Raw genomic sequence first — 115,343 nt, 5'->3', positions numbered from 1 at the left:
AAGAGCCGAGACAGTCTTAGAATCAACATCGTCTATGTACGACCTTTTGCTCTTTATTGCCTTAACTTTTGCCGGGTCTACCTCAAAACCTGTAACCGCAAACCCTTCACTTGCAAATGCAACCGCCAACGGAAGGCCCACATATCCAAGCCCCATAATTCCGATCTTAGCTTCGTTGTTTTTTATTTTATTACTAAGTATCCTATACATTTTACCTCCTACTTTATTTGATGAGCTCTTGTGCGGGACAGCATATTTTCATACAGAGACTTCACCTGGCCAATCATTTTATCGTTGGAATAATTCAGGCTTTTATTATGCCCGTTAAAACCAAATTCTTTTGCCTTCTTAATGTCTTTAAGCAGCCCGTCTACGGCATCCGAAAACTTCTCTATGTCAAGATGGTTGACCAATACCCCGTTATGCTCATCCTGGACCAGCTCTCTTACTCCTCCTACGTTCATGGCTACCACAGGCAGGCTGCAGGACATCGCTTCAAGTATGCTCTGAGGAAAACTCTCTTCTCTTGAAGGAAGGATATATATATCGCTGGCGCTTAAGAGGTCCGCAATATCATTCCTCCAGCCGAGCAGTTTTACCCTTTTCTCTGCGTTCAAGTGCCTGAGCTTTCCTTCCAACATTTCTTTCTCCGGCCCGTCCCCGGCTATTATGAATGCGCAGTGCTTTAATTTGTCAATCAGCTCCGGCAGGAAATCCGCACCCTTTTCTTTATGAAGCCGCCCTATATAAGCAACTATAGGAATATCTGTTTCTATTTTAAGCTCGTTTCTAACGGCTTCCCTTGTTCTGCCAGGTCTAAAAGCCTTAAAATCCAGGCCGTTATAAACAACTGCTATCTTGCTTGCGGGTATCTTTTCGCGTTTACATAAAAGGTCTTTTGCAGCCTGCGAATTTGCGATTATTAAATTGCACCACTGTGCCGTATAACCATCCAGCCAAGCATGATAGAAACACTTCCAGTCATCTACAGCCTGCTGCGTAGACATGATAACAGGGACTTTTGCTATTTTCCCGGCTATCCGGCCGAGTATATTTGCGCGGAAAAGGAATGTATGAAGCATATCAAATTCATTTTCTTTTAAAAACTTTAATATCGCAAAAAAACCCGGCAAATGCACGACCTTGACATTGTTCTTTTCAAGCAGTTCGCCTATATGCCCCTTTTCCTTTATATAACCCACGGTAAATTCGTATTCATTAACCATACTCTGAATAAGGGTAAAAAGGAATTTTTCAGTTCCGCCTATATTTAAGCTCGTTGATAAATAAAAAATCCTAATTTTCATTCTCATCCCGGCCATTACCGATCCCGCATCGGTACTGGCTAATATAACTTTTTTAAAAGCCTTTTCAGAAGCTTTGCTTTTTCCCACAAGAACGGGTATTCTTCAAGATATACTTTAAGGAAATACCTTGAAATATTCCTGTCCTTGTACATCTCCCAGTAAAAATCCTTATAGGCTTTCCTTATCTCTTTATAGCTGAAGTCCGGCAGTTCAAGCACGCCTTTCCTGAAATAGCTCTCAGCATGCTGTTTATCTACAATATACCCTTTCTGTTTACAGTATTCTCCGAGCTCAGTTCCCGGATAAGGGTAAAATATAGTTAACTGTACAAGATCAGGCATCACTTTCTTATTTAACTCAAGCGTATCTCTAAAAAGCTCAGGAGTTTCTTCAGGTATGCCTACCATATTAAAAGAACTTGTTTTAATATTATACTTTTTACAGAGTTCAAAAGCTTTTTCGATATCGGCATTGGACATATTCCTTTTTAATACCCGTTTCCTCAGGTCTTCATTGCCGGACTCTATGCCTATGCTTATAAGCTCACAATTTGCTTTTTTAAGGCTTGAGATAAGCTCTTCATCCAGCTGTTCCGGCCTTGCGTTGCACCTGAACGGAAGTTTGAAACGCTTCGGGTATTCTGCGCAGAAATCCAGGACCCATTTCCTTGACTTGGTAAAACTGTCATCGTCAAAATTAAGGATAGACGGGTTGAACTTTGTTATGACGTTCTCTATTTCCTTCATTGCCCGTCCGGCACTTTTAAACCTGATATAATTGCCTTTTTGCCTGTACATGTTCCTTAAAAGCTCATTACAGCAGTAAGTACAGTTGTGCGGGCACCCTCTTGAAAAAGAAAGGCTCGGGTAGTTCAAATAGACTTCTTTTGTAAATATCTCGTAATCTGGAAGAGGCAGGCTGTCAAGCTCTGCAATAAGAGGATATGAATCGTTCTTTTTAATTTTTGAGTTGTCAAGGTAGTAGAGGTTCTTAATATCCTTGAAAGAAGCATTTTTCTTGAGCCTTTCAGCGAACTCCTTTAAAGGATATTCCCCTTCGCCGTAACAAAGAGCATCAACTTCGGGTATTTCCTTAATCGCCTCTGTATCTGCATTTATATGTGCACCCCCGCATACTATCGGTATCTTAAAAGACCTCTTAAAAGCAGATATAAAATCCTTAACAAAGTTCCACTGGTTCGTTACTACAGAAATAGCTATAAGATCAGGCCCAAAACCCCTTATCCGTTCAAAAGCCTTGTTAAAATCCTTAGATTCAAGGTATATCAAACCCGTTTCATGCCCTACTTCTTTCAAGCAGGCAGACAAACTAGCTATCCCGTGATGAGCCGTCTTTTCAAGTTTTAAGCATGGATAAACAAACAGTATTTTCAATTAATTCCCTAAATTTATTAAAGTTAAACTTTAATTTCATTAACCAAGTTCCACTGCGTAGGTGGAACTTGGTTTCTTAGTTTTATTTAATAACAAGCTCATCATATAACTTTATATACTTATCTCGTATTGATTCAATTGAGTAGTTTTTAACTATGTTTTCACGAGCCTTCTGACCCATGTTTTTTCTTAAAACCGGATCTTTTAAAAGCCTTTCCAGTTTATCAGCCAGTTCATTATGGTTCTTTGGGTCAAAAAGGTATCCGGTCTCCCCATCTTTTATAAGGCCAACGCTTCCCCCTACCCTGCTTGCTATTACTGCAAGCCCGCAGGAAAGAGCTTCAAGTAGAGAATTTGAAACACCTTCAGCAAAAGAAGGAAGGACAAATATATCACTTGAAACCAGGTGACTTCTAATATCTTTCTGTTCTCCGAGGAATTTTACTCTGTTATTGATACCTAGTTTTTCTGTTAGGTGAATTAACTCATCCTTTTTACTGCCCCCGCCAACTATGAAGAGTTCTGCGTTGGCCTTTGAAATCACAGTTTTCCATGCCTTGAGCAGTGCAGGAACATTTTTAACGTCTTCAAGCCTTCCTACAAATAAGACTTTAGGAACATTATTCGATCTTTTTTCCTGTTCTGGAGCAAAATAACCAGTGTCTACACCGTTTGGGAGTACCCTGATCTTTTCTTCTTGATAACCTATGCTCATAAGCTCTGTTTTTATCTTTACATCCGTGCATACTACCACATCTGTAAAGATGTCTAATATTTTAAGTTTGAGTTTTCCAAAAAATGAAGCTTTGGATGTAGTTACTTCTCCTGTTATCCCTGACCCAGTGAATTTTACAATAGAAGGTTTTCCAAAGAGTTTTGCAAGGATAGAACCGAAGAAAGCCGATGCAGTGGCGACATGACTGTGCACTATGTCAAAGTTATTGCTTTTTCTTATAAAAAACCATTTCAGGTTTGCCCAGAATATCAAATTTGCAAGCACCCTTACATCGTTAGGAAAAGCAGAAAGCCGTAAAACCTGAACCCCGTCAATATCTTCCCTTTTTTTTAGGCCTTGAAGCCTCTCGGTAACCACGGTTATTTTATGCCCCAAAGAAGCAAGCGAGAGCGAAAGGTTCAAACACTGCCTTTCAGCCCCGCCCACAACCGGCGGAAACCTGGAAATAACCATCAAAATTCTTTTCGGATCCATTAATGTGGAACCCCTACGTCCTTTAAAATGATGTGAGAACCCACCAACAAAATACTCTTCCACGCCACGGCAGGGCTTACATTACGGCGGGAATAAAAAACAATACAAAAATAAAGTATATTTTGTAAATTTAAAAAAGTATACCAAATTATTTTAGGATTATCAATTATGTTTTTAAATGGCATATTGACATTTCTATTTTATAATGCTAATATGGCAACATAGATTCCATACCTGCAACAAAAATACGGGTATGGTTTTTTTATGTCCGATTTGGCATTCTACATTAATGGTTTACGGGGGAAAATATGGCAATTAAAGTTTTGGTAGTTGATGATGAGCCGGAAATGCTTGAGTTCATAAAGACCGGTCTTGATCTTTTGGGCTATGAGGTTTTAGTGACTTCCAGTGCATTAGAAGCGATAGCTCTCACACATAAAATAAAACCCGATATCGTTATTCTGGATTTTATAATGCCAAGTATAGACGGCTATAGCATTTTCAGGGGGCTTTCAGCCTCCAGGATAACAAAGGATATCCCCGTCATCTTTATCACCGGGAATATCACAAAACCTCAAATAATGGAAAAGATATCTTCGCTTAATGCCAGTGACTGCCTGTTAAAACCCTTTGAAATAAAAACCCTGTCAAACTCCATTAAAAACGCTTTATTGACAAAACAGACAAAAGCACAAAGCGACCATTTAGCCGACCAATCTGCATAAATAATTATTGTTACTTTCTATCGTGATACTGCTTACTTATATTTAAGTTTCGTATCTAACTATTGCCCCTCTCTTACCAAATTTGAGTTTCTTACTAAAGCCTGGTCATTTTACAATCTTCTTTTGGATATCGTATTATCAAACAACGTTGTCCCTCTTTCCATCCGCTTTATTTTACCACTTCTCCCAATGGATGTTTTCTGCTTTAAATTTGTCTTTGGGCTTATCTTCGCCTGTGGGGTGGCCTACGGGAATTACGTTTAACGGGATGATATTTTCCGGAATGTTGAGGGTTTTTCTTACTGCATCCATCCTTTCTTTATAGGGATAGGCTGCTGTCCAGACGGCTCCAAGACCCAGGGCTTCGGCGGCAAGGAGGATGTTTTCGCTTGCGCAGGAGCAGTCGACTATAGCGAAATCCATACTCTTATCATAGGCTTTTTCAGGCACAGCGCACACGATTATGGCAGAGCCTGCTCTCGGAAGCATCTTTACATACGGAAGGGCTTTTGTTAAGGAATCAATGGCATTTTTATCCGTTACAATTACAAAAGACCAGGGCTGTTTGTTTACTGCAGTAGGCGCTGCCATACCGGCTTTGACTATTTTTTCAAGATCGGCCTTAGCTGCCGGAACACCGGTAAAATTCCTGACGCTCTTTCTTTTATGGATAAAAGTTAAAGTGTCACCCGCAGAATAAGCAAGTATCGAGCAAAACATTAAAACCGCTAACGTAAATACCCGTTTCATGATTTTACCTCCCCTTTTACATTTAGCATTTTACATCTAACATTTAAAGAACAATAAGACTAACTTAATTTTATTCCTTTCTTATTCTTGCAGGCATTTTAGATCTTTAAATATCATTTCCGCCAGTCCCTTATTTGCCTGTGCTGTAGGATGGCCGTCGGGTTGTGCATATTTAGGGCTTAAAAAATCACTTTTATTTTCGTAAACAAGGTATTTTATACCTGATTTTTTAAAGTACGAAATAATCTCTGGCGAACCCGGCGGATATATCACCACATAAAAGTCATCGCTTTTGAATTTGCGTTTGAATGTTTTTTTTGATTCTTCTATTACTCTAAAAGTTAATTCAATATCCTTCTGGTCTATATGCCTGGCAGCATATTTTTCGATATAAATACCGAAAGGAGAGGTTTTTAAAACCTTATAAGTATGATATTTCCAGAACCTTGCAGTTGATAGGAGACCTTTCTGCCTTAGTTTGTTTTCACTGTCCAGATAAAAATACGGGCCGTCACAACCGAAGATAGTCTTTCCCGATACCCGGTTTATATGGTCTTCAACAAACAGGTAAATAAGAAGTTTTTTACCTCCTTTCTGAACCTCTTCCGTTATTCCGGGCTGGTTCAGTTTTGCAAGCATATAATGCGGCCCGCCGCCGCACACCGCATAGTTGTACGGCTTAAAAGAAGCGACAAGTTCTGAAATGTAAAAAGGAAGGGTTTCATTATTCTGCAGGCCGTGCCCGAACATGAACGAACATCCAAAAAAAAGAATTGAATTTTTCCTGTTCCCTTCATTCCCCGCAGGAGTGGCCCTTCTGCCGTACTCATCAAAAGAATACACTGCATCGTACAAAACCCGGTCGCCGGACTTAGCTATATGGTGTCCTGATGTATTCGGCTTATAACAATTCCCGCAGGTTAGGTCAACATCTCTTTCTATATCGTATACTTCAGATAATTTTGCATCAGAGATCTTTGACCTTAACGATACAGCCAAAATTAGTAAAAGAACTGAAATAATACACCCTAAGAACACCAGTAATATTCTACTCTTAAATAGTTTCGTGGGGCCAGACCTCAAATGTTGAGTTACTTAATATTCTTTTAGATTTGATATACTTTGATTATTTTAGTGGGTTTGCCTGCTATCCTTCGACTTCGTTCAGGATTTTGAATTGTATTCTTCAATTTCAGTTATATCTCTGATAACTCTTGCGGGGTTTCCGACAACGACTTTATTCTGCGGGACATTCTTAGAAACCACTGAACCTGCGCCGATAAGCGCATTTTCGCCTATGGTTACTGCGGGAAGTATAGTCGAGTTTGCACCTATCTTGGCATTCTTTCTTACAGAAGCGCCTTTTAAGGTATCTTTAACGTTCTTTGAGCGCGGGTATTTTGCATTGGTAAATACCACGTTCGGGCCTATCCAGGCATTTTCTTCTATTTCGGTATATTCCGGGATAAATACGTTCGAGTGCACCCTTACATTATCGCCAAGCACAACATCGTGTTCTATAACAGAGTTCGTGCCTATGCTTACGTTATTTCCTATACGGTTATTTTCCCTTATCATCACATGGTGCCCGGTCTGGAAATTATCGCCTATCTTATTGCCGGAGTAAATCACCGTATGAGTCCGGATGTTGGCATTATTACCTATTGAGGTCTTTTTGGGGTTTTTGTCCTGGGAATAGCCGATGATAGAATAATCGCCTATTTTTATGCCTTTGCCCAGTTTGGTATTGGGATACACTTTATAGTTTTTTGTCATTTGTTTTGATACCGAGCCTGCATTTCTTTGGTTTGAACTTTAAAAACACTTCCTTGTTCGTTTCTGCGGACTCGTAAATAGCATTTATAAGTTCAAGTGATTTTCTGCCTTCAAGCCCGTCAATTAAACCTTTTTTGCTCTTCTTTATGCTTGAAATAACATCCTTTATGAATTCTGTATGGTTCCAGGCGAATTCGTCCGGATTTTTATTGTATTTTGTAAACATTTCATCGTCAACGGGTTTCCTGGTTGTAAAATTCCATGTCTTAAGCTCGTTCATGAAAAAACCGCCTATTTCCACCGAACCTTTTTCTCCAAGGACTGATATCGAACCTTCCAGGTCTTTCGGCCTTGTGGCTGTAGTGGCCTCGATCAAACCCAGAGCACCGCTTTTAAACCTCAGGATAACTACTCCCGTATCTTCGGCTTCTATGTTCACAAGACGGGTCGTGGTCATTGACATTACGCTTTCCACGTCCCCCATGAGCCAGACCAGCATATCTATGTGGTGGCTTGCCTGATTTGTAAGCACACCGCCGTCATAGGCCCAGGTACCGCGCCAGGGTTTTTCATTATAATAGTCCTGGGTCCTGCACCATCTTACCGTTACTGAACCAAGGACGAGCTTTCCCATCCTTCCTGAATCCAAAGCCTCTTTAAGCTTTGTTACAGGAGTATTAAACCTGTTCTGCTGTGCGACATATAAGTTGACGCCGTTCTCATCGCAGGCCTGTATCATTTTGTCCGCATCTTCTATCCTGAGCGATATGGGCTTTTCTACTATAAAATGTTTTTTGTATTTCACCATATCGAGCACTGTTTCACAATGGGTGCCGCTCGGCGTGAGTATCGAAAAGATGTCTATATCGCAGGAAGATGCCATTTTGTGAGGGTCGGTAAAATACGGTACTTTGTATTCTTCCGCAACCTTCTTTGCGGATGCGCCGTTTATGTCGCAGACACAGGATAATTCCGCATCCGGTATCCGTTTTATCGATACTAAATGTTTTTTTGCTATAGCACCGCAGCCTATGACCGCAAACTTGATTTTTTTCATTAAATTTCCTTTAGTCAATTCATTTGAACATAATTTATCTTTAATATTTTTGCTGTATTCTTAAGTTTTTTATCTAATGTCCATAAAACGGCATTGCTTAACAAACATGATGAAAGAAGATAAATGTCGATTAAACCTAACCCTATACCCATTAAATTATTACTTTCAATAAACTTAAGTATTTCATCGTTTCTTATATCTTTTGTCATAGGCAACGAAGTGAGTAATCTTAAAATTTCTTTTCTATTTTTTATATTTCCGCAGGCAAGCTCTCCTATAACAAATTCATGTATTATTATCTCATCTTCTTCCAGTAATTCTTCAATATGCTTATTCCCGTGCCGGAAGTAGTCTATCCATACTGAAGTATCAACAAGAACCATCTATTTAAACCTCCTGCGCGGTATAGCTCTGAGATGTTTTTCACTTCCCCCTAACTTCATCAACCGTTTCCTGCTTGCTCTCTCTATCAAAGATTCAAGCCCCATCCTTACTAAAGTTGTTTTTTCAGTTATCCCTGATAATTCAGCCGCTTTTTTCAACAAAGCATCACCGATATTCAATGTCGTTCTCATACAATCCTCCATGAATAATTAGCCCATACGGTTTATATGTATCATTATGCATTTTTTATGCATACTTGTCAACACTGCTTTATCTCCTAGGATCATCTTATTTACAAAATAAATACCAAGCAAAGCTACTGAAAGCAACGTTAAGAGCAATCCTACTTTATAAGAAAAAGGATCATAAACAAAATTAACCCTGTATTTCCCCTCTTTTAGCAAGATCCCTTTCATGATAAGGTTAACCGGAAATATCTCCTGCACCTTGCCGTTCACATAAGCTTTCCAGCCCGTATAGAACAGGTCGTTCAATATAAGGACACCGCTGTTCCTGAATTCAACATCCAAAGTAACCCTGTTGTTTGAATATTCCCTTAATATAATATTTTTGGTGTGCCTCATGCCCGGAGGCTTGAGGTATTCAGCCGTCACATTTTTGGCTTCGATAACAGCAGAATTATTAAAATCTATCTTGCCGGTTTTTATCAGGTCCAGTGCTTCATTTTCGCTTCCTGCTCTTATTAAAGAAGTAACTCCGAATACCCTCGGGAATACTTGTTTATTCCTGTAAATATCGATATCTCCCCTGTAAACAAGTTCAAGCGATTTCGTATCGTAATTTCCCGATGAAAGTATGTATTTAACGTTCGCAAGCCCCAATATTTTCATCTTTTCTTCAACGTTGTTACTGTCAATGCCAGCAGCATAATTGTAATACTGGAGGTACCTTTTTACCGGCACGGACGTTGCTCTTATAATGCTTGGAATATGGTACTGCAGGGCAGAATGCAGCGATTCTCTTGACAGCATCTGCCCGGCCGCGTTTTTAAAATCCCACTGCGAGTAGGCTATCTTTTTGTAAAAATCTCCGTTTACCGGATAAACCCTGAAAAGCCCGGCATTTTGAGCGAGATATTTTGCCGTATAAGGGATTTTTGTAAAATAGGACTTATCTATCAGCGGGTTAAAATTATGGAATACAATGAACAGATCGGTGAAAATGCCGGCTAAAATTAACAGCTTAAATCCTGTCTTTGATATTTTCATTTTATGCCACAGCCGGAATAATACAATAAATGAGAGCATAAAAAAGACAGGTATGATAAAATTATTCGGGTCGGTTAACCTGCTCAAAAATTCCGTGACCTTAGGCATATAGCGGGTATTGGACATATTATGCGACTCTAAAATATTTTGAACAAGATAAATTATTTTATCTTTGAACAAACCTACCGTAACACTGCAGAAAAAAGTCATTAGGATTACAACTCCTGAAAAATAAATGCTCCTTTTAAATAACTTTGATTTTTCAGGTTCTGTTATTTTGTTGCCTGTAAGATGGTCTATTCCTATACCGCACAAAACCGACATTGAAAAACTGAATATGAACAGGTATTCCATGGGATACCTTAAATGACTGAAACCCGGTATATGGTATTGAATAAAGAATATGGGGCTGTATTTCCCAAGCGCAGCTATGAACGAAACCAATGCTAAAAACAAAAATAACACTACATAGGCATTCTTTTTTATGTTCATTAAAGCTATCATGAACAAAAACAATGAAAATATCCCGAAATAACCGTGTTCAGCAAATGGAAATGACCTCCCCAGATATTCCAGGTTAGGCCTGAACCCGAAGAGCTTCGGATATACAAGCGAGATGACCTCTTCCGGGCATAACTGCATGGAACCGGCCAGCTTGTATGTCATTTCCCCTTCTGCCCTGCCTGCATTTTGACTGAGTTCATATTGGGGTAAAAACTGTACCGCTGATATAAGCACACCAAGGATAATGACGGTGCACAGGGGAATGACGAAATTATTTGTAATTAGACTTTTTGAAACTGTCTCTTTAACGTATTTTAAATAATACTCCAGACCGACATAGAAAGTAATTACTATCATCGTATAGAACCACAGCTGTGTGCCCCCTAAGAACTGGACGCCGAACATCATGCCCGCCAGAATAAAATAAGCTTTGTTGGAATCCCTGAAAGCGCCTTTTATCATTAGAAGAATAAGAGGAAGCCATAAAGCTGAATCAAGCAGAGTCGACTGGGTTATCCGCGTCAGGATAGAACCGCTGTAAGAGAAAAGGACCGAAACAACCAGTGAAGCTGTCTTTGACAGACTTATTGAGCGGGCGAAAAGGTATGTTAAAAGCATCAATAAAATGAAATGCAGGATTATAGTGTAATTGCTGTTGATATGTGCAGGCAAAAAGAAGACAAGCAGGTTAAGCGGGTAAAGGCACGGGTTAGATTGAGACGTTGCAGAGAACGGGTAACCGAATTCCATTTCCGGCGACCAGTTCGGCATGATACCCGATTTTATGACGTCCGAACCGTAGTTTGAGAAATTGACGAACTGGAACCCCAGGTCTGCATGATAAAAATAACTTGACAGGAACAGGGGCTTATAGAAAAAACAGAGAATGAACAAGGCTATTAAGGCAGGAATCGTAAGAGCTTTTATTTTCATGTAAAAGTCATTTTTTCAAAAATAAAGATTTAAAATAAACAAAACCTCTTTCAGAATATTTCTTTAAAGACTGAAAGCTGTTTATCTTTACAAGGTGCTTAAGAAGGAATGAGGGCCTGAAATAAAACTCCCTGTACGCTTTTTTCTGGATAGCCTTTAAATATTCTATAGGTACGCCGGGCGGCGAATAAACCGGGAAACCTGCCGTATGGGAAGACATCTTTTCGTAGGAATCCCCTTCAAAAAACCCGTGGTTTATGGCGATGTCAAAAAGTTCCGTACCCGGATAAGGTATAGTATAGCTGAACTGCACACTGCCAAGAGGAAGAGATTTCGCGAAATCTATAGTGTCCCTGATACTTTCTTTTGTGTCATAAGGGTGGCCTATCATAAAAAAACCTTTTGTATGAATACCGGCGGAATTGAGCTGGTTTACTACGCTATCTACCTGTTCAAGAGTAATGTTCTTTCTTATTTTCTTAAGTACTTCGGCGTTCCCGCTTTCAATGCCGAGGCTTATGTACCAGCACCCTGAATTTTTCATTAAAGGGATAAGCTCCGGGTGTTTATAAAGGATATCTATCCTCCCGTGGCAGGACCAGGTAAGGCCCAGTTTTTGTTCTTTCAGGGCGTTGCATATCTTTATGGTCCGTTCAATATCCACTATGAACGTATCGTCTACAAAAATTATCTCTTTTATGCCGTAATTTTTTACCAGATGCCTTATCTCTTCCATCACTTTGTCAAAAGAATGCATCCTGTACCTCGCGCCGAATATCCTGGCACAGAATATGCAGGCATAGGGACATCCCCTGCTTGTAATGACGCTCGTCATAGGTAGCTGTTTGTACCTGAAAGCATTGCTGTAACACTCACCGGCTATGTTCGGCAGGAGGTCCCGTGCAGGCAGAGGAAGTTCATCAAGGTTCTTTATATAATCCCTCGGAGAGGTAAGTATTATCTTATCGCCTTGTCTATAGGCTATTCCATTCACTTTCTCTATGGGCTGTTTGTTTTCTATAGAATTTACGAGTTCAAGAAAAGTGTATTCCCCCTCACCGATAACCGCATAAGCGATCTGGGGTATCTGTTTCATCGTCTTTTCAGGGATGAGGCTTATATGGGGCCCGCCTACGACTATGGCAGCCTGGAGGTTTAATTCTTTGATGGTTTTGATTGTATCCAACAACTGGTTGAACTTCGGGGTATGAGATGTTATCCCTATAACCTGAGGCCTGTCTTTTAACAGCCTTTCTTTCAGCTTCTCGCCGGTTATCCGTAAAGCTTCTCCGTCAATTATATTTACTTCATGTTTATTGTTCCTTAAAACAGCCGCTATGTAGCACAGGCCCAAAGGAGGGTATGTCCCGCCTTTGTCCCAGCGCAGTTCGTCCTGTCTCATAAGTGACGGGTTTATTAAAGTTATTTTCAAACTAGATACCTCAATTAATCTATCCGTCTATAGCTGTCATTGCGAGCGAAGCGAAGCAATCTTGATGTTAAAACTACAGATTGCTTCGTCACTAAGCTCCTCGCAATGACGCTTTAAATAAGCAAGGAAATATATTAGCATTTTCTTATCTCATTTCAACTTTGTCTGCATCAAGTCCGGCTATTTTTCTCCAGTCAAGGGTTTCTATTTTGTTTCTTGCATTCTTTATCATAGCCAGGCGTTTTTCTGCTGGTGTTTTATAAACCTTTATTATATCCTCTGCGAATTTGGCCGGGTTTTGTACATCAGTAAAAAATACCATTGATTCATCAACTATTTCCCGCATGCCGGGCAGGTCATTTACTATAACATTTACGCCCGCGGCCATGCTTTCGACTAAACGGAACGTGATCAAAGGCGCGGTGCAGGGATGGTTCGGCACAGGGACTACGTTAAGGTCTGTTGCCGCCATAACATCAGGCACCTTTTCGCTAGCTACCCATCCGAGAAAAATAAAGTTATCGGTGGTTTTATTCTTATCCACTATTTCTTTTACCGTTTCAAGGTAACTGCCCCTGCCGGCTATCAAGAACCTTACACCCGGGATATTTTTCACTAATTCGGGAGCTATTTCAGCGAGAAACTGCAGGCCGTCGAATTTTTCAATGCCTCCCTGGTAACCGATGACAAAATTATCGGAAGTTAGCCCGAATATTTTTTTTGCTTCGTTTTTAATGTTCCTTGGAATGAATTTTACCGTATCTGCACCGTCTGGAATAACACATACTTTATCCCTGCATGATACCGGTACCAGTTTTTTCATGGCATTCGTGATAACAATAACCCTGTCTGCTTTTTTTATCGTATACCTTTCAAGGAACCGTAAAAACCTGGCAAAGAGTTTGTGCGGCAGGCCTGTCTCATGAACAAAGGAATAATAGTTGCTCATAAAATCCACGTACATAGCGATGCTTTTTGACCTTTTCTGACCCGAAATAACAAGAGAGTTCAATAGGCTTATCCCGAAAACCACATCAAAATCCATTGTTTTTAGGATCTTCTTTGCCGAGTTTATGAACTTGATGTATTTTATCAATTTTTGCCTGTGGGTATCCCATCTTGAGATCTCTATCCCGGCTCCTATTGATTCGCAGTTAAAGGTTTCCTTTGTATATTCTGCATCAGACGCGGAAGCATGTATAACAGTTATATTATGTTTCCTCTTAAGCAGTTCCATTAATAGGAAATAAGTCCTCAAATTGGAACCGTCCAGGTGTTGAAACCCCCAGGCAGTTACTAAACAGATGCGCATTGAAATATCCTTTTTAAAATGAGAAATATTAATTTAACATTGCAAAATTAGCAGTTAGCAATGTAAAATTGAATTTAAAATGTTAAATGCTAATTGAAAATTGTTAATTTCTTCCTTTTTTTAAATCATTCTTTTAGTAAATGAAATAAAACCTTTTAAAGCCCTTTTAAACTCATCGTAACAGGTCAAAGCGCGCCTCAAAGTGCGGAATATGATCTTCGGCCTCAGATAGAATTTTTTCCAGAACAGATTATAGTATTTGTCTATAGCTTCCGGCGATATTTCTCCGGTGTTTATCATAGCCGTACAAGAAGCATACTTTTCCCAGTCTTTCGGATAAAGGAGGAAGTTCTCTTTTATGCCGTCATTGTACATCCTTGTTCCCGGGTAAGGTATCACATAACTGACCTGGATATAATCGCAGTCAAGCGAACCGGCAAGTTCGATGCTCATTTCTATATCTTCTTTGGTTTCGTGCGGAAAACCTATCATAAAATCGCAGTAGACCAAAAGCCCTGCTCTTTTTGCCAGAGAAACCACTTTCCTTGCCTTGTCCGGGTCTATGCTTTTTTTCATGTATTTTAATACTTTCGGAGAACCAGATTCTACGCCGAAATCTATCTTAAAGCACCCAGAAGAGGCAAGCTCTTTATAAATATTTTCATCGTCCTGGGCTATATGCCCGAAACATGTCCAGGATATCTTTTTATTAAGGCCCCTTTTCTTTAGCTCATTGCACAAGCCGAGGACATGCCCGGGATTTAAGGCGAAGGTGTCGTCGTCAAGCCGTATCTCTTTTACTTTGTACAGGTTTATAAGTGCTTCTATTTCATCGCAAATATTTTTTGCAGAGCGGTACCTCTGTTTATGCCCGTACATGAGGTCGGGCCAGAGGCAGTAGGTGCATTGGAACGGGCAACCGCGCGACGTTATCATCATCATGGAAGGTGACCGGTAAAGATGGCTTTCGTAAACCTTCATATCAAAAAGGTACCAGGCAGGGAAAGGAAGCTCGTCCAGGTTCTCGATCAAAGGGCGTTCAGGGTTTACTTTAACCGCACCGCCTTTATCGATATAAGTTATTCCGTTCAGTAAAGCTAAATCGTTGTTAAGGCACAGTTCTTTGATAGTATACTCAAATTCACCTCTGATAATACCGTCAAGATACCTGTTCTCGTCCATTATTTCTTTATGGAATACCGTTGCGTGGGTCCCGAATATAAAAACCTTTGACTTAGCGAATTCTTTTATCAGCCTTGCATTTATCAGGTCCTGGATTATAGTAGGCGTGGAAGTTTCGACAAAACAAATATCCGGCTTTTCCTCTTTTATCCTTTCTATAAAACTTCCGGAGCTGTATTCAAGAGCTACCGCGTCTATTACCTTTACCTCAATCTTTTCCTTTTCAAGGACAGCGGCGGTATAGGCAAGATAAATAGGAAAGATAAGGTATTTATCTTTCCGCGTATGCGGCCAGCGGGTATTTGACCTGCACCCGTACCCATCTTTTGTTTCCCACGGCGGGTTAATAAGCAGTACTTTCAAATGAAACACCTCAACTTTTAATTAAGCCACTCCCGTCCCTGGGACGAGAGAGGTGGCGGAAAATCAGTTAATATTTAGTTTAAGATAATTTCCAAGATAACTTGTGAATTTTTCCCTTCCTTTTGCATTTAAATGAGAAAAATCTATAAACTCGTCTTCATTGAACTTAGGAAGTTCTTTTTCCTGAATATAGGTAAACCCGACCTTTTGAGACTCTTCGCTTATAAATCCGGAATACAGGGCATCCAGGCTATTATCATAGCATTTTTTTATTAAAGGATTTGCAGGCCCGTCAATTACTATAAGTTTTATATTGTTTGAAACGACTTTCTCTGCGAATTTTTCGAATACTTCCTTATCGAGCTCCGTGACTTCTCCCGGCTTGAACTTGGCTTTGACGTTGCATATCGTTTCTGTAAAATATGTTTCCGGCATATTTTTAGTATACGCAAATTTTTGAGGGCCAGTCCGTATTTCTTTCTTAAGATAATGTTTTAGCATGTTCCTGAAGATGGGTTTTATTGAGTCGCGGTATTTGTAAAGCACGCTAAGCTCGCCTAATAAATCCTCTCTCAGGTACAGCCTGAGGCGGTACAGCTGTCTTAGGCCAAGATACTTATAAAAAAAAGGAAGTATATTCGGGCTGAAATAATATTTCATTTTTGAATAATCATATTCCCCGTAAAAACTTGCGATGAAAGGCATATAGATTATTACAGAAGGTTTCCTTGAAATCATCTTGTTGGCCAGCATGAACATCTCCAGGGGATGGCCGTCTCCGGAAATGCCGAGGTTGTAGGCAGAATAGTTTATGGTTTTAAGCGTTTTATTTATCTCGTCAATATCCAGCCCTTCCCTTGCCTGGCTTGAACCTGCTATAAGAAGCCTCTTTTCCGCGCCCTTTACCGGAATAGTCTTTATTTGCGCCTCAAACCTTATGCTGTCATTCTCTTTTACGTTACTGAAATAGTAGCAATATTTCCAGAAAACAGGGTTTGCTCTTACAGCCAGCTCAAGGGTAATAAGCACAGCAAGGCTTGCTATAAAGGCTACAGGCACTTTTTTAAAATTGAAAATAGATAAAATTCGATCCATCGGTAACTCCGAAAAATATTATTAACAGGTATAGCGTGCAATAAAAAGCTGTTCTTAACATCCAATTCTCTTTTAAAATAAAATTAAGGTCGTCTTTCTTATACTGGAAATACTGGATTATAATAATAACAGAACTGAACACAAACATTTTTGAAAACATCCCGAATTCAATCTGATTTAAATTGAAATTAAATAATATTGAATATATCATCTGCCAGATCTGTTCTATGGAAGTTGCCCTAAAGAACAGCCAGCCAAGGCACGTAACTTGAAAGAAAAATATGATCCTTATGACAAACCACAGCCTTTCCGAGAAAGCCCCGCGCGGTGAAAAGAATTTATAGTTGAGTTCCTTAAAATACTTGTTGAGCGCCAGTATAGCCCCGTGAAATACTCCCCAGATAATATATGTCCAGGCCGCTCCGTGCCAAAGGCCGCCCAGGAACATCGTGATAAGCAGGTTTTTATAAGTCTGCCACTTTGTCCCCCTATTGCCGCCAAGAGGTATATATAAATAGTCTCTGAGCCATGAAGATAAGCTTATATGCCATCTTTTCCAGAACTCGCTTGGATTAGTTGAAAAATAAGGCATGTTAAAGTTGGTCATTATGTCAAAACCCATGCAATTTCCAAGCCCTATGGCTATGTTCGAATAACCGGCAAAATCGCAGAATATCTGGAAAGCAAAAGCATACAAAGCTATTAAAACAGCTATTCCGTCATACGGCGCCTGCCTGGCAAAGACATCGTTTACTACCATGGCAAGGTTATCTGCTATTACGACCTTTTGGAACAAGCCCCAGAGCATAAGATAGAATCCTTTATAGACCAGTTCTCTTGTAATTATTCGCGGGGCCGTAAGCTGGGGCATCAAGTGCCCTGCCCGTTCTATGGGGCCTGCTACCAGCATCGGGAAAAACATTACATAAAGGGCATAAGTTGTAAAATGGCGTTGGGCTTTCTGCCTGCCTCTGTAAACTTCAACGACGTAGCTCAGACTTTGAAAGGTATGGAACGACAAACCTATGGGAAGTATTATATTTAAAACACCGATGGGGTAGTTCCAGCCGAAGAACTTTGCTATCAAGGCAAAATTACCGTTAAAGAAATTAAAATACTTGAATACGAATAAAACCGCGCAGGTCGAAATTATGCTGATTATAAGGAATAACTTCTTTTTTTCGCCTAAGTTATCTTCTATCCACATTCCTGCGAAATAATCTATCAATATCAATAAAAACAGGATCAATATGTAAACAGGAATAAAAGCCATATAAAATATACAGCTTGCCACAAGAAGCATTATATTCTGCCACTTATGATTTAATACCAAATAAAGCAAATAAGATATTACGAAAAAAATAAGAAATTGATATGAATTAAATACCATTTTATTGAGGGTTTTGCAGTTTACTATTTATAACATCTTTCGAATAATAATATAGAAGCGGTGCTCCAATTACAAAATACGGTATAAGTGAAACTATCCTTTGCCAAATGACAATCTGCAGCCCGTCATAGGCAGGGACTCCGTAAAATACGAGCAGCCCGCCCATCGTCAGGTCTCTTGACCCGAACCCTCCGGGAATGCCCGATAAACGCCCGACTATCATGGAGACCCAATAGATCAAAAATACCTTATAATACGTAATCGTACCGGAATAGGCCAGCACACAGAATTTGAGAATCATAGGTATGATAAAAAAAAGCATTATGCTGAAGAACAGGAACATAAGGATAACTTTTGGTTTTGTAAAATATTCAAGCGATTCATCTGCGACAATCTGCATATTTTCATGGGAAAGGTTGAGTTTCTTTGCCAGGCGTTTCAATATTTTGGGCGCCATATGGCGGTAACCCCATATAAAAGTTATGGCTTTTCTTCTGAGCAGTACAAAGACCGTTACCGATATAAAAATAGCGGCTATTACAAGCTCGCTCTGGAATAATAATGTTGACGATGTATCCTTGTTGAACAAGAATATCAATATGAACAAAAGAAGGAATATCTGAAAGAACAGCTCGCAGAACTGTTCAAAAACAGTTGCCGCTATCGACTGGTTAAGCGTAGCATCTGAATATTTCTTGGTAAGATGCGGTTTTGTAAGGATAGGCCCCAGCTTAAAAGGGACTATGTAGGTAGTGAGCTGGGAAACTATCATCACGACTAGAGAATTAAAGACCGAGAGCTTCCTGCCCATCAAATTGATTATGAACTTGTATCTGACGGAGATCAAATATATCGCTACACAATTTGAGAGCAAAGCCATAAAAATATAAAATACGTTCAGTTTGTTCATTTATTTAATTCTTCGGCCCGCCGGATTTTAAGGCATTGTTATAAAGCTCTAGAGTTTCTTTAAGCTGGGTTTCTTTATTGAATACCCTGGCTTTTTTAAAAGCGTTTTCCGACATTCTTTGCCTCAAGGCCGGGTCTTTGAGCAGTTTTATTATCTTCCCGGCTATAAGACCCACAGATCTGGGATGCACCAGAAAACCGTTGATTCCATCATCTACAATATCATCAATACCCGTGCCCTTTGAAGCTACCGCCGGCAAGCCGTAGCTCATGGCTTCAACCACTGACATCCCGAAACCTTCTATCAGGGACGGCATCACGAAGATGTCCGCTTTCCTGTATAGGTCGTCTATAAGCCTGTGATTTAGGCTCCCGTGGAACTTGAAATTATCGTCAACTTTCAGTAGCCTGCATTTTTCTATCATGGGCAGTTGTGTCTTTCCCACTATTTCAAAAGTTGCGCCCGGGAACTCTTTTAAGACCTGCGGCGCAGAATCTATAAGGTAATAGATCCCTTTTCTCTGCAGGTTTGATCCGACTAACAGTATAGTGAACCTGCCGTCTGATTTTTCCATGACCGGATTCTTTTTGTCAGGAAAATAAGGCAGAGCTTTATGTATCAGCAAAAACTTATTTTCCGGGATAGAATAACCGCCCCCTACGTACCGGCGGGTTGCATTGCTGTTGGCAACAAGTATCTTAAAATTATTAAAATATTTCCGCTCGAAGGTCCTGGTGACTACGTGGTACAGGTACCTTTTAAACCAGTCTCCCGGATATTCGTTAAGGAACTCGACAGGACTTAGAGAAAACATGGCCGCATAATAGTCGTTTATATTGCCTATAGTCGGGATACTTAGTTTAGCAGCTGCAAGCGCACCCTGCTTGGCGTCAAGGCTGTGGAATATGTCAAACTTGTATTTTTCCTGCAAGCTGTGGATCTTTTTGGATAAACCTATGGAGAACGAAAGCCATTTTTTCGGCGTAAAATCAAGCCAGGGACAGGGAAAATAGATATACCTGAAATCCTCAGGATGGACATCCTGTTTTTGGTTGCAGATAAGCGTTACCTCATGGTTTTCTTTTAACAGCCCGTCTACCAGGTTGCCGGTGTGCAGGGCTATACCGCTTATTTCGTCAGCCTTCATGTCGTTTATATGGCCGGCATACTGGTCAGAAACCAAACAAATTTTCAATTTAAACCTCTATATAACTCTCTAATAACCAATCTCGAAATCCGAAAAAAACTACAATATCAAAACTGCAATAATCAAAAACTACTTTTTTGTATTTTGCCGTATTGTCTATTTAATATTTTATCGAAATTCGAAATTGTCTTCATTCGAAATTGTCTTTTTATACGTTTTTCCTTACCTGCCAGGCCATTTTTACGGTTTCCCAGAAACCGAGGTCCCTGGTTTTTATGTATTTCATTAATATCGAGAATTTAAGAAAAGACCTGAAAATAAAATTCTTAGGTAGTTTAACGAGCAGCCTTATTAAAGGTATCGTAAACGGCAGCCAGATACCGAGCATGAAAAGGTTCTGGAGGTTTTCCATCTCTTTTCGGTCCTTGAGGTTTAAGACTATCCCTTCCCAGTGGCCTGGCAGGTGTTCAAGGTCTATACCCGGCAAGAGAAGGTTGTTTCTTTCTATATAATCGCATAACTCTGTTTTCTTTATGGGTTTAAGTATAGTAGGAATAGATATATTAACGCCTACTTCGGCGTTCAATTCAAGGGTTTTAAAAGCATCTTCCAGGGTTTCTGTAGGAAGCCCGACCATGTTATAGGCGAACATGCCAATACCGTATTTTCGCAGCAGGGCTGCGCCGCTTCGTATCTGGGCATCCGTCAAATGTTTTTTTAATATCTCGTTCCTGATGCGCTCGCTTCCCGTCTCGATGCCTACGCTTATATAAAAACAGCCGCTCTCAGCCAGTTTCGATACTATCTCTTCATCGAGTTCGTTGAACCTGCCGAGTATCATGAACGGGTCGTTTATCTCTTTTTTGTACAGTTCGAGGAGCTTAAAGACCCACTTTTTGTTTGTCGTGAAATTCTCGTCGGAGAATGACAGCGTTTTGTATGTATAGTTTTTTTTGAGGAATTTCATTTCTTCTATCATCTTCTCAGGGTCTCTTCTTCTTACGTGGTCGCCCTTACCGCCGCGGTATATTTCCTGGTACACGGCATTAAAACAGAAAGTGCACCTGTAAGGGCAGCCTCTTGTTGCAACTATCCTTTTGCTTGAAAAATCGCGGATAATATTAAATTTATTATAATACAGGTCCCGGTCAGGATACGGGAGCTCGTTTATATCAACATAAGGCCTTATAGGGTTCCTGAATATTTTTCCGTTTTCTTTTATTGAAAGGTTCAATATTTCTGTTAAACCTTTCCTGCCGTTGTCTAAGGAATTGGCATAATCTACTATCGCACCTTCGCCTTCTCCTACGCAAATAGCATCCACGCAGGGTGTTTCTATGAAATCAGGGTAATAGGTCGGGTGAGGGCCTCCGAATATATTCGGTATGTTCAGCTCTTTTTTTATCATAGAAGCCGCTTCAATAGACCACGAATAATCTATCGAAGGGATCGAAAAAGCTACGGCGTCCGGCTTTATCTCTTTTACGTTTTTGACCAGGTTCCTTTTTGCTTCGTTGTCATTTAGGACAAGGAGGTCCACTTTGTGGCCGTTTTGTTTTAAAATAGCCGACAAGGTCTGGATACCGACGAACTCGAATACAACATCCTGAAGGAATAGTATTTTTGCCATAAATTTAGAATTAGCTTATCAATAAATTATTTTATTGCATACAATAATTTTGCATTTTACAATTTTCATTTGAGGCTGTTGCCGAACTTGATTTTATGTCATTGCGAGCGTTAGCGAAGCAATCTCAAAAATAATTTATCGTCAACATATAGATTGCCACGTCGTCCTTCGGACTCCTCGCAATGACACCTTAGGAGTTCGGCAACAGCCTCATTTTGCATTTAAGTTAGGTCGCTTTGGCGACCTAACTTATTAGGCTTCTCACAAAAGCTATCGCATTACGCAGGCCTGCGACTATCCCTGCACGGAATATGTTATATACTATCCTTGCAGGGGTCATATAGAACATCCAGAAACCTAGCTTTTGAAGGCCTATCAGGTCTTTTCTTTTAAGGTCATTTACGTCTACAACGGCATTGCCGTAGCGCCTGTACTGCGACAAGTCATCGGTTAAAAGTTTTATGCCTCCCTCGCCGCGCCTTGCCATTTCAAGGAGTTCTGTCCCGGGGTACGGGGTAGATACATTTACATATAATTGTTTACAGTCGCTCAAACCCCTGACAAACCTTAAGGTACGCATCGCTGATTCTCTTGTTTCATACGGGTGGCCGAGCATTATGGACCCCCGTGTCTCTATGCCCACTTTATCGGCTATCCGATACGCGTTAGTAATATCCTCCAGGGTAACCCCTTTTTTTATTTTTTTAAGTATTTCAGGGTCACCGCTTTCTATGCCTACGGACATCCGTACAAGCCCGGCTTTTTTCATCAGCTCCAGGAGCTCTTCATCGAAAAGGTTCGCCCTTGTCATCATCTGCCATTTGATTTTCAGGTTCTTTGAAATAATTGCATTACATATTTCGATGACGCGGTTCCTGTTCAAAGTGAACGTGTCGTCGCTGAAAGCTATGTATTTAATACCGAGCTTTATGACTTCTTCAATCTCTTTTACTACGTTTTCTGCACTCCTGAAACGGGTTTTTTTGCCCCAGATGGTCTTACTTGCACAAAACACGCATTCATAAGGGCATCCTCTTGACGTGCACATCATGGTCAAAGGGATTATCCCCTCCTTAGTGACGCTGAAAGTGTATTTGGTGTTGTCTATAAGGTGCCTGGCAGGGAACGGAAGCTCATCAAGGTTTTCGATCGGAGGCCTGTACGCGCTTTTAAAAACTTCATGGCCCCTTCTGAACGATAGGCCTTTGATGTCCTGGTACTCCGACTTCCTATCTATAACTTCTATAAGTTCCTTAGCTGTTTCCTCGCCTTCGCCGAAAACCGCTGCGTCAAAACTCGTGCATTGCTTCATCGCATTCATAGTATCTACCGTAGCATGGACACCGCCAAGGACTACAGGCACATCAAGGTGCTTCTTTATTTCGTTTGCGATATTGCAGGCAGATTCAAAATTCGGAGAAACCGAAGTTAGGCCTATAACATCAGGCTTGTATTCTTTTACTTTGTCAATGCTGTACCCGGAGACCTCGGTATCAAGAATATATACGCCGGGGTACCGATTCTTGATAAGATAAGATGCGATATACATAAGGCCTATAGGCGGCATGTTGACGCCTTCCTTGGCCGCAGGCTTATAATTTCCGTACAAATAACGCCAGGGAGGGTTAATTAATAGTATGTTCATTTACTTCCTTTTTTAATAACGCAGCTAGGGAATAGGCCGCCAGTATTATAACGAACGGCATTACCGGCCTGTTGAATCTCGGCTCAGAACTAAAGACCATATGGACTAAGGAAAAAGCTATCACCGGGATCAATAGAAAAGCGATATCGTTTAATCTCTTCCTGTTCAGGTACAAACCTATTAACGCAAAGACCGCCACGATATCATACAAAGCAAAACCTGCTATAACTACCACGTTTGAAGGCGACCAGGAAACATTTATTTTTGATAACATCGGATACGGCCTCCACAACCTGCAAAATTTTATGACAGCATGTTTAAAGAACAAACGCGGTTTAGAAATAAAAAGCTCCTTGAATACTCCATAATAGTGTTTATCGTCGTATCCATATTGTCTTAAGCCGTCCTGCCATTCTTTCTGGGTAAAAAGGTCTCTGGGATCCTGCCCGTTCTCTATCTTTTCTATGGCCATCAGGGAAGCCGTGATATTAGCCATCCCGCCTGATTGCGTAAAATTGTAATTTCCGAGCGTTATCCTGTTCCTGATGCCCCAGGGAAGTATCACTATGAAAAATGCCAGGATCATATATGTGATATTTTTTAATGTTTTTGAATCCTTACTGAAAAACCAGATAAAATAAACAAAGACGAACGCAACAAGCAGATAAGCTGTAGGTCTCGTAAGTACCGCTGTCCCTGATAAAATCCCGGCAGTTACGAACAAAGCAAGTTTTTTTTCTTTTAAGGACCTTATAGAATAATATATTAAAAGTGCAAGGACGAAGGTAAACAGGGTTTCAACTAAAAGAAAACCGCAGTAATAAATGAAAAAAGGGTATACCGATGTAATTAAAGCGGAATAAAGCGCTGTAGTTTCTGAAAAGATTTTTTTTGCCGTTAGATAAACTAAAAAACATGTTAAAGCAGATATTAAGGATTGAAGTATCTTAACTGTTATTATAGAATGGCCGAAAATAGAATAGACCAGGGCAAGTACGAGCGGATAAACAGGCGTTCTTCTTGCGGTAGGGGCACCTTTTTCAAAGGCAAATTCTCCGTTTTCTACCAGGTTCACCGCTAGCGTATCATATCCTTTTGCGTCATCAGTGACCTGAGCTTTAAAATGAGTTATAAAAACAAAGGCTAACCTTAGTATTAAAGCAAAAACAACGATCTTTCTTATAGTTAAGGTCATCTGTCGCTTTCCATCATATCAAACAACATTCCGAATAATAAGCTTTGCAGTCCTACAATAATAAGTAGAGCGCAAAGCATGGCTTGAGGCCCGGATACACCCAAACCAACAACCTGTTTATTTATAAGATGAAGCCCCCAGAGAAGCCCTGATGCTGTAAATAGAAAACCGCCGAAATAACAGAATATCAAAGGATGAAAATCCCTAAAAATATATTTTTTTGTGAGCCTCCAGATAAACCCCCTTAGGAGCATGGGAGAGACCTTAAGGGCATAAGTGAAACCTTTTATCTGGGACTGCCTCTCTCCGGGCAGATAGATCGCTTTTCTGGGAATATCCTTTACCCTGAAGCCGTAGCAATTAAGCCTTATAAGAAAGTCCATGGGATACCCGTATTTCGGCCAGGCTTTGTTCCAGTTTATGGTGTCTATGGCTCTTTTTGTTATCGCAGTATAGCCTTCCACAAAATCAAATATCTTATAATATCCCGAAGCTACCTTGGTTAAAAGAGAGATAACGGAGTTGCCGAACTGCCTTATCAAAGGCATGTCTTCAAAAACATTTTCCTCTACCAAAAACCTGTTCCCTTTCGTATAGTCATAGCCTTCGTCGATTATCGGGTCAAGAAAACTCCTGACTTCTTCTATAGGCATCTGGTTATCCCCGCCTATTACTACCACTATCTCCATCCCGTCTTTTACCGCCTCTTTGTAACCGCGTATGATAGCTCCGCCCGGCCCGATATTTTTGTCATTTACAAGAAGGATTATCCTTTTATCCTTATTTGTGATTTCATTTACAGACTCACTGGTATCATCCGTGCTCCCATCATTAATAACATAGACCTTATCTATTATGTCCTTGGGTACTCTTTCCAAAGTGGGTTTAATAAGCTTTTGCTCGTTCCTTGCAGGGATAACTAAACCGATTTTTTTGTTTTTATACATATTGTTTCCTTATAAAATAATTTTAAAAACATTATATAAAATATTGCATTTTTTATCAATTGACTTGTAATTAAAAGCAGGTAATAATAAAAGAAAAAAGGTAGGCGGCGTATAAATAAATAATAGATGGCCCTATTTGATTTTATCAACGATTTGCTTACAGGCTTGTTTTAACTCATCTGCGGTCATAGCTTTTTGGTCTACGGATTGCAATATCTTTCCTGTTTCAACGTCTACTAACGAAACCGTAATATAATAAGTTTCCAAAAGTTTTGATAAGGAACCTATAAGAACGACTTTTACGTTAAGTATCTTCCCCATCTTAACAGCGCATTCCTGGTTCGTGCATCCGGATATTTGAAATTTCTGTTCTGCAAGGATCATCTCCATATTTGCCCTTTCAAGTATATTGAACTCGCCGCAGGAAACAAGCTCGGTCCTTATAAAGTCCGTTACTATAGATGCATCGGCCGCAGAAGTGTTCTTAGCTATAAACTCGGAAACAGCTATATTTATGCCCCTGGCTAGTTTTATGACAGGCTTAGCAGGCCCTTCTTTAACTTCTACAGGAGCTTTTTCTTTTTGTCTTCCGAAAGAATAGCTCAAGGATGCTCTCTGGGTCGTACCAAGGTCGCTGTAGCTTGATGCCGCATAATCTATATCAAAATCCCCCATCTTAAACCCTAAACCGTAACTTAAACCGGCAAACTCGTCGTTTAACTTATACCCGAGCCTTATAAATAGAAAATCAGATACAGGCATCTCACCACCTACTGCATAATTATCTTTCTGTATCTTGGTCTGCGAAACATAATCAAATAAAAGGTTTATGTTCCTGTAAGAACATGCCAGGCCGTACCTTAAAGTCTGGGGCAGGTCGTAATTGCCAAGCTTTCCCATAAGGTTGAGACCTGAAACACCGAAACTTAAACTGCGTAATTTATAGATCAGCCCTGCATCATACGTTACAACGTTTTGTGAATAATCGTCTATCTCTTCTTTGTAATATTTCGCCGTGCCGCCGAATGATAGGTTATTAATTTTGTATGCAGCTGAAAAAGGAATTATAGTCCCCTGATACTTGAATTTCCTACCGGTATCATTGCCGAACGAATCATAGATAGGCTCTTCTTTCATACCTATTATAGCTGGAGAAACGGTAAAAGATATTTTCTTTCCCGGGATAGTTATTGCAGCCTGGTTTCCAGATATATCCTGTAGATAGTTCTGGTACAGAAAAGAAGCTGTTGGGTATTTTATAAATGATATACCTGCAGGGTTGTAATAGACACCAAACGGGTCATCACTGAGCGCTGTAAAACAGTCAGCCATGCCCCCTGCCCTTGCTGATACCGGCAGTTCAAGAAATATCCCGCCAGACTGGTCTGCAAAAGATTTACTTTGCATAAACAAAATACAAAACATAAATATAATTATTAAATTCCGTTTTTTTATATTCATCATAGTTCAGTTGTCTCTTTTCTGTAGTCTCTGGTCTTTTGTCTGATGTCTGTCGTCTGCAGTCTGATTATTTTATCCCTATCTTCCTTGTTTCAGTGCCGCCGGGGTATTTGAAATAAAGTATATACATGCCAGGCGGAACCGGCTTCCCGCTGTCATCCTTGCCGTCCCAGTTCCACTGGTAACTGCCTGCTGTATAGCTTGTATTGTCAAACGCACTTCTTACCTGCCTGCCTTTAAGGTCACATATCTTAATTGTTATACCGCCTGACTGCGGTACATTAAACCCTATCTTACAGGTACCGCCGGAGCTGGGGCTGAACAAGTTATTCCCAAGCGTAGTTTGTTTATCTGCTTGAGGTTTAGCCTGAGTTGACTGAAGAAGTGATATATAAACATTGGTCGTCTGATTGTAGCTTACAACAACCCCTGTCTGCGTCGACGTTTGATAACCGGTTTTAGAAACATTGATATCATATGCTCCCACTGCTAAAGAAAAACTGTATACCCCCAGGGAATCCGTCTGTTCCATGTCTATTAAATTGTTGTTCTGAGTAATTCTTATCACTGCATTTTCTACTACTCCGTTACACTGGACATTGCATGAAAGAGTGCCTGTCTGGGCAACAACTGATTGAGCAAGCGAAAAGCTGGCACTTGAGGTCATGCCTGCACTAACAGAAACTCCTTTCTGCGTTGCTGTTTGATACCCTGTTTTTGAAACAGTTATATCGTAACTCCCTGCACCAAGAGAAAAACTGTATTTGCCCAAAGAATCAGAATATTCTTCGCTCACCAGAGTGCTCCCCTGATAGATCTTTATTAATGCATTTACGATAGCTGTACCGGTCGATGTAGTTATTGTACAGGAAAGCGTGCCTGTCTGGGATACAGAAACTTCTGTTAAAGAGAAATTAATCGTTACAGTGGAACCGTTGGTTACGGTATACCCGGTTTTCAACTGCGCCTGATATCCTGATAATGATGTTCTGACATCATAGGTTCCCGTTTCAATAGTAATCAAGTAATTACCGCTTATATCTGTTGTTGCATTTGATTTTAACACACCGGACTTTAACACTTCTACTGCAGCTCCTGAAATTGCTGTTGTACCATTCGTTTTAGTTACTTTCCCTGAAATAACGCCGGATTTAGTTGCTGAAAGATCAACAAGCGAAAAACTAACTGTATTTGTGGAGCCTGCTGTCACATTATACCCGGTTTTTGTCTGGGATAAATATCCTGTTGCAGATGCTTTTACATCATAGGTTCCTGTCCCGATTGTTATTGAATAATTACCGCTTATATCTGTTGTAGCATTTGATTTTGCTATGCCGGACTTTAATACTTCCACTACTATACCGGAAATCGCTGTTGTCCCGTCTGATTTGTTTACTTTACCTGAAATAACACCATATTTAGCTGCTGAAAGATCAACAAGCGAAAAACTAACTGTATTTGTGGAGCCTGCTGTCACATTATACCCGGTTTTTGTCTGGGATAAATATCCTGTTGCAGATGCTTTTACGTCATAAGCACCTGTTCCTATTGTTATTGAATAATTACCGCTATTATCCGTCATAATACTTGACTTTGTTATACCGGATTGCAATGCTTCTACAAGTACTACTGAAACCGCTGTTGTTCCGTCTGATTTTGTAACTTTACCTGAAATAATCCCTTTTTTTGCTTGAGAGATCTGAGTTAAAGAAAAATTTACTGTTATAGTTGAACCATTCGACACACTATAATCAGTTTTAGTCTGCGATTGATATCCTGATAGAGTTGCTTTTACATCATAAGTACCTGTTCCTATTGTAATTGAATAATTTCCGCTTGCATCACTTGTCGCTGTTGATCTAACGACATTAGATTTTAATATTTCTACAAGTGCTCCTGAAATCGCTGTCGTTCTATCTGCTTTTGTTAGTTTACCGGAAATAATCCCTTTCTGTACAAAATAAACTTTTCTTATCCGGTTATTATATTGGTCAGCGATATAAACATTCCCTGAAGTATCAACAGTTACCCCATCGGGATAATTAAGTTTAGCTGAAGTAGCGCTGCCGCTGTCTCCGGAGTAACCTTGAACCCCGTTTCCCGCAAAAGTTGATATTATACCTAAAGTGTTTACTTTCCTTATTCGATTATTCCAGTTGTCAGCGATATAAACGTTTCCTGAAGCATCAACCGCTACTCCATCAGCTCCGGAAAGGTTAGCTGAAGCGGCTAATCCTCCGTCTCCTGAATAACCTAAAGTTCCGTTTCCTGCAAAAGTTGATATTATGCCTGAAGCGTTTACTTTCCTTATTCGGTTATAATTAGAATCACCAACATTAGAGTCAGCAATATAAACATTCCCTGAAGCATCAACCGCTACTCCATAAGAATGGTTAATTTGAGCCAAAGTTGCCGGGCCTCCGTCACCTGAATAACCGACACTCCCATTTCCTGCAATTGTTGATATTATGCCCGAAGTGTTTACTTTTCTAACGCGGGTATTGTCAGCGATATAAACATTCCCTGAAGCATCAACCGCTACTCCATTTGGAGTATTGAGTTGAGCTGAAGCAGCTAACCCTCCATCTCCTGAAAAACCTGAAGTTCCTGTTCCTGCAAATGTTGATATTATGCCTGAAGCGTTTACCTTCCTTATTCGGTAATTATTAGTGTCAGCGATATAAACATTCCCTGAAGCGTCAACCGCTATTCCTGCGGAATAATTAATTTGAGCAGCAGTTGCAGGGCCTCCGTCACCCGAATAACCGGCTGTTCCGTTTCCTGCAAAAGTTGACATTAACCCTGAAGTGTCTACTTTTCTTATTCGGAAATTACTAAAGTCAGAGATATAAACATTTCCTGAAGCATCAACCGCTACTTCACAAGGATAATAAAGTTGAGCTGAAGCAGCAATGCCGCTGTCTCCTGAATAACCCTGGGTTCCATTTCCAGCTACTGTTGTTATGGTGGGTGTCCCTGTTTGAGACTGGATAACTACAGGTAAGGCAAAATTTACCGTAACTGTTGAACCAATTCCTATATTATACCCTGTTGTCGTATGTGAATAATAACCTGTTAAAGAAGCTTTTACATCATAGGTTCCTGTTTCAATTACTATTGAATAATTACCGTTTGCGCCGGTTGTGGCATTTGACCTGACAACACCGGCTTGCAATGCTTCTACAAGTGCTCCTGAAACCGCTGTTGTCCCGTCTGATTTAGTTACTTTGCCTATAAGATTTCCTGTCATTAACAAAGTTTCTACCACCGGCCCGGAGCCGGTTACCTCGGTTGCCGAGGTACCGCTGACATCATACGCTGAAATCTTATAGGTATAATTACTGGCTGCGCTTTTCAAAGTTACGGTCGATGCATAAATCTTGCCGTCGGCGTAATTAAGGTCGGTGATTTCGGAGGCTTTCATTGCAAAGGGGCTGTTTGAGAGTTCCGTTCCACCTTTGTATATACGTAACAGCGGATAATTTGCCGCAGGCGCAGAACTTCCGATATGAGTATAATTGACACGGAAAGTATAAGTTGTGGATGTTTTACCTACTTCAGGATAAACAAAAGAATTAGTATAGTGTGTTTCCCCTGTATAGGAAAGAACAGGAATAGTATTTAACAAGTTATAACGATCTAATATTTCTTGTGCCGAGAGCGCCCTATTATAGATGTTCACTTCATCAATAACACCGTTAAAAAAATAGAATCCAGGGATACCCTCACTACCTATTGACACTTTTGTAGCGGCATTGGTGAGCCGTTGAGCGCTAGTTGTTGCCTGGGTTTTTAAGAGGCCATCGATATAGAAAGAAATGGTTGCAATGCTCCCATCCCATGAGTATACCATGGCCATATGCTGCCACACATTGTCTTTAAAAGTTCCTGAAGGTAAGTTAACACCTTGATGCCCGGAGCTATAATACCCAAACGCTCCAGAGCCATCCCTACAGATATACCCGTCATAGTTTCTATCATAAGGGCTTGCGAATTTTACAGTAAATGGTGGATGTGCCCATAAGCCACTCAAAATTGGTTTACAAAACGATTCAAGCGTAAGATCACCCGGTAGGTCTAAGACTGCCGGTGCACCTAGATCAATATAATCATTAACCCCGTCAAAACTTAGCGCTCCATCTTTTTTGCCGTTGACCCATGAAGCGCCATAAATTGTGCCGTTACTGTTCCCTACAGAATCATGTGCTATACTCCCTGATTCCTCGTTAAATGACCAGCTGCCTACTATCCCAGTATTGTCTATGGTTAATTTACTAATATCATTGTTCGGTTTATTTGCTGCTTGTAATTGAATTAAATGAAAGAAAAAAACAGCAAATAAAAACAATAAAACTGGAAATAGTTGAGTTCTAATTGGTTTATTGGTAAAGTTGGTTTTCATATAGTGCGTTTTCAAGCGGGCATCATGCGGGTTTTCTTTAAACCAAAGATCTCTCTTATCCACAAGCGTTTGCACATTGCTCGGTAAGAGATTATACGACTTCTTAAAATCTGAAGCTATATAAACTTTGCTTAGCTTCATTATTTACGCAACTCGGATAATGATTTTACTGCGATGGTTTTTCCTTCCCTGAATTCTTTGTTGCTGCGCCTTATTTTTTAGGCAATAAGGGATTATTAACTGTTACATTTTCTTTTTTAGCATATTCTATCAGTTTTATGTCGCAAGCAACAAACTCATTTATTTTATCTTTCATTACCAATAAAGATGCTAATTGTATGGAATCTAATAATTTTATTTGATACTTATCTATCAAAATCATTGCTTTTGACTCAACAGCTTCATTAAACTCTATTACTGAAAAATAATTGAAATCCGTAAATATTTCTTTTTTAAGATACTTATAATCTGCTTTATTGATCGCCCTGTCGTGCAATAACCTCTTTATTACAGAAATACATTCAATTTTCGTTATTTTTGACACGTAAACTATATCGGCTTTTTCCAGGATGCTGTCCACAACTTCACTGCCATGTTCTTTTATGTATTTTTTAATTAGCGCGGACGTATCAAAATAAAATATCATTTCTCATTTCTCTCTTTTAATACATAATCAAGCGCATTTACATCTTTTTTAAGACCTACTTTATTTATTTTTCTCTTCCAGCCTGTAACATTTACATCAAACGGTAACACCTGGGCTATAGGCTTACCTTTTCTTATAACAACATATGCATTTCCATGCTGAACTCCATCAAAATACTCTTTTGAATGGTTTCTGAATTTAGTGAATTGAACATAATTCATAAGAAGCTCCCAGGTAAATATAATGACATTTATCTGTCATTATTATAACCGAATATCACAGTATTGTCAATTAGGACAACGTTGTTTGATAATACGATATAATTTCTCCGCCAGCTGTTTGCTCCCATTTTTGCAGATTTATTGATTCTTTATTAGGGTTTGATTCTAATCTGGCTACACGATGGTCAAGGCCTGAGGTTTTCGTTTCTAATTCTACTATGCGGTGAGTGTTTGAAATAGCTTTATTGCCGTAGTCTTCATTTATTTTAAGAAAGCTATCAATAGTAGTTACGATTTGACGGATATCGTCTTTAGTTACCATGGTCAACCTTATCAAGCCTATTGTTAAACTCTTTCTTTGTTACCGGTCATTTTCATTTGTTTTTGTTTGTTTTTTATCATATAAACCTCATAGCAATTCTTTCAAAAAGTTTCACTTCATTGTTCCAGGTTTCAGGCTTTACTTACTTATTTTTGAATAACCGTCTCTAAAGTCGTTATTCGCTTTTCGTGGTTGTCAATTTTTGGTTCAATCTCGTTTATCCGGTGGGTATTAATAATCCCCTTATTTTCAAAGTCTTCCATTTTTTTTACTATAATATCAAGGGTATCTATTACGCGCTTATGGTCATGTTTTGTTACCATTGTTTCTTTTATAATTCTAATATCTTCGGTATTGCTAAGCACAGCTTTTGCAAGGTTTTGAAGCGCTATTCCATTTTTATCAAACCTGTTGTCAACCTTATCAAGCCTTTCGTTAAACTCTTTCTTTGTCACCGGTTCATTTTCATTTGTCTTCTTAGCCTTATCTTTTCCCATAAAATCTCCTATCTTGTTCTGTGTTAAAAAGTCTATCAAAATGGAAGTTTATTGTCAAAATGTGCCCGCGAGTTACATCATCTATACTATCTTATTAGCTTTCTTGTACCAGTCAATTGTCCGTTTTAGGCCATCTTCAAGTTTTACCATGGCTTCAAAACCTATCTTTTGTTTGGCATTGGTATTATCGGAGTTCCTTCTGGGCTGGCCTGAGGGTTTGGTTGTGTCGAACTGTATCTTTGGGGTTCTACCGGAGAGTTTTACTATTAAACTTACCAGGTCTTTTATCTTAATCTCATTATCAGTGCCGATATTTACAGGGTCGGCCACAGCGTATTTTTCTGTAAGTTCTATTAAGCCTCTTGCAAAATCATCTACATAAATAAAAGCCCTTGCCTGTTCCCCATCACCCCAGACATTTAAGGGGTCTTCATTGTCGAATATCCTTTTTATTAGGGCTGCTATCACATGAGATTTATCCGGGTCAAAATGGTCTCTGGGACCGTAAGCATTGTACGGCCTTGCGATAGCTATTTTCATGCCATATTCTTTTGCATAAGCCATAGACTGCCATTCAGCGACTCTCTTAGACCAGCCGTAGCCTTCGTTCGTAAATTCAGGGATATACCTGTAACCTTCACTTTCCGGTGTAGGTATTTTGCAGTGCCTTGTATAAACACAGGCGCTTGAAACCATGAGCGTGCGTTCTACCTTGTTGATCCTGGAAGCTTCAAGCATGTTAGAATTTATCCTTACATTGTCAAAATACATCTCACCTTGATTGTTCTTATTATATTCTATGCCAGCGACCTTTGCAGCTATGTTCATTACTACATCGATACCTTTTGATATATCAACACATACATCCAGGTCGTTGAGGTCAAAATCCTTGAACACTATTTCATCTTTAACGGACTTAAGGTTGTCCATACTGCCGTTCTCTAGATTATCTACGACGAGTACTCTGGCGCCCCTTTTGACAAGCATTTCGACCACATGCGAACCTATGAATCCTGCCCCGCCTGTAACTAAGACTTTTTTACCGCTCCAGATAAACATAGAGCCCTCTCTTTACGATTTTACGTAATGTCAAGAATCTGAGTATTTTTTTTACTTATGCCTTTAACTTCAGAAATTACCTTCCTTCCCCCGCTATGAAAATTTATCTACTAAAATATCAATGCTTTTTAACTTCACCTATCATACAACTTTTAACACTGCCTGGTAGTTTTAGATATTATATAAAATCATTAACGATTTTGCTATTTTTTACCGTTAAAAAGCGGGCGCTGAAGATGCACAGTTATTACCACTATCTGCAATATAAACATTTCCTGATGTGTCTACCGCAATCCCTTTCGGATTATTGAGTTGGCCAATGTTGCTTGACCGTATAAATGTGTATGCAGTATTAATTTAAAAACAATGGAATGTGAACGGGTGAGGGTTTAATGCAGAAGATTGCATTTATTATTCTCATTTTGCTACCAGCATTATACTGCAATAAATTCAGCTATTGACTTTGAGGTAGGAATTGCCTTATTATCTTCCAGTAAACCATCAATATGCATTTTAATTGCAGAATACATATTCTTTTCAACTGTTTCTTTTGTCTTTCCAGTAGCAACACACCCTGGTAAATCGGGAGAATATGCGGAATAATTTTTTTTCGTTTTTTCAATTACTATAAGAAAGCGATGCATAACACCTCCGTTATTTTTTAAGCTGAGCCTGTTTTAAAACGCTGTTTAATGTTCCATTTGCCAAATCGTCTTTTGGATGGCCTGCAATGGTTACTCTCCCTGATTTTCGGGAATGCTTATATTGCCTGTGGCTGCCTTTTGTTTTAACGATATACCATCCATCTGCTTCTATTAATTTTATTATATCTCTTATTTTCATCGGCAATACATTTATAACACAAAACCAACAGCTTGTCAACTACCAGAACCATTTATTTTTATGCCGCGTCTAAACTCGCAGCGGACGTGGCTTATCCTACAGCTTCTTTCACTTTTTCAGTAATATATTTTATCTGTTCATCATTTAATTCAGGGTACATGGGAAGGCTTAAGGTGGTATCCTGCGCTTTTTCAGTAAGCGGGAAATCCCCTAATTTGTAACCCATGTCTTTGTACACAGTCTGCAGGTGAAGAGCTACCGGGTAATATATCTGGCAGGCTACTCCGTTATCAACAAGATATTTTTGCACCTGGTCTCTTATCTGTTTGGATGCAAACATGATATTATAATAGTTAAACGAATGATAGCAGTTAGCAAGGACTTTAGGAACGGCAGTGACATCCTTCAAGGCTTTCGCATATTTTCCCGCCACGTCATTTCTCATTTTTGTCCACTTATCCATTTGCTTTAATTTTACTGAAAGAATAGCTGCCTGCAGAGTGTCAAGCCTTGAATTAAACCCGTCCATCTCGGAATAATATTTTATATGCGAGCCGTGGTTCCTTAAAGCTCTTGCGTTCTTATATACATTTTGGTCGTTGGTAATTACCATCCCTCCGTCGCCGAAACAGCCGAGGTTTTTAGCTGGGAAGAAGCTGAAGCTTCCGGCGTTGCCTATCGTACCTGTAAACTTATCTTCATATTTTGCGCTGAACGCCTGGGCACAATCTTCGATTACAATAAGATTATTCTTTTTTGCTATTTCCATTATCTTTTTCATATCGCACGGGTGCCCGTATAAGTGTACAGGAATGACAGCTTTTGTTTTCTTTGTAAGTTTCTTTTCTATTTCGACCGGGTCCAGGTTATAATCATCCAGTCTTATATCTGCAAAAACAGGCTTGCACCCGGATTGGATTATAGCTTCAGAAGTAGCTATAAAAGTAAACGGAGTAGTAATTACTTCGTCTTCCTTTTCTAACCCGCACGCCAATAAAGATATCTTTATGGCATCAGTCCCGTTTGCCACTCCGACGGCGTATTTTGACCCGCAATACTTTGCAAATTCTTCTTCAAATTTACCTACTTCTTCCCCTAAAATGAAGTTAGTTTTGTCAAGGACAGTTTTGACTGCATTATCTATGTCTGCCTTCATACTTTCATAGCTGACTTTCAAGTCTACCATCGGTATTTTCATTACATTCTCCCTTTTATTATTTATTTTAGAATTATTCAGATTCCCGTCTACGAACCCCGGATTGCCACGAGAAAATAATTCGCTATCATATACAAATATTGGTAATAAAAAAATGCCCAGATATTTATCACAAGCCATAAAAGATAAACAGCTGCTGATACCCGCATGTTTCCTAGGACTCTGGTGAAATTCGCTATGCCTATTGAGCTCAGCATAATAATATACGGAGAATAGGCCATCCTAAAACGTATCTCTCCGCCGTAGTATATTAAAGTAAACATAAAAAAAGTTAACAAGATAAGCAGAAAAAGCCATCCCTGGAGGTCTTTGCTTTTTATCGTAAGGTACATCCCGTAAAACCAGAACGGAATAATCATTCCGAAGGTCGGGTCATATTTAAAACTGTATTCGCACATAAACGGATAAACAAAACTCGCCGCTTTAAGAAAATATAGTTTACAAAATTGAACAGTACTTAATCCTTTTAAATAGTCAACAGCCCATTTGGTCATCCGTTTGTCTTTTTCCAGTTCGCTCAGGTCCTTGATATTCTCGATATCATTATGTTGCTGGTTGCACCTCCCTTTTGACCAGGGATTGTTAGATGCCCAGAAGTTTTCTCCGCTGCGGGTTTGCACCGGTATAAACGCATTATACACGAGATAATTCCTTATGGTCCAGGGAGCTATTAAGCAAACAAAGCCTACCAGATAGGCTGAAAATATTTTTACAGCTTTGTTTTTGTATTTAAAAATGAACCAGGGCAGTAATATGACAGGCAGTATTAAAGTCGTCGGGCGGGTCAAGGTTGCAAGCCCCAGCACTATTCCTGACAATAAATATCCGGGCATTTTATCTTCATTGCTTATGATAAGCAGATATACAGACAAGACAAGCAGAAACGTAAATAAGCCGTCCGCCAGGTGCATATACACACCGTAAATATAAGCAAAGTAAATACTTGAAAACAATCCGGAAATAAAGGCAGTTGCCTTATTACCTGTAAATTTTAACAGGATCGAATATGTTATCACATTGGTTACAGACGCAAGTACCGCTTGAACGATTTTGACTACTACAAAAGAATGGCCGAAAACATAATAAATAAAAGCCAGCAAAAACGGGTATAAAGGAGGTCTCCGGGCATAGGACTCTATGCCCCCGATATCATAAACATAGCCTTTCCCGCTCAATAAATTCACAGCATACCGTTCGTATTCCGTGGCGTCTCCGAACATAAACCATTTGAAACCGCAAAATAACCCGGTATAAAGCAGGTATATAGTTAAAGAAAATAAAAAAATAAAAATAATTTGTTTCTTTTCCATGGTGCTTTTTTGCTGATTATGCTATTTGATAAAACGGTACTTTAAAAGCGTCCAGATAGCTATAAACCCGTCTTTAGGCCTTATTTTCTTGCCTTGAGAAAAATTGCGCGGGCTGTACGATACCGGCACTTCGACTATTTTGATGCCTTTGCGCAGCAGCTTTGCTGTTACTTCCGGACAAAACTCAAACCCTTTGCTTTCAAGGCTCAGGTTTCTTAAAACCTCTGTCTTAAAGACTTTATAGCCTGTAGGCTCATCGGTTAAAAAAGTAAGATATAGAATATCGGTTATAGCAGTCAAAAGCAGACCGCCGAAAAAAAAGGTTATATAGGAATATTCCCCTATTTGCTTTCTGACCCGTGACCCGTAAACGACTTCGACTCGAGGGTCTTTAAAAGGCTCCAGCAGCGCGGGATACTCGCCCGGGTTGTATTCAAGGTCTGCATCCTGAATTATCAGAATATCACCTTTAACATATTTTAAACCTTCTCTTACAGCAAGGCCTTTACCCCCGTTCTTTTCAAGGTTTATTACGCGTATTTTGCTGTTTGAAAGCCTTCCTAATTTATCTCTTGTAGAGTCCGTAGATCCGTCATTGACAATGACTACCTCGTCTATATTGCTCTGGGCTGTGACCCTTTTTACTATTTCTTCAATATAGTTTTCCTCGTTATAAACCGGCATCAATACAGAAATTCCCATTATTTACCTTATCCTTTTATAAATGCCGAAAGTTGAGTTAACGCTTGACTGTATTATTGTAACTTTAAAACCGAATATGTTATCTGCAGTTTCAAAACTTTTCACCAGTTCGTAGTTATTCCTGAAGTATTCGTTATCCAGGACCTCTCTCGGGTTTTTTGCCACAAAATAATCCATCAGAACCTCTTTATCATTGATGTTGTTTATCAGTAACAGCTTATAATCGTTGAACTTGAAAAACGGAGTGAAAGCAGGCTGGGGCAGGTCATGTAACCCTATTATAGAACCGGCCGGTATATTGTCTTTTATCCAGCTGCCGGCTTGGGCTCTGGTACATTTTGAAGTCGTATCTAAATAAAAATTCTTCAGGTAAAGCATCGAATAAGGCAATGAGAACAGTATCACTGCCGTTAATATAACATGAGAGAAAAACTTTAAATATTTTACCCTGGATAAGTAATCTATAAAAATAGCGCCTAAAAGAGCCGAAACCAGGGCAAACTGCAGAAAAAACCTTGAGTTGTGCATAGCTACACCTTGATTTTGCACAAGATACAAAAATACTATGAGTGCCGTTAAAGCAGTCATTAACAACAGCACATTTTCTTTTTTCTTTGAGAAGGCTGCATACACCATTCCGGCTAGACCTGCAATATAGATGCTGTAAGAAAAACCCCAGGGAAGCCTGTGTATTAAGAGCTCAAGAAAACCAATTGTAAATATTTTTTTTGAATAGACGTTCCTTGTCGACAGTAATTCCCAGCATACATCTTTAAATTTCAGTACCCAATATGGGTTCGTAAGCAGTAAGACTATAAAAGGAAATATGATTAAAATGATCAAATTCCTGTTAAATTTTCTTGCGCTCAGGAAATGTGCAAATATAGGCGCTGCGATTATAATCCCGTACGGGACAAGGGTCCCTATTGTCAGGCCTGTAAATAAGCCTGAGAGCCAGTAATATACAGGCTTTGAGTTGTCATTCAATATGCATAATGAATAGTAAATTGTTAAACTTGAGAACAAAGCGGCAAGAATATACGGCTTCAATATATGCGCCTGAAATATCACGGATGGGTTTAAGATATACAACAGCGCCGCAGATATTGCTACGTTTAAATTATAATATTTTATTGAAATAAGGAATAGCACTATCACGGTCAATAAAACGAACAATGCATTTAAAGACCTAGAGAAGGCGAATATCTTTCCCATTTCATCCGGGTTCTTAAAATAAAACGTAATGTCAGGATTTATGGTTACTAAACGGGCTATATGCGCAAGAGCTAAAGATGCGCCCATGCCGTAAATGTACACCCCGCCGTACTGGAATAACCTCGGATTAAAATCAAGGGACTTAGGATGCATAGTGCCGAGCGCAGCTATTGTCATCTGCTCATCACCGGAGAAGGAGCGCAGGAAGAAAGGCCTCATGATATTCGCTTTAAAGTTATCCGCCTGGGGGATGAGCAGGTTTTTATCATGCGGGACATTCAGGCTCCTGTACAAGGGAGAACTGTAATTCATGCCTGCTTCTTTATAACGGCCTATCGGGCTTCCTTCGGAATATTTATAAACTTCGTCTCTGGTAGATTTCATGAGCCTGTAGAAATCACCCGTCCTGCCCTGTGTTTCCATTATCAGATCTATGTTTTTGTTAGAAGGGATACCCCACTTTATCCCTGTCAAATTCAAAACAAGCGAAAGCACAAGTATCGTAAAAAGTGCGGCATAATGTTTTTTGCTCATGGTTGGGCTCATTTTAAAATATTACATTTACTTTTAAGTTTTTACAGGAAATGACCGATCTTGTATTTTAATAAAGTCCAGATAATAACGAATCCGTCTTTCCATTTGATCTTCTTTCCCTGGGAATAGGTACGCGGATAGTATTCGACAGGGACCTCACAGATATCGTATTTTCTCTGGAGTATCTTTGCTGTTAACTCTGCACAGAATTCAAAACCTGTACATTTAAGCCCTAATTCCCTGAATAAAGGAACAGGGACAAGTTTATACCCGCAGGCCTGGTCGGTAAGGCTGGAACCATATAAAAAGTTCGTAAGCTTCGTGAAAATGTAATTGGCAAGCCTGCTTAAGAAACCGATCTTTGAAAACCCTTTTAATTTTCTTGAGCCAAAAACCACTTTTGCCCTGCCTTCCAGAACAGGTTTAAGAAGGCTTGTATAATCGTCAGGATCAAGCTCGAAGTCTGCATCCTGGATTATTAAATAATCCCCGCCTGCTGTCTCCGCTGCTGTCCTTATTGCTCTTCCTTTTCCGGCGTTCTTGCTGTGAAAGATCACTTTTTCATTCTTTACCGCTGTCTTGAGGTAATCCTTTAAAAGTTCTGCAGTGCCGTCTTTTGACCCGTCATCTACGACCAGGACCTCTTTTTCAACAGGTAAAGACAGGCCGTTTATTTTATCGAGCATCTTTAATATCGTATCTTTTTCATTATAGCACGGAATGATTACTGATAATTTCATTATTTCTCCAAAAAAATGCTTTTACCTAAAGTAAAATACTTTATGAAGGTTTTGTCCCGGGATAATCAATAAAAACAATATGCCACAGTTCGAGCATCAGAAGGGCCCAGAGGCAATAGCCGTAGTCTGCACGCCCCTCAATATGCTCCTTAACAAATTTTCTTAGATTAGTTTCATTGAAATACCCGCGTTTTATCGCTTTTTCGCTCAATATGGTCTGTAGCAGGTAATCTTTGAGTTCATTCCTGAACCATTTACCCAAAGGTGTGCCGAAACCCTGCTTTCCTCTTTTAAGTATCACTTCCGGCAAAAAATCCTTAAATGTTTCTTTTAGTATATATTTACTGTTAAAACACCTGAGCTTCCAGCTTGAAGGCAGAGTTGCGGCAAATTCAATGCATTTATGATCAAGGAACGGTGACCTGGCTTCAAGAGAATTTGCCATGCTAGCGATATCCATCTTGATAAGCAGGTTTTCAGGAAGATATTCGTTCAGGTCCGCGTAGAGGCTGGAATCTATTATGTCTTTGGTCCCGGCTTCTTCGAACCTGTTTTCAAGGTATAGATAAGAGTTCTCGGAATTAATACTTTTCATCCAGTCGGAATAAATGTAATCTTTCTGTTCGTTCGTGAAATATGAATGCCATACGACATTTCTTGTTTTAGCAGGCTCCCGCAGCGGTTTAATGAACCTGTGTATGTAACGGTTCAAACCTTTTGCATCAATGCTTTCATTAGGAGGTATCTTTGATAGCACCAGGTCAACCATATCCTTTGGCAGGATTTTAAACAGCGGTGATATATATTGAGACACTTTCAAAGCCTTATAACGAAGATAACCTGCAAAATTTTCGTCCCCGCCGTCGCCGTTCAACGCTACTTTTACGCGCTGCCTTGTCAATTTTGCGACATAATAGCTCGGCAGGGCCGACGGGTCGGCATACGGCTGGTCGTAATGCCACACTATTTTATGGAGTATATCGAGATAATCGGGTTTAACTATAAATTCATGGTGTTCCGTATTGAAATGTTTTGCCACTATCCTGGCATACTCTGCTTCGGAAAAATCTTTTTCTTCAAAACCTATGGTAAAGGTCTTGACCTGTTTATTCGACAGCCGGCTCATCAAGCCCACTATTATCGATGAATCGTGGCCTCCTGAAAGAAAAACTCCCAAAGGTACATCGGAGATCATCCTCATTTTTACGGATTCGGTCAGTATTTCCTTAAGCTTTTCCTTGGATTCGTCAAAGGATAACTTTGTCTTTTCCCGCAAATCAACCTGCCAGTATTTTTCTACGGCTTTTTTCCCTTCACTGTTAACGACCATGTAGCTTGCCGGGTCAAGCCTGTAAACATTATTCCAGATGGTCATAGGCCCGGGTATATACTGGTAATTTAGATAATAATGTATAGCTTTGTAATTAATATCCTTCTTGAATTCAGGGATCATAAGGAATGACTTCATTTCCGAAGCAAAACAGAAACTGCCGGCAATAGTTGAATAGTAAAGCGGTTTTTTACCTATCCTGTCTCGTGCTATAAAGAGCTCTTTCTTTTTGTCGTCCCAGATGGCAAAAGCAAACATCCCTCTCAAGTACTTCAGGCAATCAGGCCCGAAATCTTCATACAGGTGAAGTATTACCTCGGTGTCGCTTTTCGTTGAAAAATTATGCTTTTTCTCCAGGTCTTTGTGCAGGTCAAGATAATTATATATCTCGCCGTTAAAAACTATCCATAAGGAATTGTCTTCATTGTGTATAGGCTGGTGGCCTGTTTTAAGGTCTATAATGGAAAGCCTGCGCATACCAAGGCCTATATTGTAGTTAATGTAGGTGCCGGAATCATCCGGCCCGCGGTGCTCAAGGATGTCCGTCATGGACCTAAGCACGGTTTCCCTTACAGGTTTATCATTCAAATTATAGATCCCTGCTATACCGCACATATCAAAACTCCAGTAAATAAAGTTCAGAGTTCATAGTTCGGAGTATTTACTTTTTACTAAAAACTAATAACTCTGAATTATATTTCCCCTTTTAATTTATTCATACCAAGATTGTATATTTTTCTCATCTCTTCAAGTTTAATGGCAAATGCTGCAACAATAAAAAACACTGATCCGGCCAAAAAAGCCGAGCCCATGGCGATGAGCCTGTTTATCAAAGTTAAAACCATTTTGCTTCCTAGCCAATTGTAGATCAAATGCATTAAAATTCCCGATATTACAGATATAGCGCCTATTTTTAAAAGTGCCATAAAAATCGAGGCTCCGTGAACGTTTACCAGACGTTTTTTTAAGAAAATAAAACAAATTATGCTGTTTATGAAAAACCCTACAGACGTAGCAAGAGCTATCCCGGCCGCAGGCGGGTTAATTATCCTTATAAAAAGAAGGTTTAAAGCTATCAAGACAGGGATATTTATCAAATTCACATAAAGGATGCTTTTAAAGTCCTGCAAGGCAAAAAAGAGCTTCATCATTATCGCCACGATATAATAAGCAAAAAGCTGAAACGCAAATAATATGAGTATCTTTGAAGTAAGAACAGTTGCGGCTGCATCGAATGCGCCCCTTTCAAAAACTACCTGGATTATGCCCTTTGAAAATATGATTATGACTATAGCCATCGGGATAAAGATGAGCGCGGAAGTTTTTATGCTTGACGCAAAGGTGTCTTTTAAAGCTTCTATTTTGTCTTCAGCTATCTGCAGAGAAAAAAACGGGTAAACGGCTGTGGAAATCGAACCTGAAAAGATTATCAACGGGACCTGCATGATCTTGTTTGCGTATTCTATGGCTGCTATGCTTCCGGACGGAAGGTAGGATGCTATAATCCTGTTTATAAGCACACCCACCTGCGACAAAACTGAGAGCACAACAAAAAGCGCAGAAAAATTAAGCATCTCTTTTATTGCAGGGCTTTGCGTGTTAAATTTAAAGCTGTGGTTGTAGCCCTTATATTTTAATTGCGCTATTAAGGCAAATGACCATAGTGCAAGGCCTGTAGCCAGGCCGAGAGGCAGAACAAATATCCCAAAGCGATTATAGAAAAATACTATAAAGGTTATAGTGCTTAGCGTTATAAGCATCTGGGAAAAAGCCGGTAAGGCAAATGATTCAAGCGCATTAAGTATGCCTGTGGCAACCTTTGTTACCCCTGTAAAAATAACCATTATGCATAAAACACGCAGTATCTTAATCGCAAGAAACGACCTTTCAGGTTCCAGTGAGCCAAAAAACAGTTTGATTATATGCGGTGCGAAATAGAACAGGATCACCGTGAACAGCAAAAGAAATACCATCAGGTAGTTTATAAAAACACTGGCGATTTCATCAGCCTCTATTTTATTTTTAATCCTGTATTTAATAAAAATCGGGATGAATATAACCGCAAATGGCGCAAGAAGTATGTTGTTTATGATGTTTGGGATAGTCAGGGCGACGTAATAGGAGTCTATCAGCCTTGAAACCCCGAAATAGTTCGCAATCATGATTTCCTTGAAAAATCCAAGGCTGTGCCCGGCTATGCTTGCGCAGATCAATATGAAAGTTGCTTTAGCTACTTTAAGTTTTATGGTCATATTATTTAAGTTCGGAGCATGTAGTTCGGTGTTCGGAGTTCATAGTTCCTACACTCTACCTACCTGCTTTTTCGGGTTACTTTCAGCATCTCCTGCATTTTTTGTATTCCTTCTTTAAGCCTTGCGGCATCAGCCTCGCTTATACCCGGCATAGACAATGCCTGCTGCATGTTATTAATGATATCGTTTGCCTGAGCATCTCCAAACATGGCAAACGGATTACCCGACACTTCATCAGATGGCTTTGCAGGCACGGCTTCTGTATTACTGTTTTGCGGATTATTCATCCTTTTAAGCTCATCAAAACTGCGTTGAAGCTCCCTGGCTTGTTGGACAGCCCGTTCGTTGGCATCTCTTACTTTATCTTTACCTTTATCTTTTTCTTCTTTCTTCGCCAGTTCAACCTGTTCCTTTATCTGTTTTATAAGGTCATTGGTAAAGGCTATAGCCTGCTCGGCATCATCACGTTTTCTGTCAAATTTCAGTGTAGCACAAAATCCGCTTTTCGTTGGTTTTATATACATTTTCTTGTTTTGAGGCTTGGCATCGCCCCCGCTGTCCCCCGTCCCCTGCCCAATGTCCCCTGTTGTTGATAATGCCTTATTCACCAAACTTTCAAGCTGTTTTACTGAAAGCTCTTCTTTATGCACCCTTTCAGCCATAGCGATTTGTGCTTCCTGATTAGGCAGGCGCGATATCTGGTTAATATGGGCAATGCCAATTGTAAATCGATTTACAATTTCACGGACAGGCCAGGATAGCTCAACAGCAGCGACATATTGGCTTACATGTGCATGTGTCTTCTTCAAGTCCGCAGCCAGAGCTTCCTGTGTTTTACCCCCTGCTTCCATGGCCCATTTATATGATAGCCCCCTGTCAACCGGCAGCAAGTCCTCCCGTTCATCGTTCTCTGAAATGGTAATACGGGCCTTGTCATACTCTGAAAGGCCGTCCCGCAAGGCACCTTATCTGCGCCCAGTTAAGCCGTTTTGCTGCCAACAGCCTGCCCTGCCCGGCTATAAGCTCATACCTGCCCTCACCCTTTTTAGCAACAACGATATCCTGAAGCTGCCCTATCTCTTTCATGTCCTGTGCCAGCTCATCCACTTTCCCGCTGTCATGCTGCCTTACATGCTTAGGCAAGTCTATAAGCCCCACATCCACCAACCGAATTTCCTCAGGCATCCAAACCCTCCATCTAATTCTGATGATTCATAGGAACAGTCAAAATCTTCTCTTATATAACTGTGCAAATGTCAAGTTGCACTTTAATATTACACAATTAAGCATTTCAAATCAGGCGTGTTAAATTAAGAAACATGTGCTTAACTTCTTTTACTGTTAACAAGTTGTGAAATCAACCATAATCCCCCTATGATTAATCAATCCCTTTACTTGCAAGCCATTGCCAAAGCGGAACGATCTTTATCTTGCTGTTTTTTACTTTTTCTTCACCTTCTTCATTTTCAGTAATAAGATAAATAGATTTTGGCTTAAGCGTGTCTATACACTCAGACATAGCGGACAACTCTCTTTCTCTTGTTTTTTTATCCTTTACAGAAAATGATACCTGTATGGCAGAAGAGATATTCGTCCCCTCCCGAACTAAAAAATCAACCTCTTTTCCTGCTTTTGATTTCCAATAATACACTTCCTTATTATTTCTCAATAGCTCGGTATAAACTATGTTCTCATAAATGCGGCTGTTGTTATCAAATACCTTGAACCCGACTGCACTGCTAAGCGCATGGTCAACCATATATGTTTTTGACGGGTTAAAGATTTGCCGTTTAATTGAATAATCAAAAATATCCAGCCTAAAAAACAAAAACACCCCTTCGAGAATATCTATGTAATTTTTCACTGTATTCAAACTCTTAACCTCTATCATTTCTTTCAGGTTTTTATAACTGTATATTGACCCGATATTTGAGGCAAGATAGAGGGTAAGTTCTTTAATCTCTTTTGAATTTCTTATTGAGTGGCCGGCGATTACATCTCTGTAAAGTATGTCCTTAAAATATTGTTCAAGCAGGGAAGCATCCCCGTTCTTTGCCACCTCAGGGAACCCGCCGTATTGGATATATTCATTCAAACTGTTCTTTAAGCTTAACCTTGTATTTCTGCTGTAAAGGTCGTTTTTACTAAAATCTATTTTCTTCAAAGTTAAAAATTCAGTAAAAGAGAATGGATACATCGTGATCTGCCTGTTTCTGCCGGTTAATGCCGATGAAACATGAGAACTTAGCATAGACGTATTAGAACCGGTGACAAATATCTTTACATCCTCAAACTCATACAGCCTGTTGACCCACTTCTCCCATGACTTTATGTTTTGTATTTCATCCAGGAAAAAATACTTTTTACCTTTCGGTTTATTTAATTCCAGAAACGACTCATACAACGCGTCAAAATCATTATAGTCAAAGTCAATAAACCTTTCATCCTCAAAATTTACATACAGGATGTTCTCTTTTTTTATTCCGGTATCTAAAAGCTTTTGAGCGGTCATTCTCATCAGGGAAGATTTCCCGCAGCGCCTGACGCCCATAATAACAATTATTTCTTTTTGAGACAGCAGTTTATTTGCGGCTACACTTACTTCCCTTTCTATTAATTCACCGCTTTTCAGCAAAAACTTTTCTTTATGTTCAACGATTAACCTTTTTAACAAATTCGTGTCCATTTTAAACCTCCCAAATACATTACAACACTATTGTAATATATTTGGCTTAACATTGCAATACTATTACCATATTTTACTCTAAAATTAGTTATGTTCTTCTGAATGCCTCTATTTAAATACTTTTAAAGTTAGTGTAGTTAGAGAATTCCGACACCGTTTTCTTTTGAATAAGTCACATTCTTAGACGTAAATAAGTATTGTGTCCCCCGAATTCCCATAGCTTTCGGTGTCGCTTTCGGTGTCAGGCTTCTCTAACTGTCGCTTTCGGTGTCAGGCTTCTCTAACTTCACTAACTTTTTGTGTTTCCGTGTCAGACTTGACAAACTTGACTTATGCAGGCAGAAATTCCCGCATTTTTCTGTCTTGCCAGGTTACCCTGTTTTATTTCATTTTACCTTAAACTTAAGGCCTATGCCGCCGCCGATGCCTATCGGGGTGCTGTTGCCGAATATTATGTCCATACGGAACTCCAGGGGCACGCCAAACGAGCGGGACATTTTTATTTCATGGCCGAGAGCAATCGGTACACCAAGCGTTGTCCCTGAATCATTCAGGAAATTATGAAGCGCAATGCCGGTCAAGAAATAGTAGTTCTGGCCGAGCTCATAACGCATCACAGCTCCTGCCTCAAAACTCCATACAGCGCCTGAGCGCCATCTCTGGCTGGATGTCGATAACGGTTTGTATTTCTCCTCCCAGTAATAAAGCCTGTGCAAACCAATTTCAGGCCCCCAGGAAAGCTTATCGGACTTGTCGATTATAAGCTGTCCCAGTATTCTATAGTTAAACTGATCCCAGTCATTCAGCCCCTGCCCGGTAATGTCAGAAAGCGCGGGTATATCCATGGCTTTACCTACGTCTACAATTGTGTAGCCAAAATTGTTTTGAATATTCAGGTGCGTATCTGCAGAAACTCCACAGCATAAAACAACCAGCATAGACAACCCTGCCGCCAGACATGATCCGAATTTCATAACCTCTCCTATTTATATTTTGCATTACCGCCGCGGGGCCGGTAATGGTTCCTTGTTGCTAACAATTGCTTATTTGTCCCTTATTTCGTTACCAATTCAGCATCGGTAATTGTTTTAATTAAACTGGCACCTGAAAAGATTTGGGTCTTGGGGACGTAGTTAGGTAATTCGGTATTCATTCCAATACCGTAATGCCGAACAACGTTGTATAATGAATTTAGGTCTTTCTTTGTAGTTTAAGATGTAATCCAAGGGGTTTAAGGGGAAAGGATTTCCCCTTAGAGCAGTCGACATTGATTTTAAAAAGACCTTGAAAAATCATTTTAAACTTTAAAAGAAAGAGCTAAGAACTTGAAAAAAGCGAGCCACCTGTGTTAGAGTAAGTTTGCAAGAACAAACCTAACAAGGAGGCGGCTCATGCAAAGTATATCCAAAGTCGAACAGTTTCGTCAAGTAAGACCAGAGATTCAAAAGAACAAGGATTATCTGCTTATCGGTATTGATGCAGCTAAAAATTCGTCAGTTGCCTGTTTCTATAACATAGAAAAGGAAATTCTTTTAAGAAAATACTATGTTAATCATAATCTTGAAGATTTTCAAAAGTTCACTTACAAAATCGAGCAAACAATGGAAATGAATAACCTTAAAAGTGTTATCATTGGTGTTGAACCAACAGCTAATTATCATAAGCCTTTGTCCGAATATCTGAAAAGCAAAGGCTATCTGGTGGTTTATGTATCTTCTGTTGCCGCTAAAAGCAACCGTAAAACTATTGACGGCGGCCGCTGGGGTAAAAATGACCCTCGCGATGCCTATAATGTCGCAGATTTAATGCGCCAGGGCAAAATCATGTTCTACCGTGATGAAAACACGCAAGCCTCAAACATTCGCAAGTATTTGCTTCTAAGGCAACGGTTAATGAAAACAAAAACATCGCTTAAAACACGTATTCAAAATAATATCTGGACTTGCCATTTTCCAGAACTCGGAAATATATTCCCTAACGCCGAAGACCCTGATGTTTTAACTTTGCTTGAGCATTGCCCTTCCAGTGACAACATTAAAAAAATGGATTTTCAGTATTTTATGAGCATCTTTTCATTGTCAGTTAGCCAAAAAAGTAAAAGATATTTACGATTGACCCAAACCTGGCAAGCCGCTAAAACATCTATTGGCTTTCCTATGCCGTCAGCAATAATACTTGAATCCAAATTGATTGCCCGTGATATTCAAAGAACGAAAAAAGATATTGCTGAAATAGATAAAATCCTGTTTGCCTTCTGTATGCAAGACGATGTTTACCGTCAATTATTGTCTATCCCCGGTTATGGCATATTTACCACTTCGGTTTTTAAATCAAACATAAACATTGACAACTTTATCAGTGACAGGCAAATCACTAAATTCGCAGGCCTGGATATAGAAACCATGTCATCCGGTAAATTCCAGGGTAAAGAGAAAATATCTAAAAAAGGGAATTCCCTGCTTCGTTATGCCGTATGCCAAGCCGCAAATATTGCCATAGCAAAAAACAAGATTATCAGGCAAATGTTTCAGGACAAATTGAAAGAACGGGGTAATTCAAAAACTGCTAAAGCTAAACTTAAAATCAAATTCGTTGAAAAATTCCTTCGAACTGCTTTCGTTATGCTTAAAAATAATGCGCCGTTTGATATAAATCAATTTAATGTTCCGGTGGATGACCCCGTCTTAGACAACGTTAGGGTTTGACCCTGTAGGGGACAATTTGGGGCTTTCACCGGAACTTTTCACTTAGGGTAAAGTATAATCAGCGTAAAGTTTATCTTTAACGCAGGATTTACACAACGATTTCAAGGTTCGTTCCTTCTGTTGTGAAAGACCATCGGTTCTTTAAAGCTATATTACTAATTTTTTGCCCCAAATTCTGGGACAGGTGCGCTACGCTCTTGACTTGTTATTGTAGTATGTCCCATATTTCCAATAACAAATTTCGGGAATGACACCTTTTTTACATCAATTTCCGGATTTCCGTGTCAGACTTGACAAACTTGGCTTATTTTCTTTGACTCAACATTCCTTCCATTCTTTTTACTTTTTCTTCAAAAACTTATCCAGCAATGCGATAAAATAATCTATCTGAGGTTTTGCGATATCCTGGTGTGTGCCTATATGAAAACCGTTATTACCGATGTATTCTGCTTCGGGAAATTCGCCGGTTTTGTAGCCTAAGAATTCAAACCCTTTGCACTGGGTCGGCATAGACTGGAAAAGCGTCCGTGTATCTATGCCGTTTATTTCAAGGTAACTGACCAGCTCATCGCGGGTGAACTTTACCCCCTCTTTAAGTATAACCGCAAAACAGTAGGGAGCCATTTTTTCGTAAGGCTCTTGAACGATTGTAAATAAATAATTATTGAACTGTTTAAACTGTTTGTTTAAATAAACAAAATTATCCATTCTTTTTTTGAATATCTCAGGATATATTTCAAGATAGCCAAGCCCTACGGCTGCTTCTATCTCGTTCATCTTTGCAGAATAACCTATACGCTCAAAAATGAAACGGATATCGGTTTTGTATTTAAACCTTTTTTTGCATTCTGCCCCGGTTGTGTTAAGCACACAGATATTACAGTCGCAGGCCCTTCCGTGCGCCCTTAGAGACCTCAAGATTTCGGCATACCGTGTATTATTGGTGGTTACTATGCCCCCCTCTATTGTTGAAATTATATGTGCAATGTACAGGCTGAAAGCAGCCATGTCGCCTATAGTTCCGATATTTTTCCCTTTATAAACAGCGCTTTGAGCTTCAGCGGCATCTTCAATAACCAGAAGGCCGTGTTTTTTTGCTATCTTATTTATAGTGTCCATTTCAGCCGGTTTGCCCATAAGGTGGACAGCCAGTATAGCCTTTGTTTTTTTGGTTACGGCTTTTTCTATTCTTGTTTCATCTATATTAAGGGTATGCCTTTTTATATCTACGAATTTCGGGATAAACCCCGCATGCAGCACGGAATTCCCCGTGGCGGCAAATGACAAGGCAGGCACTATTACCTCATCTCCTCTTTTTGCGCCGTAATCATAAAGCACAGCCATAGCCAGTGTGTCGGCATCAGTGCCGGAAGATACGGCTACAGCCTCTTTTGTCCCGACAAGCTCTGCGAACCTTTTTTCAAATTCCCTTACATATTTCCCGCCTGATAGCCTTCCTGAGTTAAGTATTTTGTTTGCCAGTATTTTCGCTTTTTTGGTAATCGTTATCGTTCCGAACGGATACCTTATTTTATTCATGTTTTACACCCTTTAATAATATTTTTTTAAACCTTAATTTGCTGCGAAATATTTGTGCCACCTGTTAGCAAATACCCTTATAGCGCCCAAATAAAACCCTTTTAAAAATAAAACGGGCCCGTATTTAAACAGCCCCAAAAATGTTTCCAAAGCATTAAACAGCTTAAGCCTGGAAAGTTGGACAAAAACCGTAAAAGTCAACCCGATTATTGATTTTAACTTAAAACTGTTGCTTAAATATATTTTATCTTTATCAAAATAATTTATATTATCCCTCTTAAAAGCTTTTTGGAACTCATTTAAGACGCGAGGTATATAGACCCTGCTTTCGTAGTTGTTTAGGGCTCTTTGATAAGAATTTTTTGCTAGCTCATCCAGCTTTTCCGGGTTGGACAGGTAATAGTTCACTTTCTCAAGAAGTTCTTTTTTGTTTCCGAAAACGTCTATTTCTTTTCCTATTTCAAACATAGCGTTTAATTGCGGAGAATATTCTGACAGGCAGAACGAGCCCGTCAGCGCTATTTCTATCGGCCTTGCTTTTGCCTGCCTTGCATTTTTCAACAGCGGGTCATCTTTATTCAGCCAGTTAAGTTTATCTATCTTTGTAAAATTAAGGTTTATCCTGCTTCTTGAAAAAGTCTCCGAGAATTTATCCCATTCGAGGAAACCGTAATTTGACCCTCTGCCAAAAGCCTTTATTTTTATTTTATTTTCCGCGAGATACTGAATGTATTCCATACGGTCGTTCTTTTTGCAGTCACCTACGAAACATACATCTATATCCTTTTTTATGTTTACCGGATGGTAACGTTCTTTTAAATGCGATGCAAAATAAAGCACTGCAGGTATCCCGATGTTCTTGTAGGCAAATACGCTTAAGTAGTCCATCGTAGCCAGAGTATCGAAAGCCTGGGCATAGTATTTATTATAGGCATTGAAATACTGGTCGTCATCGAACAGCCAGAGGGCCAGGTTCACTTTATTTCTGAGCGAGGCATAAAATTCCACAGGGATATCGAAATTGGTCACGTACGGGAATACGATAACTACCGAAATACCTTTATTATCGATTATGTGCCTGATATGATCCTGAGTTTTTCCTATCCCGTTATCAATAACCTGTTTGACGATATTTAACCTGAAGCTTTCCTTGAAGTATTCGGATAATATATCCAGGTGGAATTTATGATTCTGATTGTTATCGTCACAATACAGCAATAACAAATTTTTATCGCCAAAAATTGACTGCATAATTATTTACCTCTATTTTATTATCCACCAGTCAGGCAATTCAACCTGTAGAACCAGCCCGTTTTTTACGGCATACTTGGTGACTGCCTGGACTACTCCGTCATGTTCCCTGCAAAATCCGTTATAAAAATCGTGCCCGCCTATAACACCGCCTTTGCGGATTTTAGGGTAAAAATTTATTAATTCCTCGTTAACAAAAGCTTCTCCGTGATTACCGTCAAGGTAAACGAAATCAAGGCCGTCCGGTATATCGTTCATCGAGTCCGATGATTTCTTGTAAACCCAGGATATTTTATCTGAGAACCTGCTTAAGCGTTTTACAGCTTCTTTTTTTGCCAGCTCAAGAGGGTCCTGGTCTATACCATAATGAGCTTTGCCCGCGTCATAATCCCCGTATAGGTTATAGGGATCGACTAAATAGAGCCGTCTTATATCCAGATTCTCAAGAAGGCTCTCGGCATGGTCTGCTTTATATACCCCTATTTCAACACCAGTCAGGTTCTTCCCGGAAACAGCCAACCTTTCAAAAGGCCTCGGAAATACGCGGTGCTTAAGGTCGCTGAGCATCTTAATTATTTTCTCTTCTTCCATTTCCGCCTCCAAATTAATATCAACTATATCAGTCTTTGAACCAAAAAAATCCGTCCGTGTTTAAGATCACCCTTTGAAAACTTTTTATGAACCTCAAAAACGTAAGGAACAAACCTATCACGCCGGATTTCCTTAAGACCGGTACCCATCTCCAGGGCGCCAGATATATGCTTATAAAAGCATCGTTCTGTATCCTGATAAGCTCCTGCGGTGACAGGCTGCCGACCGACATAACGGCGCCGCCGTACCGGATGAACTTTGAAAAATCATTTGTTTCCAGTTTCAAGGCGTGCTCGCCTTTCTTTGCCATCTCATAAAGTTCGGTCCCCGGATACGGCACGGCAATGCTTATATTGGCCTGTTTTATTTCTTTTGAACTCCTAAGGAAATGAAGGGTGTTGCGCACCGTTTCCTTCGTTTTTCCCGGGAGGCCTATCATGCACGAATTTAACGTTTCGATATTGTACCTATTGGTTATTTCATTGGCCTTTTTATAACTTTCAAGCGGCACCTCTTTTTTCATTATCCTTCTTATGTTTTCATCTACCGACTCAAGGCCGAAGGATATCCTGATAAGGCCTGCCTCTGCCATTTTTTTTATCAATTCTTCGTCTACAAGGTTTGCCCTTGTCCCGCAGTCGAACGTTATGTTCAACTTTCGGCTTATTATATTATCGCATAACTCCATTATGTACTTTTTGTCTATAGTTAATGTGTCATCAAGGAATATAATATGCCTTATGTTAAACTTCGATATTATCGAAGTTATCTCGTCAATTACAAGGCCTATTGACCTTTGCCTGAGCTTTTTGCCAAAGACATCAGTACTGCAGAAGATACACTTGAACGGGCACCCTCTTGAAGTCATTACCGTAGTAAAATTCTTAGTGCCGTGCAGCGTGCCTATATTATACCGGTTAAGTTTTAACAAATGCCGCGCAGGTACAGGAATTGAATCTACATCCGCTATCAGGTCAGGCTGGCCGGTAAACTTCACTTCTTCTTTTTCCCTGTATAGAATCCCCTTTATCTGGCTTATATCTCCTTTATTTTCTATGCATTTTAAAAAAAGCTGCCAGGACCCGTCGGATTCTCCTATGAAGCCATAATCGAAACAATCATAAAAAGCTTCCTTTTTCAAGACCGATATATGCGGCCCGCCGATAACTATGGGTACTTTGCTAAAGTTTGATTTAAGGCGCTTTGCAAGCTCAAGCGAAAACCTGAAGAACGGCGTAGTAGCGGTCATACCGATAATATCGGGCGCAAATTTTCCGGCTTCAACGACCATCTTTTCAACCGGTAGGTCTTCGGCCTCGCCGTCTATTATCTTTACAGTGTGCCCCTGATCTTCGGCTATAGCTGCAAGATATGCAAGGTTTAAAGGCGGCCAGACAGACGCTTTTCTGGCAAAGTAAGTTATCATTCCGTATTCTTGTGTCCATTTCGGGAATATTAAAAGTATCTTCATGGCCGCTTACAATAGTTCAGGAATCGTCTGACCGGAGCTATGTTGTCGATTATTTCTTCTTTTATGAATACCAGCACCTGGTACAGGTCTAACTTCCTGCATTTTAAAAGCAATAAAAATTCTTCTACGGCATACCCCAGCTGCAGCCTTTTTAAGAATTTTATAATCAATAAAACCCTGAAAGTGGAATAATTCGCAATAAAGACTTTATCCAGGTAAAGTTTTCTCTGCCCCTGCCGCTTTTTAATAGACATCTCTTTTATTTTATTAAAAAGCTGTGGTATGCCTTTATTTCCGTCGTAGAGCTCAACGGCTTTTTTGTAGGCGCTTAGGGCCATAGCTTCCCTTTTATCGTAATTTTTCAGGTAGTGCCTTACTTTTTCCAAAAGGTCGTCCTTGCTGTAAAACACGTCTATCTCTTTGCCGATCTCGAAAGTATCTTCTATACCGTAAGCATACTCGGACAGCACAAACCCGCCGCAGAGTGCGGCCTGTGTAATACGTCCTTTTGGCTGCTTTAACAATTTATGTACCTTTAAATTCCTTGTCAGGCGCGTTGAATCAAGAGCGTCGGTAAAATTCAGATTGATCTTAGTTTTGTTTATGATTTCTACCAGACGTTCCGCACTTACCGGCCCGTTAACTGAGTTCGGCCCATAACTTACGGCGGGTATAGCGTTGGCTTTTAAATATTCAAGATACTCTAAGCGCCTGCTGTGGCAGGAATGCAGGCCTACAAAGGAAACATCCATATCTTTTTTAAGACCGGGATATTTCTTATAATATTTTCCGTCAAAGAAACTATAGCAGACTATCGCTTCTATGCCTATCAATTTATAATAACTTATGCATGGTTTATTAAAAACAACTACCAGGTCCATGGCTTGTGCATAGTACCTGTCCCTTACCTCAAAATAGTATTCTGTATCCCCGACAAGCATCACGGTGTACAGGTTTTTTCTTAACTTCGCAAAGAATTCTACGCTAAAATGAAAGCCGGTTGCCTCACTCCAGAACATAACGATGTCTATTTTATTGTCCTGTACGAAGCTTTCTATATACCCTTCCGTCCCTTTGTTGCCTTTTTGAAAATACAGGTCTTTATAATCAATAAAAAAACCGCCTAAGCTTGCAGACAGGTCTATCAAAATATTCCCAACCTCGCTCAAGGTCTCTTTATTCCTGTAATAAATTAACAACATCTTTTTATCGTTCATTGCAATAAAATCCGTTCGAGTTTTGTTTTAGTCATAGCAAGTATATGCTCTTTTACTCTTGTACCGAATTTAGTTTCAATCATATTTAAATAATTAGGGTTTCCAAAATATTTATTAAATGCATTGTCCCTGAACCGCAGAACTTCTACGGGGCTTAAATACTTGGTAGGAAGAGGCAAGATATCCTTGGCATAAGGAGAGTAGTTGTGCCAGCCTTTGGGAAGCTTCAATTTTTCTTTAATAGCTATTTCATAAAGTTTCGAGCCCGGATATGCCATAGCACATGAAAAGTTCGCCCACTCGGAATTTATTTCCAATGCCATGTCCAGAGTCTCCTGCATGGTTTGCATCGTGTCATCCGGCAATCCAAAAATATAATTTGCTCCCACCCTTATGCCTGCCTCCTGCACTTTCCTTACTACGTTTACTATATCTTTTCTGCGCATTTGTTTATGAACCCCGTCGCGGACAGATTCGTTGGCAGATTCTATGCCAATACCCAGCCAGTTTATGCCGGCTTCTTTCATTTTCTTCAAGAAATTAAAGTCGATCGTATCTATCCTTGCATACGCCCACAGGTTAAGCTTAAGCCCTCTTTTTATGATGAGGTCTACGATAGCCATATAATGCTCTTTACTAAAAATGAACAATTCATCCGCTATCTTAACATTTTTTACACCATACTTTTCATTTAACAGGGATAATTCGTCAACAACCAATTTAGGGCTGCGGTAACGGATTCCCGGCTTTCCGAACGGCGCATTAATGCAGCAAAACACGCATGAGAACGGGCACCCCAGGCTTGTATAGATAGCTCCGTAAGGCTTCCTGTTCTCAATATCGTCAAAACAATGCCAGTTATGCGCCTTATATTTATCCATCGGCAGAAGGTCCCACGCCCCTATAGGCAATACTTCATCAAGGTCTCCGATGAGAGTAGCCCTGCCGTTATTTTTTGTTTTACCGTTTTCCTTATACCAAAGACCTGGGATATTTTTGAAATCACTTTTACCTGTTTTTAAAATTCCAAGCAAAGATTCAAGAGTATAAGGCCCTTCGCCTTCAATTACAAAATCCACAGTTTCTTCTTCTAATGTCTGTTTTGGCAGTGCGGAAGGGTGCAGCCCGCCTATTATAACCCTGGACGGCGTATCGTTTTTTATTTCTTTACATATCCTTCCTGCAACCGTCATGTTCTGAGTCGATGCCTGAGGGTTTGAACCGTAAACTATGACTGCTGCAAGAAACGGGTCTAACCGCTTCACTTTCATTGCCGTCTCTTCAGGTGTTATATTTTCAGCATTCGAATCTATTACTGCAACGTTGAACCCTTTATTCCTGAGGTATGAGGCGGTCACTGCTATCAAGAAAGGAGGTTCGATGGCAGCCAGGTCTAGGCCGAGCGCCTGGTAGTTATATTTTCTGTCACCCGGATTGATCAAGACAATGTCGATTTTTTGCTGCATTAATAGGTCCTATCACAATTTTTAACTTGCAATTTTCTGTGGCTTCCGCAGGGTTCCCTATCTGTCATTGCGATACCGCAAAGCGGGAGAAGCAATCTAAAAATGATGTTGCAACGTCGAGATCGCCACGGTCGCCAAAGCGACCTCGCGATGACAATACCTCTTGATACCTCGCGGTCTTACCGCAAAGTGAGGCATCATAAGAACATAGCGGAGACTGAGAAATACAAAACTGCTTCATAGTAGGCCTTCAAGCATTTGTATTCTGTCTATCACAATATCCGCCTTCTTTAGATATTTCTTGTTTAAAGTCGAAGCCACGGCTACACAGAACATCCCTGCATTTTTTGCCGATTCAATGCCCAAAGGGGCATTCTCTACCACCAGGCATTGGGCAGGGTTTACCGACATTGCTTTTGCAGCTAAAAGATACGGCAGGGGGTCCGGTTTAGGTTTTCTTACCATATCTCCGGTAATCACTGCTTCAAAGCGTTTAAGAAAATCTGCACCGGCGGATTTTACGAGGCGAACCTTGCTTGCTCCTGTGACCAGCCCCAATTTATAGCCTTTCTTCCTTAGACGCGATATTAGAGTTTTGACTCCGCTGTACAATGAGAACGAATTATTGTTTAAATAATAATCATCTTTAGCTTTGCATATTTTATCGACCAACCCGGATCTATTATTCTTTTTCCCAAGCAATTTCCGTGCTACATTTTTAACGTTCATGCCTTCAAGGAGAAAATATTCCTTTTTGGAAAAGCACACCTTATGTCCCTTAAGAGCAACCTTCCACGCTCTATAATTATCTTCCATGGTCCTGGCTATAACACCGTCAAAGTCAAACAAGACAGCTCTATATTTGTTCATAAAGACAACTTGCCTGCTGTCCATATCTGGAAAGACCTTTTATTATGGATTTCAGACCGTGTTTTTTCTCCCGAAGCAACCTTTATTACCATAGCCAGAAGTTTTTCACCGAGCTTATTCAATAAACTCATATCTTTGATAAGAACACCTGAATCGAAATCCATATCGTCCTTAAGGGACTTAAATACTTTTGTTGTCGAAGGTATCTTTATTACTGGGACTATTAAACTTCCTTCAGGTGTTCCCATGCCTGTAGAAAACAATATGACATTAGCCCCTGAAGCCGTCAGCCCTGTCATTGATTCAAGATCATTGCCCGGGCCGTTCATAATAGTCAGCCCCTTCTTACTTATTTTCTGGGCATAATCTACAAAATCAACTATGGGCGAATGCCCTCCTTTCTGTATAGCACCGAGGCTTTTAAGGGTCAGGTTTACCAAACCGCCTTTTTTGTTTCCGGGTACAAAGTTTCCGTTCATAGAAATATCTAATTTCTTGGCCAAGCCTGTATAATATTTCAAGCCGTTAAAATATTTTTCTATTACTTCTTTTGAAACCATTCTTTTTATAAGGATATCTTCTGCACCTATCATTTCAGGCATCTCTGAAAGTATAGCAGAGCCGCCTGAACCAATGACCATGTCTACGGTTGCGCCTATCAGCGGGTTTGCGGTAATTCCTGAGAATGTATCGGAAGCGCCGCATTCAGTCCCTATTATCAGTTTTTCTAACGGGAACTTTTCTCTTTTTATATTATTTACAGATTTAAGCCTTTTCAAAACTATAACTTTCCCCTTTTTATAAGCTGCTTGATCACCTCCTGATTCGATGATCGATAAATAATCAACCGGTTTTCCAGTTTTTGACAAACCATCGAAAAACTTTGAAATATAACTTTTATTTGTTTTTTCGCATCCGAGGTCAATGATCAATGCACCGCCGACATTCGGATGAGAAATAGTGTTTTTCAAAGTAAGGACTAACCGGTCTATGATATCACCGTCATTACATCCACAGCCTTCAGTATGGCCGGCTGCTACGATCCCGTCAATATTTTTATATTTTTTCTTGATTACAGGGTCAACGTCAAACGAAAGAGCTATGCGCCGGGCCATGTCGCTTGAACATAAGGAAGTGGGGACCAAGATATAATAGTTTCTGGTTCCTATGCTGCCGCCTTTCCGCCTGATCCCATAAAAGTATTTGTCCGGAATATGACCGGGCTTGTCAATTTTTGCAAATACCCTATTATTCCTGGCCAATAACTCCAGCTGGCGCTGTGTATGCCTAAACTCCCTGATCAATTTATCATGGACTAGCTGCCCTGAAAAAATACCTTTTGATATGCCAAAAGGGCTGCCGTATTGGATAACCTTCCAGCCCTTTTTAATATTATGCAAAGCAAACCTATGCCCGGCCGGTATGTTAGATTTTATTTTAATTATATTATTTGACCACTGGATCAAAACGCCTTTATTTATGAAAGCCTTTGCTACGGCTATATTATCCAGGCCGTTCATAATGACAGCTATATTCTCAATCTTATAAACCCTACTTTTCATAAATCTATACCTGGGACTTTATCCTTAAGAGAACCAATTTTTCTTTAATGCTTAAAACGTCGTTAATAAATGTTTCAGACTTTTGTGCGTCGCCTAAACTCAAAACCACATTGCCTTTGCCGTCATAGATACTGCCTCTTAAAGAAACACATATCTCGCCGCTTTTGGTTTTAAAACCCTTTTTAAATTCTCTGTTATTTGTAAAGACCTCGAAGATTATGGTATAGCTGTCTGTTTCTACCGGGCAGGATACATGCTTTTCTAATTCCGTGAAATTGAAATAGTTATACCCGTTTATATTTATTGTTTCCATTTCCCCTATACCTTCGTAGCCGTAGTACTCCCTGCCGTACTTGTCCTGCAGCCTTAGGAGGTCTGTTTTGATAGGAGGCGATTCTATTTCAAGGAGGTCTATCCCTTCTTTCGACAACGCTTTGGTGGAATGGAATACCCCTTTTTCAAGAATTACAGCATCCCCGCCTTTCAAATACCTCCTGTGGTCCAATGTATTATTCATGGCTTTTCCGGAAAGAAGGACCAGCGAGGTTTTTTTGTTTCGATGACAATGCATCGAGGTAGAATGGTCCTGGCCTAGATGCAGGAACCAAACCGCTATAGACTCGTTTTCAAAAACGAGAAATTCATAGCCCCAGGGTTTTAAGACCACTTTATTTGAGTATGAATCGGGCTGGGTTAACGAAGCTGTACTTTTCTTTGAACGTGCATTTATAACTTTTTTGTCTTTTTGGCAGCTTTTGACCCGTGAAACGCCGGTAGTCCTTATTTCCTTTTTCTTAACCTGCTCTAAAAATGAACCGTAAGTAAGCTCAACTCCTCTGGAAAGCTCTGTGCGGCATTCCCAGCCTAATTTATTTATCCTTGAACTATCTAGAAGTTTTTTTGCGACGCCGTCAGGTTTTGCTGTATCATAAACTATGTCACCTGTAAAACCTACGGCTTTCTTGATAACCTTTGCCAGCTCTTTAATGGAAGACCCCTTTCCTGTTCCGACGTTGTATAGAAAGTCCCCGGTTTTATTGTTCATTAAATAGAGAGAAGCATCTACTACATCATTTACAAAAATAAAATCCCTTACAGGTCGCCCCGTACCCCAGATTATCACTTTGTCCTGATTTGAGACCTTTGCCTCGTGAAAATTCCTGAGCAGTGAAGGGAGAACCTGGGAATTCATGATATCGTAATTTTCGTTCGGCCCGTATATATTCGGAGGTACAACGACCAGGAACTGGGTCCCGTACTGCCTGTTATAAGATTCGCAGATTTTTACTCCTGATATCTTCGATACAGCGAAAGGTTCACAAGTAGACTCAACAGGGCCGGTCAGCAGATATTCTTCTTTTGCAGGCTGGGGGCAGTTTTTCGGATATATATCGGCACAGGAATAAAATATCAGCTTTTTTACTTCATTTAAAAATGCCTGATGCAGTACATTGCACTGCATCATCGTGTTTTCGTAGATAAAATCAGCCCTGTACGTATTATTCGCAAATATCCCACCGACTTTTGCCGCGGCAAAAAACACGTACTCCGGTTTTTCTTTTTCAAAAAAGAGCTTTACCTGGGATTGATCCGAAAGGTCAAGTTGAGAGTGCGTACGCACCAGGATATTCCTGTACCCTTCAGAATAAAGTTTCCCCAAGATCGCAGACCCCAGCATCCCGTTATGCCCGGCAACATATATCTTAGATTTCTTTTCCATAAAATGTCCCTTCGGAATTTTTGATTACACAGATTAACAAAACCGATTACGCAGATTCATAGGCCGAATTTTTTTAATGTTTCTCTCATCCACTCGCCGTTATACTTATAGTGCGGGCTTGAAACTATGTTCCCGTCAACTACTACCGGTAAATCTACATACTGCGCCCCCGCATTTATAATATCATCTTTTATACCCACGTATCCGGTTATCTTCCTTCCTTTTACTATGCCCGCTGATATTAGTATCCAGGGGCCGTGGCATATAGTTGAAACGACTTTCCCTTTATCGTGCATGGCTTTTACAAAATCAAGCACTTCTTTTATCTGGCGGACCCTGTCCGGAGCTTCGTGCCCTCCGGGCAAAACCACAAGGTCAAAATCTTTCTCCTTAAGTTCCGTGACGTCCATGGTAGGTTTTACCGGCAGGCCGTACTTGCCTTTTGTAACAGCCTTGTCTTTTATGGCCACATCGACTTTGAATCCTGCTTCCTGAAGACGATAGTAAGGATAAATGAACTCCTCATCCTGAAAATTCGGGCCAGTTATTATTACCGCTCTTTTCATGAGTTTCCTCCCGGGATACTATTCTTTATACCTGAATAGATTTGTTTGTTTTTATCTTTGTAATCTCTTTCAATCTGTGGAATCAAGACGTCCTTGTCATATAGGATGTCTATAAATAACCTTAATAAGGGCCGTCATCATACTTTAGACGGACTGCTTCTATAGAAAACCATTTGTTTTTATAAACTTCATTTATTCTATTGTTTTTCACTGTTTTAGTATTTCTTTTACTCTCTTACATATTTTATCCGCATCCGGGGACTTGTTCTGCAGGGGAGGGCACAGGCATTTTGTTTTGTCTAAAAGCCCCAGGGCGTTTACTGCATACCCGCCTGCTAAAGATAATTCGTAGGCTATTGACCTTGAGGCGCCGGCGATTTCATGGCCAGGGTCAACAACAAGCGCTTTCCGTGTCTGTTTTAAGGGCCCGAGTATGCGTTTATCTATAACAAAAGGTTTTAGCCAGACGAGGTGCACAACATTGCATTTTATACCGTCTTCATGGAGCCTCTTTGACGCTTTTACAGCTTCAAACCTGCATGAAGAGACAGGATAAATAGTTATATCCGCATTTTTATAAATAATATCATCAAGCTCTTCGGTATTAGCGTAGCTCGCCCTGTGCTCGCTGCACATGAAAGGTTCGTCATGAGCCATATAATCTTTCCATATAGCTCTGTATTCTTTTGGCGTCATAGGAGAACAAACCCGGAATCCCGGGAAATGCATGAAGATGCTGTGCAAAACACCGGAATGAACAGGCCCGAGGCAATCCGAGGCTATGGCCCGCACAAAAACCGGAGCTGAGGCTTTATGGAGTTCTTTTATTTTCGCCGCATAAAAAATAAGAGAGCTTCCGTTAAGTATCAAAAAATCCTGGAACCGTATGACAAATATCGGCCGCCTTCCCACAAGCGAAATACCCACGGCGATCCCTGAGCCGGCAACATCCGTCATGGGCAGTTCAACTACACCTTTAACGTTAGGGACGGTGTTGTTGACCCAGCCTACCGCGCAGATGGATTCTCCGAGCAAAATGCCGTTATTTTCTACCAGGTGTTTTCGTGTTATTTCTTTAATAGTTTCTGCAACTGTTTTTGATCCCATACTCGCCCCATAGCTTTTTTCATGTTATTTTCTGTCTCTTCAATTTCTTTTTTATAGCCGAGTTTAGAAAGTTCATCCTTAACTATGGAAAACCTGTCCCATTCCGGCGGGCCGTCTACTCCGCAGCCTACATGCCAGTACTGCCTGCATGTAAAGATATTTAGATAAGCAGGCAGAGAAGTTTTAAGCTCTCTGGTTTTTGAATATATAGTCCAGGGGTCATCCGAGAACTCGAAGGCCGGCATGCCAAGGGCGCCGGCTACTTTTGCTACGCTCCAGGAACGCCTTTCTTTTACTTTGGTAAGTATAGATAAGTTATTGTCTTCACAGATAAACAACACCGGGAGTTTATGTGTTACCGCAAACCCCATGGCAGAAAAAACATAATCTTCTTCTGCAGCTCCGTCGCCGAAAAAACAAACTACTGGTTTTCCGCTGCCAAGAGCCGCGCCTACGCCAAGAGGCACGTTTTCGCCGATCAAGCCGTGATGGCCGAACATCTTTATGCCGTTATCAAAACATTGAAGGCAATTTGACCCTGCCTTGCCCCCGCTTACGCCCGTAGGTAGGCCTAAAAGTTCGTCCCTGAGTTTTTCCGGATACCCTCCCCAGGCAAGATAAGTGCCATGGCACCTGTGCTGCGCAAATATCATGAACTCAGGGATAGCCATTGAAACCGCTGCAGGTATGGATTCCTGTCCGGATGAAAGATACACCTGGTAAGTAAGGAAACTGTCCTTGCCGGCATCTATCACTCCCTGCTCAAAATATTTTATTTTGCATATCCTTTTAAATATTTCAAGCAAAACCGCTTTATCAATTTTTTTCGATAGGCCTTTAATAACGCCGATATCCGCTGATCTCACTTAAATACCCTTTCCTATTGAACCGTAATTTTCCCTGAACCACTCGTAGGTCCTTATCAATCCTTCTTTTATGCCGACCTTAGGTTCCCATCCCAATGCCCTGAATTTACCGCTGTCCAGCAGTTTCCTTGCAGTGCCGCCGGGTTTTGTTCTGTCCCATTTTATACTGCCTTTATACCCCACGATATCAGCGATCATTTCCGCATATTTTTTTATCGTGTAATCGTGGCCGGTTCCGATATTGTAATGTGTATTTTCAAGCCTACCGGCGTTATTTAGAGCAAATACCGATGCAAGGGCTATATCATCAACAAAAACAAACTCCCGCCTCGGTTTACCGCTGCCCCAAAGTACGATCTTATTCTTATTCTTTATTTTTGCCTCATGTATTTTTCTTATTAACGCAGCAACTACATGAGAACAGCCGTAACTAAAATCATCGTTAGGCCCGTATAACGAATTCGGTACCAGGGCAATAAACCTGTTTGTTTTATATTCTTGATTATAGGCTTTACAGGCGAGAACTCCGGCGATCTTAGCTACTGCATAGGCTTCATTGGTTTCTTCTATTTTGCCGGTCAAGAGATACTCTTCTTTCAAAGGCTTTTTATATTTACTGGGATACATACATGAAGAGCCGTAAAATACGAGATGTTTTACCTTATATTCATTAACAGCCTGAAATACGTTATTTTGAATGGATATATTTACCTGATAAAATGTGGCAGGATGTGTTTTGTTTGCTAATATGCCGCCGGTAAGCCCTGCGGCCAAGAATATTATTTCGGGACGTTCTTTGCCGATAAATCTACGAACTGCTTCCGCCTTTGTCAGGTCAAGTTCCTTATGAGATCTGGTTATTATATTTTTATACCCTTCTAAGTTCAGCCTTTTCATTAAAGCAGACCCCAACAATCCCCGGTGGCCTGCTACGTATATTTTTGATTTTTTATATATTCCCATATCTGCTGTTTTTCAATATAACAAAACCTTTCATAAGTTCTTTTATCCCCATATCAAGCGAAAAATCCGGTCTAAACCCGGTCTTTTCTATCTTTTCGTTGGAGACTACGTAATCGCGCTTATCAGTATCTTCACCGATAGGCGATTCAAGGTATACAAAATCGGGTATGTATTTTTTGATCTTTGCGCATAATTCAAGCTTCGAAATATTTGCATCCGACAAACCGACGTTATATGCCTGGCCTTTCATCTTTTCAAAATTATCTATGCCGTGCATAAAAACCTTTGCTATGTCGCGGATATGTATGTAGTTCCGCTTGAAATGCCCTTCAAAAATAACGACAAAACGGTCGTTCACCGCCCTGTAAACAAAATCATTTACTAAAAGGTCTATCCTCATTCTAGGCGACATCCCAAACACCGTTGCAAGCCTGTAACTTATAGAATTTTCTCTTTCAAGGATAGCCTTTTCAGCATCTACTTTAGTAATTCCATAAAACGATATAGGGTTTAGCGGGGTTTCTTCAGTACAATACTTATCTTTCTGCCCGATCCCGTACCCGCTGTTCGTTATAGGCATTATTATTCTCTGTTCTTTGCTTATATTTTCCGAAATGAACCGTATCGCTTCAGTGTTAATTGACCGTGCGGCTACCTTATCCATGTTGCATGCAGGAGCGCCTACTATCGCGGCTAAAGGTATTATAACATCCTTATCTTTCAACAACCGTTTCATTGTGGCTTCATCTCTGACATCGCCTCTTACAACACTGAAATTTTCAAGGTAACAGTTCTCGACAAGAGTACTTTGAGCGTATAAAAAATTATCAACTACCGTAACTTTATGCCCTTTATTAAGCAAATAAGGCACAAGAACAGAACCAAGATAACCTGCTCCGCCGGTCACGAGTATTTTATAGCTCATAATATAGCTCCTGGTTTAATATTTGTCTTATCTGTGTAATCTCTTTTAATCTGTAATCAAGACATCCTGATTCTTAGTTAGGATGTCTTAAAACTGTTTATAAAATATAATATCCGAACCTACGAAATCAAAATCAAAAGGTATATTAAGATAATTATTCAATGCTCTTTTCAGCCTGTTCTGGTCATCAGGTTCTACGTAGAAAAGCATGAATCCGCCCCCGCCTGCGCCGAGCAATTTCCCGCCAATTGCACCATTTTTCAATGCTTTTTTATAAATGTCATCAATGAAATCATTGCTTATCTTGTGCGATAGAGATTTCTTTAATTTCCATGTCTCATTGAGCAGGCTTCCAAAACTTTTAAAAGAATCTTTTCCGGAAGTGACTATTTTGTAAGCTTCATCTACTAATTCTTTTATCTGTGAAAGTTCCTTAGAATTTCTTTTTATATTCTTTATCTGGTCTTCTGCGATCTCGGACGCATTCCTGGACAATCCTGTGTAGAATAACATGAGCTTGCTTTTAAATGTAGAAATACCTTTCTTTGACATAATGACAGGGGTTGTTATGATCTCTCCGTTAGGCATGAACTCGATTTTGTTAAACCCGCCGTTTGCGGCAAAGACCTGGTCCTGGGACCCGACGTTTTCTTTTATCAGGTTTTGTTCGATATGTATCGCTTTTTCAAACAACTCCTTCTTAGATATGACCTTTCCCAGCAAAGCATACATGGCTTTTAGAAGGCCTACGGTAAATGCGGAGCTCGAGCCCATGCCGGACCTGGCAGGTATATCGCCGTCATGGTGGATAGATATTCCGTGACGATAATTAAGATATTTCAGGACTTCTCTTACGGCAGGGTGATTTATTTCATTTAACTTGCTTACCGTTTCTATTGCGGAATAGGATATGAAGTGTTTATGCGGAAAAAAAGGAGGTAATTCTCTGACACTTAAATAACAATATTTGTTTATGGCAACTCCAAGCACCTTCCCCCCGTGTTTTAGGTACCAGGAAGGGTAGTCTGTCCCGCCGCCAAAAAATGATATTCTGTGAGGTGTTTTGGTTAATATCATAAACGCCTATTATTTTTATAAGGAATCTAAAAACCCTATACAAGTTCCGAAGGGATTAACTTATAAAAGTATATCAAATTTGTGTACTTTTTTCAAAGCGGATTAAATCGTGGAAGGTTATTTTTTCTTTTATCAAAGAGATGATTCCAAAACAAATTAACAGAGAGATCTGTACAAAATGAAGGGTAACTATCATGCCAAAACCCTGATTTTTGTCAACACCAATAAATGAAAGGGCTGTAACACCTAAGAATTCAACAGTACCTACATATCCTGGAGCGGGCGGAAGTATCGCACCCATACCTATCATTATCATTACAAAAAAACATTGGAATAAATTAAGATTAAGCCCGAAAGCCTTGGTAAATGTGAGAAAAACAGTCCCCTCAACCGTCCATACGCAAATGGATAATAAGGATACTATTAGGATAAGCCTTAGATGGCTAAAAATACTCAAACCTTTAATGAAATTTATGAGGACATTTTCCAATCGCTCTATCCATTTTGAATGTATAGGAATTTTATTTAGTAACCTTACAGCCAGGTCCTGGTGAGTTGCCAAAAAGAAGAGAAAAGCTATGCTTCCGATGAATAAAAAACCTCCAAAAAACATTGATTTTTTAGCCCATTCAGGGAAAGGAAGAAACATAATTATTGTCAGGAAAAGAAAAACATACGTTAAACCGTCAAATAAACGTTCCAGGACTATCGTTGCAAACGTGCTCCCGATAGGTATAGAAAGTTTTTGGCCGGCTACTTTTGCCCTTACAAATTCGCCGAGCCTTAGCGGGAGCAGGTTGTTCATAAAAAAACCGATTATAACCAAAAAAGCTAATCTAAAACCTGGTAATTCCTTTATAGGCATTAAAAGGTATTTCCATCTGAAGCCTCTAAAGAGAAAAGCAATAAAATAAATAGACATCCCTAGTAGAATCCAGTATTTATTAGCCTGCAATATATATTTCCAGCAGCTTGAAAAATCAATTTGCCTTAACGTTAAGAACAGGAATATACCGCCTACAAGAAAGCCGGCAATGAATTTTTTGTTTAATTTTTTTATGATTTCCTCCGTATATTTTTAATAATGTTATCAATTATTAAGCCTTTTGTCAAAAATAAAATAACAGTCTGTGTAACAAATTGCGTACAAATCAGTATAAATATAAACATTAATAAAATATGATTGAAATTATATGTGTTTTGCGCTTTTGAGTAATAGGCAGGTAAAGGATTTGCAAACTTCTTTTTGCATTAGAATTTTAAGGAAAGGCCGAATTTCATTGAGTCGCCTAGTATTCCCATGGGTACCCAGGCAAAATCAAAGCCCATAACACTGTTGTACATTACTCCTGCCCCTGCAGCAAGCCCGGATAACTGTTCTGTTTCATATCCAGTTCTATATCCTGCTCTTATCGGAAACATCAGTTTTTCTCCTGCCTTAATACAATACTCTGCCCCTGCTCCAAAATTTGCATCGGCATCGTTCGACTTGCTTGCATCAATACCTATTTTAATGTGTTCAGTAGGTTTATTACAGACTCCGGCTTTAATTGTCGTGGGCAACGGATCGGCTTCGTTTATAAACTTTATACCGCTGCCGACATTTAAAACAGAAAAACCCAGGTCAAGTTTAGCTGATCCTTTCAATAACAAGCCTGTGTCTGCGACAAGCCCGGAAGCAGTCTGGTCGTCTATTTTCTGGTTTATGTGCAATTAAAACCTGCTAATATGGTAACTAATGTAATTGGAATTAGATAAAAAATAGAAAAAGACAACTCAGTGCCGGTTAGAAAATCTGTAACTCCTAAAAATGTAACAATGAACAGCCCAATTAGGATTGCAAAAGGTTTAGATATGATTTTTTGGTAATCAAGTATATTTGCCATATAAATATATTAAGATTTTTTATTTAAAGTTTCAAGTCTTTCTTCTAGTTCCAAGACTGCGCGAAAAATCTCGTCACTTATAATCCTGTGTCCTAAAGCATTTGGATGAATAGTGTCTTGTTTGGGGTCAAGAAATAAATATGATGGGTCGTTCTTATTATAGTTTTTAAAAGCCTCTACAATATCTACCATTGGAATGTTCTTTTCTTTAGCTATTTTTTCCATAATGCTGTTGTAAATGCCCCCGAAGTACTCACAGTGGGAACGTTCCTTTTCCCGGGCAAGCTTTAAATATTTTTCAGATAATAACTTATTGCCATTTCCCCTGGCATACAGACTAAGAAAATATAATGCTTTGCCTGAAGATGGGTCTATCTCAGCTGCTTTTATCAGTTCCGCAAAGGATGCTTTGTTGTTCTTTCCTTTGTTGTTTAAAAGAGCATGTTTCACCAAAGCTTCTGCTTCTTCTGCTGCTTCTTTATTCGACGGAATATTTTTGGAAGACTGAAGATTAACAGGCATTTTTATAAATATAAGCTTTAATGAATTAGAGCGGGCAAAGTCAACAAATTGTGACAAGTTTTCTGCGTAATCTTTTTCGGACACCCTTCTTTTGTCAAGAGGAACCATTTCCGGATTTTCTAAGTAAAAGCTGTTAATAGAACTTTCACTAAGTATTATTCTCTTCAAGAGGCGGTATAACTTGCTCTTCCTGAGTAAATTTCCGCAGTTTACAAGAAGTTTGTTTTTGGGCAGTAATTCATTGTCACTTTTTCCATTACTACGAAAAAAACGGTATTTGTCTACGTCATTAAGCACATAAGAGACTGTGATCATATCGGGTTCCAGCTGAATTATTTCATCCCTTAACAATTTAAGCCCCTGATAGGATGTGTAACCTATTTCGCCTGCATTTATTACTTCTACTTTTGAATATTTGCGCATGCTGCCCTGTAACTTTTTTTCAAGCTTGCAGGGATATGTATCATCTTTTAATACCCCCCAGCCGAATGTAGGAGATGCCCCCATGCATATTATCCTAAAAGAGTTCTTCTCTTTTTCTTTTTTTATTTCTCCGTTCCTAAATCCCAGAGAATTTGTAGTTATGGGAGCCCCTTGAAATAACGTATTCAGGTTGTTTTTCTGCCTCCAGAAAAGGGCCGTATCCTCATTAAGAATGCTTAATATCTGTTCAATGCGTTCTTCCCTGGGAAAGAATATACGCACTGCAAATTCTAGCGTAAGAAGCAGGGTCAGGGAAAATGACAAACTGATTATTTTATGCCACAAAGAGTTATTCAATTGATCTTATCCTTGAGGGCATATTAAATATATGCCTAGAATGCTCAAGTAAAAAATAGATTGCTAATAATACAAAAAACAACAGGGCTATCAATGTCAGATATAAACCTAAAATATAAGAAACCGGCTTAAATAACATGTATATTTTAGTTTTACCAGCAGTTTCCAGGAATACTGTTTTAAATATTTTGTTTCCCCTGTATACCCTCGTACTCTTTTTATCGTAATAGGCTTTCCAGCCGGGGTATGATATCTCGCTGAATACTAAAGTTCCCGGTGTATTCAAAGACACTTCAGTTACCGATTTGTTGTAAAATTGTTTATAGGATAAGACTTTAGCGCCTTCAGTAAACCTTGGAAAGTTATCCGGGATATCGGAAACCACGATCTCTTCATCGGGCGGCAGTTTTGTGTTTTTTAAGTACTCTATCTGGTCATAGCCTGATTCCTCCCGTACAAGTTTTGTAGTTTTTGGGAAATAGACAAGGGGTATCGCTATATTCTGCCTGTACAGTTTTAGCCCGCTTTTAAAACACATAAATATGTCCCTATTCTTGATGTCTTTTGTTGAAACATTATATCTTACAGAAAATCCCTTCATTAAAACGGAATTAAAATCCATCCTTGCAAGCCCTGTCGGGCTCATGATCTCTTTCTCCTGCAGCCCTAAATAGCGTGTAAAATCCTGAAGAAAAATCGTTTCATAGCCGTTTAGATTATAATGATGGTATAACATCGCTTTATCTGCCGGTAAAACACCTGGTTCGGTCACCATCCTGTACATAGGATAAATATAGTTAGTTATTTCACTTTTTCTTCGGCTATTTGAGATATCCTGTGAATATATGAACCCGTTGCCGTACCTGAACAGGTCAAATATTATTATCAACAATATAAGTAGTTTTAAAATATTTTTTTGCTTTTTAAGATATTTGTCCCAGGCAGCGGCAAAAAGAATTATAAAACCCGTTATAAATAAGTATGAAAACCTTGCCGGAGCACGTACGAACTGCAAGCCCGGGGCTACCCAGTACATGAATTTGTAAGCAGGGTTATAATTTCCCAAAGACAAAAACCCTCCAGCTATCACTATTATAGGCCAAAAATATTTTGTATTTTTTATAGAGATATAAAACCCGGCGGCCGCCAATAAAAAAGGTATTATTCCTATGTATAATGAATGCAGCTCAAAGAAATAACTGGGGTTCGCTTGATAAATATAGTTACCGTTGATTATATTCCCATAAAAATCAGGCAAGACCAGGTTAACGAGGTTTTTAAAAGGAAGAGAATAGCTTGAAGCAAGCTTTTGCCAGTTCAAAGTCTCCGCTACTTGCGACAATTCTAAAGACGGTATCAACTGTATACTGACTAATATGACAGCCGCAGGTACAGCCATTAAGAGCCTTTTCCAGTAGTTGATCCTATTAAAAATAAAATGCAGTAAGATAAACAATACTGAAGTATAAATAGGCTGTATATGCCCGGACAAATATTGGAATGCTATCGCAAAAGATAAAACAAATATATGCAGGTATGAACCGGATCTTTTTATGCTCTCCAATAAATAAATTATGCTGGGGAACCAGATATACCCCGAAAGTGCAGCGGGGTGGCCTGCAGGGACTTTAAAAACAAGAAAAGCGCTAAAAACATAAGTTATGGAACAAACTATAGAAGATGTGCCTGAAAACCCTAAATACGCAAGCAAAAGATACATAAATATGCCGGCAAGAAAAAAATGCAAAACTATAAAATAATTAAAAGCCAGATGTATCGGAAGCATATAAAAAATTATAGAAAAAGGATACAAAACAGCGCTTTGCGGGTTGGCAAGAAGCGGCTGTCCGGCAAAGATATATGGATTCCAGAGAGGTATTTTCCCTGAAATTATGTTTTCAGCAACAAGATGCTTTAAAGGATAGTAGTGCAGGTAAATATCCCCGTAATTACCTGCGATCCCTCTTATTGTAAATATAATAGGCGAGAAAAATATCGCAATAAGGACTGCGAGCAGGATGGTATAAGGAATTATTTTATTCACTTAATAATCCAATAAGTAGATTTTATTGCCCCATAAATTAATATCAATAACAATGTAAAAACAGTAATTAAAATTCCGACTCTGTATGAAAACGGCAGATAATATTGAATAATCCTGTTTTCTCCTGAGGGAATTTTAAACATCCTAAATAAATCATTCCATTCTGAAAGGTTTATTTCTTTAATTCCATCACTCTTTCTGGAAGGGATTACATAAGTTTTCCAGCCGGGCATAAATGCTTCTTTCCAGACAATTGTTGACTCTGCCGGAGCTGTGGAATTCAGAGTTATTTTACCTGGTTTATTCTCGACTATTTTTATAACCGCCCCGCCTTGGCGGGATGTCACATTATTTAATGAGCTTTCGGTGTTTATACTATACTCAGCATCCTGAGTGCGTCGAAGGGCTTTTATCTGAGGGGTTCCACATTCGTATAATCTGGTTTCAGCAATTTTTTGATAAAGAAATAGAGTGTCGTTATACTTGAGTTCATAGCCTTCATGATTTTTAAGTTCATCCCTGCATAGCAGATATTTTACACCCAAGATATCTAAGAAAGGCAACAAGTCCTGAGGGGTTTTTTGTTTATACGCTTTATCTATGAACTCTTCGACACTCTTTAACGTCAAAGGTTCTCCAAAACCGTATGCATTACTTATATGATAAGGAAGAGAAGTAAGGTTATAGAGGTATCCTCTTGATTTCTGCCATGAATCCTCTACATCTTTCCCTCTAAAATATCTGTTCTTTTCAGTACCGGGGCTTAAAAGGAACCTGGCAGCACCTATATTTTTTTGAATAAAAGCCACAATTTCATGTTTTTTATAATAATAGGTTTTATCTGCCAAAGGCTGAAAATGATATCCGTAAACCAATAGTTCCGAAGATACCAGCAAAACCAAGGATAAAAGCACCCATTTATTTAAGGTTTTGTACAAACCGTCAAAACCGTAACCGAACATAATCGTAAGCCCTATTATAGAAGCATAAATAAGCTGCACCGGGTATCTCATAGTTTTAAACAAAAATACATTTTTAAACAAGAAAGGATAAATTGAAGTCGTGTTTCCCAAGGCTAATATAAATCCCGATAAAATCAAAACTAAGGAAAATATTTTTGTTAATTCTCCTTTTCTTTTATTAAAAATACCGTAAAAAGCTATCAAGGAAGATATTAGTCCTACATAGAGGGTCGTGTCCCATTGATATTTTTCGCCCGTAACAAGGAGAATCTGGCCTGCTTTATATTTAGGGTAAAGGAACCTGGCCACATCATCAATCTTAAGCGAATGCAGCATCGCTATATCTGAACCTATACCGGATATAAACCTGTTAGAATATGCCGTAAGCTCAGCCAGAGGCATTAACTGTACAGCAACAATGCCGGTAACTATGATAAGAGTATAAATTAAATTCACGGAGATTTTGTTATAATCTTTTATTATAACAGCTTTCGTAAACAGATAAAAAATGAATATTACTATTTGAAATATAAATACCTGATGCCCGGCCATAAAACTAATCGACGCAGTTAGGGCAGCCAAAACAGGGTTTTGCACAAACAAGAACAATGCGAACACCCACACATCCACGCCTATATGGCTTAAAAACTCAAGTTTTGTGATCAAAAATCCGTTGAATACAAATAAGATCATCATGCCCAGGGACGAATATGTTCTGAATTTATTTTTTACAGCAAATAAATATGTAAATATACCTGCAACTGCAAAATGGATAAAGCAGTATAATTTTAGCGCGATATAAAAAGGCAATAAATAAAACAATATATTGAACGGATAAAATAGAGCTGACTGCCAATTAGCCAAAAACGGCATCCCGCAATAGGAGTAAGAATTCCATAAAGGCATTTCACCTTTCTGAATGGATTCAGCAGCAAATACTCTCCAGGGATGGAAAATATAAGTCAGGTCGCGGAGGAAATAAGTCTTCCCTGAACATAACACAGGCAGGAAAAATAAGGTTACAATAGAAAATAAAAATAAATAAACATATAATGTTCTTTTACTTTGCATGGCCTGTGAAATTCAGGAAATTCCTTAAATTGTTTTGATATTTTGGGTTGAACCTGTCATACTTAATAGCCTTGAGCATTGAATCTGACGCATATTTATTTTGGTTGTCTGTCCAGTATAACCATCCGAGGTCCGACCAGTATGCGGCATTGGTTTTGCTATGCTCTATAGCCTGCTTTTCCGCTTCAATTGCATTATTCAGGTAGACTTTGTTTTTATTCCTTGTAAATTCAAAATAACATATTTTTGCCAGTTCATTATAATACCTGGAAGCCTCCGGGTCTAATTCTACGGCAAGTAACAGCTTCCCTTCAGCCTGCTCATATTTTTGTTCATTAAAAACATTAACGCCGTTTCTAAAAAACATATATCCTGCAAAAGGTTTGAGAAAAACAACGGCTATAATAAAATTGAGCGCCATGAAAAGAGAAACGGGCAAAAAGCTTTTCTCTCTTTTAGTCATCCGGCTTTCTTTGAAATACAATATTCCAAAACAAACCCAGAACAGCATCAATGTTGAATGCACGTAGAAACTGTAGTCAAAAAGGTTAATAAACAAGAACGCTGTTATCCCGGATAAAATCGGCAAATAAAATTCATTGTCAAGCCCTTTTACGTATTCCGTCGACTTTTTGAAGACTTTGAACAAAAGAACGATAAACAGCGAAAACCCTATTAGCCCTGTTTCAGCTAACAGCTGTAAGGCCAAATTATGCGCATACAGGGTATTTAAACCCGGCAAGGCCCTGTAATTCAAATATATATTGCCGAACCCCCCCCAGCCCACTCCTGCAATAAGATTCTGCGCTATTATATTTATTGCAGTATGCCACCAAATTAGTCTGTCAGATAAATATAAATTATCCGAAAGACGGTACTGGTGCATTTTAAGGAATGTCAAAAAACTCAATATAACTATTATTAAGACCAATAACAGTTTAACAAGCCTGAAATAGGACTTGTAAAAACTATAGGAGAACACAACTACTATGACCGATGCGCTAAATATCGCTATCCTCGATTTAGACAGGATAATGCTTATAAAGATTATTACCGGGAGGAGCCTGTAATTTTTATTTTCGTCATTCCAGAATATTAAAGACAATCCGAAACAAAGGGTCAAATACCCTGCAATAATGTTGAGGTTAACGATTATTTCAGATGGGACAGCTGTGCCGAGTACATATTTTTCGGGGTCCCTAAAGAAATGGGCCAATAATATAACACAGAACCAGACGCCTATGAAAACAGGTATTTTTAAAAGACCTTTTTTTTTCTCCGAAGGCAAATGCCCAAAAACAAATGAAAAGATAAAACAACCCAGCAAAAATAGTAGTTCATCCCTATATAAAGACAATTCTTTTACTTTATGGCACGGTATCAACGTAGCGACAAAGAACAAAATAAACAAACCATCCCTGACAAGATCAAAAGAGAATTTATAGTTGTTCAACAGGTAGACGAACGAAAGTATTATGAGTAATCCAAGAATTGTTTGGGTTTGGTAGTCCCAGCTAAATCTTAAGATGGGTGAAACAGCTAAAATAGAACCGAATAGATATATTAGCCATTTATTAGGAATGCTTTGAGAATCCACTATATTATTAATCAAGTATTTTTGGGGTAATGAAAACCAATAGTTCTGTCCGGTCTTTAGATTTAAAATCTCTCCTGAACAGATGCCCTATTATAGGCAGGTCGCCTAATAGCGGTACTTGAGTGCCGAGTTTCCGGTCTTCTTCGGTTATAAGGCCGCCGATAACTACAGTTTCCCCATTTTCGACTAAAACCGTTGTTTTAGCTTCTCTTGTCCCTAGAACCGGCCCGGCTGGATCAGCCCGTACAAACAAACTTACCTCAGGATGGACGAAAAGAGTTATCTTATTATCGATATTCACGGTAGGTACAACCGTCAGCTTTATTCCGACATCCAGGAATTCAGTGCTGGTTGTCTGCCCTATGGAAGATTGTGTCTGTGCTGAAGTGTACGGCACTTTCTGGCCCACAAGTATCTTTGCTTCCTGATTATTGATCGTAGTTACTCTGGGTGTTGATAAGGTTTTTGAAAGCCCTTTTTGAGCTAAAGCAGTGAGCGCACCGGTTAAATAGTTATTATTTGCCACTATCCCAAAAGCAATTGAACCGGCCTGGCCTGCAGCAGGCGCTGCAGGGAAATTTACACCAGTCCCGCCAGCTGTAATTCCGCTTACATTTCTTTGAGCAAGGCCGGCAGCACCTGCGCCAAATCCTGCAGCCCCGGCGGCTGCGGCGGATTGTCCTACATCAACCCTTGTAGTGTCATTATTTACCGGGGTCCCGGCATACTGCCACTGAATACCCATGTCATAAGAATCTGTTAAGGTTATTTCTACTATTTTCGCTTCGATTAAAACCTGCTGCGGCTTTTTATCAAGCTGGCTCATAAGCCTCTCTACCGAAACCAGCCCGTCGGGAGTGTCTGTTACGACCAGGCTGTTTGTTCTTGCATCAACCGAAACGTTGCCTCTTCTTCCCTCGGCCGAGCGGACAGAATCCAGGTTAGCTTTTACGTCTTCAGCTTTTGCATAATTCAAAGGGAATATTTTTGTAAAAGTCACTGCCTGAGACCTTTCTTCCGCTATCTTTTGAGGGGTTGCAATACGAAGAATATTCGGGCCCTGTTCCTGGCTTACCAGCCCGTTCAAGGAAAGAATGGTTTCTAACGCTTTGTCGAAAGGCACGTTCTCAAGGTGAAGGGTAACATTGCCCTTTACATCATCTGAAAATATTATGTTTATCCCGCTTTTCATGGACAAAACCCTTAAAACATCCCTTATATCGGCGTCCTCAAAATCGAGCGTTACAGGGATTTTCGGCAAAAGGACTAATTTTGATTCCGAAGCTTTAACCGGATCATTTACTTTACCGGCTTGCTTTTCTCTTTTTGCCCTCACCTGTTTTATTTGTTTGGACTGGTTGTCATTTTTCTGTTTCTGGATTTTTTGGAATTCTTTAGGAACAGCTGTTGCAGGTACGGCTTTTACTTCACTTGGCTTAGGTACCGGGGTTTCTGGATTTGCCTGCGCAGGTTTGGTTTCTTCAGGTTTTTTTTGTTGTTCCGGAGTTTTTTGAGTTTGCTGATTTAATCCCTGAGCGGGTGACTGGTTTTGTTGTGTTTGAGAAGGAGTAACAGCTGCAGGTGTTATGGGAGTCTGCGCTGTCTGTGCAGGTGCTTGGTTTTGCTGTGTTTGAACACCGGGAACAGCTGCAGGTTTTAAGGGTACCGGTGCTGCCTGCGCAAGTACCGGCACAACTTGAGTTTTTTTAGCTTGATCTTCTTTTACCTCACTTGCTTTTGTATCCGGATTAAATGATATTTTCACATCGTTACCTTCACTCTTCAGTTCAAATTCCATCATTGCCGACAAATCTATCACTACACGGGCAACCTTGACCGGAGCATTCTTAAACTGGCCGCTCCTTATTCTTTTTATAGTAGATTTGTTAACAGCAAGGTCCTTCTCTTTAAAATTGTGTTCTGTATTTGAAAATTCAACGATCAGCTTGGGAGGGTTCGTCATTTTAAACGCATTGTATTTTGTCTTGCCTGAAAGGCTGATTATTACCGAATTTCCGTCAACCCTTATATTATTCAAAGTTTTAAAACCTTCTTGTGCAGGGGATAGTCCGGTAAAAAGCATCAAAAATGATCCTATTATGCCCAATTCTATTGCTATTTTTTTCATTTCTTCCTCCAGATAAGTTAATCCCTTCGGAACTTACTTACTTTCTTCCTTAAGCTTTATTTCCTTGCTTTTTTTTATGGCATCTATAATAACGACTGAATCCTTTTTTATACTCCCGGTAATTCCGTTCACTAACCTGCGCCTGCTGTCAAAAAGATTGCCGTCCATCAGCATGAAAGAATAACCGCCTCCTACTAAAATAGCTATCTTTTGTTTGCCGTCGTCCAGTATGCCTTTTAAAGACAACGAGTCAATATTAGGTATAGGTACGTCATTTAAGCCCTTTAACATAGCTCCCTTGGCATTTAAAGCTATAAACGGATCCCTGTATTTATACCCTGTATATGCATATCTCGGTGGGGCTACTTTTTTTAAAGCTGCCGCCTCAGGCTGTTTCGGTGCTATCTTAGGAAGATTAGGCCTGAGTTCCGGGCTTTCCTTGCTCCCGCAGGCAGTTAAGAAAATTATAATAAGGTACAATGAATTTATCAGTGCTATTCTCAAGTTAGGCTCCACTTCGTTCTGCTAACTATCCTTTAAAAGTATATGCGATTATCGAAAAACTGGCGGTAATACTATTGTTCTTAGAACTGGTATCCGCAGACATTTCTAAATTCTTTGCACTGATTATCCTTGATTCCTGCCCTAAGTCGCTCAAGAATTGTGCCAGAGAATGATACGTCCCTTTGACCGAGACCCTGAATGGTATTTCAAAATAATTTGATTTTTCAGCTACAGGGTTCGGGCTGAAGCTTAAGACATTAAGATGGTAGTTCTGTGAATCTTTTGTTATTATCCTCAAAAGTTCCTGGATACCCTTTTCTTTAGGAAGCCTTTTCCCCAGTTCAGCTACTTCTTCTTCGAGCAGTTTCATTTCCTTTTGCAGCTTCGGCAATTCTTTTGCCTTTTGTTTCATAGATGCAACTTTTGTCTCGATATTATTCAGCTGTTCGGATGACTCCCGATATTTTTGGTCTAGCGGTGCCGCCAGGTATTTAAAATATACAATAACAAAAAAAACAATGAATATCCCTACGCCAACTAATTTTTGTATCAATTGTTTCGTCATTTTTTTATCTCTTTTCTATAATTAGCCGTCATCTTGAAAGAATAAGTCGGCATTTTATCCGTGCCTGCGGTAGTAATTTGACCTAATTCTATATTGGAGAAAGATTTATCGGTACTTAAAAAGCTTATGAAATCCGCTATAGCATAATTATCCAGAGCCTCCGCATCCATGCTGATGCTTAAATCAGTATCATTTAAAGTCTTTGTATTAACGGATTTAAACCAGATGTTGTCAGGCAATACGGACATTAATTTTTCCATAAATACAGGATAGGTAAGGCCTGTTGCTGATAAAGTATTAATAAGGTTTTTCTTTGTTTCCAGGACCGTTTTTGTGGACTGCAAAGCTTCAACCTGGCGCACTATACTTTCATATTTAGTCAATTCCCGGTTTGCTACCTCTATTCTCTTTTCTAACTTCATATTTGAATACAATTTTGAGCCATACCCTGCACCACCTAAAAGAACGATTATCGCAGCCAGGATACAGGCAAGGACAAATAATTCGTTTCTTTCTTCCTTTTTTATTAAGTTTGCCGCTAGAAGATTGACTTTGATCATAATTATTTTCTAGTAAAATTGAAAGTTCTATACTTCTGTAAGTGCTGTAATCTTTGTGTAAAATTTATGTAATCAACAAGTTCCCGAGGGGGCTAACTTGTTTATTCATTCATGTCATTTTCATGACGTACTGCAAGCCCAGTTGCCACAGCCAATTGAGCTGCAATTTCCGGTGGAACAGCTTCCCCGGAAGTTATGTTTTTTAAGGGGTTAAAAACCTCTACAGCTATTTTAAGATCGTTATTTAACAACCTGTCCAAGTTCTTCAGGTTAGCGGAGCCACCGCTTAATAGTATCTTATTAATAGTTCTATCAGGGTTTTGGGAAATATAAAAATCGATCGACCTGTGAATTTCCGTTAAAAAATCTTTAGCCATAGATGAAAGCGCCTGTGATACCTGGAGAGCTTCTTTTTGGTTCTCAGACAAGGTCTTTTCTTTTTCTTCGGCAGTTACCAATATACTATGGGCGAATTTTAACTCTTCGGCTTTTTTTATTTCACAACCCAAATTCCTTTGAATAATCTTAGTGAACGAATCTCCTGCGATAAAGATATCCCTTACGACTTTCGATTTATTGTTCTCAACTATTGCTATGTTCGTGACAGCGGAACCGATATTGATAAGCATTACCGTTTCCTGAAGAGACGGGTCGATATTGACCTCGTAAGCATTCTCAAGAGCGAAAGCGTCTATATCAACTACAATGAGGCGCAGGTTAAGCTCGTTAAATATTTCCAGCCTTGACGCAATAACATCTTTCTTGCACGCAACAAGGATCGCTTCCATTTTCTTATGTCCTTCTTCAACTATATCTCCGAGTATATGATAACTTAAATCAACCTCTTTTATGTCGAACGGTATGTACGGTTCAGCTTCAAAAACTATTGTTTTATTCAATTCTTCCCTTGATAACTTGGGGAAATTCACATAGCGTACTATTACCTGATGCCCAGAAATCGAGGTTATAACGTTTTTTATAAGTATTTTTTCCTTGGCAAAAAACTCACCTATCCGGGCAATAATATTTAACTTCCTTTCCTGAGGGGGTAATTCAGACAGGTTTTCATTGATGGGAAGAATACCCCATTTGACAAGAGTATATTTATTGCCAGAAGCTTTCAGGAATACTATTTTTACAGAAGAGGTTCCAATATCGACAGCGATTGCATCTTTTGGTTTTAGGAAAGATAATTTTGGTATATTTATCGATGGTATTAATTTCGGCATATTATGTAATGATAATATTATAATTTATAAATATAAACATATTTATATAAATTTATAACAGATTTTAATTAATTTGTCAAGCATATTTGCATTTTTTTGTATTAGTAAATACGTTTTTGAAATAATTATTGAAAATAAAGCAGCTTTTACCAAAATAGCCAATTAGAAGGTATGAATAAAATGAAATAAGCTGCAAGGCTTAGGAACGGGCCAAACGGAATATATTCATTTCTTTTATTTTTTTTCAAAACTATGAGCATAAGGCCTATGATACTTCCGATTATTGAAGCAAAAAAAATAGTGAGGAATGCTTTTTTTAAGCCTACTAAAGTCCCGGCCGCAAGGATAAATTTTATGTCCCCTCCTCCCATAGCATCCTTTTTTAAAACCATAGTCCCCAGATAACCTACCACGAATAAACACCCTGCGCTTACGACTCCCCCAAGTATTGAGTTTAAGAACCTCATTTGCCAGTTTGTTCCGAGCTCACGGTTAAAAAAACAAAAAGATATGCCTAAGATTAATATACATAAAGATAAGATATCCGGAATTATCTGATACTGATAATCGATAACCGCTATTATTACAAGCAGCACTGTAAATAATGAATAAACGAATAAAGAAGCAGGCTGGTACATGAATCTCCATCCTAATAAAATAAAAAGAATGCCAGTAAGTATTTCAATGAACGGATAAATTAAAGATATCTTTTCTTTGCAGTGCCTACATTTTCCGGACAAAACAAGAAAGCTTAAAACGGGTATATTGTCATACCACGCGATACGGTTTTTGCAGTTTTTACAAAAAGACCTTGGTTTTACAACTGATAGGTTATTCGGTATTCTGTATATGCAAACATTAGCGAAACTACCTGCTATTAATCCGAATATAAAGCAAATGAATAGATAAGTTATCATTTTCCCTCTGTTATGTACATTATACAAAAAAATAACCCCGCTCGTCAAAGAACGCGCGGGGTTACCATTCAAGTAACACTCAGATTTTAGTAAGAAGACCAAACCTGGCCCTTTGAGTCGGTATGAGTACAATTTACCCATACATCGCCCCATTGTTTTTCTCCGGTTCCAGGGGAACGGGCATCCTGATATCCCCATGCACCCGGGCTTGCAGTTTCATTTCCGCTTGCCACTGCAATTGTAACGTTCGCTGATTTTGCATGGTGCGGCGGTGCATAACTTGAAGTAACTTCCTTCAGGTATTTACCATTTTCCATGGTTAAAATAGCACCTAACGTCCCTGCTGTTGCCGAACCTCCTGATGCCGTCGGCACCGGGAACCAGCCTTCCAATTCTCCGTAGTAAATAGAAACAGCGCTGCGGATAGCTCCAAGGTTTCCTTTTGTTGCACCTTCATTAGATTTACGAATAAGGTCGGCAAATTTTGGAATAGCAATAGCTGAAAGTATTCCAATGATTGCTACAACGATCATAAGCTCAATTAGCGTAAAACCTTTTGACTTTTTCATTTTGTTTCACCTCCTTTTTTTACAGAATCCTACAACCTAAATATAACAAATAGCCTTGTATTTGTCAAGTGAAGTTCCTCCAGTTGAAGCCGGAGGCTTTTTGATAACACGACATCCCGCCATTATTAACAAATCCCAAGACAACAATCCGTGCCTATATTACGGCGGGACTATTTACTTGCCATCTGGCCCATCTCGAACATAGGCATAAACATGGACATTACGATCGCACCAACAACGATACCCATTACTACCATTACCAGAGGCTCTATCATGCTTGTGAGCCCCTTTACCGCTACATCAACTTCCTGGTCATAGAAATCAGCTATTTTATTTAACATTATGTCAAGGTTACCGGTTTCTTCACCAATTGCTATCATCTGAACAACCATTTCAGGAAAAACACCTGTTTTACGCAGCGGCTCCGCCATTCTTTCCCCTTCCTTTATAGCCTGTCTTGCGGTTTCTATCGACTGCTCAATTATTTTATTGCCGCTTGTTTTCCCCACCGTATCAAGCGCCTGAAGGATCGGTACACCAGATTTTATAAGCGTACCAAGCGTCCTGGAAAATTTTGCCACAGATACTTTTTTTATAAGAATTCCGAACACGGGGAGTTTCAAGAAAATTCTGTCAAGAACTACCCTGCCTTTCTCAGTTTCTCCATACTTCTTAAAACCAAAGAATATCCCGACAGGAGTTGCCAGCACCAGCAATATGAAATTCCTTAAAAACTCTGATATCCATATCATTACTTTTGTCGGAAGAGGCAATTCTCCTCCAAATTGAGAAAAAATATTCTGAAATGTCGGTATTATAAAGATCATAAGGAATAATGTTACAGCTCCTGCGATACATCCGATAACTGCCGGGTACACCATGGCCCCTTTTACTTTTCCCTTTAACTCTTCCGATGCTTCAAGATATGAAGAAAGCCTGTCTAAGATAGCGTCTAAAATGCCACCGACTTCTCCGGCTTTTATCATAGCAACGTAAAGTTCTGTAAATGCGACAGGATGTTTTCTCATAGCATCATTAATGGATATACCCTGCTCAATATCTTCCCTGACACTAAGCAGGACATTTTTGAATAGCGGGCTTTCAGCCTGGTCAACAAGGATCGAAAGGCCCTGAACAATTGGCACACCAGCAGAAACCAGAGTAGAGAGCTGCCTTGAAAAAAGCACCAGTTCTTTAGAACCTACACTGGGCTTCATTGGATTAATCTTATCAAATATTTTTTTAATAAATCCGGGTTTGTTTTCGGATATCTCGACTACGATAAGCTTCTGATTCTTGAGGCGTTCCATCGCAGTTCTCTGGTCAGGAGCTTCAATTACAGCTGTGGACTCACTGCCGGAAGCATTTCTTGCTTTGTAGCTAAACTTAGGCATTATAACTCCAACAAACTTAATTGCAAAATGAAAAGTGAAAAATGTAAAATTAAGGTGTCCGCTATAGCGGACTTATTTAAATTAATCCCGCAAAGCGGGATACCTTAATTTTGATTTTTTCATTTTGCATTTTTAATTTACTTACGACTTGACCGTGACTTTTTCTAACAAACGCTTTAAGTCATCCTTATCAGTGCTATAATCGAGCGCTGTCTGATAAGATATCTTTCTTTTTGAATATAATTCAAATAAAGCCTGGTTCATGGTCAGCATCCCGAACTTTCCCCCTGTTTGCATCGCGAGATAAAGTTGTTCTATCTTCATATCCCTGATCAAACTTTTTACCGCAGGAGTTGCTATCAAAACTTCACAGGCTAAGGTACGTCCCTGGCCTGAAGTGAGTTGGATAAGCTGCTGGGCAAAAACCGCCTGAAGGGTCAGAGAAAGCTGTGAGCGTATCTGAAATTGCTGATGCGGCGGAAATACATCTATTATCCTGTTTATCGTAGAGGCTGCATCGGTAGTGTGAAGCGTTGCAAAAACAAGATGCCCGGTTTCAGCTATAGTTAAAGCAGCTGAAATCGTTTCAAGGTCCCTCATTTCCCCTATTAGAATAACATCCGGGTCTTGCCTCAGGACATATTTCAAGGCACTCGGGAATGACCCTGTGTCTGCCCCCACTTCCCTTTGATTGACTATGCATTTTTTATGATAATGAATGTATTCTATCGGGTCTTCGATGGTTATGATATGCCCCTGGCGGTTTTCATTCAAATAATCTATCATAGAGGCCAGGGTCGTAGATTTTCCTGAACCCGTTGCTCCGGTGATCAGCACCAATCCTTTTTTTAATTTCATCAGGGTATAAACTACAGGCGGCAAATTCAAGTCGTCAAAAGTTAGGATTTTAGTAGGGATCGAGCGGAGTGCCGCCGAGACCGAGCCGCGCTGCCGAAATACATTCATCCTTACCCTGCCGACACCTTTAATACCGAATGACAGGTCAAGTTCGTTGTTGGCCTCGAATTTTTCCTTTTGAGTGTCCGTAAGAAGCGAGTATACCAGTTTCTGGCATACATCCGGAGTAAGTTTGTCAAAATCAGTGGAAACCATCTCTCCGTCTATTCTCAGCATAGGAGAGACTCCGGGAGTTAAATGCAGGTCAGATGCTTTTTTCTCAACCAGAAGCTTAAGTAATTCTTCCATATTTAACATTTATCATCTCCTTAATGTCGCGCCCCCGCCTTTGGGCGGGGACTTACCTTCTCCCGCTTTGCAGGAGAAGGATTGTTTCGGCTTGGTCGGAAATTGCTCGCCTCAACACTCCCGGAGAGAAACTAAGTTTCCCTTCCGCGTTCAGAAAGTCTCGCAGCGTGAGTCTTTCTTCACTGAACCCTTCTAAGTTGATATTTTATGTATACTTTGTAAGCCTTAACATTTCTTCTGCAGTAGAAACTCCTGTCCGGACTTTTCTCCAGGCAGCTTCACGCAAGGTAATCACACCCATATCTGTGACTAATTGCCTTAGGAGCGATTCCTGTACATCGTCTAATATTAGTTCCCGCAGTTTGCTGTTTAATTCTAATATCTCATAAATGGCTACCCTGCCCCTGTATCCGGAGAAATTACAGGAACTACATCCCTTGCCCCGCCATAATTCTATTTTTGACTGGTCATTAGCGAACTTGGGGTCAATGCCGATATTACGCACATTGTTCGTCGGGATATCATAACTCTCCCTGCAATCGGGGCATATAGCGCGCATAAGCCTTTGTGCAAGGACCATCCTTAATGAGGTCGCTATCATGAACGGTTCGATCCCCATATTTTTTAAATGTACAAGGACTCCGGCCGAATCGTTTATCGGGAATGTTGCAAAAACCAAATGCCCGGTCAATGCCGCGTTGATACATTGCCTTGCGGTCTCAGGATCCCGGACCTCGTCAACAACGATTATATCCGGGTTTTGCATTTCAAAGGACCTTAATACCCTTGAAGCCGTCATTCCGTTATCTGTGTCCACCTGGACCTGAGTGATCCCAGGGATTATATACTTAACTGGGTCTTCGATCGTCAATATGTTCCTGTCCGGATGATTTAGGTGGCCTACGGTTGAATAAAGAGTCGTAGTTTTTCCTGAATATATAGGGCTTGATATTATTATAAGGCCGCTTTTTGATTCTATATTTTTTTTATAAGCTGCCAAAGTTTCGGTTTCAAAACCAAGTTTTGCCAGGTCCCTGCAGAGCGTTTCATTGCTCAATATCTGCAGAGTGAGCTTTTGTCCGGTAACCGTTGGGATTATGGATATTCTTAGATCTATGTCATTCCCATCTACCCTTATTTTAATTTTTGAGCCCCTGGGCAGGTATTGATTTATGTCTATATTAAGGTTTGCCATTTTCTTCAGCCTGTTCAAAATATTCTTGTATTCATTCAGGCCTAACGTAGAGTAATCATGCAGAATTCCGTCGATCCTGAAACGTATGTGCAGGGAATCCGCCTGAGGCTGCATGTGTATGTCCGAAGCTTTACTTTTAACGGCTTCGGACAAAATCGAGCTAACCAGTTCTTCATCTGAGATATCTTTTGCGGATTTTATCAGGTCTGCTACCGTATGTTTAAATTCAAGAGTATGGCTGTAGTACTTTTCTATGGCTTCCTTGATTTCGGATTCTGAGGCAATTACAATATTGACATCCAGCCCTGTCATTACTTTAATATCGTCGATCGCAAACACATTAAAAGGGTCAGCCATTGCAATCGTTATTGTATTTGCTTCTTTTGCCAGCGGGATAAGTATCTGTTGCCTTGCCACACTTTCAGGGATCGAGCGCACAACGTCCGCAGGAATTTCTCCGTACTCATTTATCGATACATAGGAAACACCGCACTGCTTGCCTAAAAATGCCAGCATGACCTCTTCATTTATTACGCCCATCTGCGCAAGTATGGCCCCTAGTTTTTCTCCGGTCATTCGCTGCGTTTCAAGGGCTTTATCCAATTGCTCTTTGGTGATAATACCTACATCCACCAGGATATCGCCGAGTCTTTTCTTTAAGGAAGTCAAACGCAAAGGTGTGCTCCTTTAGATTTATGTTGTAGTATAAGAATTTTAAAACTCTATACTAGAAATCACCGTAATCTTTGTTTTTGATCACTGTAATCAGTTAGTCCCCCAAGGGGCTAACTTGCCTTTTACTTAAATATTTATTCACCGAAACAGGAATCAGCCCTTTTAAAGAACCGCCTAGCCGTGAAATCTGTTTTATCAGGCTTGAGGAAATATAAGTATATTTTTCATCCGGCATTAAAAATACAGTCTCAATTTTCTTACTGAGCCTTCTGTTCATTAAAGCCATTTGAAATTCAAATTCAAAATCTGAGATTGCGCGCAGGCCCCTTATTATCACACTTGCTTTTCTTTTTTTAGCATAATTAACCAATAACCCCGAAAAAAACTCCACCCTGACCCCATTTAAACCTTTTGTGGTTTCTTTAAGCATAGTAATCCTGTCTTTTAATTTAAAAGTGGGTTTTTTATCGGAATTATCAGTTACCGCTACTATTACTTTCGGGAAAAGATGCGTAGCTCGCAGAATAATGTCTAAATGCCCGTTTGTTGGAGGGTCAAAACTTCCTGGGTAGATAGCTGTTTTTATCAAAAATTCCTCCACTTATTATTGATTTCTCAACAAATTTTACTCACTCTATGACAAGAGCTAAACGACTTGCTCTTTTGACTATTCTAAGCAACCGCCAATGATTCTGTGGCGAATGTCTTACGTAGGATGGCAATTTTAGTGAAGAACATGACATTATAATTTGATGAAATTATAGCAAAAAAGAATTTTGTTTTCAATGTTATCATTTTTTCCCAATACTATTCTTTATTCTGAACCTGGCATATATCCCAATTTATTATGCCATAATCGATATCTAATCTTTCTCCCTATCTGAAGACCGCCTAATTGAAGGCTGTTATTATCACGATTCCAAATATACCCCTCCGGGGGTTCCGGAAGGGTGGTAACATCATCTGAACGGAACCATATCCCTTTCCGCACCTCATTATCGAAGTCAGCTTCATCTTCACTGTATTGGTCCCAATATAATGCTTTAACATTCTTAAATTTTAACACGGTTTCCAAAAGCTTTTTGTCTATTTATAGAAATATTAAAATTTATTGACATTTTAATTATTTGTTGCTTGTAGGGGTCAGGCATGCCTGACCCTTTTGATTATTATTTTCATCCTCATCCCATTTCACAGGATTATTCATAATATATTCCCGGATGTTCTCTAATGAATTTGCTGTACGAATTATATGGTCATTGAAAGAACGCTGCCATATTTTACCGGGAATGTTTAAATTATTTTGTTGAATATATTTAACATATTCAACCGAACATTTCGATTTGAATGAACAAACAATATCAGACACCGTAGGGGCGGGCCTTGCGTCCGCCCGTAAAGATACCGAATTGTCAACAATTATAATACCGTGAATATGATTTGGCATGATAATATATTGATCCAATTCGACATTATAATATTGTTTTTTGATGTTTTGCCATTGACTATCAATTAGTTGGCCCAATTTTGATAATCTGATTTCATTTTTATAGCGGGCGGACGCAAGGCCCGCCCCTACAACTTCTATTTCACCAAAAATATTCTTTCTATCTTTTGAACAAATGGTTACAAAATAATGCCCCTCCAAAGAATAATCATACCCTTTTAATCTGGTTTGTTTTCTTGATTTGTATGTGTTCATTAATACCTGCGATTGCGTTTATTTGTATCTTTTGTCAAATTTTATTAGAAAATGAGCCTAACATACATGTCAATTTTATATTTTTTATACTTGTATTGCAATTTATTTGGGTAAGTCTAAGAGAGGTTCCGCGTCCAAACCCCTCCCTTCGCTAAAGCTTCGTAAGGCAAGTTGCATCGGAAGAGGCTCTACTTGGTTTTATCCGATATTAGACAGGGCGAACTTGTCTTTGTAGAGGGAGAGCATTTCTATCCTTAAAACGAGGTTTTCGTGGTTTATAAGACCGGGGTCTTCCTTAATTATTTTTTGCGCTGCATCTTTTGCCTGTTCTATTACAGGAGCGTCATAGACTATCTTTCCGGCTTTAAAAGGAGGCAAGCCGTGCTGCATTGTGCCAAAGAACTCGCCTGGGCCCCTTAAGGAGAGGTCTTCTTCTGCTATGGCAAAACCGCTTGCGTTATTGACAAGCACGTTTATCCTTCTTATCGAATCTTCGCTTTTTGGCTCTCCTATCAAAAAGCAAAAAGATTTATCTTTCCCCCTTCCTACTCTTCCTCTTAATTGATGGAGCGTTGCAAGGCCGAACCTTTCTGCGTGTTCAATGACCATTACAGTGGCATTGGCTACGTCTATTCCAACCTCAATTACTGTTGTTGAAATAAGTATATCGTATTTCTTGTCCCTGAAATCAAGCATTATTTTGTCTTTTATACCGGCCGGCATCTGCCCGTGCAGCAGCCCCACCTTATAATCCTGAAATACCGTTTTTGACAGGTAATCCGCTTCTTTTACCGCAGCTTTAAGTTCAATTTTGTCCGATTCCTCTATCAACGGATAAACTATGTATGCCTGATGGCCCTTTTTTATTTCGTCTTTAACAAGATTATAGCTTTGAAAATCTTTCAGGTGCATGGTTTTGACCGGCTGCCTGCCGGGAGGCAGTTCATCAATTACAGAAATATCCAGGTCGCCGTACAAAGTAAGCGCAAGAGTCCTTGGGATAGGAGTTGCCGTCATAACGAGCACATCGGGATTTTTTGATTTTATATGTATCTCCGCCCTCTGCATTACCCCGAACCTGTGCTGCTCATCTATAACTATCAGGCCAAGGTCTTTAAATTTAACATCTTCTTCTATAAGTGCGTGAGTCCCTATTATTAAATTTGTCCTGCCCAGGGACAAGTCTTCTTTTATTGAGCGTTTTTCCTTTTTGGCTCTGTTAGCCCTGCCTGTCAAAAGAGCTGTGTTGATGTTTAAACCTTTAAGCATATTATTTACTGTCAGGAAATGCTGTTCAGCAAGTATCTCAGTAGGCGCTAGGAAAACTGCCTGGTATCCGTTTTCTATAGCTAACAGGACAGCGCTAAGCGCAACAACCGTTTTCCCTGAGCCGACATCGCCCATTAAGAGGCGGTTCATGGGAGTTGTTTTCTGCATGTCAGAGAATATCTCATTTATCACCTTCTTCTGGGAAGCTGTAAACTCAAACCCCAGCTTTTCCCTGAACGGCGTTAAAAGGGACTTTTTAACCGGATATTTTCTTTCCTTAAAGTTTTTGTTGTTCCTTTCCTTGACTATAGCAAGGGCTGTTTCAAGAAGCAGGAACTCGTCAAAAGCAAGCCTTTTTCTTGCCGGCTCGATATCAGAAAGCTCTTTCGGGAAATGAATGGACATAAGAGTTTCCTTTGCATTTTTAAAATTCATTGCCTTTTTTATGCTTTCCGGGCAAGGTTCGGGCCAATCGTGCCGGCTGCTGTCTACGGCATGGTACATGAATTCCCTGAACCATTTTTGGCTGATGCCTTCTGTCAATGGGTATACCGGTACTATCCTGTTAAAATGTATCAACTCACCCAGCTTTGTTTCATCCGCCACCGGCTCATATTCTTCGGCATTTATTTCTTTTTTTCCGAAATTAATTTCTACTTGGCCGTAAACAAGCACTTTTTTGCCTTTGACAAAATCCCTTTTTAGCGAAGAAAAAATATCATGCTTGTAGTATGGGCTCGATTTCCTGAAAAAAACAGCAAAAATTATTCCGCTTCCATCGCTTAAGCACGCCTTGAATGCAGAAAGGTTTTTGCCCAGCTGTATTTGTTCCGATAACTCAACTTTAGCCAGGATAATTGCTTTCTTGCCGGCAGAGGCAAGGGCTATCTTTAAGGGTACCTTGCGGTCTTCGTATTCTCTTGGAAAATAACTCAACGCATCATGAATGGTTTTTATACCAAGGCGGGAGAGCATTTCTGCTCTTTTAGGGCCGATTCCTTTAATATACTGGACAGATTGATTTAACATGATTTTTAGTATAGCAAATTCAGCTTAACCATTTTACACTTCGCAGGAGTTCCGCCCAGGGCGGACCACCTCCGAAGTGTCCAAAATCAGATGACACTTGCTATTTAGTGATTAATTTGGTATATATATACTTCAATAAAACAAGAAAAATCTACGGAGGTAAACAAATAAAATGTCTTTTAAATGCGTAATTTGCGGGAAAGGGCCAAAAAGCGGTAATAAAGTCAGCCATTCACATAAAGCCTCGAACAGGACTTTTATGCCTAACCTTCAACATCAGAAAATAATTTTAGCAGGTAAAAAGATAAAAGCTTACGTATGCACTAACTGCATCAAATCAGGCGAAGTCATAAAAGCTATTTAACAGGGATATTCAAGCTGAACAAATACCTGTAAACATCATTGCTTGAAACCATATATTTTTCCCCTGCCAATGACAATTTGTAACTGCCTTTCTGGTAAGATATTCCTCCGGTAAACCTTGACAGGTTCTTATTGTTCAGGTCCGGCCCGTACATACCTATTTGAAAGCTTAAAATATTTCCCAGGCTCTGTTCTAAACCTATATGCGTCAGTTCTTGCGGAGAACTGTCGTCTTTCCTGTAATATCTTTTTTCCCAGTCAAAAGCAAAAATAGAAAATTTCGAAATATTAAATGAAAATCCGGTTACTATAGAAAACGGCAGCAAATCAGTTTCATAGTCATCCCACCACATGAAGCCGCACAGGTTTTTCAGATTTAAACCCACGTTCAGCTCATCAGAGACTTTACAAATTGTGCCCAGGTCCAGGCTAACGCCGTTACCGTCGGAAATTACCGCCGACGGGATATTGTTTATGATCTTTGACTGGCCTATCCTTCCGCTTAAATATGTAAGGTTAAGACCTGTATAGACCTTATCTTCCTTTGTTTTTACTGAAAAAGTGTAAGCATTGATCTTAGTCTGGGTATCTATCTTGTCTAATCCGCTTACAATATGTATGGCGTCGCTAGCCAGCGGCCGCCAGGATAAAGCTCCTTGCGGGTTGGAGAGCCCGATAAAAACCAGGTTCCTGATCTGCAATGCTTCACCCTGTACTATTTCATCTGAGGTCAAAGCGCTCTGCCTGGTTATTTCGTAGCTGAAAGACAATAAACTGTCTTCCGATAAGCCAAGGCCCGCAGGATTAAAATAGATAATGGAAGGGTCTCCTCCTACAGTGCTGTAAGCATAGCCCAGGCCCAGAGACCTGCCTCCTGGAGGAAGGCCGTCAAAGGTATTATATTGTGTCGGAGCTTCAGGTTTAGCAAAAACTGAAGTACAAAATGAAAATAGCGACAATAAGATGACAGTAATTAATCCAAGATTTGCAGGTAATGTAAACGTTTGTATATGCCCTCCTCGTTGCCTAATAATTGTTCGTGCGTTCCCTGTTCGACTATTTTTCCTTTATCCAGGACAATGATCCTGTTTGCCTTTTTTACCGTAGCAAGCCTGTGCGCGATGAGAAAAACCGTCCGGTGCTGCATCAAACGTTCGATCGCTTCCTGAACGAGTTTTTCGGATTCGGCATCGAGCGAACTCGTCGCTTCATCCAGTATCAATATCGGCGGGTTCTTTAATATGGCTCTTGCTATTGAAAGCCTCTGCTTTTCCCCTCCTGAAAGCCTTACCCCCCGTTCTCCTATCATAGAATTATAGCCCTGGGATAATTGTTCTATAAATTTATGCGCGTTTGCCGCTTTTGCTGCTGAAACTATCTCTTCGAAAGCTGCCTCTTTCTTGCCGTAAGCTATATTAAAATTTACTGTCTCATTAAACAATATTACTTCCTGGGTCACTATGCCGATTTGAGTACGCAAAGACTGCAATGTCACATCCCTTATATCTTTATCGTCAATTAAAACCCTGCCCTCATCCACATCATAAAAACGAAGCAGAAGGTTTGCAAGCGTCGTCTTTCCGGACCCGGACGGGCCGACCACTGCGATTATATCTCCCTGGTTTATACTAAGATTTATTTTTGAAAGCACATTTTCTTTTTCAGGATAATGAAAAGTCACGTTATCATATACAATAGAAGCTTTAAAAGGCTGCAAGGTTACTGCTCCATCATTGTCGACTATAGTCGGTTTTTCGTCCAGTATCTCAAATATGCGTTCCGCTCCTGCGATCGCCTGTTGTATCAGCGAATTAGTGCTTGCAAAATTCTTTAAAGGCTGGTAAATAGAAAAAGCAGCTGTAAGGAACGCGAAAAACGAGCCCGGAGTCCAAACTCCGTTTATGACGTCCATTCCGCCGAACCACAGGACAAAGGCTACGGCAACCGCTCCTATAAATTCCATTATCGGGCTTGAACGGGCGTCTACCCGAATAAACTTCTGCTGGGTCTGATAAAAATCCTCGTTTTCTTTATGAAAGCGTTTTATTTCATCATCTTCTTTTATAAAAGCTTTTATAACATTTATTCCTGAAAGGGTTTCCTGGAGGGATTCGTATACTTCAGCCATCTGTTTCTGCCCTTCTCTTGAAGCGTTCCTCATTTTTCGGGCAAAACCCGACAGAGGTATGCTTGCCACGGGAAATATTATGAGCGACAGGGTTGCAAACCTCCAGTTCAAATAAAATATAATGCCTATCATAAAGATCACGGTAAGGCCGTCCCTTATTATGCTGGGCGGGACCCGGAACAAGGCATTCGATAAAACCTGTACGTCGTTCGTAACGCGGGCCATCAGTTTTGAAGTAGAGTTCTTTACGTAAAAACTGTGCGACAGCGTAATTAATTTTTCATAGAGCTCGTTCCTCAAGGTCTTGATTATGTTTTGAGTTATGTAATACATGAGGTAGTTCTGTCCGTAACCTGCGATCCCTTTTAGGAAAAATGCTACAGGTATCATAGCCGTTAAAATATAAAGCATCTTTGTGTCGCGTGCTATAAATATCTTGTCTACCATGTTTTTTACTATCCACATGGTAGCGCCGGTTATAGCCGAGAAAATAGCCATACAAAAAAGAGATAACAAGAACCGGTTCATGTGAGGCTTTAAATAATCAATAAGCCTTTTTAGTATCATACGATCCCCAATATTATTTTTGCCGCCCTTATGCTTACATAATTCTGGCCCAGGCGGCTCCTGAAAGATATCAATTTTTTCTTAAGATAGTCCAATTTTTCTGTGTTCCTTAACAGGTTTATTGCAGCTCCTGCGATATTTTGAGGCGTCGCTTCATTTTGAATGAACTCAGGCACTACTTCTTTTTCTTCCAGGATATTTACCATGGTTATATACTTTACGTTCGCGACCATCCGGGCGATCAGATAATTCAATTGCGAAAGTTTATAAAAAACTATCATAGGCACACCTAAAAGAGCGTTTTCCAAACTTACCGTACCCGAAACGCTAAGAGCTAGAGTAAGTTTTTTTCTTTCATCATAGGTATCTTCATAAAATACCGGTATATCAGTATTTTTATAATCCAGTGATCTCAACCCGAAGATCTTAAAATCCGAAGGTATCTCTTTATTAATAATATCTTTAACTTCTTTAAGCAATTTTAAATGACGGTCGACTATGTGCTGCCTTGAGCCTGGGAAAAGCCCTATCACCGGTCTTTCATACCCTGATTTAAACGAGTTAGAGTCTACGGCAGGTACCATATCTATGAGAGGATGCCCGACAAAAGCCGTATCCATGCCTGCTTTCTTGTAGATATCTACTTCAAAAGGAAGAATTACAAGCATTTTATTTACAAACTTTGAGAGTTTCTTCACCCTTCCCGGCCTTGAAGCCCATACCTGTGGGCTGATGTAATAATAAACAGGAATTTGCTGCCTGTAAGCCTCACGAGCTATATGTATATTAAAACCGTAATAATCGACAAGTATCACTTTATCCGGTTTTCTTTCTTTCCAGTACAGGGTAATCTTTTTGAATATTTTTCTTAATTTAAAATACTGTCTTATCGGTAAAAAACCAAAAGCGCTGAAACTGACTATATCATCAAGGAAATGATCAGATACAATTTTAAGGTTTTCTCCGCCGACAGAAGATACATAAGTATCCTTTGACAGAGATTTTATCGAACGCACAAGGTTTGCGGCATGTTTGTCACCGGAGGCGTCTCCGGAAACAATAAATATGTTTTTATTCATTGGTTGACTATAACTTCATGTTCTTTAAGATTTCATGGGCAAGTTCCAGAGCATCCCTGCCGTGTTCACCTGACACCATTGTTTTTTTCCCTTCAATAACACAGGTCAGGAAATGGTCAAGTTCCTTATAAAGCATTTCCTCATCCTTTAATTTCGGCTTAATTATTTCAATATCGTTAAAACTCTTTATCACATCGGACTTTTTGCGGTATACTTTCAGGCTTTTATTCGCATAATCGACGGATATGTAGCTGTCGTTCTGAAAAACCCTTATTTTTCTGTATTTTTCAAGAGATACCCTGCTGGCAGACAGGTCGGCTATGCAGCCGTTTGAAAATTTTAAACGGGCCTTTACGATATCTTCATGGTCAGATAAGACCTTTGCACCGAAAGCTTCCAGTGAAACCACTTTGTCGTTCATTAAAGCAAGCAATATATCCAGGTCATGGATCATAAGATCCAGCACAACACCTATATGACTCGTCCTAGGATCATAAGGCCCAAGCCTGTTAACTTCAATGAATTTTGGCGAGTGGATGAACGGTCTGGCTGCTATCACGGCAGGATTAAACCTTTCAATAAGCCCTACCTGAAGCAGAAGCTTTTTTTCAATCGATATGGAGATAAGCTCCTGTGCTTCTTCTACTGTCGAAGTAAAAGGTTTTTCGACAAGGCAATGAATCCCGGCTTCCATCAATTCTTTTGCTATTTTAAAATGAAAAGGAGTAGGTACCGAAATAACTGCCGCCTGTATCTTGCCTATAACGCTTTTATAATCGGAGTGACTTTGTGCGTTATATAGCTTTGCTATTTTTTCGCCTCTTTTTGTATCGACATCAACGATAGCTGTCAATAAGGAATTGGGATGGTTGGCAAGGACCCTTGCATGGTGCTGTCCCAGTGAACCAACTCCTAGAACAGCTGTTTTTATGTTCATAATTTTCCCTTATTATTATCGAAATTATGTGTCATACCCGCGAAAGCTGGTATCCAGAAGTTTTATCTTCGATATTAAAAACTGGGTTCCTGCTTTCGCAGGAATGACAAAATGCGTCGAACAACAGTGATTTTCCTTATAACGCAACGATAGTTATATTATTTTCATTTGCCAGTTTCATCAGTTTTTCTTTTTCGATCAAAAGAGTCATCTCTGAATCTATTGCAATTATTTTTGCTTTGACCTCGGACATAACTTCTATCGTTTTTGGGCCGATAACAGGTATGTCAAAACGAAAATCCTGGTTAGGTTTTGCTACCTTCACAACTACGACATCTTCTTTTCCTAGTGATGCTCCCCGCCTTATGCATTCATCCGTGCCTTCAATAGATTCGACTGCCAGGACACAGCGGTCTTTTACCACAACGCTTTGCCCTATATCCAGGCCGGCGATATGTTTGGCGATGTTATGCCCGAACTCGATATCTCTTTGATCTTCTTTGTTTGGTTTTTTACCGGTAATAAGGCCTTTTTTGGGGAGCATATGTTTCAGGAATTGATGGGAAGGAAGCAGCTTTACGCCTTCTTTTTCAAACTCATACGATACTGCGCCGAGTATCGTATCTGCCTTTTTATCTTTAAGGCCGGATAAAAGTTTTACTGCACGCAGATCTAGTTTTAAAGCATCGAACAGTTTGGCATGCTTTACCTGACCTGCCATCAATGCTTCGGCAATATTTTCTTTTTTAAAAAAATCTATCATTGCCTGCAGCTTTCCGAGAGGTAGCCATACTATTTTATCAACGGTCTTTTCCAAAGAAGGGTCTGTCTCTTCTTTCAAGGCTATCGCAAATACTTCGTTACCTTCTTTTTTTATCTCTTCAGCTGCTAAAAATGGGAAACGTCCATTGCCTGCAATTAGGCCAACTCTTTTCAATTTTAGTCCCTTAAATTTTTATTTCTGTTGGGTCTCTAAGCTGTTAAAAGACTTGTAAGCATTGTTTTTTATCTGCTTATTGTCTGCCGGCTTTCTTGCCGTACAGCCAATAAATATTAGTACAATGGTCAATAAAATATACTTTTTCATAAGTTAGACTCCATTTCGTTCCGCTAACTGATTACACAGATTAAACTTCAGATTACACCGATTTCATGTGTGAGATTTTGCCTTTAATCTGTGTAATCAAGACCGTTGATGACTTTTTCAACGGTCTTTACATCTCCTCAGTATTTTCTTTTCTTCCGGGACGGCAAATGCCTCGTTTGGATTTATGTATAAAATCTATCATTTCCCTTACTTCTTTTTTAGGGTCACTTGCTTCAAGCTGGTCTAAAGCTTCTTCCATCGGAAGGCCAGAAAGAAAAAGGGTCTTGTAAGCATTTTTAATTTCTTCTATCATTTCAGCCGTAAATCCGCGTCTTTTCATGCCGACCAGGTTTAAGCCCACTAATTTCGCCCTGTCGCCCTGTGCCTGGGTAAATGGCAGTATATCTAAGGAAACTTTTGCCCCGCCGCCAACCATGGCAAGCTTGCCGACCCTGGTGAATTGATGAAAGCCGACCAGGGCACTGATAACAGCAAAGTCGCCTATTTCTACATGTCCCCCGATCGTTGCCGCATTTACCGTAATTACGCCGTTTCCGATGATACAATCGTGTGCTATATGAGTATAGGCCATGAAAAGGCAATTTTCTCCTATAACGGTTTTACCGCTTGCGGTAGTACCGCGATTAAGCGTACAAAATTCCCTGACTGTACAATTATTTCCCAGAATAAGTTTTGTAGGTTCGCCTTTATATTTAAGGTCCTGGGGAGCCGTACCTACTGCTGCATGGCTGTGAATTATGCAGTTTTCCCCGATTTCGGCAAACTCTATTATTGCGTGAGAACCTATTTTGCTTTTAGCTTTAATCTCAGTCCCTTCCCCTATTATAGCGTAGGGCCCGACTTCCACATCATCTGCTAGCTTTGCATTTGAATCTATTATTGCTGTTTTATGAATCATTTCACGCCCTCTTTATCTACGATTGCAAACATGAACTCCGCTTCGGCTACAAGGCCATTATTTACAAATGCTTCTCCGCGAATTTTCCCGCCGCGTTCCCTGGCCCTTAAGACCTCTATCCTCAGTTCCAAAACATCGCCCGGGTAAACGGGCTTTCTGAACTTTGCGTTTTCAATCGACATAAAAAACGCCAGTTTATTTTTAAGGTCCGGGCGGGACATGAATAAAATGCATGCAGTTTGCGCCAGAGATTCCACTATCAACACACCGGGCATTATAGGCTGACCGGGAAAGTGGCCTTGAAAAAAGCTTTCGTTTCCGCTGACACACTTAAATCCGGTCGCCCGTTTTAGTTCCTCATTTATTATGACCTTATCTATCATCAAGAAAGGATATCTATGGGGAATCAATTGCTGAATCATATTAATATCCATCATAGTCCCTATAGGTGCTGAAACATTGCTCATAGTTTTTGGCTCCTTATCTTCTTTTTGTACCAGGCCGTTTTTGCCTTCCAGCTCGGCTAGTTTTTTTGCGAAATTAATATTATGGTTATGACCGGGCCGTACGGCTACTATATGAGCTTTTATAGGCTTGCCGAGCAAATACAGGTCTCCGATAAGGTCCAATATCTTATGCCTGACGAATTCATCTTTAAAACGCAGGGTTTTATCCGGGTTATGAATATCATTTAAACCTATTACGATAGCGTTGGTCAGGTCCCCGCCTTTTCCAAGGCCTTTCTTTTTTAAGGCTTCTATCTCATAATCAAAGCAAAAAGTCCTGGCAGGCGCAATCATATTAATAAAAGAATCAGGAGTGACTACAACAGAAGCTTTCTGTTCTGATAAATAAGGGTGGTTATAAACTACGGTACAATCTATCTTGAATTCATCCGAAGGAAATGCCGTAATCTTGACTTTATCGACTTCGTAGGTATAAGGTTCAGTTAAAGTAAAATACTGTCTTGGAGCATCCTGTTCTACGAGCCCCGCTTTAACGATGATATCTACAAAAGGTTTTGCGCTTCCGTCCATTACAGGGGGCTCATTATTAGTCAGGCATATCTCCATATTATCTATGCCAAGCCCTGAACACACTGCCAGAATATGTTCTACTGTATGCACACGCACTGTCTCGGTGCCTATCGTTGAACCTCTTATAGCCCCAAGAACTTGGTGATAGGTCGCATGTATCTCGGGACTGCCGGGTAAATCAATGCGTTTGAACCTTATCCCGGTATTGGGAGGCGAAGGTTTAAATTCAGCTTTTGCGATATTCCCCGTATGAAGGCCTATACCTTCCATTGTTATTTCTTTACTGATAGTTTTCTGTTTTTCCATAGATTGCTATCCTTTCTTCTCCATCTTTTTTATTTTTTCATATATTTCGGGCAGTTTTTGTATTAAGGCCTGGATCTTCAGATTTTTCTTATGGTCCCTGGCAGGAAGCCCTGAAACTATCTCGCCGGATTTTATATCACTTATTACTCCGGATTGCCCGCCGATGATCGCTCCGTCTCCGATACTGATATGCCCGGCAACGCCTGCCTGGCCTGCGATCGTCACATTGTTCCCGATCCTGGCTGAACCTGCTATCGAAGCGGAAGAAACGATTATACAGTTCTCGCCAATTTGGACATTGTGAGCTATCTGTATCTGGTTGTCGATTTTAGTTCCTCTGCCAATGAATGTTTTTCCGATAGTAGCCCTGTCAACAGTGGTATTTGCTCCTATCTCTACATTATCTCCGATATCAACAGTTCCTATCTGAGGTATTTTATGAAGGCTATTTCCGTCAGGTACAAAACCGAACCCGTCGCCCCCAATTATCACTCCTGGGTTAAGTATCACCTTATTCCCGATTACTACGTTTTCTCTTATGATTACCCCAGGATAAATCAGGCACTCCTCTCCTATCTTTGTATTTTCACCCACATAGCATTGAGCGTAAATTATCGTCCTATCACCTATTACAGCATTATCTTCAATTACAGAATAAGGGCCGATATGCGCAGCCAAACCTATTTTTGCACTTCTTGAGACCACGCAGGAGGGATGGACCCCTACTCTTCCCAGCTTTATTCTTTCTTTTTCTATTATCTCCAGTATCTTTGCAAACGCAAGCTGCGGATTTTTTACTTTGACCGCAGGTTTATCAGAAACATCATATTTCTTCGGCAACAATATAAGCCCGGCTCTTGAGGATGCCACCTGCTTGGAATATTTCTCATTTCCAAGAAATGAAACATCGTCTTTACCGGCTTCTGAGAGACTGGCAGCTCCTGTAATTACTATTTCAGGTTGTGCAAAAAGTTCCCCTTCTACAATTTCCGCTATTTCTTTTGCGGTCAATTTCATGTCATCTTCCTCTCAACCTATCCAGTACTTTGTCGGTAAGATCCTTAGCCGTTTTTCCAAATAAGATCTGGCTTTTATCAACTATAATTGTTACCCCTTCTTCATCTGCGATTTTGCCAAGAACAGTGTAGATGTCAGCTAAAACGTTATTCGTCTGGTCTTCTTCAAGTTTTGTAAGGCACTCTTTCTGAGTATTGACCAGTTTTACAATGTCCAGTTTTTTTGTTTCGGCAGTTTTCTTGATTATTTCAAGGCCTTTTTCAATGTCGGAAACCGCTTTTTCTTTTTCACTTATTACTGCCGGATTAACAGCCGGTTTTGATGTGGGCGTTGATTGCGATACTTGCAGGTTCATTTGGGAGGTCTGTGCCGGTTGCAAAGCATTCTGGTCGATTTTAGAGGATACATTTTTTAAGACCGCAATTTCATCTTTAGTCCTGTTTAGTATGGTGGTACTTGATATGATCATCTGCTCAAGCCTGCCGATTTCAAGTTGCAGAGTATTTATTTCTTTTTTCTTTGAATCAGCTGTTACACAGAATTCATCTTTAAGGCGTTTTGTCATAGGGTGTTCTGAAAAAACCTTATCGATATCTACGTATCCTATGCTTGTTTCCTGGCCCTTTCCTTGAGAAATGGTACTTGGCTGTTTATCAAGAGAGATTTCGACCGCATTTGATGCCACAGGTAAGTAAAAAGTTAAAATTAACATAACTAGGATGTTATACATATTAACCTCTTCTTCATTATAAAATTAGCAATTATCAGTTAGCATTTCAAAATAAAATCAAAAGCTAAAATAAGTAAGCTGTTAATTTGCCTTGTTAATTGCTGATTTTGTCTTTTGCCTTAACTAAAATATATTACCTATCGAGAAATAAAACTGGCTCATACTCTCCCCGGGTTCATGGTTAAACCCGTATCCCCAGTCAAGCCTTAAAGGAAATACTGGAGTCGTAAACCTTATCCCAAAGCCAGCACCAGATTTCATCCTGAATTTCGTAATTGTATTTGTTGCCGAATCCCTTTCATTGCTCCCTATCTCAAGGTTAAGGTCTCCTGGATTATTCCAGGTGCCTCCGACATCAAAAAATATTGCACCGACTATCACAGAATGTTTTTTTTCTTGTACTATAGGGAACTTATACTCTACATTATAGACATACTCGATTTTTCCGCCCTGTATAGGCCCGATCTCGGACCTGTATTCATAGCCCCTGACCGTATCTGCCCCTCCGATGTAAAATCTTTCATAGACAGGTATGTCGGATGAAGACCCGTAATTCTGTATCATGCCAAGGGTGGAATTTATCGATAAAACGAATTTCCAGAATGTCGGTATAAATACTGAATTTCTTAAAACTGGTTTTATAAAATTAATGTTCCCCCCTAAGGGCCCTCCGGCTATCTGCAAAGAGAATGATTGTCGCCCTCCTTTTGAAGGGTCAAAAATATTGTCCCTTGTATCCCAGGCGATTTGAGTGGCTATGCTGGATGTTACATCACTAGTAGGAACAACATTGCTTGAGGCTTGTGTAGGGGTATCAAGGTTTATATCAAAAACGCTCACATGCGCGTAGGTATATGTAAAAAACAAGCTTAAGTATTCATTTAAACGCGGCCCGACACTTATTGTTCCGCCTTTTCGTCCTTCTTTATAAGCACTGAATATTGAACCATAATCCCTTGTTACTTCTGTATCAAACAAACCCAAACCAAGGCTGACGGGCTTGTTCAAAAACCAGGGCTCTGTCCAATTTATCTCATAATTCTGCCTTCTGGCGCCAAATTCCCAGGTTAAATTAAGCCTCTCTGCCCTTCCGAATAGATTTATATGCTGGACCTGCAGTGTACCGACCAATTGATCGACCGAAGAATAACCCGCTCCTGCCGAAAGCATTCCGGGTTTTCCTTCTGAAATATTTAAACTCAGGTCCATCACATCTCTTTTATCGGTCGGAAGTATTTGAGGATCAACAGCATCAATAAAACCTAAATTATGGATCTTTTCTATACTTCTTCTTACCTTTGAAGCTGAGAATACGTCACCTTCCCTTATAACCAACTCTCTTTTTATAACAAATTCTTTTGTATTTGTTAATCCATCTACATAAATCCTGCCTACATAAATTACACTGTTTTCCTTTATGTCAAAGAGTATGTCCATTATGCCTTTTTCTTGATCCGGAGTGAATTTCGGCACAACCTGGCAATTTAAATAACCTTTATCTGAATAAAGCTCCAGGATAGCCTGCTGAGATTCTTTAAATTTTTCTTCCTGGTAAAGGCTTCCAGGCTTCAAGGTAACATCTTTTTTAATTTGAGAATCGGTAAAAACGATATTGCCTGAAAAAGAAATATTTCCGACTTTATATTTTTTCCCCTCGCTGATATTCATTGAAATGAACATTTGAGTTCTTTCTTTATTGTACGTGATTTTCGGCTCATCAACCTGAATCTGTATATAACCGTTATTTTTGTAAAACTCTTTTATCGCATCAATGTCATTTTTCAGATTTTCTTCTTTAAAAACCTTTTTCTTCTTGACTTTATCCATCTTCCCTTTGATCTTCTTTGCCTTATAAACTTTGGTCCCCGTTATCTCAACTCCGCCTATCAATATCCTGTTCCCTTCACTTATCAAAAAAGAGAGGGTCATTTCATTAGTTTTCTCATTAATGGTCGGATAGACCTCCATCTTGCAGTCGGCATAGCCTTTATCGCCGTAAAGCACCATTATTTTATCTTTAGATTCCTGTAATTTCAATAGTTCGTAGTAGGTTTTTTCCTTTAGAGTTATTTCAGACATCAATGAACCGCGTGATATTTTTTTATTACCCTTAAAATTAATTCTCTTTATGTACGGCTTTTCTTTCACTTTAAAAGTTATTTTCCATGTCGAAGTATCTACAAGAACACTTACGTTGTCAAAATATTCCATCTCCAGCATAGTTTGAAAATCAGCCTTTATTTTACTTTCAGAATAGGGCTTGCCTGTCTTTGATTTGATTTTTTTAAGTACTGTCTTTTCTTTTATGTTGATTAAGCCTTCAATATAGATCCCGGAAATCTTGTTTACCTTGTAGTTATCTGCAAACACAACATTCACCAAAACCAGAACCAAACCGAAGATTAGTATAATGTTTTTTGTCATTCCACCAGCCTTATTTTTTAGTAAAATTTAATAAGCATGAAAATTGATTATACAAAAAAAAATTGAATTATGCAACTTTTTCAATTTTTTTCATGTTTTTGCTTGATTTTTTTGTTCTTAGAAAGCATAAGCTATATTATAATATTAGAAATATAATTATAGGGAATTATCAATAATTTAACATAATTTTTAGAACTAAAAATATAATGTTACTTGTAGATTTATAGAAAATATATTGAATTTTCAATAATATAATTATAGTATATTGAATATTGTTAATTAAAATAATATATATTATATAAAAGCATTGCAATCTAAACAATTATTAATTATAATATTATTGGAAGTTGAAGTAAAAAGCTTAGTTTAAGTATCATTTGAAAAGGTTGAGCAAATGAACAAATTTTTTAAAGAATTAATTATTCTAACAGCTTTACTTTTTCTTTTCGTTTCTATTTCCTTTACCTGGCAAGTAAACGGGAATAACGATTTGATTGGAATGCTTAATTCCGGTGGAAATGCATCCACTGCAAGCGGGGTTTATGAAAATGACGGGTCTTTTGGTTCATTTGTATCCGCATCTGTGGTTTCTACGTATGACCTCAACAGCGGATTTTTGCCAAACGTCAACAACCTCCCACTGTCAATCCTAACATTCCCTCTAAATAATTCTACTACAGTAACTGCTCAGCCGACTTTTCAATGGGATTACTCAGACGCTGACTCCCATACTCAAAGAGGCTTTTTAGTCGAGCTGTCTACCGATGTAAATTTTTCAATAGTAAACTATACATCCGGCGAAACCAACTCTGCAAATAAATTCTGGCAAATCTCGATGATAGATGCAGCAACCTATTACTGGAGAGTCAAAGTTAAGGATGATCCATGGGACGAGTGGAGCCTGAGAGGCGCAACAAATAAAGTTATTGTTATAACCAAATTACTCGATACGATCAAGTCATTACAGCCTTCGGGCATATTTTTAACAGTAGCAAATAATAAACCGACAATATCCTGGGATGTACCGGTTAACAATGTAAATAATACGATCTGCGACGATCAAAGTACATTCAGGGTATACAGGTCTACCGAAATATTTACGGACTGGAAAATGGTAGGCACGGTCTCCTATACAGGCTTACATCTCTACAATTGGACAGACACTTCGCTGACTCTGCCGACAAACACAGTTGAATCTTCACCGGCTATACCGAATACAAACGTATATTATTATAAGGTCACGTGTGTAGATAAGGACGGAAACGAAAGCGCAGATTCCATGATACAAGACTCAAGCAATGATTTTAATCTCATCTCGGTATCAACCGATACTCGGATGATAGTTGCTATACCGTCAAGCGTGAGCAAAGATCTTTATAAAGAAAATAACCCTATAAAAGACAATATAATTATATTGTCGCAGGAAATACCAAACGATTTAGACGACTATAATATTTTAAAGAGTTATGATATATATCCTGCTAAAGCATCAAACCTGAAAAGATTGCCTTACATGAGCTTCAACGAGGCTTTAGTACGTGTCGTCTGGCAGTTCGGCGATTCTTCCTCCGTTACTTCTTCTAGTGTCTTATCCCATGTTATTAAAAACAACATTAGCAGCAACTTGGCGTCTTTATATGACAACCAGTTCTCTCTGTACTGGAATAACGGTAATGAATGGATAAAACTCGGAAAAGATTCATTTAACGGAGCTTTATCTTTCAGGACTGCGCGCCTCGGCAAGTACATGGTAAAACAGGCATTGAAAGCTCAATCTTTTACTCTTAACAAAGTATATCCTACCATCTTTACTCCTAACGGAGATAACAGGAACGATTGCGTGGAATTCCAGTTCGAAAACCCGAAGGACAGCCCTGTAAGCGGCAGTATTTATGACCTCAGGGGCAGATTCGTCGCAAAACTAAAAAGCGGATTCAACAAGAATTCCTTAAGATGGGACGGACTGATGGATTCCGGTTCACTGGCAACTCCGGGAACATACATTTATCAAATCGAAGCTAAAGGCAGTGATTCAAAAGTAGTGAACGGCGTAATTATACTGGCACAATAAATTGAAGGCCTTTCGCGGGTACGATTATGGAGGGAATCTATAAAAACAGATTCAATTTACCCCCCACTCTACAGAAAAACCCATACCGAGTGCTGGGATATCGTTTAGCCATAATCCATACATACCAATAGAGGGCACAACATTACGAAAAAGAACCGGAGACTTCTGCAGGAAATGAAATGATCAAAAAAATAGTCTTACTTACCATTTTGATAACTTTTTTTAACCAGCCTGGTTTCGGTGAATTTGACGAGCTTGGCACCAGCGCAAGAGCTGTCGGTATGGGCGACAACTTTGTTGCAGTATGCGACGATACTTATGCTATTATTTACAACCCTGCAGGCCTTGGCAATGTTCGGCATAAGGAGATCGCTACAAACACGAATATACTTTATGCCGGATTATCGGATGCCATAAGCGAATCTTTTGCAGGATGCCTCTATAACACGCCTAAATACGGCACTTTCGGGTTCGGCTTAAGATGGTTTAAAGCAGCACAATTGTACGAGGAAGACACAACTTTCATTTCTTACGGCAAATCTTTCTTCACTATTTTCGGCCGCACAGTCTTCTTAGGCGCAAACATGAAAATGCTTACAAAACAATATGCTCAAACAATATATACTGAAAATGCTATAGATACGTTAGGAAACACATATGGCCGTGACCCTGTTTTTGCAAGTGGTTATGCTAAATCAGGAACGGCATATGATTTAGGGTTTCTTTCAAAGATTAATGACAGGATCTCAATAGGTACAGTCTTTAAGAACATCAACGAACCTGATATGGGAATGCTGACCTCAGCTAAAGTTCCTTTAATTACAAAACTGGGGATAAGTTACAGAGACAGCAGGCTTACAGTTCCTTTTGAAATAGAGTCCAGTAAGGGAGATGTTATGTATTCATCGGGGTTTGAAAGATGGGTCTCTAATCAAATAGCGTTAAGGGCAGGGCTCCAGATAGGAACCAGAGACCTCTCAAACTCAACATTTGGCCTATCTTATGACCTCAGCAACGTAATACGTATTGATTACGGTTTTTCATTCCCGTTTAAAGGGATTACGGATACCTACGGTTCTCACAGGTTTAGCATTATCTTTTCGTTCGGAATGACTGCAGAAGATAAAAAAGCAGCCAGGAGAAAGATTTCTGTAACAAGAAAAGATAGTTTCAAAAATGGAGTAAAAGCATTTAATAAGAATGAATATATAAGAGCTTATGACTTATTTAAAGAAGTATCCCAATCAGACCCTGATCCCAAAGTAAAATATAATGCATTGAAACACATTAATATTATTGTTACCGGAATGAAATCGCTTGAAAATGAAAATAGTAAATCTCCGGACAAGAATTACTATTATGCTCATGGGCTTCTTATGTATATATATAATAACTATGCTGAAGCGCTGAAATCGTGGCAATTATTCTTAGATTTTGATAAAAACAATGCGGAAGTCAATAAATATATAAAAGACTTAAAGAATATGTCGGATACCCTTCCTAAATAATTAAATCTCTTTTCCTTTCTTTTTACCTGCTACTTATGCATATTATCATATAATAACCTTTTTATAGAACTACATTCTGGTACCATCAGGCTATAAGCCAGATTCTATACTCTATAAACAACATAGATTCAAGATGTAGATAAAGGATGGATTATATATATATATATGAAGTATTAAGTTATATGGGCACATTTTCATACTCTGTTCATATAAAGCAACTGTTGACGGTTTTATGGCTTAAATCCATAAGAGCTGGTTTAGAGTGGTGGTTGTACGGATGGGAAGCATTATTAAAATGAATTTCAGGGTTGACATAGGTTAGAATCAATAAAAATATCTATGAATTCAATTTTAATATAAGAATCATTATTGTTATAAGGCTTATTAGTCCCAAGAGCAAAACAGCATATTTCCATTTCATCAGTTTGGCATGCATTACCGTATCTTTTCCGAGCCACTTGTTCTTTTCCTGCTCAAATTTCTTCTGCAACTCTGTTTTTTCCCATTTTAAGTGCTGAAGTTTCAACATATCTACATCTCTATCTCCTGCCAAATATTTATTTTTCAATTCATGTTCTTTCTTCGTTATCTCTGCTTTTATTTGGTCCATCTCGATATCTTTATCCTTTAACTTTTTATGCCACTCGGCATTTTCTATTTTTGATAAATCTGCTTTCTCTGCATCAAACTTTATCTTACTTGCTTTTAATTCATCTTTTAAGGCTCTTTTTTCCTGCTCCAAAGAACTTCTTTCTAAGTTCCATGTTTCCTGCTCTTTCTTGTAATCCATATTCCGCTGGTTAACTTTTTCTTCATACTCTGCCCTTATTTTTGCTTCATTTTCTATATTTTTTTGTTTTTCTTTTTTAATAATTTTCGTAAGATCTTCGTTCTGACGGATTTTTTCTTCAAAATTCGTTTTTTGAGTTTCAATCAGACCCTGCAACCTTTCCAAGCCCGTATCTTTTTGAGCCAACTCCATTTTGTATTTCTTTTCAATTATATCTATTTGATTTTTCTGGCCTTCTATCTGTTTTTCTTTTATCCTGACTGCTTCTTCCATTTCTTCTCTTCGCATTGTCTCTTTGGATAATTCAGATATTTTTAACTCCTGATCATCCACTCTTTTCTCAAATCCTTTTATTTTGTCATCTCGCTGTCCGAGTATTGCTTTTAACTCAAGGATATTCCTTTCTGCGTCTTCGAATTGGTTTGCTTTCTGTGACAGCACCTGCTGATGCGCTAACATTTTTTTCTCTAGCTCGGAATTTTTATACCTTTCGCCAAAAAGATCTTTGTCTTTTTGATCGATCAATTTTTTCATAAGTTTAGTTTCTTCATCTGAACTCTGGTTAAGCGTTTCAAGCTGTTTCAATTTGCCTTCATACTCCTGTTCTTTTGCTTTATGCCCTTCTTCAAGAGCACTTTTATTTATAAGTTTATGGGACATTTCATCGATTTTAAATGCCTGTTCATTTATAAATATTTTTAGTTTATTTACTTCTTCATCAGATTCAGATTTAAGTATCTGAAGTTGTTTCAATTTGCTTTCATATTCTTGTTCTCTTGTTTTCTGTCCTTCTTCCAGCGCACCTTCATGCTTAACTTTTTGGGATATTTCCGTAATTTTAAACGCCTGTTCATTTATTGTTGCCTTCAGCCTATCCACTTCTTTTTCCGACTCAGACTTAAGAAGCTTAAGCTGTTTCATAAGTTCTTCAGATTGCTTGACTAAATCGCTTTGCTGGTTTTTTAAAGCATCATTAAGCCTTGTGATTTCCTCCTGTTTTGTTTCAAGGCCTTTTATTAAGTTACTCTTTTCTGAACCAAACGAAGTTCTTATACGTTTCAATTCTTCGTTTAAAACATCAATGTTGTTTCTTAGTTCAAATTCTATTTTTGCTCTTTGATTTTCTTTTTCATAGATTAATCTTTGCATTTTATTTAACTCTTCTTCTTTGCTATGGATCTCTTGCTTAACCCGCAGGCTCTCTTGTTCCAGCACAGCTTTTGCCGATTCGTATCCTTCATGTTCAGACTTAAGCATTTGAGCGTGGGATTCTCTTTCATTATTTAATTTTTCTGTAAGCCATTTTATCTGTTCGATAAGATGTTTCTCCTGATCTTTTTGCTGTTCATCTTTGTCTTTTTGTAGACTTATAAATTCGGCTTCCTTTTTTTTAAATATTTCTTTTAAAGCTCCGATTTCCAGCTCCTGTTGTTTTATTTTTTCTTCCAATTCTACCCTGATCTTGAGAAACTCCTTTTCAGGGACACTGAGCTGCTCAAGCCTTTTTTCGTATGATAACTTCAGTTCCGCTTCAAGTTTAGGCACTTTATCTTCCAATAATTTAATTGTATCCTTCAGTTCAAATTCACGCTCCGTCCATTTCTTCATTTCCGACTGAAGAATCTCTTGGAGGTATTTTAGCTCTTTGGTTTTTCGGTCGAGTATTAAATCATCGTCAATATCAGGCATTTTATCCTCTATTCTATTACCCAGTTTCCATTATCTTTCAATCCGTTCAGTGCTTTTTCTATTTTATCCTGAAGGTATTCAGGTATTTCTGCTTTCTTAAGTTCATTGATCTTTCGCAAAGAACGGATTAACTCTTTTTTTACATCCATTTCATTTTCATTTAAGTTATCTAACAAGACCTTAACTGCTTCAGGAGAATTTATCTCGCCAAGCGCATGTATAGCATCAATACGCGTCTGCTTATCCGGGCTTGATTCCATTTCTTCTAAGATATTTAAGGCCCTCGTAGGATTATGCTTGAATAAAGCCCTTGCCGCCTCTGCATTTATTTTGCTATCCTTACTTTGCAAAAACGGCTGAAGGACATCTTCCGCTGCCTGAGGGTCTGTTTGCCGTCCAACCACCTCAGCTTCAATAATTCTTAGCTCTTCTATCTCCTGGCTATGTTCAGAGAGTCGCCTTTTGCCGAAATCCGGGAGGCCTTGTGCAGTTGTCCCCCCCCAGATATGCCTGTGTCCATCCCTCAGAAGGGCTGACCTGCTTATTATATACCTGGCTAAAAACAGGACAAGTACTACTGAAAATATTGCTAATACAAGAAGTATTACAGCGGCAAATATCAAAACTTGCTTCATCCTTGTTGTTTCTCTGCTGATACTATCCGCTATTTCATTTCTATCTCTTGCTACTCTGGAAAGCATTTTCTGCATCAGTTCTTTATGTTTCCCTTCACTATTTTGAAGCAATATTTCCTGCTTCTGCATAAACTCTTTGTATTTTTCTTCATAACCTTCCAGTAATTTTTCCTGTTTTTCCATCCTGGATTCCAGCAAAAGAAATAACTTTTTATCTGGTTTGGCCGATGCATTTTGCTGTTGTTGTTTTGCTTTTTCCTGCTTATGAGTTGCTTGCACAGGTCCTTCCGAAGATGCCGGCTCCTGAAAAGTGTCTCTGTTGTCAGACAGATGTTTTTTAGCGGTTTCATACATTGTTTTATATTCATTTTCTTCCGGGAACAACTCTAATAGCTTTTCCAAATAGGGCATGGCTTTGTCATAATTCTTCATATTAAGATATTTTGTTGCCAATTCTTTCGCATATATACCCAAAAAATTCCTGGCGAACATATCATCTTTATTTAATTCCAGACTTTTGTCGACATCCGCAAATGCACCTTCGGTGTCCCCATTCACGTATTTCTCGCCGCTGAGAGTATAATATACGGTTGATATTTCATATAAAACATCTTTTACCTCAGATTCTTCCTTACCTAATTTCATTGACTTTTTCAGGTCTAAAACTGCCCTGTCCAAGTCACCCTGGGCATATCTCTGACTGCCCCTGTCAAAATAATCGTCGGCAGAAAATTGCTCAGCAATCGAAAATTGATAAAAATTTATTATTGCAGGTAAAATTAAAAATATTCCAAATATATTTTTCATTATTTTATTCGTTTATTTTCTCGCATGTATTAAATGAATTTCTATATTTTATACCTGTTCATTCCCCTAATACTTCTTTTACTTTAGCCCAAAGTTCTTCAAGAGTATAAGGTTTTTCCAAAAAGCCGTTTATTTTTGCTCTGCCACTGGATTCAAACATTTCGGACATCATCGCCCGGGTCGTGCTAATAATTACAGGGATGTCTTTAGTTTTATCGTTTTCCTTTAATTTCAGATTTACTGAAAACCCATCCATTTTAGGCATTATGATATCCAGCATGATCAGGTCAGGCAGCTCAATTTTTGCTTTTTCTAAACCTTCTTCACCGTTATGAGCTTCTATGACTTCATAGCCGGCGATCGTCAAGCCTCTGCCCAAAACTTTTAGAGTCAGTTCTTTGTCATCGCAAATCAATATTTTCTTACCCATTTTTACCATCTTTTAGTCCCCTCTTCTTTGTAAAAGATCATGGAATACGAAAACCGCTATCTGCCAGCTAAATATTTTGCCACTTCCTGAATTAAGGCCTGCGGATTGATAGATTTCATGAAATAATTATCTGCACCCGCTTCGATTCCTTTTATCCTGTCTTTCTCATCGGCTCTTGAGGTTAGGATAAATACCGGTATCTTTTTAAACTTATCATTACTTTTGATATTTCTGCATATTTCAAAGCCGCTAATTCCCGAGAGCATAAGGTCCAGCAGTATAATGTCAGGGCTTTCCTGCTCAATTTTAGAAAGCACAGATTTTCCGTCGTGCAATGTAATGACATTGGCTTTTTCTAATTCAAAAACAGTACGAAAAAAATCCAATAATTCATCTTCGTCATCCACCACCATTATCTTTTTTCCTTCCAGATATTCTTTATATTTTGACCTTTTTTCTAATGCACTTTTTATTATATAATCAAGTTCAGCCAGCTCAAAGGGTTTTTCAAGGTATCCAAATCCGCCTTCCTTCATAATATCTGCAAGCATCTGCGGTACCCATTGGCCGGTCATAATAACTACTGCGCACTTAGAATAATCTTTTTTTATCCGTTTTAATAAGTCAAGTGCATTTATTCCGCGGATATTTAAGTCAACAAGCATAACGTCGAAGTTTATCTCTAAAAACATTTTCCTGGCCTCATCGCCGGTTTCCGCAAGATAAACTTCGTATTTTGTTTTTAAAAACCTGCTGCAAACCTCTCTGACAAGGTTATTGCTGTCTACGACCAGAATACGTTCTCCGGACATTTTTACAGCTCCATTTGGCTTATCGGTAAAATAACCGTAAAAATCGAACCTTTCCCCAAGCCCTCGCTATCAGCAACGATCGTACCTTTATGCTTCATAACAATTCCCGAGCTTACATACATTCCCAATCCTGTTCCCCTGCCAACATCCTTGGTAGTGAAAAACGGGTTAAATATCATAGGTAAAACTTCTTTGCTAATACCTTTACCAGAATCCTTGAATTTTATTACTACGACCCTACAACCGATTTTAATAGGTTTTGTGTCCGGGCTGTTAGAGCGGGTATACTTTCTCGAGAGCTCTTCAGTCCATACTGATTCGTTTGCAGAAATTTTCAACACTCCTCCCTGGGGCATGGCATCAGCTGCATTCATTACTATATTAAGAAACACTTGCTGAATATGGGATATGCTCATTTCTACTGCGGGCAGGTTTTTTTCAAATTCTTTTTTAACTTCAATTTTGTCAGAATTAATCCGGTACCCGGCTATGGTCATAGTTTTTTCTATTACTTCACTTATATCTGCTGTTTGGATACAAAATTCCTGATACCTTACAAATCCCAGCCAATCGTTTATTATTTTTTTACAGTTTAAAGCAGATGTTTTTATTTCCTTAATGTCTTTTATCACAGACTCGTAAGATGGGTTCTCAAGCAGGATCAGGTCAGCAAGGCCTAAAATAGCTATCAAGGGGTTGTTTAATTCATGTGCCACCCCGCTTGCCAACATTCCCACGCTTATCATTTTTTCAGACTGGATCATTTTATTTTCCGTTGTTTTCAATTTTTTATTGGCAGTTTCCAACTCTACGGTTTTTTCTTTTAGCATTTCTTTTAGTGCCGTCATATCAGCAAGCAGCATTTTATTCTCAGATGTCAATTTATTTATTTCGCTCAATTTAGACCCCCTTGTCATTCTTAACCACCTTTAGCATATTTTGTCATAGGACAGCCTTTACAATGTCTCAATTTCATGCAGACATATAGGATTATCTTCCATTTTTACACTTAATTCTACCTCTTTAATTCACTTTTGGCAAACAATTTTATAGAATTTATTGTCATTAAAATATCGATATATCTTAAACAACATAGTATTTTGTCAAATTTATGTTTTAACATTTTATTTTACGTCACAAGCCTTTCCATAGACTATTTGCCCTCTCTCTTCTTCTTTGGTAATCCAAAGCGCCATTGCTGTTCTATAGTTATTCTTTTATCATACTGCATAAAGGGGTTGTTCGTGGGTATTTGATATAAACCTTTTAGGAATATATTTTTAGTCCATCTATATGAAAGTTCTAATTCATGTCTAGTGTCAAGCTTATCTTGAATCTGATCCAGTGTCACCGAATAACCAAACAGCATTTTATCATTAAGACTTTTTTCCATAGAATACTTTGTCCCTGCAAGGATATCTGAAAAACTTTGCTTGCTGGCAGGGACTATATCTGCGAGCTGGCTTGTATTTGCATCATCTACGTATTGGATCTTGAACGTATCTGCTATCCCTGTACGTTTCAGTAAATTCCTCGCAACAGGGGTTGTCAAACTAGAACCAAAAAATCTAACAAGCTGTTTCCTGAACATAGAGTTTGTCGATAATGATTCAGAGGAATCAAGCCCCGTTGCTTTTTGAAAAGCTTGCTCAGAGGCAAGGTTTAAATCGTTTTTTGAGACAAAACGGGGTTTTATATCTTCAATTTTTGATTTATCAATAAACAGTTTTATAGTATCGTAACTGTTCTGGTCTTTACCATAAACTTCTATCTCAGCCTCACCTTCAAGATACGACACTGCATCCCTTGTTTCAAAAACCGCTTTGTTTATTTTAAATTCCTTTCCTAAATATATGACATTGCCTCTTATTGCTTCGACTTTTCCTTCAACCTTAGGATATTCGCCTTTACCTGTAAGCTTTATCCCCCCTGAAGTATTCACACTTGCAAGTTCATTTTCATACCAGGTATTTTTTCCTGACCTCAGTTCAAGGTCCCATACTATATTCGGCCAAAGGCCCGCAAATATATCGTCTTCTCCTGCTGCTTTGACTATAGACGGATAAGTGAAATGGGTATTTTCCATTTCTACCCATCCTGATAGATGTATACCATCAGCCGGCCCTTTAAATTTTATATTGAATTTTGGCTCGCCGGCAGAATAATTTGTAAGTATATCCAGATTCTCAGAACTAAACAACGAGGAAGGTATAGGCAATTCAGGCACAGAAATAGAGATCCCCCTTTTTCCGGTAGTCTGCCATGTAAGATCTATATTTTTTGGCTTAAGTTTACTGAATACGACCTTGCCGTTTAGAGCCATATCTCCCTGCCCTATGGTAGCCGAGAATTCTTTCACGCTAAGTAAATTATTTTTCCACGATAAAAAAACTTTCAGCTTAGTAAGTTTTTGAAAATACCGCCTTGCATATATTTCGCCTTTCGTTATTTTTAGATAACCGTTCCCTATTATCTTATTCAGTGTCCCTGATAGAGTTATCTGTGAATTTATTTCGCCTTTTGCAGATTTGATATCTTTGGACATATTTGAAAGCAGGCTTAAGTTTCCTTTTTCAATGCTAAAAACCAGATTCAAAGGGGTGTTTTGCATTCTTTTCTTTGATGTATTAGTAAAATAAAATGGGACAAATCCGCTACCCATTATGGAGTATTTATCTTTTTCTACCAGTTTTAGTTTTGATATAGACAAAATATTATCTTCTTTTGTAATGACTTGTAAATAGAAATTGTCAAAAGGCATATCTGCAATATTCCCGTTAGATAAATTTATTTCCCCCTGCAACCTGGGTCTTTCAGGAGTACCATCGGCCTTAATGTTCACACCTAAACTACCATCAACATATACCGGTAAATCAGCCAGCTCGGAAACAACCAATGCAGGTATATTTTTTGCAAACAGGTCGAATTTCAACCTGTTTTTACCAATTTCGCCGTCTATCGCAACTTCTCCCTGGATTTTTTTACTGATTTTACAATGTTTCATATATATTTTCGGATAATTACTTAAATCAAGCACCCCGTTTATTTTTAGACTTTGTTCATTTTTTGTTTTTAAAATTAAATTGTTGTCCTTATACAACACGCCTACTGAGATATTTTCTAAATTATGTTGATTAACCCAGAGTTTTTTTGTTGCTAATACAGAATTAATAACAATTTTATTGTGTTTATCAAAATTCCATTTCCCAGAATATGTTATACCCCCGAATATTTCAAATAAGCCTAAACGCAGATTTTTATACTCCGTCTTTACAAAATATTCGTTATTATTAAAATCTAAAAAGCTTCCTTTAAGCAAACTTATTTCACTGTCAGAATATTTAATTGTTAACT

The 115,343-nt window shown here is 39.3% G+C and carries 96 protein-coding genes and 2 pseudogenes (2 of these 98 running past the window's edge); 5 read left to right on the top strand and 93 right to left on the bottom strand.

The genetic code is table 11. From position 1 onward, the window contains the following. The 4 genes from LHV68_02970 to LHV68_02955 all read right to left on the bottom strand — a co-directional run. On the bottom strand, nucleotides 1–210 hold the 5' portion of the coding sequence (locus LHV68_02970; protein MCB4790828.1) for a nucleotide sugar dehydrogenase. 1,101 nt of this gene lie to the left of the window's left edge; only the first 210 of its 1,311 coding nucleotides appear in the window; its start codon is at nucleotides 208–210; its stop codon lies beyond the left edge, outside the window. An 8-nt stretch (nucleotides 211–218) separates the two neighbouring features. Then, nucleotides 219–1,307, bottom strand: coding sequence for a glycosyltransferase (locus tag LHV68_02965; protein MCB4790827.1), 1,089 nt, complete (start codon nucleotides 1,305–1,307; stop codon nucleotides 219–221). A gap of 38 nt (nucleotides 1,308–1,345) precedes the next feature. Beyond that, on the bottom strand, nucleotides 1,346–2,701 hold the full coding sequence (locus LHV68_02960; GenBank protein MCB4790826.1) for a B12-binding domain-containing radical SAM protein: 1,356 nt from the start codon (nucleotides 2,699–2,701) through the stop codon (nucleotides 1,346–1,348). Between the two features lie 82 nt (nucleotides 2,702–2,783). Continuing rightward, nucleotides 2,784–3,911, bottom strand: a complete 1,128-nt coding sequence (locus tag LHV68_02955; GenBank protein MCB4790825.1) for a glycosyltransferase family 4 protein — start codon at nucleotides 3,909–3,911, stop codon at nucleotides 2,784–2,786. Nucleotides 3,912–4,219: 308 nt separating this feature from the next. Here LHV68_02955 and LHV68_02950 point away from each other — a divergent pair, with 308 nt between their 5' ends. Beyond that, nucleotides 4,220–4,636, top strand: coding sequence for a response regulator (locus tag LHV68_02950; GenBank protein ID MCB4790824.1), 417 nt, complete (start codon nucleotides 4,220–4,222; stop codon nucleotides 4,634–4,636). A 174-nt stretch (nucleotides 4,637–4,810) separates the two neighbouring features. Here the strand turns inward: LHV68_02950 and LHV68_02945 are convergent, their stop codons facing one another. The 39 genes from LHV68_02945 to LHV68_02755 all read right to left on the bottom strand — a co-directional run bounded on the left by LHV68_02945 (nucleotide 4,811) and on the right by LHV68_02755 (nucleotide 47,927). Further along, complete coding sequence (locus LHV68_02945; protein ID MCB4790823.1) at nucleotides 4,811–5,386, bottom strand: nitroreductase family protein; 576 nt, start codon at nucleotides 5,384–5,386, stop codon at nucleotides 4,811–4,813. 81 nt (nucleotides 5,387–5,467) lie between these two features. After that, nucleotides 5,468–6,424 (bottom strand): hypothetical protein, encoded by a 957-nt coding sequence (locus LHV68_02940; GenBank protein ID MCB4790822.1) that lies wholly within the window; start codon nucleotides 6,422–6,424, stop codon nucleotides 5,468–5,470. Nucleotides 6,425–6,550: 126 nt separating this feature from the next. Then, nucleotides 6,551–7,162 carry an acetyltransferase gene (locus LHV68_02935; protein ID MCB4790821.1) on the bottom strand — a complete coding sequence of 204 codons (612 nt, stop codon included), beginning with the start codon at nucleotides 7,160–7,162 and terminating at the stop codon, nucleotides 6,551–6,553. Then, complete coding sequence (locus LHV68_02930) at nucleotides 7,146–8,219, bottom strand: Gfo/Idh/MocA family oxidoreductase (protein ID MCB4790820.1); 1,074 nt, start codon at nucleotides 8,217–8,219, stop codon at nucleotides 7,146–7,148. The genes LHV68_02935 and LHV68_02930 overlap by 17 nt, the downstream gene beginning before the upstream one ends. A 14-nt stretch (nucleotides 8,220–8,233) precedes the next feature. Further along, nucleotides 8,234–8,602 carry a PIN domain-containing protein gene (locus LHV68_02925; protein ID MCB4790819.1) on the bottom strand — a complete coding sequence of 123 codons (369 nt, stop codon included), beginning with the start codon at nucleotides 8,600–8,602 and terminating at the stop codon, nucleotides 8,234–8,236. After that, nucleotides 8,603–8,794, bottom strand: a complete 192-nt coding sequence (locus LHV68_02920) for a type II toxin-antitoxin system VapB family antitoxin (protein MCB4790818.1) — start codon at nucleotides 8,792–8,794, stop codon at nucleotides 8,603–8,605. A gap of 18 nt (nucleotides 8,795–8,812) precedes the next feature. Next, nucleotides 8,813–11,269, bottom strand: coding sequence for a YfhO family protein (locus tag LHV68_02915; protein MCB4790817.1), 2,457 nt, complete (start codon nucleotides 11,267–11,269; stop codon nucleotides 8,813–8,815). A 7-nt stretch (nucleotides 11,270–11,276) separates the two neighbouring features. Continuing rightward, the gene (locus tag LHV68_02910) at nucleotides 11,277–12,701 is read right to left on the bottom strand and encodes a B12-binding domain-containing radical SAM protein (protein MCB4790816.1); all 1,425 of its coding nucleotides are present in this window, start codon (nucleotides 12,699–12,701) and stop codon (nucleotides 11,277–11,279) included. Between the two features lie 145 nt (nucleotides 12,702–12,846). Beyond that, nucleotides 12,847–14,013 (bottom strand): glycosyltransferase family 4 protein, encoded by a 1,167-nt coding sequence (locus LHV68_02905; protein ID MCB4790815.1) that lies wholly within the window; start codon nucleotides 14,011–14,013, stop codon nucleotides 12,847–12,849. A gap of 120 nt (nucleotides 14,014–14,133) precedes the next feature. Then, entirely contained in the window at nucleotides 14,134–15,558 is a 1,425-nt protein-coding gene (locus LHV68_02900; protein ID MCB4790814.1) for a radical SAM protein, read from the bottom strand. A 63-nt stretch (nucleotides 15,559–15,621) separates the two neighbouring features. Continuing rightward, nucleotides 15,622–16,653, bottom strand: coding sequence for a hypothetical protein (locus LHV68_02895; protein MCB4790813.1), 1,032 nt, complete (start codon nucleotides 16,651–16,653; stop codon nucleotides 15,622–15,624). Beyond that, on the bottom strand, nucleotides 16,622–17,956 hold the full coding sequence (locus LHV68_02890; GenBank protein ID MCB4790812.1) for an MBOAT family protein: 1,335 nt from the start codon (nucleotides 17,954–17,956) through the stop codon (nucleotides 16,622–16,624). The genes LHV68_02895 and LHV68_02890 overlap by 32 nt, the downstream gene beginning before the upstream one ends. An 88-nt stretch (nucleotides 17,957–18,044) precedes the next feature. Further along, nucleotides 18,045–18,953 (bottom strand): flippase-like domain-containing protein, encoded by a 909-nt coding sequence (locus tag LHV68_02885; GenBank protein MCB4790811.1) that lies wholly within the window; start codon nucleotides 18,951–18,953, stop codon nucleotides 18,045–18,047. A gap of 4 nt (nucleotides 18,954–18,957) precedes the next feature. After that, complete coding sequence (locus LHV68_02880) at nucleotides 18,958–20,148, bottom strand: glycosyltransferase family 4 protein (GenBank protein ID MCB4790810.1); 1,191 nt, start codon at nucleotides 20,146–20,148, stop codon at nucleotides 18,958–18,960. Nucleotides 20,149–20,308: 160 nt separating this feature from the next. Further along, nucleotides 20,309–21,730 (bottom strand): B12-binding domain-containing radical SAM protein, encoded by a 1,422-nt coding sequence (locus tag LHV68_02875; protein ID MCB4790809.1) that lies wholly within the window; start codon nucleotides 21,728–21,730, stop codon nucleotides 20,309–20,311. 244 nt (nucleotides 21,731–21,974) lie between these two features. Continuing rightward, nucleotides 21,975–23,375, bottom strand: coding sequence for a B12-binding domain-containing radical SAM protein (locus tag LHV68_02870; protein MCB4790808.1), 1,401 nt, complete (start codon nucleotides 23,373–23,375; stop codon nucleotides 21,975–21,977). Next, entirely contained in the window at nucleotides 23,356–24,570 is a 1,215-nt protein-coding gene (locus tag LHV68_02865; GenBank protein ID MCB4790807.1) for a glycosyltransferase family 39 protein, read from the bottom strand. Before LHV68_02865 ends, LHV68_02870 begins: the two co-directional genes overlap by 20 nt. Further along, nucleotides 24,567–25,517 carry a glycosyltransferase family 2 protein gene (locus LHV68_02860; protein ID MCB4790806.1) on the bottom strand — a complete coding sequence of 317 codons (951 nt, stop codon included), beginning with the start codon at nucleotides 25,515–25,517 and terminating at the stop codon, nucleotides 24,567–24,569. Before LHV68_02860 ends, LHV68_02865 begins: the two co-directional genes overlap by 4 nt. A 132-nt stretch (nucleotides 25,518–25,649) precedes the next feature. Further along, nucleotides 25,650–26,924, bottom strand: coding sequence for a PorV/PorQ family protein (locus tag LHV68_02855; protein ID MCB4790805.1), 1,275 nt, complete (start codon nucleotides 26,922–26,924; stop codon nucleotides 25,650–25,652). A gap of 121 nt (nucleotides 26,925–27,045) precedes the next feature. Beyond that, the gene (locus tag LHV68_02850) at nucleotides 27,046–31,521 is read right to left on the bottom strand and encodes a carboxypeptidase regulatory-like domain-containing protein (protein ID MCB4790804.1); all 4,476 of its coding nucleotides are present in this window, start codon (nucleotides 31,519–31,521) and stop codon (nucleotides 27,046–27,048) included. Nucleotides 31,522–31,591: 70 nt separating this feature from the next. Further along, nucleotides 31,592–32,026 carry a type II toxin-antitoxin system VapC family toxin gene (locus LHV68_02845; GenBank protein ID MCB4790803.1) on the bottom strand — a complete coding sequence of 145 codons (435 nt, stop codon included), beginning with the start codon at nucleotides 32,024–32,026 and terminating at the stop codon, nucleotides 31,592–31,594. Next, a complete protein-coding gene (locus LHV68_02840) occupies nucleotides 32,023–32,247 on the bottom strand; it encodes a type II toxin-antitoxin system Phd/YefM family antitoxin (protein ID MCB4790802.1) in 225 nt (74 codons plus the stop codon). The genes LHV68_02845 and LHV68_02840 overlap by 4 nt, the downstream gene beginning before the upstream one ends. Before the next feature lie 70 nt (nucleotides 32,248–32,317). Beyond that, complete coding sequence (locus LHV68_02835; GenBank protein ID MCB4790801.1) at nucleotides 32,318–32,569, bottom strand: hypothetical protein; 252 nt, start codon at nucleotides 32,567–32,569, stop codon at nucleotides 32,318–32,320. 146 nt (nucleotides 32,570–32,715) lie between these two features. Next, nucleotides 32,716–33,066: a hypothetical protein gene (locus tag LHV68_02830; GenBank protein MCB4790800.1), complete on the bottom strand. Its 351-nt coding sequence runs from the start codon at nucleotides 33,064–33,066 to the stop codon at nucleotides 32,716–32,718. Nucleotides 33,067–33,147: 81 nt separating this feature from the next. Beyond that, nucleotides 33,148–34,125, bottom strand: coding sequence for an SDR family NAD(P)-dependent oxidoreductase (locus tag LHV68_02825; protein ID MCB4790799.1), 978 nt, complete (start codon nucleotides 34,123–34,125; stop codon nucleotides 33,148–33,150). Between the two features lie 216 nt (nucleotides 34,126–34,341). Beyond that, entirely contained in the window at nucleotides 34,342–34,446 is a 105-nt protein-coding gene (locus tag LHV68_02820) for an SBBP repeat-containing protein (protein MCB4790798.1), read from the bottom strand. Nucleotides 34,447–34,559: 113 nt separating this feature from the next. Further along, nucleotides 34,560–34,769 carry a type II toxin-antitoxin system HicB family antitoxin gene (locus LHV68_02815; GenBank protein MCB4790797.1) on the bottom strand — a complete coding sequence of 70 codons (210 nt, stop codon included), beginning with the start codon at nucleotides 34,767–34,769 and terminating at the stop codon, nucleotides 34,560–34,562. A gap of 10 nt (nucleotides 34,770–34,779) precedes the next feature. Next, nucleotides 34,780–34,968, bottom strand: a complete 189-nt coding sequence (locus LHV68_02810; GenBank protein ID MCB4790796.1) for a type II toxin-antitoxin system HicA family toxin — start codon at nucleotides 34,966–34,968, stop codon at nucleotides 34,780–34,782. A 91-nt stretch (nucleotides 34,969–35,059) separates the two neighbouring features. Further along, nucleotides 35,060–36,166, bottom strand: coding sequence for a DegT/DnrJ/EryC1/StrS family aminotransferase (locus tag LHV68_02805; GenBank protein MCB4790795.1), 1,107 nt, complete (start codon nucleotides 36,164–36,166; stop codon nucleotides 35,060–35,062). A gap of 47 nt (nucleotides 36,167–36,213) precedes the next feature. After that, nucleotides 36,214–37,494: a glycosyltransferase family 39 protein gene (locus LHV68_02800; protein ID MCB4790794.1), complete on the bottom strand. Its 1,281-nt coding sequence runs from the start codon at nucleotides 37,492–37,494 to the stop codon at nucleotides 36,214–36,216. 21 nt (nucleotides 37,495–37,515) lie between these two features. Next, nucleotides 37,516–38,196 (bottom strand): glycosyltransferase family 2 protein, encoded by a 681-nt coding sequence (locus tag LHV68_02795; protein ID MCB4790793.1) that lies wholly within the window; start codon nucleotides 38,194–38,196, stop codon nucleotides 37,516–37,518. A gap of 3 nt (nucleotides 38,197–38,199) precedes the next feature. Next, nucleotides 38,200–39,945 carry a glycosyltransferase family 39 protein gene (locus LHV68_02790; protein MCB4790792.1) on the bottom strand — a complete coding sequence of 582 codons (1,746 nt, stop codon included), beginning with the start codon at nucleotides 39,943–39,945 and terminating at the stop codon, nucleotides 38,200–38,202. Between the two features lie 41 nt (nucleotides 39,946–39,986). Then, on the bottom strand, nucleotides 39,987–40,685 hold the full coding sequence (locus LHV68_02785) for a glycosyltransferase family 2 protein (GenBank protein ID MCB4790791.1): 699 nt from the start codon (nucleotides 40,683–40,685) through the stop codon (nucleotides 39,987–39,989). A 40-nt stretch (nucleotides 40,686–40,725) separates the two neighbouring features. Continuing rightward, nucleotides 40,726–42,630, bottom strand: coding sequence for an asparagine synthase (glutamine-hydrolyzing) (asnB, locus tag LHV68_02780; GenBank protein ID MCB4790790.1), 1,905 nt, complete (start codon nucleotides 42,628–42,630; stop codon nucleotides 40,726–40,728). Nucleotides 42,631–42,707: 77 nt separating this feature from the next. Beyond that, a complete protein-coding gene (gene murJ, locus LHV68_02775) occupies nucleotides 42,708–44,267 on the bottom strand; it encodes a murein biosynthesis integral membrane protein MurJ (protein ID MCB4790789.1) in 1,560 nt (519 codons plus the stop codon). A 59-nt stretch (nucleotides 44,268–44,326) separates the two neighbouring features. Next, nucleotides 44,327–45,226: a hypothetical protein gene (locus LHV68_02770; GenBank protein ID MCB4790788.1), complete on the bottom strand. Its 900-nt coding sequence runs from the start codon at nucleotides 45,224–45,226 to the stop codon at nucleotides 44,327–44,329. Next, a complete protein-coding gene (locus LHV68_02765; GenBank protein ID MCB4790787.1) occupies nucleotides 45,201–45,452 on the bottom strand; it encodes a ParB N-terminal domain-containing protein in 252 nt (83 codons plus the stop codon). The genes LHV68_02770 and LHV68_02765 overlap by 26 nt, the downstream gene beginning before the upstream one ends. Nucleotides 45,453–45,645: 193 nt before the next feature. After that, the gene (locus LHV68_02760) at nucleotides 45,646–46,953 is read right to left on the bottom strand and encodes an ATP-binding protein (GenBank protein ID MCB4790786.1); all 1,308 of its coding nucleotides are present in this window, start codon (nucleotides 46,951–46,953) and stop codon (nucleotides 45,646–45,648) included. Nucleotides 46,954–47,339: 386 nt separating this feature from the next. Next, nucleotides 47,340–47,927 carry a hypothetical protein gene (locus LHV68_02755; protein ID MCB4790785.1) on the bottom strand — a complete coding sequence of 196 codons (588 nt, stop codon included), beginning with the start codon at nucleotides 47,925–47,927 and terminating at the stop codon, nucleotides 47,340–47,342. A gap of 417 nt (nucleotides 47,928–48,344) precedes the next feature. Between LHV68_02755 and LHV68_02750 the strand changes: the two genes are divergently transcribed. Further along, nucleotides 48,345–49,658 (top strand): IS110 family transposase, encoded by a 1,314-nt coding sequence (locus tag LHV68_02750; GenBank protein MCB4790784.1) that lies wholly within the window; start codon nucleotides 48,345–48,347, stop codon nucleotides 49,656–49,658. Between the two features lie 339 nt (nucleotides 49,659–49,997). Here the strand turns inward: LHV68_02750 and LHV68_02745 are convergent, their stop codons facing one another. The 34 genes and pseudogenes from LHV68_02745 to recG form a co-directional block, all read right to left on the bottom strand. Next, nucleotides 49,998–51,197, bottom strand: coding sequence for a DegT/DnrJ/EryC1/StrS family aminotransferase (locus LHV68_02745; GenBank protein MCB4790783.1), 1,200 nt, complete (start codon nucleotides 51,195–51,197; stop codon nucleotides 49,998–50,000). A gap of 33 nt (nucleotides 51,198–51,230) precedes the next feature. Further along, the gene (locus LHV68_02740) at nucleotides 51,231–52,448 is read right to left on the bottom strand and encodes a glycosyltransferase (GenBank protein MCB4790782.1); all 1,218 of its coding nucleotides are present in this window, start codon (nucleotides 52,446–52,448) and stop codon (nucleotides 51,231–51,233) included. Nucleotides 52,449–52,460: 12 nt separating this feature from the next. After that, nucleotides 52,461–53,039, bottom strand: a complete 579-nt coding sequence (locus LHV68_02735) for a class I SAM-dependent methyltransferase (GenBank protein ID MCB4790781.1) — start codon at nucleotides 53,037–53,039, stop codon at nucleotides 52,461–52,463. Nucleotides 53,040–53,067: 28 nt separating this feature from the next. After that, nucleotides 53,068–54,510, bottom strand: coding sequence for a B12-binding domain-containing radical SAM protein (locus tag LHV68_02730; protein ID MCB4790780.1), 1,443 nt, complete (start codon nucleotides 54,508–54,510; stop codon nucleotides 53,068–53,070). Then, the gene (locus tag LHV68_02725) at nucleotides 54,507–55,727 is read right to left on the bottom strand and encodes a glycosyltransferase (GenBank protein ID MCB4790779.1); all 1,221 of its coding nucleotides are present in this window, start codon (nucleotides 55,725–55,727) and stop codon (nucleotides 54,507–54,509) included. Before LHV68_02725 ends, LHV68_02730 begins: the two co-directional genes overlap by 4 nt. After that, entirely contained in the window at nucleotides 55,724–57,193 is a 1,470-nt protein-coding gene (locus tag LHV68_02720; GenBank protein MCB4790778.1) for a B12-binding domain-containing radical SAM protein, read from the bottom strand. The genes LHV68_02725 and LHV68_02720 overlap by 4 nt, the downstream gene beginning before the upstream one ends. A 237-nt stretch (nucleotides 57,194–57,430) precedes the next feature. After that, on the bottom strand, nucleotides 57,431–58,063 hold the full coding sequence (locus LHV68_02715) for an HAD family phosphatase (protein MCB4790777.1): 633 nt from the start codon (nucleotides 58,061–58,063) through the stop codon (nucleotides 57,431–57,433). Further along, nucleotides 58,060–59,625: a UxaA family hydrolase gene (locus LHV68_02710; GenBank protein ID MCB4790776.1), complete on the bottom strand. Its 1,566-nt coding sequence runs from the start codon at nucleotides 59,623–59,625 to the stop codon at nucleotides 58,060–58,062. Before LHV68_02710 ends, LHV68_02715 begins: the two co-directional genes overlap by 4 nt. 802 nt (nucleotides 59,626–60,427) lie before the next feature. Beyond that, nucleotides 60,428–61,345: pseudogene (locus LHV68_02705) on the bottom strand (GDP-L-fucose synthase). 56 nt (nucleotides 61,346–61,401) lie between these two features. Beyond that, nucleotides 61,402–61,911 (bottom strand): type 1 glutamine amidotransferase, encoded by a 510-nt coding sequence (locus LHV68_02700; GenBank protein MCB4790775.1) that lies wholly within the window; start codon nucleotides 61,909–61,911, stop codon nucleotides 61,402–61,404. A gap of 207 nt (nucleotides 61,912–62,118) precedes the next feature. After that, entirely contained in the window at nucleotides 62,119–63,018 is a 900-nt protein-coding gene (locus tag LHV68_02695; protein MCB4790774.1) for a hypothetical protein, read from the bottom strand. Next, nucleotides 62,979–63,884 carry a thiamine pyrophosphate-dependent enzyme gene (locus tag LHV68_02690; GenBank protein ID MCB4790773.1) on the bottom strand — a complete coding sequence of 302 codons (906 nt, stop codon included), beginning with the start codon at nucleotides 63,882–63,884 and terminating at the stop codon, nucleotides 62,979–62,981. The genes LHV68_02695 and LHV68_02690 overlap by 40 nt, the downstream gene beginning before the upstream one ends. Further along, nucleotides 63,885–64,841, bottom strand: a complete 957-nt coding sequence (locus tag LHV68_02685; GenBank protein MCB4790772.1) for a GDP-L-fucose synthase — start codon at nucleotides 64,839–64,841, stop codon at nucleotides 63,885–63,887. Then, nucleotides 64,834–65,772 (bottom strand): NAD-dependent epimerase/dehydratase, encoded by a 939-nt coding sequence (locus LHV68_02680; GenBank protein MCB4790771.1) that lies wholly within the window; start codon nucleotides 65,770–65,772, stop codon nucleotides 64,834–64,836. The genes LHV68_02685 and LHV68_02680 overlap by 8 nt, the downstream gene beginning before the upstream one ends. Nucleotides 65,773–65,859: 87 nt before the next feature. Further along, the gene (locus LHV68_02675) at nucleotides 65,860–66,849 is read right to left on the bottom strand and encodes a kinase (protein ID MCB4790770.1); all 990 of its coding nucleotides are present in this window, start codon (nucleotides 66,847–66,849) and stop codon (nucleotides 65,860–65,862) included. A gap of 73 nt (nucleotides 66,850–66,922) precedes the next feature. After that, nucleotides 66,923–67,885, bottom strand: coding sequence for a flippase-like domain-containing protein (locus tag LHV68_02670; protein MCB4790769.1), 963 nt, complete (start codon nucleotides 67,883–67,885; stop codon nucleotides 66,923–66,925). A gap of 215 nt (nucleotides 67,886–68,100) precedes the next feature. Further along, complete coding sequence (locus LHV68_02665) at nucleotides 68,101–68,562, bottom strand: hypothetical protein (protein ID MCB4790768.1); 462 nt, start codon at nucleotides 68,560–68,562, stop codon at nucleotides 68,101–68,103. 182 nt (nucleotides 68,563–68,744) lie between these two features. Beyond that, the gene (locus LHV68_02660; protein MCB4790767.1) at nucleotides 68,745–70,037 is read right to left on the bottom strand and encodes an SGNH/GDSL hydrolase family protein; all 1,293 of its coding nucleotides are present in this window, start codon (nucleotides 70,035–70,037) and stop codon (nucleotides 68,745–68,747) included. Then, complete coding sequence (locus LHV68_02655) at nucleotides 70,030–72,081, bottom strand: YfhO family protein (GenBank protein MCB4790766.1); 2,052 nt, start codon at nucleotides 72,079–72,081, stop codon at nucleotides 70,030–70,032. Before LHV68_02655 ends, LHV68_02660 begins: the two co-directional genes overlap by 8 nt. Beyond that, the gene (locus LHV68_02650; protein MCB4790765.1) at nucleotides 72,078–73,949 is read right to left on the bottom strand and encodes a hypothetical protein; all 1,872 of its coding nucleotides are present in this window, start codon (nucleotides 73,947–73,949) and stop codon (nucleotides 72,078–72,080) included. The genes LHV68_02655 and LHV68_02650 overlap by 4 nt, the downstream gene beginning before the upstream one ends. Before the next feature lie 154 nt (nucleotides 73,950–74,103). Further along, nucleotides 74,104–75,711: an O-antigen ligase family protein gene (locus LHV68_02645; GenBank protein ID MCB4790764.1), complete on the bottom strand. Its 1,608-nt coding sequence runs from the start codon at nucleotides 75,709–75,711 to the stop codon at nucleotides 74,104–74,106. A gap of 7 nt (nucleotides 75,712–75,718) precedes the next feature. Continuing rightward, on the bottom strand, nucleotides 75,719–77,839 hold the full coding sequence (gene pilQ, locus LHV68_02640) for a type IV pilus secretin PilQ (GenBank protein ID MCB4790763.1): 2,121 nt from the start codon (nucleotides 77,837–77,839) through the stop codon (nucleotides 75,719–75,721). A 33-nt stretch (nucleotides 77,840–77,872) separates the two neighbouring features. Further along, entirely contained in the window at nucleotides 77,873–78,343 is a 471-nt protein-coding gene (locus LHV68_02635; protein MCB4790762.1) for a hypothetical protein, read from the bottom strand. Nucleotides 78,344–78,368: 25 nt separating this feature from the next. Continuing rightward, nucleotides 78,369–78,908 (bottom strand): type 4a pilus biogenesis protein PilO, encoded by a 540-nt coding sequence (locus LHV68_02630; protein ID MCB4790761.1) that lies wholly within the window; start codon nucleotides 78,906–78,908, stop codon nucleotides 78,369–78,371. Beyond that, nucleotides 78,905–79,468 (bottom strand): PilN domain-containing protein, encoded by a 564-nt coding sequence (locus LHV68_02625; protein MCB4790760.1) that lies wholly within the window; start codon nucleotides 79,466–79,468, stop codon nucleotides 78,905–78,907. Before LHV68_02625 ends, LHV68_02630 begins: the two co-directional genes overlap by 4 nt. 101 nt (nucleotides 79,469–79,569) lie before the next feature. Then, a complete protein-coding gene (gene pilM, locus LHV68_02620; protein MCB4790759.1) occupies nucleotides 79,570–80,697 on the bottom strand; it encodes a type IV pilus assembly protein PilM in 1,128 nt (375 codons plus the stop codon). Between the two features lie 146 nt (nucleotides 80,698–80,843). Further along, nucleotides 80,844–81,614: a prepilin peptidase gene (locus LHV68_02615; GenBank protein ID MCB4790758.1), complete on the bottom strand. Its 771-nt coding sequence runs from the start codon at nucleotides 81,612–81,614 to the stop codon at nucleotides 80,844–80,846. A 473-nt stretch (nucleotides 81,615–82,087) separates the two neighbouring features. After that, nucleotides 82,088–82,183 (bottom strand): annotated as a pseudogene (locus LHV68_02610) (prepilin-type N-terminal cleavage/methylation domain-containing protein). A 170-nt stretch (nucleotides 82,184–82,353) separates the two neighbouring features. Continuing rightward, entirely contained in the window at nucleotides 82,354–83,577 is a 1,224-nt protein-coding gene (locus LHV68_02605; protein ID MCB4790757.1) for a type II secretion system F family protein, read from the bottom strand. 141 nt (nucleotides 83,578–83,718) lie between these two features. After that, nucleotides 83,719–84,792, bottom strand: a complete 1,074-nt coding sequence (locus tag LHV68_02600; GenBank protein MCB4790756.1) for a type IV pilus twitching motility protein PilT — start codon at nucleotides 84,790–84,792, stop codon at nucleotides 83,719–83,721. A 196-nt stretch (nucleotides 84,793–84,988) separates the two neighbouring features. Then, nucleotides 84,989–86,653, bottom strand: a complete 1,665-nt coding sequence (gene tadA, locus LHV68_02595; protein ID MCB4790755.1) for a Flp pilus assembly complex ATPase component TadA — start codon at nucleotides 86,651–86,653, stop codon at nucleotides 84,989–84,991. Between the two features lie 94 nt (nucleotides 86,654–86,747). Beyond that, nucleotides 86,748–87,239: a pantetheine-phosphate adenylyltransferase gene (coaD, locus tag LHV68_02590; protein ID MCB4790754.1), complete on the bottom strand. Its 492-nt coding sequence runs from the start codon at nucleotides 87,237–87,239 to the stop codon at nucleotides 86,748–86,750. Nucleotides 87,240–87,776: 537 nt separating this feature from the next. After that, a complete protein-coding gene (locus LHV68_02585; GenBank protein ID MCB4790753.1) occupies nucleotides 87,777–88,355 on the bottom strand; it encodes a transposase in 579 nt (192 codons plus the stop codon). A 198-nt stretch (nucleotides 88,356–88,553) separates the two neighbouring features. Then, entirely contained in the window at nucleotides 88,554–90,653 is a 2,100-nt protein-coding gene (recG, locus tag LHV68_02580) for an ATP-dependent DNA helicase RecG (protein MCB4790752.1), read from the bottom strand. 172 nt (nucleotides 90,654–90,825) lie between these two features. Here recG and rpmB point away from each other — a divergent pair, with 172 nt between their 5' ends. Beyond that, a complete protein-coding gene (rpmB, locus tag LHV68_02575) occupies nucleotides 90,826–91,017 on the top strand; it encodes a 50S ribosomal protein L28 (protein MCB4790751.1) in 192 nt (63 codons plus the stop codon). Here rpmB and LHV68_02570 read toward each other — a convergent pair. From LHV68_02570 to bamA, 10 genes are all read right to left on the bottom strand, one after another. Beyond that, nucleotides 91,010–91,975, bottom strand: a complete 966-nt coding sequence (locus LHV68_02570) for a hypothetical protein (protein MCB4790750.1) — start codon at nucleotides 91,973–91,975, stop codon at nucleotides 91,010–91,012. The two genes, rpmB and LHV68_02570, sit on opposite strands and share 8 nt — an antisense overlap. A gap of 14 nt (nucleotides 91,976–91,989) precedes the next feature. Next, nucleotides 91,990–93,711, bottom strand: a complete 1,722-nt coding sequence (locus tag LHV68_02565; GenBank protein ID MCB4790749.1) for an ABC transporter ATP-binding protein/permease — start codon at nucleotides 93,709–93,711, stop codon at nucleotides 91,990–91,992. Further along, complete coding sequence (gene lpxB, locus LHV68_02560; GenBank protein ID MCB4790748.1) at nucleotides 93,708–94,790, bottom strand: lipid-A-disaccharide synthase; 1,083 nt, start codon at nucleotides 94,788–94,790, stop codon at nucleotides 93,708–93,710. Before lpxB ends, LHV68_02565 begins: the two co-directional genes overlap by 4 nt. Nucleotides 94,791–94,797: 7 nt before the next feature. After that, a complete protein-coding gene (locus LHV68_02555) occupies nucleotides 94,798–95,727 on the bottom strand; it encodes a Gfo/Idh/MocA family oxidoreductase (GenBank protein MCB4790747.1) in 930 nt (309 codons plus the stop codon). Nucleotides 95,728–95,863: 136 nt separating this feature from the next. Continuing rightward, nucleotides 95,864–96,664, bottom strand: a complete 801-nt coding sequence (gene lpxI / locus LHV68_02550; GenBank protein ID MCB4790746.1) for a UDP-2,3-diacylglucosamine diphosphatase LpxI — start codon at nucleotides 96,662–96,664, stop codon at nucleotides 95,864–95,866. Nucleotides 96,665–96,941: 277 nt separating this feature from the next. Beyond that, a complete protein-coding gene (gene lpxA / locus LHV68_02545) occupies nucleotides 96,942–97,733 on the bottom strand; it encodes an acyl-ACP--UDP-N-acetylglucosamine O-acyltransferase (GenBank protein ID MCB4790745.1) in 792 nt (263 codons plus the stop codon). Beyond that, complete coding sequence (locus LHV68_02540; GenBank protein MCB4790744.1) at nucleotides 97,730–99,076, bottom strand: bifunctional UDP-3-O-[3-hydroxymyristoyl] N-acetylglucosamine deacetylase/3-hydroxyacyl-ACP dehydratase; 1,347 nt, start codon at nucleotides 99,074–99,076, stop codon at nucleotides 97,730–97,732. Before LHV68_02540 ends, lpxA begins: the two co-directional genes overlap by 4 nt. A gap of 6 nt (nucleotides 99,077–99,082) precedes the next feature. After that, nucleotides 99,083–100,093 carry a UDP-3-O-(3-hydroxymyristoyl)glucosamine N-acyltransferase gene (gene lpxD / locus LHV68_02535; GenBank protein MCB4790743.1) on the bottom strand — a complete coding sequence of 337 codons (1,011 nt, stop codon included), beginning with the start codon at nucleotides 100,091–100,093 and terminating at the stop codon, nucleotides 99,083–99,085. Between the two features lies 1 nt (nucleotide 100,094). Beyond that, nucleotides 100,095–100,823, bottom strand: coding sequence for a hypothetical protein (locus LHV68_02530; GenBank protein MCB4790742.1), 729 nt, complete (start codon nucleotides 100,821–100,823; stop codon nucleotides 100,095–100,097). A 123-nt stretch (nucleotides 100,824–100,946) separates the two neighbouring features. Continuing rightward, on the bottom strand, nucleotides 100,947–103,247 hold the full coding sequence (gene bamA / locus LHV68_02525; GenBank protein MCB4790741.1) for an outer membrane protein assembly factor BamA: 2,301 nt from the start codon (nucleotides 103,245–103,247) through the stop codon (nucleotides 100,947–100,949). Between the two features lie 394 nt (nucleotides 103,248–103,641). Here bamA and LHV68_02520 point away from each other — a divergent pair, with 394 nt between their 5' ends. Next, the gene (locus LHV68_02520) at nucleotides 103,642–105,318 is read left to right on the top strand and encodes a gliding motility-associated C-terminal domain-containing protein (protein MCB4790740.1); all 1,677 of its coding nucleotides are present in this window, start codon (nucleotides 103,642–103,644) and stop codon (nucleotides 105,316–105,318) included. A 179-nt stretch (nucleotides 105,319–105,497) separates the two neighbouring features. Continuing rightward, entirely contained in the window at nucleotides 105,498–106,826 is a 1,329-nt protein-coding gene (locus LHV68_02515; GenBank protein ID MCB4790739.1) for a hypothetical protein, read from the top strand. Between the two features lie 337 nt (nucleotides 106,827–107,163). Here the strand turns inward: LHV68_02515 and LHV68_02510 are convergent, their stop codons facing one another. From LHV68_02510 to LHV68_02485, 6 genes are all read right to left on the bottom strand, one after another. After that, the gene (locus tag LHV68_02510) at nucleotides 107,164–109,305 is read right to left on the bottom strand and encodes a hypothetical protein (protein ID MCB4790738.1); all 2,142 of its coding nucleotides are present in this window, start codon (nucleotides 109,303–109,305) and stop codon (nucleotides 107,164–107,166) included. Between the two features lie 8 nt (nucleotides 109,306–109,313). Next, nucleotides 109,314–110,747, bottom strand: coding sequence for a HEAT repeat domain-containing protein (locus LHV68_02505; protein MCB4790737.1), 1,434 nt, complete (start codon nucleotides 110,745–110,747; stop codon nucleotides 109,314–109,316). A gap of 58 nt (nucleotides 110,748–110,805) precedes the next feature. Further along, a complete protein-coding gene (locus tag LHV68_02500; GenBank protein ID MCB4790736.1) occupies nucleotides 110,806–111,177 on the bottom strand; it encodes a response regulator in 372 nt (123 codons plus the stop codon). A gap of 56 nt (nucleotides 111,178–111,233) precedes the next feature. Then, nucleotides 111,234–111,989: a response regulator gene (locus LHV68_02495; GenBank protein MCB4790735.1), complete on the bottom strand. Its 756-nt coding sequence runs from the start codon at nucleotides 111,987–111,989 to the stop codon at nucleotides 111,234–111,236. Nucleotides 111,990–111,991: 2 nt separating this feature from the next. After that, nucleotides 111,992–112,888 carry a hypothetical protein gene (locus tag LHV68_02490; GenBank protein MCB4790734.1) on the bottom strand — a complete coding sequence of 299 codons (897 nt, stop codon included), beginning with the start codon at nucleotides 112,886–112,888 and terminating at the stop codon, nucleotides 111,992–111,994. Nucleotides 112,889–113,142: 254 nt separating this feature from the next. Then, nucleotides 113,143–115,343 carry the 3' portion of a translocation/assembly module TamB gene (locus LHV68_02485; protein MCB4790733.1) on the bottom strand. 2,449 nt of this gene lie beyond the right edge of the window, so the window shows 2,201 of its 4,650 coding nt (coding positions 2,450–4,650); its start codon lies beyond the right edge, outside the window; its stop codon occupies nucleotides 113,143–113,145.

It is taken from the genome of Candidatus Liberimonas magnetica (assembly GCA_020523885.1).
Taxonomy (GTDB): domain Bacteria; phylum Elusimicrobiota; class Endomicrobiia; order Endomicrobiales; family JAFGIL01; genus Liberimonas; species Liberimonas magnetica.
The sequence above is the reverse complement of the archived record's forward strand: the minus strand, read 5'-3'. Positions and strand labels throughout refer to the sequence as shown.

Coding starts and splice junctions, on each gene's coding strand:
- LHV68_02965 (MCB4790827.1), bottom strand. CDS start 1,307: ATGAAAATTAGGATTTTTTATTTATCAACGAGCTTAAATATAGGCGGA.
- LHV68_02955 (MCB4790825.1), bottom strand. CDS start 3,911: ATGGATCCGAAAAGAATTTTGATGGTTATTTCCAGGTTTCCGCCGGTT.
- LHV68_02950 (MCB4790824.1), top strand. CDS start 4,220: ATGGCAATTAAAGTTTTGGTAGTTGATGATGAGCCGGAAATGCTTGAG.
- LHV68_02945 (MCB4790823.1), bottom strand. CDS start 5,386: ATGAAACGGGTATTTACGTTAGCGGTTTTAATGTTTTGCTCGATACTT.
- LHV68_02935 (MCB4790821.1), bottom strand. CDS start 7,162: ATGACAAAAAACTATAAAGTGTATCCCAATACCAAACTGGGCAAAGGC.
- LHV68_02930 (MCB4790820.1), bottom strand. CDS start 8,219: ATGAAAAAAATCAAGTTTGCGGTCATAGGCTGCGGTGCTATAGCAAAA.
- LHV68_02925 (MCB4790819.1), bottom strand. CDS start 8,602: ATGGTTCTTGTTGATACTTCAGTATGGATAGACTACTTCCGGCACGGG.
- LHV68_02920 (MCB4790818.1), bottom strand. CDS start 8,794: ATGAGAACGACATTGAATATCGGTGATGCTTTGTTGAAAAAAGCGGCT.
- LHV68_02915 (MCB4790817.1), bottom strand. CDS start 11,269: ATGAAAATAAAAGCTCTTACGATTCCTGCCTTAATAGCCTTGTTCATT.
- LHV68_02905 (MCB4790815.1), bottom strand. CDS start 14,013: ATGCGCATCTGTTTAGTAACTGCCTGGGGGTTTCAACACCTGGACGGT.
- LHV68_02895 (MCB4790813.1), bottom strand. CDS start 16,653: ATGGATCGAATTTTATCTATTTTCAATTTTAAAAAAGTGCCTGTAGCC.
- LHV68_02890 (MCB4790812.1), bottom strand. CDS start 17,956: ATGCTTCTTGTGGCAAGCTGTATATTTTATATGGCTTTTATTCCTGTT.
- LHV68_02885 (MCB4790811.1), bottom strand. CDS start 18,953: ATGAACAAACTGAACGTATTTTATATTTTTATGGCTTTGCTCTCAAAT.
- LHV68_02875 (MCB4790809.1), bottom strand. CDS start 21,730: ATGGCAAAAATACTATTCCTTCAGGATGTTGTATTCGAGTTCGTCGGT.
- LHV68_02870 (MCB4790808.1), bottom strand. CDS start 23,375: ATGAACATACTATTAATTAACCCTCCCTGGCGTTATTTGTACGGAAAT.
- LHV68_02865 (MCB4790807.1), bottom strand. CDS start 24,570: ATGACCTTAACTATAAGAAAGATCGTTGTTTTTGCTTTAATACTAAGG.
- LHV68_02860 (MCB4790806.1), bottom strand. CDS start 25,517: ATGTATAAAAACAAAAAAATCGGTTTAGTTATCCCTGCAAGGAACGAG.
- LHV68_02855 (MCB4790805.1), bottom strand. CDS start 26,924: ATGCAAAGTAAATCTTTTGCAGACCAGTCTGGCGGGATATTTCTTGAA.
- LHV68_02850 (MCB4790804.1), bottom strand. CDS start 31,521: ATGAAGCTAAGCAAAGTTTATATAGCTTCAGATTTTAAGAAGTCGTAT.
- LHV68_02845 (MCB4790803.1), bottom strand. CDS start 32,026: ATGATATTTTATTTTGATACGTCCGCGCTAATTAAAAAATACATAAAA.
- LHV68_02840 (MCB4790802.1), bottom strand. CDS start 32,247: ATGAATTATGTTCAATTCACTAAATTCAGAAACCATTCAAAAGAGTAT.
- LHV68_02835 (MCB4790801.1), bottom strand. CDS start 32,569: ATGGTAACTAAAGACGATATCCGTCAAATCGTAACTACTATTGATAGC.
- LHV68_02830 (MCB4790800.1), bottom strand. CDS start 33,066: ATGGGAAAAGATAAGGCTAAGAAGACAAATGAAAATGAACCGGTGACA.
- LHV68_02825 (MCB4790799.1), bottom strand. CDS start 34,125: ATGTTTATCTGGAGCGGTAAAAAAGTCTTAGTTACAGGCGGGGCAGGA.
- LHV68_02815 (MCB4790797.1), bottom strand. CDS start 34,769: ATGCATCGCTTTCTTATAGTAATTGAAAAAACGAAAAAAAATTATTCC.
- LHV68_02810 (MCB4790796.1), bottom strand. CDS start 34,968: ATGAAAATAAGAGATATAATAAAATTAATAGAAGCAGATGGATGGTAT.
- LHV68_02805 (MCB4790795.1), bottom strand. CDS start 36,166: ATGAAAATACCGATGGTAGACTTGAAAGTCAGCTATGAAAGTATGAAG.
- LHV68_02800 (MCB4790794.1), bottom strand. CDS start 37,494: ATGGAAAAGAAACAAATTATTTTTATTTTTTTATTTTCTTTAACTATA.
- LHV68_02795 (MCB4790793.1), bottom strand. CDS start 38,196: ATGGGAATTTCTGTATTGATGCCGGTTTATAACGAGGAAAACTATATT.
- LHV68_02790 (MCB4790792.1), bottom strand. CDS start 39,945: ATGAGCAAAAAACATTATGCCGCACTTTTTACGATACTTGTGCTTTCG.
- LHV68_02785 (MCB4790791.1), bottom strand. CDS start 40,685: ATGAAATTATCAGTAATCATTCCGTGCTATAATGAAAAAGATACGATA.
- asnB (MCB4790790.1), bottom strand. CDS start 42,630: ATGTGCGGTATAGCAGGGATCTATAATTTGAATGATAAACCTGTAAGG.
- murJ (MCB4790789.1), bottom strand. CDS start 44,267: ATGACCATAAAACTTAAAGTAGCTAAAGCAACTTTCATATTGATCTGC.
- LHV68_02765 (MCB4790787.1), bottom strand. CDS start 45,452: ATGCCTGAGGAAATTCGGTTGGTGGATGTGGGGCTTATAGACTTGCCT.
- LHV68_02760 (MCB4790786.1), bottom strand. CDS start 46,953: ATGGACACGAATTTGTTAAAAAGGTTAATCGTTGAACATAAAGAAAAG.
- LHV68_02755 (MCB4790785.1), bottom strand. CDS start 47,927: ATGAAATTCGGATCATGTCTGGCGGCAGGGTTGTCTATGCTGGTTGTT.
- LHV68_02750 (MCB4790784.1), top strand. CDS start 48,345: ATGCAAAGTATATCCAAAGTCGAACAGTTTCGTCAAGTAAGACCAGAG.
- LHV68_02745 (MCB4790783.1), bottom strand. CDS start 51,197: ATGAATAAAATAAGGTATCCGTTCGGAACGATAACGATTACCAAAAAA.
- LHV68_02740 (MCB4790782.1), bottom strand. CDS start 52,448: ATGCAGTCAATTTTTGGCGATAAAAATTTGTTATTGCTGTATTGTGAC.
- LHV68_02735 (MCB4790781.1), bottom strand. CDS start 53,039: ATGGAAGAAGAGAAAATAATTAAGATGCTCAGCGACCTTAAGCACCGC.
- LHV68_02730 (MCB4790780.1), bottom strand. CDS start 54,510: ATGAAGATACTTTTAATATTCCCGAAATGGACACAAGAATACGGAATG.
- LHV68_02725 (MCB4790779.1), bottom strand. CDS start 55,727: ATGAACGATAAAAAGATGTTGTTAATTTATTACAGGAATAAAGAGACC.
- LHV68_02720 (MCB4790778.1), bottom strand. CDS start 57,193: ATGCAGCAAAAAATCGACATTGTCTTGATCAATCCGGGTGACAGAAAA.
- LHV68_02715 (MCB4790777.1), bottom strand. CDS start 58,063: ATGAACAAATATAGAGCTGTCTTGTTTGACTTTGACGGTGTTATAGCC.
- LHV68_02710 (MCB4790776.1), bottom strand. CDS start 59,625: ATGAAAAGTAGGGTTTATAAGATTGAGAATATAGCTGTCATTATGAAC.
- LHV68_02700 (MCB4790775.1), bottom strand. CDS start 61,911: ATGAAAAGAGCGGTAATAATAACTGGCCCGAATTTTCAGGATGAGGAG.
- LHV68_02695 (MCB4790774.1), bottom strand. CDS start 63,018: ATGGGATCAAAAACAGTTGCAGAAACTATTAAAGAAATAACACGAAAA.
- LHV68_02680 (MCB4790771.1), bottom strand. CDS start 65,772: ATGAGCTATAAAATACTCGTGACCGGCGGAGCAGGTTATCTTGGTTCT.
- LHV68_02675 (MCB4790770.1), bottom strand. CDS start 66,849: ATGATATTAACCAAAACACCTCACAGAATATCATTTTTTGGCGGCGGG.
- LHV68_02650 (MCB4790765.1), bottom strand. CDS start 73,949: ATGCCTTTATGGAATTCTTACTCCTATTGCGGGATGCCGTTTTTGGCT.
- pilQ (MCB4790763.1), bottom strand. CDS start 77,839: ATGAAAAAAATAGCAATAGAATTGGGCATAATAGGATCATTTTTGATG.
- LHV68_02630 (MCB4790761.1), bottom strand. CDS start 78,908: ATGACGAAACAATTGATACAAAAATTAGTTGGCGTAGGGATATTCATT.
- LHV68_02625 (MCB4790760.1), bottom strand. CDS start 79,468: ATGATCAAAGTCAATCTTCTAGCGGCAAACTTAATAAAAAAGGAAGAA.
- pilM (MCB4790759.1), bottom strand. CDS start 80,697: ATGCCGAAATTAATACCATCGATAAATATACCAAAATTATCTTTCCTA.
- LHV68_02615 (MCB4790758.1), bottom strand. CDS start 81,614: ATGATAACTTATCTATTCATTTGCTTTATATTCGGATTAATAGCAGGT.
- LHV68_02605 (MCB4790757.1), bottom strand. CDS start 83,577: ATGCCTAAGTTTAGCTACAAAGCAAGAAATGCTTCCGGCAGTGAGTCC.
- LHV68_02600 (MCB4790756.1), bottom strand. CDS start 84,792: ATGTTAAATATGGAAGAATTACTTAAGCTTCTGGTTGAGAAAAAAGCA.
- LHV68_02585 (MCB4790753.1), bottom strand. CDS start 88,355: ATGAACACATACAAATCAAGAAAACAAACCAGATTAAAAGGGTATGAT.
- recG (MCB4790752.1), bottom strand. CDS start 90,653: ATGTTAAATCAATCTGTCCAGTATATTAAAGGAATCGGCCCTAAAAGA.
- rpmB (MCB4790751.1), top strand. CDS start 90,826: ATGTCTTTTAAATGCGTAATTTGCGGGAAAGGGCCAAAAAGCGGTAAT.
- LHV68_02565 (MCB4790749.1), bottom strand. CDS start 93,711: ATGATACTAAAAAGGCTTATTGATTATTTAAAGCCTCACATGAACCGG.
- lpxB (MCB4790748.1), bottom strand. CDS start 94,790: ATGAATAAAAACATATTTATTGTTTCCGGAGACGCCTCCGGTGACAAA.
- LHV68_02555 (MCB4790747.1), bottom strand. CDS start 95,727: ATGAACATAAAAACAGCTGTTCTAGGAGTTGGTTCACTGGGACAGCAC.
- lpxA (MCB4790745.1), bottom strand. CDS start 97,733: ATGATTCATAAAACAGCAATAATAGATTCAAATGCAAAGCTAGCAGAT.
- LHV68_02540 (MCB4790744.1), bottom strand. CDS start 99,076: ATGGAAAAACAGAAAACTATCAGTAAAGAAATAACAATGGAAGGTATA.
- lpxD (MCB4790743.1), bottom strand. CDS start 100,093: ATGAAATTGACCGCAAAAGAAATAGCGGAAATTGTAGAAGGGGAACTT.
- LHV68_02530 (MCB4790742.1), bottom strand. CDS start 100,823: ATGTATAACATCCTAGTTATGTTAATTTTAACTTTTTACTTACCTGTG.
- bamA (MCB4790741.1), bottom strand. CDS start 103,247: ATGACAAAAAACATTATACTAATCTTCGGTTTGGTTCTGGTTTTGGTG.
- LHV68_02520 (MCB4790740.1), top strand. CDS start 103,642: ATGAACAAATTTTTTAAAGAATTAATTATTCTAACAGCTTTACTTTTT.
- LHV68_02515 (MCB4790739.1), top strand. CDS start 105,498: ATGATCAAAAAAATAGTCTTACTTACCATTTTGATAACTTTTTTTAAC.
- LHV68_02510 (MCB4790738.1), bottom strand. CDS start 109,305: ATGCCTGATATTGACGATGATTTAATACTCGACCGAAAAACCAAAGAG.
- LHV68_02505 (MCB4790737.1), bottom strand. CDS start 110,747: ATGAAAAATATATTTGGAATATTTTTAATTTTACCTGCAATAATAAAT.
- LHV68_02500 (MCB4790736.1), bottom strand. CDS start 111,177: ATGGGTAAGAAAATATTGATTTGCGATGACAAAGAACTGACTCTAAAA.
- LHV68_02495 (MCB4790735.1), bottom strand. CDS start 111,989: ATGTCCGGAGAACGTATTCTGGTCGTAGACAGCAATAACCTTGTCAGA.